This window comes from Rhodococcus kronopolitis (assembly GCF_042654025.1).
In the GTDB taxonomy this organism is placed as follows: Bacteria; Actinomycetota; Actinomycetes; order Mycobacteriales; family Mycobacteriaceae; genus Rhodococcus_G; species Rhodococcus_G kronopolitis.
Genome location: NZ_JBHSFO010000006.1, coordinates 57,672 through 155,794, shown reverse-complemented (window position 1 = coordinate 155,794; position 98,123 = coordinate 57,672). Strand labels below are relative to the sequence as shown.

Annotated in this window: 24 protein-coding genes and 1 pseudogene (1 of these 25 only partly in view); 22 read left to right on the top strand and 3 right to left on the bottom strand. The window is 69.8% G+C overall.

All coding sequences use genetic code 11. From position 1 onward, the window contains the following. The 4 genes from ACFO6S_RS13725 to ACFO6S_RS13710 all read left to right on the top strand — a co-directional run. The coding region (locus ACFO6S_RS13725) for a non-ribosomal peptide synthase/polyketide synthase (protein WP_378417820.1) at window positions 1-29,606 on the top strand (29,606 nt) is incomplete at its 5' end. Between the two features lie 50 nt (window positions 29,607-29,656). Next, window positions 29,657-29,878, top strand: coding sequence for an MbtH family protein (locus tag ACFO6S_RS13720; protein WP_378417818.1), 222 nt, complete (start codon window positions 29,657-29,659; stop codon window positions 29,876-29,878). Between the two features lie 235 nt (window positions 29,879-30,113). Then, window positions 30,114-31,784, top strand: coding sequence for an asparagine synthase B (asnB, locus tag ACFO6S_RS13715; protein ID WP_378417816.1), 1,671 nt, complete (start codon window positions 30,114-30,116; stop codon window positions 31,782-31,784). Between the two features lie 206 nt (window positions 31,785-31,990). Then, window positions 31,991-32,644, top strand: a complete 654-nt coding sequence (locus tag ACFO6S_RS13710; protein ID WP_378417814.1) for a hypothetical protein — start codon at window positions 31,991-31,993, stop codon at window positions 32,642-32,644. A gap of 99 nt (window positions 32,645-32,743) precedes the next feature. Here ACFO6S_RS13710 and ACFO6S_RS13705 read toward each other — a convergent pair whose 3' ends face one another. Beyond that, on the bottom strand, window positions 32,744-33,439 hold the full coding sequence (locus tag ACFO6S_RS13705; RefSeq protein ID WP_378417812.1) for a GntR family transcriptional regulator: 696 nt from the start codon (window positions 33,437-33,439) through the stop codon (window positions 32,744-32,746). A gap of 47 nt (window positions 33,440-33,486) precedes the next feature. Next, window positions 33,487-34,632, bottom strand: coding sequence for an acyl-CoA dehydrogenase family protein (locus ACFO6S_RS13700; RefSeq protein WP_378417810.1), 1,146 nt, complete (start codon window positions 34,630-34,632; stop codon window positions 33,487-33,489). 189 nt (window positions 34,633-34,821) lie between these two features. Between ACFO6S_RS13700 and ACFO6S_RS13695 the strand changes: the two genes are divergently transcribed. The 3 genes from ACFO6S_RS13695 to ACFO6S_RS13685 all read left to right on the top strand — a co-directional run bounded on the left by ACFO6S_RS13695 (window position 34,822) and on the right by ACFO6S_RS13685 (window position 38,839). Beyond that, complete coding sequence (locus ACFO6S_RS13695; RefSeq protein ID WP_378417808.1) at window positions 34,822-36,348, top strand: aldehyde dehydrogenase family protein; 1,527 nt, start codon at window positions 34,822-34,824, stop codon at window positions 36,346-36,348. A 10-nt stretch (window positions 36,349-36,358) separates the two neighbouring features. Then, window positions 36,359-37,261: an oxygenase MpaB family protein gene (locus ACFO6S_RS13690; protein ID WP_378417806.1), complete on the top strand. Its 903-nt coding sequence runs from the start codon at window positions 36,359-36,361 to the stop codon at window positions 37,259-37,261. Window positions 37,262-37,420: 159 nt separating this feature from the next. Beyond that, a complete protein-coding gene (locus tag ACFO6S_RS13685; protein ID WP_378417804.1) occupies window positions 37,421-38,839 on the top strand; it encodes a wax ester/triacylglycerol synthase domain-containing protein in 1,419 nt (472 codons plus the stop codon). 60 nt (window positions 38,840-38,899) lie between these two features. Here ACFO6S_RS13685 and ACFO6S_RS13680 read toward each other — a convergent pair whose 3' ends face one another. Beyond that, the gene (locus ACFO6S_RS13680; RefSeq protein ID WP_378417803.1) at window positions 38,900-40,120 is read right to left on the bottom strand and encodes a TetR/AcrR family transcriptional regulator; all 1,221 of its coding nucleotides are present in this window, start codon (window positions 40,118-40,120) and stop codon (window positions 38,900-38,902) included. Between the two features lie 552 nt (window positions 40,121-40,672). Here ACFO6S_RS13680 and fadD5 point away from each other — a divergent pair. From fadD5 to ACFO6S_RS13610, 15 genes and pseudogenes are all read left to right on the top strand, one after another. Next, the gene (gene fadD5 / locus ACFO6S_RS13675) at window positions 40,673-42,259 is read left to right on the top strand and encodes a fatty-acid--CoA ligase FadD5 (RefSeq protein WP_378417801.1); all 1,587 of its coding nucleotides are present in this window, start codon (window positions 40,673-40,675) and stop codon (window positions 42,257-42,259) included. A gap of 173 nt (window positions 42,260-42,432) precedes the next feature. Further along, window positions 42,433-43,242 (top strand): ABC transporter permease, encoded by an 810-nt coding sequence (locus ACFO6S_RS13670; RefSeq protein ID WP_378417799.1) that lies wholly within the window; start codon window positions 42,433-42,435, stop codon window positions 43,240-43,242. Then, window positions 43,242-44,099 (top strand): MlaE family ABC transporter permease, encoded by an 858-nt coding sequence (locus ACFO6S_RS13665; protein ID WP_378417797.1) that lies wholly within the window; start codon window positions 43,242-43,244, stop codon window positions 44,097-44,099. Before ACFO6S_RS13670 ends, ACFO6S_RS13665 begins: the two co-directional genes overlap by 1 nt. A 2-nt stretch (window positions 44,100-44,101) precedes the next feature. Then, window positions 44,102-45,325 (top strand): MCE family protein, encoded by a 1,224-nt coding sequence (locus ACFO6S_RS13660; protein ID WP_378417795.1) that lies wholly within the window; start codon window positions 44,102-44,104, stop codon window positions 45,323-45,325. Then, window positions 45,322-46,374, top strand: coding sequence for an MCE family protein (locus ACFO6S_RS13655; RefSeq protein WP_378417794.1), 1,053 nt, complete (start codon window positions 45,322-45,324; stop codon window positions 46,372-46,374). The genes ACFO6S_RS13660 and ACFO6S_RS13655 overlap by 4 nt, the downstream gene beginning before the upstream one ends. Window positions 46,375-46,413: 39 nt before the next feature. Further along, window positions 46,414-47,460, top strand: a complete 1,047-nt coding sequence (locus tag ACFO6S_RS13650) for an MCE family protein (protein WP_378417792.1) — start codon at window positions 46,414-46,416, stop codon at window positions 47,458-47,460. Beyond that, entirely contained in the window at window positions 47,457-48,605 is a 1,149-nt protein-coding gene (locus ACFO6S_RS13645) for an MCE family protein (protein ID WP_378417790.1), read from the top strand. Before ACFO6S_RS13650 ends, ACFO6S_RS13645 begins: the two co-directional genes overlap by 4 nt. Beyond that, entirely contained in the window at window positions 48,605-49,672 is a 1,068-nt protein-coding gene (locus ACFO6S_RS13640; protein WP_378417788.1) for an MCE family protein, read from the top strand. The genes ACFO6S_RS13645 and ACFO6S_RS13640 overlap by 1 nt, the downstream gene beginning before the upstream one ends. Further along, the gene (locus ACFO6S_RS13635; protein ID WP_378417786.1) at window positions 49,669-50,886 is read left to right on the top strand and encodes an MlaD family protein; all 1,218 of its coding nucleotides are present in this window, start codon (window positions 49,669-49,671) and stop codon (window positions 50,884-50,886) included. Before ACFO6S_RS13640 ends, ACFO6S_RS13635 begins: the two co-directional genes overlap by 4 nt. Next, entirely contained in the window at window positions 50,876-51,469 is a 594-nt protein-coding gene (locus tag ACFO6S_RS13630) for a mce associated protein mas1a (protein WP_378417784.1), read from the top strand. The genes ACFO6S_RS13635 and ACFO6S_RS13630 overlap by 11 nt, the downstream gene beginning before the upstream one ends. 42 nt (window positions 51,470-51,511) lie before the next feature. Next, window positions 51,512-52,393: an oxygenase MpaB family protein gene (locus ACFO6S_RS13625; RefSeq protein WP_378417782.1), complete on the top strand. Its 882-nt coding sequence runs from the start codon at window positions 51,512-51,514 to the stop codon at window positions 52,391-52,393. 442 nt (window positions 52,394-52,835) lie between these two features. Continuing rightward, window positions 52,836-57,530: pseudogene (locus tag ACFO6S_RS21275) on the top strand (amino acid adenylation domain-containing protein); the annotation flags it as partial. 39 nt (window positions 57,531-57,569) lie between these two features. After that, a complete protein-coding gene (locus ACFO6S_RS21270; RefSeq protein ID WP_465269193.1) occupies window positions 57,570-62,408 on the top strand; it encodes an amino acid adenylation domain-containing protein in 4,839 nt (1,612 codons plus the stop codon). A 155-nt stretch (window positions 62,409-62,563) separates the two neighbouring features. Beyond that, on the top strand, window positions 62,564-89,002 hold the full coding sequence (locus tag ACFO6S_RS13615; protein ID WP_378417778.1) for a non-ribosomal peptide synthase/polyketide synthase: 26,439 nt from the start codon (window positions 62,564-62,566) through the stop codon (window positions 89,000-89,002). Window positions 89,003-89,274: 272 nt separating this feature from the next. Beyond that, on the top strand, window positions 89,275-98,123 hold the 5' portion of the coding sequence (locus ACFO6S_RS13610) for a non-ribosomal peptide synthase/polyketide synthase (protein ID WP_378417776.1). 17,467 nt of this gene lie beyond the right edge of the window; 8,849 of the gene's 26,316 nt are visible here — the first part of the coding sequence; its start codon is at window positions 89,275-89,277; its stop codon lies off the right edge, out of view.

Sequence of the window (98,123 nt, the reverse complement as noted above, 5' to 3'; positions counted from 1 at the left end):
TGCAGGTGGCGGCGCGGTTGGGTGCTGCGTTGGACGCGCGGGTCGCGGTGCGTGAGTTGTTCGAGGCGTCGACGGTGGCGGCGTTGGCGGCTCGGGTGGAGTCGCAGGTCGGTGCGGGTGGCCGGTTGGCGTTGGTTGCGGGTGTGCGTCCGGAGCGGGTGCCGTTGTCGTTGGCGCAGTCTCGGATGTGGTTCCTGAACCGTTTCGATCCGGAGTCGACTGCGTACAACATTCCGATGGCGATTCGGCTGTCCGGACAGTTGGATGTGGCTGCGTTGCAGGCGGCGGTCGGTGACGTGGTGGCGCGGCACGAGTCGCTGCGGACGATGTACCCGGAGTTGGACGGCGTCGCCCATCAGGTGGTCGTGCCGGTCTCGGAGGTCGACCTCGACCTGGATCCGACGTGCGTCGCCGAATCCGACCTGCTCGCGGTGGCGGCGGAGTTCCTTTCTGCCGGTTTCGATGTGCGGGTTGCGCCGCCGGTGCGCGCGCGGTTGTTCGAGGTGTCCGATACCGATCGGGTGCTGGTGATGGTGGTACACCACATCAGTGCGGATGGTGTGTCGATGGCGCCGCTCGCCCGCGACGTGATGCTGGCCTATTCCTCCCGTGCGGAGGGTGTGGCTCCGGCGTGGGCGCCGCTGCCGGTGCAGTACGCGGATTACGCGTTGTGGCAGCACGAGGTGCTCGGGTCGCCGGACGACGAGACGAGTGTGGCCGCGCAGCAGCTCGCGTTCTGGACCGAGGAGTTGGCGGCGTTGCCTGCCGCGCTCGACCTGCCGATGGACCGGCCGCGGCCGGCGGAGCAGTCGATGCGCGGTGCGCGGTACGACTTTGGGTTGGACGAGCGGATCGCGCGGGCTGTGCGCGATCTCGCGGCCGCGCATGGTGCGACGCCGTTCATGGTGTTGCATGCGGCGCTGTCGGTGCTGCTGGCGCGGTTGTCGGGTGAGTCGGACATCGCGGTCGGTACGCCGGTCGGTGGCCGCGGCGAGGCCGCGTTGGACGATCTGGTCGGCATGTTCGTCAACACTCTGGTGTTGCGGACCGCGGTCGACTCGTCCGCGTCGTTTGCGGATCTTCTTGCGTCGGTTCGTGCGACCGATGTTCGGGCGTTCGGTCACATGGATGTGCCGTTCGAGCAGTTGGTCGATGCCCTGAACCCGGCGCGGTCGAAGGCGCACAATCCGTTGTTCCAGGTGTCGTTGTCGCTGCAGAACCAGGAGCGGGCGGTTTTCGAGCTGCCGGGCCTGACGGTCAGCGCGTTGGATACGGAGATCGAGGTCACGCAGTTCGACCTGGACCTCACTCTCGGTGAGAGCGTCGACGAGTCCGGCACGGTGACCGGGATGTACGCGAGCTTCGTGTACGCGACGGACCTGTTCGACGAGTCGACGATCGCGTCGTTCGCGGAGCGTTTCGTGCGCATCCTCGAGGAGTCGACCCGCGACGCGTCGCGGCCGGTCGGCGACGTCGCGCTCCTCGCCGAGGTCGAGCGGGAACGGGTGCTGCGGAGGTGGAACGACACGGCGATGGATGCCGAGCCGACGACGCTGGTTGCCCTGTTCGACGCGCAGGTCGCGCGCACCCCAGACGCGGTTGCGCTGGTCTTCGAGGGCGTCGAGCTCACCTACGCCGAGTTCGATGCCCGCGCGAACAGCCTTGCCCGCCTGCTGATCGGCCGGGGTGTCGGGCCGGACACCGCGGTCGGCCTGTGCCTGCACCGCTCGTTCGAGTTGTTGGTCGCGATGTACGCGATCGTCAAGGCTGGTGGCGCCTACGTGCCGATCGACCCGGAGCACCCGGCCGATCGCATCGAGTACGTGCTGGCCTCGTCGGCACCCGTGTGCGTGCTGACGACCTCCGGCACCGGTGCCGAGCTGCCGATGGGTGCCGATGTGGTCGAACTCGACCGCCTCGACCTCTCGGCCCACGCCGCCACCCCGGTCACCGACGCGGACCGGATGGCCCCGCTCCGGCCGGCCAACGCCGCGTACATCCTCTACACCTCGGGGTCGACCGGTCGCCCGAAGGGCGTGACGGTCTCGCACGCCGCGATCACCAACCAGACTCGCTGGATGCACGGCTACTTCGGCCTGACCTCGGCCGACCGGACCCTGCAGAAGGCGCCGGTCACGTTCGACGTCTCGGTCTGGGAGTGCTTCGCGCTCCTCGAGATCGGTGGGGCGGTGGTGATCCTGCGGCCGGACGGGCACCGGGATCCCACGTACATGGCCAAGGTCATGGACGAGCATTCGGTGACGATCGCGGAGTTCGTCCCGTCGCTTCTGGACATGCTGCTGCCCGACGAGGACTCGGCGTTGCCGATGTCGCTGCGTCAGGTTCTCGGTGGTGGCGAGGCGCTCACCCCCCAGACAGCCCGCCGGGTCGCGGCGCGTGGTGTCCGGGTCGAGAACACCTACGGCCCGACCGAGGCCGCGATCACCACGACCCACTTCGATGCCACCGACATCGGTGACGTCTCCGTGGTCCCGATCGGCCGCGGGGTGTGGAACACCACCTCGTACGTGCTCGACGCACGCCTTCAGCCGGCGCCCGTCGGCGTCGCCGGCGAGCTCTACCACGGCGGTGTGCAGTTGGCTCGTGGCTATCACGGCCGCGCCGACCTGACCTCGGACCGGTTTGTCGCCAACCCGTTCGGTGAGCCCGGTGAGCGCATGTACCGGACCGGTGACCTCGTGCGCTGGAACACCGGCGGTCAGTTGGAGTTCTTGGGCCGCACCGACTTCCAGGTCAAGTTGCGTGGTCTGCGGATCGAGCTCGGTGACATCGAGTCGTCGCTGCTCGACGTCGACGGACTCGACCAGTGCGTCGTCGTGCTGCACAACGACCCGCACGTCGGTGACCGGTTGGTGGCCTATGTCGCAGGGACAGGTCTCGAGATTGCGGAACTCAAGGCTCATCTGGGCGCTCGACTGCCGTCGTACATGGTTCCGGCTGCGTTCGTGGTGCTCGACGAGATGCCGCTGAACAGCTCCGGGAAGCTGGACCGCAGGGCGTTGCCGGATCCGGGGTTCGAGGCGAAGGTGTTCCGTGCACCGTCGACCCGACTCGAGGAAATCGTGGCGTCGGTGTTCGGTGAGGTGCTCGGTGTCGAGCGCGTCGGTCTGGATGACGACTTCTTCGAGCTCGGTGGCAACTCGCTGGTGGCGATGCAGGTGGCGGCGCGGTTGGGTGCTGCGTTGGACGCGCGGGTCGCCGTGCGTGAGTTGTTCGATTCGTCGACGGTGGAGGCGCTGGCTGCTCAGGTGGGATTGCACGCAGGTAGTGGTGGGCGTCGCCCGCTGGTTGCGGGTCCGCGGCCCGAGCGAGTTCCGTTGTCGTTGGCGCAGTCTCGGATGTGGTTCCTGAACCAGTTCGACACCTCGTCGTCCCTGTACAACATTCCCGCGGCGGTGCGACTGTCCGGCGAGTTGGACGTGGCGGCGTTGCAGGGGGCTGTCGGTGACGTGTTGGCCCGCCACGAGTCGCTGCGCACTGTCTACCCGTCCGTGGACGGAGCCGGCAGACAAGAGGTCCTGCCCGTCGGTGAGTTCGCCGTCGAGCTGACGCCGGAGATTATCGCCGCGGAGGACACGGTCGCACGCGTGACCGAGGCGGTCACCGCCGGATTCGACGTGACCGCACAGGTTCCGGTGCGGGCGCGGCTGTTCGCCGTGGCCGGCACCGACGAGCATGTGCTCGTGCTGGTGGTTCACCACATCGCAGGCGACGGTTTCTCGATGGGGCCGCTGACGCGCGACGTGATGGTCGCCTACGCCGCCCGCCGTGCGGGGAGCGTGCCCGGCTGGGCGCCGCTCGAGGTGCAGTACGCGGACTACAGCCTGTGGCAGCAGGAGATCCTCGGTTCCGAGGACGACCCGGAGTCGCTGATCTCGCAGCAGTTGTCGCACTGGGAGCGGGCGCTGGACGGGTTGCCCGATCAGTTGGATCTGCCCACGGACCGGCCGCGGCCGGTCGTGGCGACCAACAGTGGTGCGGTGGTGTCGTTCACCCTGGACGCGGCGCTGCACAAGGGTCTCGGCGATCTTGCCCAGAACCACAGTTCGACGATGTTCATGGTGCTGCACTCGGCGCTCGCGGTGCTGCTGGCCCGGCTGTCCGGGACCTCGGACATCGCGATCGGCACGCCGATCGCCGGACGTGGCGAAGCGGCGCTGGACGAGTTGGTCGGCATGTTCGTCAACACGCTGGTGCTGCGCACGCAGGCCGAGTCGTCCACCACCTTTGTGGACCTGCTCGAGCAGGTGCGGGAGAGCGACCTGTCGGCGTTCGCGAATGCGGACGTGCCGTTCGAGCGGTTGGTGGAGGTGCTGAGCCCCGTTCGGTCGCAGTCGCGCAACCCGCTGTTCCAGGTTGCCCTCGCGATGGAGGACACCGGTCCCGTCGGCTTCGAGCTGCCGGGCCTGCGCCTGAGTGGGGTCGAATTCGACGGGCACGTCGCCAAGTTCGACCTGCAGCTGTCGATTGTCGAGTCGTTCACCGAGGACGGGGTCGCCGACGGAATCACCGCCGAATTCCTGTACGCCACAGATCTGTTCAACGAGCAGACCGTTGTCGGCTTCGCGGAGCGGCTGGTCCGGATTGTCTGCGCGGCGGTGGCGACGCCGTCAACGGAGATCGGCGACATCGAGATTCTGGGGCCGGCGGAGCTGGCGGATCTGAGCAGCCGCCGGGGTGCGGACGCCGGTCCGATCCATGCGTTGCCGGAAATGCTCGCCGATGCGGTGCGGATGAACCCGTCGGCGATCGCGGTGGTCGACGGTGACCGCTCCCTGACGTACCGGGAGATCGACGAGTGGTCGTCGCGGGTGGCCCGCGTGCTGATCTCCGAGGGTGTCGGGCCGGAGTCGTTCGTGGCGTTGGGGATCACTCGTTCGATCGAGTCCGTTGTGGCGGTGTGGTCGGTGGCCAAGACCGGTGCCGCGTTCGTCCCGGTCGACCCGAACTATCCCGCGGAGCGGGTGGCGCACATGGCATCGGATTCGGGTGCGCGGATCGGACTGACGGTGTCGGCGTCGGTGGACAGGTTGCCGGACACGGTTCGGTGGCTGGTTCTCGACGATGTCGACTTCGAGGTCAGGTGCAACGCGCAGCCGGCGGGTGAGGTGGAGGCATCCGAACGTCTGGCGGCTGTCAGGGTCGAGAACACGGCCTATGTCATCTACACGTCGGGGTCGACGGGCAAGCCGAAGGGCGTCGCGGTGACGCACGGCGGGCTGTCGAACCTGTCGGCGGAACAGCGGGATCGGTTCAAGATCGATTCCGGTTCGCGGACCCTGCATTTCGCGTCGCCGAGTTTCGATGCCTCGATGCTCGAGTTGCTGCTCGCGATCGGTGCGGGGGCAACGATGGTGATCGCGCCGCCCACGGTCTACGGCGGTGCGGAACTGAGTGTGCTCATGCGGGACGAGCGGGTGACGCATGCGTTCATCACTCCGGCCGCGTTGGCCTCGGTCGACCCGTCCGGACTCGACGACCTCCGTTCGTTGGTGGTGGGCGGTGAGGCGTGCTCGCAGGACCTGGTGGTGCGGTGGGCGCCGGGTCGGGACTTCTTCAACGGCTACGGCCCGACCGAGACAACAGTTCTCGCGACCATCGGTGATCTGCTGGCGACGCGTCCGGTGCTGATCGGTGGGCCGCTGCGGGGCGTGTCCGCTCATGTACTCGATTCCCGCCTGCACCTGGTGCCGGACGGTGTCGCGGGTGAGCTGTACCTGTCGGGGCCCGGTGTCGCGCGTGGGTACCTGGGTAGGTCGGCGTTGACGTCTGATCGCTTCGTGGCCAATCCGTTCGGTGGCGGTGGCGAGCGTATGTACCGGACCGGTGACATCGTGCGCTGGACCGACGAGGGTGAACTGGACTACCTCGGCCGTGTGGACCACCAGGTCAAGGTGCGTGGATTCCGGATCGAACTGGGCGAGATCGATGCTGCGCTGGCGGCGCACCCGGACGTGGACTTCGCGATCACGATGGGGCACACCAATGCGCTTGGGGTGTCCTCGTTGGTGGCGTATGTGCTCCCGGTCGAGGGCGGTTCGATTGATCCGGCCGCGCTGACCGCCTTCGTTGCCCTGTCGCTGACCGCGTACATGGTGCCGGCGTCGATCATGGTGCTCGACGAGATCCCGCGGACCCCGGTGGGCAAGCTGGATCGGAAGGCGTTGCCGGAGCCGGTGTTCGAGGCGAAGGTGTTCCGGGCCCCGTCCACGCCGGTCGAGCAGATCGTCGCGAACGTGTTCGCGGAGGTGCTCGGTGTCGAGCGGGTCGGTCTCGACGACGACTTCTTCGAGCTCGGTGGCAACTCGCTGATCGCGACCCAGGTCACCGCTCGCCTCGGATCTGTGCTCGAGACCAAGGTGCCCGTGCGGGATCTGTTCGACGCCTCCACCGTCGAATCGTTGGCAGCCCGAGTGGCCTCGCTGGCGGGCAGCGGTGCGAGGGCGGCGCTGACCAGGCAGGAGCGCCCGGAGCAGGTGCCGTTGTCGTTGGCGCAGCAGCGGATGTGGTTCCTGAGCCATTTCGACCCGGACTCCTCGGCGTACAACATCCCGGTGGCGATCCGGCTGTCCGGACGACTGGATGTGGACGCACTGCGGGCGGCCGTTGCGGATGTGGTCTCCCGGCACGAGGTCCTGCGGACGGTGTACCCGGAGACCGCGGATGGGCCCGTTCAGGTGATTCTTCCCACCGACCGCGCGGTTCCGGATCTCGCGGTGGTGCCGATCGCGGCAGACGAGGTGACGAGCGCTGTCACCGAGTTCATTCGGTCGGGCTTCGACGTGACCGCTCAGGTCCCGGTGCGCGCACTCCTGCTCCGGGTCGAGCGCGATGGCGTCGAGGAGGACGCCGGTGTCGAACATGTCCTGGCAATGGTCGTTCACCATATTTCCGCGGACGGTTCCTCGATGGGGCCCTTCACACGTGACGTGATGGTGGCGTACGCCGCCCGCAGTACGGGACAGGCGCCGGCGTGGGCGCCGTTGCCGGTGCAGTACGCCGACTACGCACTGTGGCAGCGGGCGGTGCTCGGTTCGCAGGACGATCCGAACTCGTTGATGACACAGCAGCTTGACTACTGGACATCGGCGTTGGACGGGCTGCCGGATCAGCTCGAGCTTCCGACGGATCGTCCTCGCCCTGCCGTGCAGTCGTACCACGGTGCCAAGGTCGACTTCGCGGTGAGCGAGGACCTGCACAAGGGGCTGGTCGAGGTCGCGCGCACCCACAACTCGACGCTGTTCATGGTCGTGCATGCGGCATTCGCGGTGTTGCTGGCGCGGTCGTCGGGAACCGAGGACATCGCGGTCGGTACCCCCTTTGCCGGGCGTGGCGAGGAGGCACTGGACGACCTGGTCGGCATGTTCGTCAACACGCTGGTCTTCCGCGCGCAGGTCGCCGCAGATTCCACCTTCACGGAACTGCTCGAGCAGGTGCGGGAGGTGGACCTGGGGGCCTTCGGGCATGCAGATGTGCCGTTCGAGCGTCTGGTCGAGGTCCTGAACCCGACACGGTCGACGGCCCGGCATCCCTTGTGCCAGGTGGGATTCTCGTTCCAGAACTTGGCCGAGGGAGAGTTCGAGCTACCGGGGCTGTCCGTCTCTGCGGTGGATTTCGAAGAGGAGATCTCGCAGTTCGACCTGCATCTGATCATCGCCGACAGCTACGGCAGCGACGGTGGTCCCCGAGGTATGTCGGCAGGGCTCACCTACTCGACGGCGCTGTTCGATGCCGGGACTGCGGATGCCTTCGGGGCCAGATTCGTCCGGATCCTCGAGGCCGTGGTCGCGGACCAGACGGTGGTCGTCGGGGACGTCGACCTGCTCGGTGTAGCCGAGCGGGAGCACATGCTCGAAGACTGGAACGCGACCGCCGAGGTCGTGCCCGAATCGACGCTCGTCGACCACTTCGACAGCCAGGTGGCGCGTTCTCCGGAGGCTACGGCACTGGTCTTCGAGGGCGAGATGCTCAGCTACGGCGAGTTCGACGCCAGGGTGAATCGTCTGGCACGCAGGCTGATTGCCCTTGGTGTGGGGCCGGAGTCTCTCGTCGGGTTGGCAATGCGCCGGTCGCTGGACCTGATGGTCGGCATGTACGCGATCGTCAAGGCCGGCGGCGCCTATGTGCCACTCGATCCCGACCATCCCGCCGAGCGCACCGCGCTGGTACTCGAATCCGCAGCGCCTGTCCTGGTACTCACCCGAACCGACGACAACGTGGAACTGGGTGGCGACGTGCAGACCCTGCCGGTGGACTCCGACGACGCGCCAGCGCTCGACGGGTCGCCGGTCACCGATGCCGAGCGGACCTCGCCGCTGCTCCCGTCCCACCCGGCATACGTGATCTTCACGTCCGGGTCGACGGGAAAGCCGAAGGGTGTCACGGTCTCGCACGGCGCGGTTGTCAATCAGCTGCTCTGGAAGCAGGCCGAGTACCAGATCGGCGCTCGGGACGCGGTGCTGCTCAAGACCGCAGCGACGTTCGACCTGTCGGTGTGGGAGTTCTGGTGGGCGCTGCAGACCGGCGCACGACTGGTGATCGCCCGCCCCGACGGCCACCAGGACCCGGGCTACCTGCTCGACTTGATGGCCCGGGAAGCAGTGACCACCCTGCACGTGGTCCCGTCGATGCTGTCGATGCTGCTCGCCGAGTCGGACACCACGTTCCCGGACTCGGTCACCCGGGTGCTGGCGATCGGCGAGGCACTGCCCGCCGCCACCGGGGCGCGGCTTCGCCGGGTGAGCTCGGCGCGGCTGGACAATCTCTACGGCCCGACGGAGGCGGCGGTCTCGGTGACCTCGTACCGGACCTCCGATACGGACACGGTCACGGTGCCGATCGGCTCGCCGGAGTGGAACACCCAGGTTTTCGTGCTCGACTCGCGGCTACACCCGGTGCCCGCCGGGGTCGCAGGTGAGCTCTACCTGGCCGGTGCTCAGCTGGCGCGCGGCTATCACCGCCGGTCCGACCTCACCGCAGATCGATTCGTCTCCAACCCCTTCGACACTGCCGGCGGCCGGATGTACCGCACGGGTGACGTGGTGCGGTGGCGTTCGGACATGGCCCAGAACCGGGGAACGCTCGAGTACCTGGAGCGCGCAGACTTCCAGGTGAAGGTGCGCGGTTTCCGGATCGAACTCGGCGAGATCGAATCCGCGCTGCGGGCTCAGCCCGGTGTGATCGAGGCCGTGGTGGTGGCTCGCGAGGATGCGCATGTCGGCACCCAGTTGGTGGGTTATGTCGTCGGTGGCGCCGACGGTCGGCCGCTCGACGGCCAGACGATCCGGGAGGGTCTTCCGGGATCGTTGCCGTCGTACATGGTCCCGGCCGTAGTGATGGTGCTCGATCGGTTGCCGCTCAGCGTGAACGGCAAGGTGGAGCGGAAGGCCTTGCCGGCGCCGGAGTTCGAGGCAAAGGTGTTCCGTGCTCCGTCGACGCCGGTGGAGGAGATCGTTGCGTCGGTGTTCGGCGAGGTACTCGGCGTCGAGCGCGTCGGCGCGGATGACGACTTCTTCGAGCTCGGTGGCAACTCGCTCGTCGCGATGAAGGTGGCGGCGCGGTTGGGTGCGGCACTCGATGCGCGGGTGGCGGTGCGTGAGCTGTTCGAGGCGTCGACGGTGGCATCGCTGGCGGCGCGGTTGGAGTCTCAGGTCGGTGCGGGTGGGCGTCTGGCGCTTGTTGCTCAGCCGCGTCCGGATCGGATTCCGCTGTCGTTGGCGCAGCAGCGGTTGTGGTTCCTCAACCGCTTCGATTCCGAGTCGACCGCCTACAACATTCCGGTGGCCATTCGGCTGTCCGGGCGGCTCGATGTCGAGGCGTTGCAGGCGGCAGTGGTCGACGTGCTGGAGCGTCACGAGTCGCTGCGCACCGTCTACCCGGAGTCCGATGGCACCGCGTATCAGGTCATTGTTCCGATCGCAGAGGCGATACCGGATCTCGTCCCGGTCGCGGTGACACCCGAGACCATCGCAGCCACTGTCGCCGAGGTGATGGCAAGGAGCTTCGACCTCACCTCCGAGGTGCCGGTGCGGGGCGGGATATACCGCCTGGACGACACCGAGCACGTCCTGGTGCTGGTTGTCCACCACATCAGCGCCGACGGTTGGTCGATTGCGCCGCTGACCAGGGACGTCATGATCGCCTACGCGGCGCGGACCGCGGGGTTGCAGCCGGCCTGGTCGATGCTGCCGGTGCAGTACGTGGACTACACGCTGTGGCAGCGAGAGGTGCTGGGCTCGGAGGACGACCCGGAATCGGTGCTCTCGCGGCAGCTCGGCTACTGGACGGATGCGCTGGCAGGTCTTCCCAACCTGTTGGAGGTTCCCACCGATCGGCCGCGTCCTGCTGTCATGTCCGGTCGTGGTGCGAGGCACGAGTTCGAGATCGACGCAGACCTGCAGGTGGCCCTCGACAGGTTGGCGCGCGAGCACCGGGCGACCGTGTTCATGGTCTGGCACGCGGCACTGGCAACTTTGCTCGCCAGGCTCAGCGGGTCGTCCGACGTCACGATCGGGACACCCGTCGCCGGCCGCGGTGACGAGGCGCTCGACGACATGGTCGGCATGTTCGTCAACACTCTCGTGCTGCGGTCTGCGCTCGACGCCGGCGAGTCCTTCGCGGCCCTTCTCGGGAGTGTCCGCGAGACGGACCTGGCGGCCTTCGCGCACGCTGACCTTCCGTTCGAGCGGCTGGTCGACGCCGTGAACCCCGTACGGTCCCAGTCTTATTCGCCGCTGTATCAGGTGTCGCTCGCATTCCAGAACCTCGCGACGACGGTACTCGAGCTGGACGGACTACGCGTCTCCGCGGTCGACAGCGACGTGGTCATGGCCAGGTTCGACCTCGAGTTCGTCGTCGCCGACCGACTCGACGACGGTGTACCGGTGGGATCCGCCGTGACGCTGACCTATGCGACCGACCTGTTCGACGCGGCAACCGCGGGTAGGTTCGCTGACGCGCTCGTGCGCATCCTCGAGCAGGTCACCGCCGACGCCACCCGGGAACTCGGGGACATCGAGGTGGTCTCCGAGGCGGATCGTGACACGATGCTCGGGCAGTGGAACTCCACTGCCGCCGAGGTGCCCGCCGGCACCCTGGTCGATCTGATCGACAGGTCCGCCCGCGAGAACTCGGACACTCCCGCCGTGACTTTCGACGGCGACACGCTCAGTTACACCGAGTTCGATTCGAGAGTCAACAGACTCGCTCGTCACCTGATCGAACTCGGTGTGGGTCCGGAGGAGCGGGTCGTGGTCGCGGCCCGCCGCTCCTTCGAGATGCTCGTCGGCATGTACGCCGTGATGAAGGCCGGCGGCGCCTACGTGCCGGTTGATCCGGACCAGCCGGCGGAGCGGTTGGCGGCGGTGCTCGAGATCGCCGGACCGGTCTGTGTCCTCACGACGGACCGCGATCGTGTCGAGGTGCCTGCCGGCGTCACGGTGGTCGAAATGGACAGTGTCGACACTGCGGGTCTCGACGACGCCCCGATCTCGGACGTCGATCGGATCCGCCCGTTGCGGTCCGGCAACCCTGCATATGTCATCTTCACGTCCGGATCGACAGGCGTGCCGAAGGGTGTGGCGGTCACACACGAGGCGATCGTGAACCAGTTGTGCTGGTTCGTCGACGAGTACGCGGTCACGTCCTCGGACGTGGTGCTGCAGAAGACGCCGATCGTGTTCGACCCGTCGGTGTGGGAGTTGTTCGCGCCCTTCATTGCGGGTGCGCACCTCGTCATCGCGCGTCCGGACGGGCACCGTGACCCGGAGTACCTGGTCTCGACGTCTCGTGAGTGGGGCGTGACCCTGTTGGGCTTCGTGCCTTCGATGCTGGCGACCTTGGCGTCCGATCCGGCGTTGGCGTTGCCGCCGTCGGTGCGTGCACTCCAGTTGGCGGGCGAGGCACTGAGCCCCGAACTCGCAACACGGGTCATGCAGGCTTCGGCGGTGGGAATCGACAATGCGTACGGCCCGGCCGAGACCACGCTGACGTCTGTCCACTACTGGTGCGACGGAACCGAGTCGGACTCCATGCCGATCGGCCGGCCGGTGTGGAACACCCAGGCCTACGTGCTCGACTCGCGGTTGCACCCGGCGCTGCCGGGGGTCGCCGGTGAGGTGTATCTTGCCGGCCGGCAGGTCTCGCGGGGCTACCACGGCCATCCGAACCGCACGGCCGAGCGGTTCGTCCCCAATCCGTTCGGGGATCCGGGCTCTGTCATGTACCGCACCGGTGACCTTGCCCGCTGGCGAGTGGACGGTCAGCTGGAGTACCTCGGCCGCACCGACTTCCAGGTGAAGCTGCGAGGTCAGCGGATCGAGCTGGGCGAGATCGAGTCGGCGCTGGAACGCGTCGACGCGGTGTCCCAGGCGGTCGTGGTGCTGCGTTCGGGCGCAATGTTCGGCGATCAGCTGGTCGGGTACGTGGTTCTCGACCCGGGCGTCTCACTGACGTCGAGCACGCTGCGCGCGAAGGTGGCGGAGTCGCTGCCCGGGTACATGGTTCCGTCCACGGTCATGGTGCTGGCGGAGTTCCCGCTCAACACCAGCGGCAAGCTGGACCGCAAGGCACTGCCCGAGCCGGTGTTCGAGGTGAAGGTGTTCCGTGCGCCGTCGACCCCGGTCGAGGAGATCGTCGCAAATACATTTGCGGATCTGCTGGGTATCGAGCGGGTCGGCGTCGACGACAACTTCTTCGAGCTCGGTGGCAACTCACTGCTCGCGACGCAGGTGGCGGCGCGGTTGGGTGCGGCGCTGGACACGCGGGTGGCGGTACGTGAGCTGTTCGATGCGTCGACCGTGGCGGCGCTGGCGGTGCGGTTGGAGTCTCAGGTGGGCGCGGGTGCGAGCCTGGCGCTCGTTGCGAAGGAGCGTCCGGAGCAGATCCCGTTGTCGCTCGCGCAGCAGCGGATGTGGTTCCTGAACCGCTTCGACCCGGAGTCGACCGCCTACAACATCTCGATGGCCATTCGGCTGTCGGGACGACTGGACGTCCACGCGCTGCAGGCTGCGGTGGGCGACGTGATCGCGCGGCACGAGTCGTTGCGCACGATGTACCCGGACTCCGAGCACGGCCCGCGCCAGGTGATCGTGCCTGCCGCGGAGGTCGACCTCGACCTGGAGCCGACGGTGGTCGCCGAGGACGACCTGCTCTCGGTCGCGGGGGCGTTCCTGTCCACCGGATTCGACGTGCGGATCGCACCGCCGGTACGTGCGCGAATGTTCGAGGTGACCGATACCGACCGGGTGCTGGTGATGGTCGTGCACCACATTGCGTCGGACGGCTTCTCGATGACACCGCTGACGAGGGACCTCGTGGTGGCGTACGCCGCCCGAGTCGACGGCGAGATCCCCAGCTGGACACCGCTGCCGGTGCAGTACGCCGACTACACACTGTGGCAGCGAGAGGTCCTCGGCTCCGAGGACGACCCGGACTCGTTGATCAGGAAGCAGGCCGACTACTGGACGGCCACGCTGGGCGGTCTCGTCGATCAGCTGGAGTTGCCGACCGATCGGCCACGGCCGGCGGTCGCCACGAACAGCGGCGCCAGTTACACCTTCGCCATCGACGCGGACCTGCACCGGGCGCTCAATGCTCGGGCGCGGGAGCACGAGGCGACGCTGTTCATGATCGTGCACGCCGCACTCGCGGTGCTGCTGGCACGGTTGTCGGGTACCTCCGACATTGCGGTCGGAACTCCGATGGCCGGCCGCGGCGAGCAGGCCCTCGACGACCTGGTCGGGATGTTCGTAAACACCCTGGTGCTGCGGACCGAGATCGATTCGAACGAGTCCTTCGCTGAGTTGCTCTCCCGGACTCGGCACGTCGATCTCGAGGCGTTCGCGCATGCTGACACACCCTTCGAGCGTCTCGTGGAGTTGCTCAACCCACCGCGGTCCCAGGCCCGCCACCCGCTGTTCCAGGTGGCGCTGTCGTTCGAGAACGCCGCGCGAACCAGCCTCGAAATCACGGACCTCACGGTGGCCGCTCTCGACGTCGACTTCACCCTGGCCAAGTTTGACCTGCAGGTCACCGTGTCTGAAAGCGTCGACCAGGCAGGCGAACTCTCCGGATCCTCGGTCGCGTTCGACTACGCCACAGACCTCTTCGACGAGGAGACCGTGGTGCGTTTCGCCGAGCGGTTCGTCCGGATCCTGGAGGCCGTCGCCGCCGACACCTCGGTGGTCGTCGGAGACGTCGACGTGCTGTCGGCAGCAGAGCGTGCCGAGCTGACCCGTGTCGGTGACCAGGACGCCCTGCCCGTGGGGACACTGCACGAGATCCTCACCGCGGGTAGCACCGTCGATCCAGAGGCGGTGGCGATCCGGTTCGAGGAGCGCTCGGTGACGTACCGGGAGCTGGACGAGCAGTCCTCGCGGCTCGCGCGGGTCCTGATCGGTCGCGGTGCGGGTCCGGACACCATCGTCGCTCTTGCCTTCCCCCGGTCGTTCGACATGGTCGCGGCGGTGTGGGCGGTGGCGAAGGCCGGAGCGGCATACGTTCCGGTCGATCCGACCTATCCGGGCGATCGAATCGCGCACATGGTGACCGATTCGGGTGCGGTGCTTGCGCTGACGGCGGTCGAGTTCGTGGAGCGGCTCCCGCAGGACCTGAACTGGCTGATCGTCGACGAACCGTCGACGCAGGAGCTGTGTGCGGCGCAGTCGTCTGCTCCGGTCACCGACGGCGAGCGGACATCGGCGGTGTTGCCGCAGCACCTGGCGTACATGATCTACACGTCAGGATCGACAGGACGGCCCAAGGGCGTGGCCGTGACGCATGCCGGCCTTCGCGGACTGCTCGAGTACGCCAGGGGCATGTACGGAGTGCGGCCGGAATCCCGTTTCCTGCACGTCTGCTCCCCGAGCTTCGATCCATCGGTGCTGGAGTGGATGCTGACCTTCTCGGCCGGAGCGACGCTCGTGATCGTGCCGTCGACGGTCATTGGTGGACACGAGATGACACAACTGCTTGCCGCTGAGCGGGTGACCCACATGATTTGCACGCCAGGGGTGGCAGGCACTCTGGATCCGGCCCCGCTGGTGGACCTGGAGCTGCTGCAGCTGGGCGGAGAAGCCTGCCCCGACGAACTGGTGGTGAGGTGGGCACCCGGCCGGGTGATGCTCAACGGCTACGGCCCGACGGAGACGACCATCATCTCCTCGTACGCACGACTGGAATCGGGCCGTCCGGTGCGGATCGGCCGACCGATCGAGGGAATGTCGGCCTGGGTACTCGATGCTCGGATGAACCCGGTCCCCGCGGGGACGCAGGGCGAGCTGTACCTGGCTGGACTGACGCTGGCGCGCGGCTATCACGGGCGTGCCGGGCTGACCGCGGAGCGTTTTGTCGCGAATCCGCACGCGAGCGGTGCGGTGATGTACCGCACCGGTGACGTGGTGCGGTGGACCGGCGACGGCGAGCTGGAGTACGTGGGTCGCAGCGACTTCCAGGTGAAGGTGCGAGGGCTGCGGATCGAGCTCGGCGAAATCGACGCGGCCTTGACCGCGCATCCCGATGTGGACTTCGCGACCACCGTTGGGCATGAACTGTCCTCGGGTGCAACGGCACTGGTCTCCTACGTGGTGGCGATTGCCGATCGGCCCCTGGTTACCGCGGAGCTGACGGAGTTCGTTGCCCGTGCCCTGCCCAGCTACATGGTGCCGATGGTGATCGTGCAGCTCGACGAGGTGCCACTGACTCCGGTGGGCAAGCTGGACCGGAGTGCCCTGCCGGTGCCGGAGTTCGAGGCGCGGGCATTCCGTGCGCCGTCGACGGCGGTCGAGGAGGTCGTCGCGAGTACGTTTGCGGATGTCCTGGGCGTCGAGCGGGTCGGCTTGGACGACGACTTCTTCGAGTTGGGCGGCAACTCGTTGATCGCGACCCAGGTGGTGGCTCGGATCGGTGCGGCATTGGATGCGCAGGTGCCGGTGCGGGTGTTGTTCGAGGCGTCGTCGGTTGCGACGTTGGCGGCTCGGGTGGAGTCGCAGGTCGGTGCGGGTGGCCGGTTGGCGTTGGTTGCGGGTGTGCGTCCGGAGCGGGTGCCGTTGTCGTTGGCGCAGTCTCGGATGTGGTTCCTGAACCGGTTCGATCCGGAGTCGACTGCGTACAACATGCCGATGGCGATTCGGCTGTCCGGACAGTTGGACGTGGCTGCGTTGCAGGCGGCGGTCGGTGACGTGGTGGCGCGGCACGAGTCGCTGCGGACGATGTACCCGGAGTTGGACGGCGTCGCCCATCAGGTGGTCGTGCCGGTCTCGGAGGTCGACCTCGACCTGGATCCGACGTGCGTCGCCGAATCCGACCTGCTCGCGGTGGCGGCGGAGTTCCTGTCTGCCGGTTTCGATGTGCGGGTTGCGCCGCCGGTGCGCGCGCGGTTGTTCGAGGTGTCCGATACCGATCGGGTGCTGGTGATGGTGGTACACCACATCAGTGCGGATGGTGTGTCGATGGCGCCGCTCGCTCGAGATGTGATGGTGGCGTACACCGCCCGTGCCGAGGGTGTGGCTCCGGCGTGGGCGCCGCTGCCGGTGCAGTACGCGGATTACGCGCTGTGGCAGCACGAGGTGCTCGGGTCGCCGGACGACGAGGCCAGCCTGGCCGCGCAGCAACTCGCGTTCTGGACCGAGGAGTTGGCGGCGTTGCCTGCCGCGCTCGACCTGCCGACGGACCGGCCGCGGCCGGCGGAGCAGTCGATGCGCGGTGCGCGGTACGGCTTCGCGATCGACGAGGGCACTACCCGCGCGATTCGTGATCTCGCGGCCGCGCATGGTGCGACGCCGTTCATGGTGTTGCATGCGGCGCTGTCGGTGCTGCTGGCGCGGTTGTCGGGTGAGTCGGACATCGCGGTCGGTACGCCGGTCGGTGGCCGCGGCGAGGCCGCGTTGGACGATCTGGTCGGCATGTTCGTCAACACTCTGGTGTTGCGGACCGCGGTCGACTCGTCCGCGTCGTTTGCGGATCTTCTTGCGTCGGTTCGTGCGACCGATGTTCGGGCGTTCGGTCACATGGATGTGCCGTTCGAGCAGTTGGTCGATGCGCTGAACCCGGCGCGGTCGAAGGCGCACAATCCGTTGTTCCAGGTGTCGTTGTCGTTGCAGAACCAGGAGCGGGCGGTCATCGAGCTGCCGGGCCTGACGGTCAGCGCGTTGGATACGGAAATCGAGGTCACGCAGTTCGACCTGTCGCTGACACTCGGTGAGAGCGTCGACGAGTCCGGCACGGCGACCGGGATGTACGCGAGCTTCGTGTACGCGACGGACCTGTTCGACGAGCCGACGATCGAGTCGTTCGCGGAGCGTTTCGTGCGCATCCTCGAGGAGGCGACCCGCGACGTGACCACCGCCGTCGGCGACATGCGTATCGTGTCTGATCACGAAGCGCAGACGTGGCTCGTCCGATCCGCGGGTGAGAGCGTTTCCGGCAACGGTGGGCTCCTTCTCGACGACTTCGAGGCGCAGGTCGCTCGCACACCGGACGCGATCGCGCTCGTTGACGACACCCGCCGGATGACCTATGCGGAATTCGACGCGCAGGCGAACCGCCTCGCGCGAGTTCTCATCGCACGTGGGGTTCGACCGGAAACGACGGTCGCGATCGCGATGCGTAGGTCGCTCGAGATGCTGGTGGCGATGTATGCGGTCCTCAAGGCGGGCGGGGCGTACGTGCCGGTGGACCCGGATCAGGCTGCGGCCCGCAACGAGTTCGTTCTGGAAACGGTGACTCCGGTGCTGGTCCTGACCAGGGCTGTGGATCGGGGGGACATCCCTCCGACCGATTCGGACATTGTCGAGATCGAGAAGCTCGACACCGCGGGAGTTCGCAGCGAGGCGATCGACGCCTCGGAGCGGCTCGCGGTGCTGCGTCCGGGCAATGCCGCGTACGTGTGCTTCACCTCGGGGTCGACCGGTCGACCGAAGGGCGTCGTGGTCTCCCACGAGGCAATCGTTCGTCACCAGAGGTGGATTCGAGATCAGCTCGCCCTCACCGGCGAGGATGTGGTGCTGCACAAGTCGGCGCTGACCTTCGATGTCGCGGTGATGGAGGTCTTCCTCGCGATGACGGTCGGTGCCAGGACCGTCGTCGCCCGCCCGGACGGGCACCGTGATCCGGAGTACCTGGCCGCGCTCATCCGCAGCGAGGGCGTGACGGTCGTGCAGTTCGTTCCGTCCATGCTCGAGGCCTACCTCGCGGGCCGGGCCGACGGGTCCGTCCTGCGGCGGGTCCTGACCGGTGGCGAGGCGATCTCCGTCGATCTCGCAACGCGTGCCGCCGAACTGGGCCTGCAGCTGCGCAACTGCTACGGACCGACAGAGACGGCGGTCACGGCAACGATGTCCGAGGTGCTCGGACCCGACCTCTCCGACGCCCAGATCGTGCCGATCGGACGACCCGCGTGGGACATGGCGGCCTACGTGCTCGATGCGCGACTGAATCCTGTTCCCACCGGTGTGGCAGGGGAGTTGTATCTGGCCGGTGGCCAGCTCTCGCGCGGCTATCTCGGTCGTTCGGACCTGACGGCTGACCGGTTTGTCGCCGACCCGCATGGTGTTGTCGGGGATCGGATGTACCGGACCGGTGATCGTGTTCGATGGAATTCCGATGGTGAGCTCGAGTACCTCGGTCGTACCGACTTCCAGATCAAGCTGCGGGGTCAGCGGATCGAGCCGGGCGAGATCGAGTCGGTCCTCCGCGAGCATCCGGCGGTGTCACAGGCGGTTGTTGTCGTACACACCGACCCGTCGACGGGCGCTCAGTTGGTTGCGTACGTCGTCGCGCCCTCGGGCATGGATGCCTCGTCGGCGGAACTTCGGGCGTACCTCGAAACCCGGGTACCGCGGTTCATGGTGCCGTCGGCTGTGGTGGTGCTCGAGCAGATGCCGCTGAACGCCGCCGGCAAGTTGGATCGGAAGGCGCTGCCGGCTCCGGTGTTCGAGGCGAAGGTGTTCCGTGCGCCCTCGACTCCGGTTGAGCAGGTCGTTGCTGCCGTCTTCGCCGAGTTGCTTGGCACCGAGCGGGTCGGTCTGGATGATGACTTCTTCGAGTTGGGTGGCAACTCGTTGATCGCGATGCAGGTGGTGGCTCGGATCGGTGCTGCGCTCGATGCGCAGGTGCCGGTGCGGGTGTTGTTCGAAGTGTCGACGGTGGAAGCGTTGGCGGCGCGGGTGCAGTCGCAGGCCGGTGCGGGTGCTCGTATCGCGTTGCGTGCGGGTGCGCGTCCGGAGCGGATCCCGTTGTCGTTGGCGCAGTCTCGGATGTGGTTCCTGAACCGTTTCGATCCGGAGTCGACTGCGTACAACCTTCCGATGGCGATTCGGTTGTCGGGTGTGCTGGATGTGGCTGCGTTGCGGGCGGCTGTCAGTGACGTGGTGGCGCGGCACGAGGTGCTGCGGACGATGTACCCGGAGTCGGACGGCGTCGGCCATCAGGTGGTGTTGTCGGCAGCGGATTGCGTCCCGGAGCTCGTGCCGGTGACGGTTGCCGAGGAGGGCCTGCTCGAGCGGGTGGTCGAGGTGGTGTCGGAGGGATTCGACGTCACCGACCGGATTCCGGTGCGCGCTGAGATTTTCCAGGTGGAGGGTACTTCCGAGCATGTGTTGGTGCTGGTGGTGCACCACATTGCGTCGGATGGTTTCTCGATGGGTCCGCTGACGCGGGACGTGATGGTCGCGTACGCGGCCCGTACCGCGGGTGAGGCCCCGGGTTGGGCGCCGTTGCCGGTGCAGTACGCCGACTACGCGATGTGGCAGCGTGAGGTTCTCGGGTCGGAGGACGACCCGGAGTCGTTGATGTCGGCTCAGCTGGCTTACTGGTCGGATGAGTTGGCGGGGCTGCCGGATCAGTTGGACCTGCCGAGCGATCGGCCGCGGCCGGCGGTGGCGTCGAACCGTGGTGCCGGTGCGGCGTTCACGATCGACGCGCAGTTGCACGCTGCGCTCGGTGAGCTTGCCCGCAGGAGCAATGCCACGATGTTCATGGTCGTGCACGCGGCGCTGGCGGTGCTGCTGGCGCGGTTGTCGGGGACCGACGACATTGCGATCGGTGCGCCGGTCGCCGGTCGTGGTGAGGCCGAGCTCGACGACATGGTCGGGATGTTCGTCAACACCCTGGTGTTGCGGAGTCGGGTGGATTCGGCGGCCACGTTCGAGGACTTGCTGGCAAGGGCGCGGGCCACCGACGTGGCCGGCTTCGCGCATGCGGATGTGCCGTTCGAGCGGCTCGTGGAGGTGCTCGATCCGGTTCGGTCGCAGGCACGGAACCCGTTGTTCCAGGTCTCGTTGGCCTTCCAGAACCTGGGTGCGACCAGTCTCGAGTTGCCGGGTCTTGCGATCAGCGCGGTCGATTTCGATGTGCAGCTGGCGAAGTTCGATCTGCAGTTGACGCTGTCGGAGTCGGTCGAGGAGGACGGGCGGCCGTCGGGGATGGCTGCAGAGTTCACCTATGCCACCGATCTGTTCGACCGGTCGACGGTTGAGTCGTTCGGGGAGCGTTTCCTGCGGGTGCTCGCTGCTGTGGTGGCGGATCCGGCTGTGGTGGTTGGTGACATTGACCTGCTCGAGTCGGTAGAACGTGAACTGGTTCTCTCGCAGTGGAATTCGTCGGGAGTCGATGTCGGTTCCGATGCCACGCTGGTGGAGCTGTTCGATGTTGCCGCGCGGCGGTTCCCGGATCGTATTGCGTTGCGGTACCAGGATGACGGGCTGTCCTACCGGAACCTGGACGAGCGGGCGAATCGCCTGGCCCGGGTGCTGATCGACGCCGGGGTGGGGCCGGAGTCGTTGGTGGCGGTGGCCCTGCCGAGGTCCGCGGACCTGGTGGTGGCGTTGCTCGCGGTGGTCAAGGCCGGTGGCGGATACCTGCCCGTCGATCCGACGTACCCGGCGGACCGGATCGAGTACATGCTCGCCGACGCATCGCCGGTCTGTGTGCTCACGTGGTCGGAGAACGCGATCGCGCTGCCGGACGGACTGCCGGTGATCGAGCTGGACGCGGTCGATCTGTCGATGTATTCGACTGCGGCGGTTGTGGACTCGGATCGGCGTGCGCCGTTGGTGCCGGGCAATGTCGCGTATGTGATCTACACCTCGGGTTCGACGGGGCGCCCGAAGGGCGTGCTGGTGCCGCACCGCAATGTCGGTCGGTTGATGCGTAACACCGAGGCGGAGTTCGGGTTCGACGAGACGGACGTGTGGACGATGTTCCACTCGTATGCGTTCGACTTCTCGGTGTGGGAGCTGTGGGGTCCGTTGCTCTACGGAGGCACGCTGGTGGTGGTCGACTACTTCACGTCGCGGTCGCCGGAGCAGTTCCTGGAGTTGTTGGCGCGGGAGCGGGTGACGGTGCTCAACCAGACGCCGTCGGCGTTCTACCAGTTGGCGGAGGCGGATCGTCAGGCGCCTGCGGAGCTGGCGCTGCGGTACGTGATCTTCGGCGGTGAGGCGCTGGAGTTGCGCCGGTTGACGGACTGGTACGGACGACACGACGACGCGTCTCCGCGTCTGGTGAACATGTACGGCATCACCGAGACCACCGTGCACGTCTCGCACCGTCGTATCGACGAGCCGACGGCCAAGGCGGCGTCGGCGTCGCTGGTCGGGCAGGCGATCGCGGGTCTGCAGGTGTACGTCCTGGACACGCGGCTGCGGCCGGTGCCGGTCGGCGTTCCGGGCGAGATGTACGTCGCGGGTGTGCAGTTGGCCCGGGGCTACCTCGGTCAGCCGGCGCTGACGGCGTCGCGTTTCGTGGCGAACCCGTTCGCTGTGGACGGTTCTGCGTTGTACCGCTCGGGTGACCTGGCGCGGTGGAGCCGGGACGGCGACCTCGAGTACCTCGGTCGGTCCGACGACCAGGTGAAGGTGCGTGGTTTCCGGATCGAGTTGGGTGAGATCGAGTCGGCGCTGTTGGCTCACGTGCAGGTGGGTCAGGTTGCGGTGATCGTCCGCGAGGACGTCCCGGGAGGCGCACGACTGGTCGCCTACCTCGTGCCCGCGGTCGGGGCCACCGTGGATGTGGCTTCGGTGCGGGACGGTGCGGCGGAGTTGCTGCCGGAGTACATGGTGCCGTCGGCGTTCGTGGTGCTCGACGAGATTCCGCTGACGTCGAACGGGAAGTTGGATCGGAAGTCGTTGCCGGCGCCGGTGTTCGAGGTTCGGGAGTTCCGGGCGCCGACGACTCCGGTCGAGGAGATCGTGGCGGGTGTGTTCGCCGATGTGCTGGGGGTCCCGCGGATCGGTCTGGATGACGACTTCTTCGAGCTCGGTGGCAACTCGTTGGTGGCGACGCAGGTGGTTTCGCGCATCGGTGCGGCACTGGACGCGCGGGTGCCGGTGCGGACGTTGTTCGAGGCGTCGACGGTGGCGGCGCTGTCGACGGCGGTGGAGCAGCATGCGGGTTCGGGCGGCCGGATCGCGTTGCGTGCCGGTGTGCGGCCCGAACGAGTTCCGTTGTCGTTGGCGCAGTCTCGGATGTGGTTCCTGAACCAGTTCGACACCTCGTCGTCCCTGTACAACATTCCTGCTGCGGTGCGGCTGTCCGGCGAGTTGGATGTGGCGGCGTTGCAGGGGGCTGTCGGTGACGTGTTGGCCCGTCACGAGTCGCTGCGCACTGTCTACCCGTCCGTGGCCGGGGCCGGATACCAGACCGTTCTGCCGGTTGGTGAGTTCGCCGTCGACCTGACGCCGGAGACCATCGCCGCGGAGGACACCGTCGCACGCGTGACGGAGGTGATCTCGGCCGGATTCGACGTGACCGCACAGGTTCCGGTGCGGGCTCGGCTGTTCGCGGTGGCCGGCACCGACGAGCATGTGCTCGTGCTGGTGGTTCACCACATCGCCGGCGACGGTTTCTCGATGGGGCCGCTGACGCGCGACGTGATGGTCGCCTACGCCGCCCGCAGCGCGGGGAGCGCGCCCGACTGGGCGCCGCTCGAGGTGCAGTACGCGGACTACAGCCTGTGGCAGCACGAGGTCCTCGGTTCCGAGGACGACCCGCAGTCGCTGATCTCGCAGCAGTTGTCGCACTGGGAGCAGACGCTGGACGGGTTGCCCGATCAGCTGGACCTGCCGACGGACCGGCCGCGGCCGGTCGTGGCGACCAACAGTGGTGCGGAGGTGTCGTTCTCCCTCGACGCGGTCCTGCACAAGGGTCTCGGCGATCTTGCCCGCACCCACAATTCGACGATGTTCATGGTGCTGCACACGGCACTCGCGGTGCTGCTGGCCAGGGCGTCCGGGACCTCGGACATCGCGATCGGCACGCCGATCGCCGGACGCGGCGAGGCCGCGCTGGACGAGTTGGTCGGCATGTTCGTCAACACGCTGGTGCTGCGCACGCAGGCCGAGTCGTCCACCACCTTTGTGGACCTGCTCGAGCAGGTGCGGGAGAGCGACCTGTCGGCGTTTGCGAATGCGGACGTGCCGTTCGAGCGGCTGGTGGAGGTGCTGAGCCCCGTTCGGTCGCAGTCGCGCAACCCGCTGTTCCAGGTTGCCCTCTCGATGGGAAACACCGGTCCCGTCGGCTTCGAGCTGCCGGGCCTGCGCCTGAGTGGGGTCGAATTCGACGGGCACGTCGCCAAGTTCGACCTGCAGCTGTCGATTGTCGAGTCGTTCACCGAGGACGGGGTCGCCGACGGAATCACCGCCGAATTCCTGTACGCCACAGATCTGTTCAACGAGCAGACCGTTGTCGGCTTCGCGGAGCGGCTGGTCCGGATCGCCCGGGCGGCGGTAGCAACTCCCATGGTCGCCATCGGCGACATCGAGCTTCTCGAGCCGGCGGAACTGGTCGATCTGAGCACGCGTCGGGGTGCGGACACCGGTCCGATCCATGCGCTGCCGGACGTCCTCTCCGATGCGGTGCGGATGAACCCGTCGGCGCCTGCCGTCACCCTCGGCGGTCGCACGCTGACCTATCGGGAGATCGACGAGTGGTCGTCGCGGGTGGCCCGTGTGCTGATCTCCGAGGGTGTCGGGCCGGAGTCGTTCGTGGCGTTGGGTATCACCCGATCGATCGAGTCGGTGTTGGCGGTCTGGGCTGTCGCCAAGACCGGTGCCGCCTTCGTCCCGGTCGACCCGAACTACCCCGCGGAGCGGGTCGCGCACATGGCCGCCGACTCGGGCGCGGCTATCGGATTGACGGTGGCCGCGTCGGTGGACAGGCTGCCGGACGGTGTTCGGTGGCTGGTTCTCGACGACCATGAGTTCGAGGTCAGGTGCAACGCGCAGCCGGCCGACGAGGTCACCGCCTCCGAGCGACTGGGTGTGCTTCGGGTCGAGAACACGGCCTATGTCATCTACACGTCGGGGTCGACGGGCAAGCCGAAGGGCGTCGCGGTGACGCACGGCGGGCTGTCGAACCTGGCGGCGGAGCAGCGGGACCGGTTCAAGATCGATTCCGGTTCGCGGACTCTGCATTTCGCATCCCCGAGCTTCGATGCCTCGATGCTGGAGTTGCTGCTCGCGGTCGGTGCGGGCGCCGCCATGGTGATCGTGCCGACCACGGTCTACGGCGGTGCGGAACTGGCCGAGCTGCTGCGGGCCGAGCGGGTGACGCATGCGTTCATCACTCCGGCCGCGTTGGCCTCGATCGACCACACGGAGCTCTCCGAACTGCGGTCGGTGATGGTCGGCGGTGAGGCGTACTCACCGGACCTCGTGGCCCGGTGGGCGGCGGAACGTGACTTCTTCAACGTCTACGGTCCGACCGAGACGACCGTGATCGCGACCAGCAGCAATCCACTGGTCGCAGGTGGGCTGATGCCGATCGGTGAGGGCCTCCGGGGAGTCCGCACGCTGGTGCTCGATTCCCGGTTGCATCCCGTTCCCGTCGGTGTCGCGGGTGAGCTCTACCTGTCGGGTCCGGGTGTCGCGCGCGGCTACCTGCACCAGCCGGGGCTGACCGCAGACCGTTTCGTGGCGAACCCCTTCGCCACGAGCGGAGACCTCACCGGCACCAGGATGTACCGGACCGGTGACGTGGTTCGCTGGACGGGCGACGGTGAGCTCGAGTACGTGAGCCGCGCGGACTTCCAGGTGAAGGTTCGTGGCTTCCGGATCGAACTCGGCGAGATCAACCTTGCGCTGACCTCGCACGACGACGTGGAGTTCGCGGCAACGATCGGCCACACCGGTGTCGGCGGTGCGACATCTCTCGTGTCGTACGTGGTGGCGGTTCCGGGTCGGGTGCTCGATCCGACCGCCCTCAAGGAGTTCGTCGGTCGATCACTGGCCGCGTACATGGTGCCGGCATCGGTCATGGTGCTCGACGAGATCCCGCTGAACCCGGTCGGCAAGCTGGACCGGAAGGCGTTGCCGGAGCCGGTGTTCGAGGTTCGGGCGTTCCGGGCCCCGTCCACGCCGGTCGAGCAGATCGTCGCGAACGTGTTCGCGGAGGTGCTCGGTGTCGAGCGGGTCGGTCTCGACGACGACTTCTTCGAGCTCGGTGGCAACTCGCTGATCGCGACCCAGGTCACCGCTCGTCTCGGCGCGGCGCTCGATGCGCAGGTGCCGGTTCGGGTGGTGTTCGAGGCGAGCGTCGTCGAGGATCTGGCGGTTCGGGTGGGTCAACTCGAGGGGCATGGGGCGCGCCCCGCACTGAGTGCCGGCGCGCGCCCGGAGCGGGTGCCGCTGTCACTGGCGCAGCAGCGGATGTGGTTCTTCAACCGGTTCGACCAGGACTCGGTGGCGTACAACATTCCCGCGGCGATCAGGCTGACCGGTGACCTCGACGTGGCCGCCATGACGGCCGCGGTCGGTGACGTGGTGGCACGACACGAGGTGCTGCGCACGGTGTACCCGCAGGCAGAGGACGGTGCCGCGACACAGGTGATCCTGCCGGTCGGGGACGTCGTCGTCGACCTCGAACCGGTCACCGTGGCGGCCGACCAGGTCGTCGCGGAGGTGACGAAGTTTGTCTCCGGAGGATTCGACGTCACGTCTCAGGTCCCGATCCGGACGATGCTCGTGCGTGTCGACGGCACCGACGAGACGCCCGAGTACGTGCTCGCCATGGTCGTTCACCACATCGCGGCCGATGGTTCCTCGATCGGCCCGTTCACCCGGGATCTGATGGTGGCGTATGCGGCCCGCGCAGCGGGTACCGTCTCAGCGCAGCCGCCACTGGCCGTGCAGTACGCCGACTACGCGCTGTGGCAGCGGGAGGTCCTCGGAAGCGAGGACGATCCGGAGTCGCTGATCTCCGAGCAGCTCGGCTACTGGAAGTCGGCGCTTGCCGGCCTGCCGGAGCAGCTGGACCTGCCGACCGACCGGCCGCGGCCGGCGGTGCAGTCGTACCACGGCGGCACGGTCGAATTCGCGGTGAGTCCCGATCTGCATCGGGGGCTCGTCGAGATGGCGCGCGCTCACAACGCCACCCTGTTCATGGTCGTGCACGCCGCGTTCGCGACCCTGCTCGCCCGGCTGTCGGGGACGCGAGACATCGCAGTCGGCACACCCTTCGCCGGCCGTGGGGATGCCGCGCTCGACGATCTGATCGGCATGTTCGTCAACACGCTCGTCTTCCGGACCGATGTCGCACCGGATGCCGGTTTCGCTGAGCTCCTGACCCAGGTCCGGGAGGCGGACCTCGGGGCATTCGGGCATGCGGACGTGCCGTTCGAACGGCTGGTGGAGGTGCTCAACCCGACCCGTTCGACCGCTCGGCATCCGCTGTGCCAGGTGGGCTTCTCGTTCCAGAACCTGGCCGAGTCCACCTTCGAACTCGACGGTCTGGCAATCGCGCCCGCCGAGCTGGCATCCGAGGTCTCCCAGTTCGACCTGCACCTGATCATCGGCGACCGCTACGACGAGGAGGGCACGCCGATCGGATTGGGCGCGAGCCTGACCTACGTGACCGCGCTGTTCGACCGGGCCACCGCGCAGGCGTTCGCGGACCGCTTCCTCGGCGTGCTCGAACAGCTCGTGGCGAACCCGGACGGCGTCGTCGGCGACCTGTCGATGGTCACCTCGGTCGAGGCAGATCAGATCCTGGGCGACTGGAACGCCACCGACGAGTCGGTGCCGGATGCGACGCTGGTCGATCTCTTCGACGCGCAGGTGTCGAGGACGCCGGAGGCTGTTGCCCTGGTGTTCGACGGTGACTCGCTGACGTACCGAGAGTTCGATTCCCGGGTGAACAGGTTGGCGCGCAAACTGATCGCGGCAGGCGTCGGTCCGGAGACCCTGGTCGGACTGGCGATGCGACGTTCAGTCGAGTTGATGGTCGGCATGTACGCGATCGTCAAGGCCGGCGGTGCCTACGTGCCGATCGACCCGGATCATCCCGGCGAGCGAATCGCCCTGGTCCTGGAATCGGCTGCCCCGGCGTTGCTGCTCACCCGCACCGACGACGTGGTTGCGCTGCCGGGCGACTGCCCGGTGCTGGCGCTCGACACCCTCGAGCTGTCCGGCTTCTCCGACGCGCCGGTCTCCGACCGCGACCGGCTGGCGCCGCTGCGGACCGGCAACCCGGCCTACGTGATCTTCACGTCGGGCTCGACCGGCCGGCCCAAGGGTGTCGCCGTCGCGCATGCGGCCGTCGTCAACCAGATGGTGTGGAAGCAGGCGGAATACGGACTGGGCGGCGACGACGCGGTTCTGCTCAAGACCGCGGCCACGTTCGACCTGTCGGTGTGGGAATTCTGGTGGGCGCTGCAGACGGGTGCTCGACTGGTGATCGCCCGTCCCGACGGGCACCAGGATCCCGCCTATCTGCTCGAGTTGATGTCGCGTGAGGTGGTGACCACGTTGCACGTGGTGCCGTCGATGCTGTCGATGCTGCTGTCGGACCCGCTGACCGGCTTCCCGGAATCGGTGACGAGGGTCCTGGCCATCGGCGAGGCTCTGCCGGCGGAGACCGCGGCGCGGCTGCGGGCCGTGAGCGCAGCCCGACTCGACAACCTCTACGGGCCCACCGAGGCAGCGGTCTCGGTGACCTCGTACCGGACGTCGGCGGCGGACACGGTGACGGTGCCGATCGGCACGCCCGAGTGGAACACCCAGGTGTTCGTGCTCGATTCGCGCCTGCACCCGGTTCCGGTGGGTGTGTCGGGAGAGCTGTACCTCGCCGGTGCGCAGCTGGCCCGTGGGTACCACGGCCGGACTGACCTCACGGCGGACCGGTTCGTCGCGAACCCGTTCGGTGACGGCACCCGTCTCTATCGCACCGGCGACGTCGTGCGGTGGCGTGGCGACGGCAATCTCGAGTACCTCGACCGCGCCGACTTCCAGGTCAAGGTCCGCGGTTTCCGTATCGAGCTCGGTGAGATCGAGTCCGCGTTGCGGTCCGTGACCGGGGTGATCGACGCGGTCGTGGTGGCTCGGGTTGACGCCGTGAGCGGCACCCAGCTCGTCGGCTACGTCGTCGGGGCCGAACTGGACGGAGCGCTCGTTCGTAGCGCGCTGTCCGGTGCAATGCCCTCGTACATGGTCCCGGCCGTGGTGATGGTTCTCGACGCGTTGCCGCTGAACGTGAACGGCAAGGTGGATCGGAAGGCACTTCCCGATCCGGAGTTCGTGGCGCGTGAGTTCCGTGCGCCGGAGACCGACACCCAGCGCACGGTGGCGGGCGTCTTCGGTGCGGTGCTCGGGATCGAGCGGGTCGGGCTGGACGACGAGTTCTTCGATCTCGGTGGTAACTCGCTGGTGGCGACGCGCCTGACCGCGCTGCTCGGCGCCGCGCTCGGAATCGAGGTACCGGTGCTGTGGGTGTTCTCGAATCCGACCCCGGAGTCGATGGCAGCCCGGGCGGACGCCGTGCTCGCAGGCGTCGAGGATCTGGACACGGAGTCCGCGTTCGAGGTGCTGCTGCCCCTGCGGGAACGCGGAAGTAAGCCGCCGCTGTTCTGCGTCCATCCGGTCATCGGCCTCTCCTGGGCGTTCGCCGGGCTGTCCGCCCACGTCGACCGGGAACGGGGTATCTACGGACTGCAGTCGCCGGCGGTTTCCGGTACCGGACCGCTGCCGGCGACCATTGAGGAATGGGCGCAGCGGTACCTGCAGGAGATCAGGGCCGTTCAGCCCGAGGGCCCGTACCACCTGATCGGGTGGTCACTCGGTGGCGTCATCGCCCACGCGATGGCGGTGCAGCTGCAGTCGGAGGGCGAGGAGGTCGGCCTGCTTGCCATGATGGACAGCTACGCGGACAACGACATCGAGCGCCCCGCGGCCGAGGGGAACATGACGGCCCGAGATCTGCTTGGTGGGCTGCTGCCGGCCGTGGCATCGGGTGGCCGCGACCGGGTCGACGAGGAGCTCACTGCGGACATCGTGCACGAGCTGGTCTCGGATCTCCCCGCGCCGTTCGATTCTCTCGGTGCCGACCGGATCAACGCGGCACTCGAGGCCGCGGGTGCGTCGATCGCCATGATCGGGGACTACGAACCGCGACCGTACAAGGGCGACCTGGTGTACTTCGCGGCCCTGAGCGACGACCCGACCGGGGAACTCGGAGCGTCGACGTGGCGCGAAGCCGTCGACGGACTGATCGACACCCATCGAGTCGAGGCCACCCACTGGGACATGGCGTCGGCGGACGCACTCGCGCAGATCGGCGCGGCGTTGAACGAATGGTGGTCCGACGACGACCTCTGAGCGCACGACCATGACAGCAGGACAAGGATCTTTACAAGAGAGGCAGCGCGATGAGCAATCCCTTCGATGACGAGGACGGCCAGTTTCTGGTTTTGGTGAACGGGGAGGGGCAGCATTCGCTCTGGCCCGTGTTCGCCGAGGTGCCGGCGGGGTGGGTCGAGGTTCACGGCCCGTCGTCGCGTCAGGAGTGCGTGACGTACGTCGAGACCAACTGGACCGACATGCGACCCAAGAGCCTGATCGAGGCAATGGCGGCGGACGCCGCGCAGTAGGTGAGGTGACGCCGTTCGGCCCCGGGGCACCGCTCCGGGGCCGACGGCGCTACAGAAATGACGTAACGGAACCTGCAAACCTGGCGATTTACTGAGGTGACACCTCGCCATTGGTATCGTCAGGGCGACGATGAGGCGAACACCCGCCATCGCGGGGCTGTCTCCATCCCTGCCGGCGGGGTTGTCTACCAGATCCGGGCAGTTGCCTTCTGCCCACGGCAAGGAGTCCTTCCAAGTGTGCTCGATCTTTGGCATGTTCGGCTTGAAGTCCGGCGACAGTACGGTCGCGCTGCGGGTCCAGGCCGTGGAGCTCTCGCGGCGTCAGCGTCACCGTGGCCCGGACTGGAGCGGTGTGTACGTCGACGACGGGGCCATCCTGGTGCACGAGCGCCTGGCCATCGTCGACCCGGCCAGTGGGGCGCAGCCGTTGCGGTCGAGGGACGGGCACCTGGCCCTGGCCGTCAACGGTGAGATCTACAACCACCGTGACCTGCGGGCCGGCAGCGACTACGACTTCACCACCGGCTCCGACAGCGAGGTGATCAGCGCCCTCTACCGCGACGGTGACCCGGACTTCGTGAGCCGACTGAGCGGGATCTTCGCATTTGCGCTGTGGGACGCCGAGCAGCGCCGATTCCTGATCGCCCGCGATCCCATCGGGGTGTGCCCGTTGTACTGGGGCCACGATGCGGACGGCCGGATCCTCGTCGCGTCGGAGATGAAGGCCCTGGTCGGGGCGTGCGACGACATCGAAGCGTTCCCGCCCGGGCACATCTACGACAGCGCGGCCGGCGGGCTCCGTAGGTACTACGACAAGCCGTGGCGTGAGCATTCCGCAACGAAGGACGCGGAGGTGACCCCGCCGGAGCTGCGGAAGGCCTTCGAGGACGCCGTGCACCGCCAGATGATGACCGACGTGCCCTACGGCGTGCTGCTCTCCGGCGGCCTGGACTCCTCGCTGGTCGCCGCGTGCGCCGTCAAGTTCGCCCGCAACCGGGTCGAGAACGACGATCGCGGCGAGGCCTGGTGGCCGCACCTGCACTCGTTCGCGATCGGTCTCGAGGGATCGCCCGACCTGGCCGCGGCGCAGGTCGCGGCGGATGCCCTCGGCACCGAGCACCACGGCTTCGTCTACACCTTCGAGGAGGGGCTGGACGCCTTGCCTGAGGTGATCCGGCACATCGAGACGTACGACGTCACGACCATCCGCGCGTCCACCCCGATGTTCCTGCTGGCACGCCGCATCAAGGCGATGGGCGTGAAGATGGTGCTCTCGGGAGAGGGTGCCGACGAGATGTTCGGCGGCTACCTCTACTTCCACAAGGCGCCGTCCGCGGAGGCCTTCCACGAGGAGACCGTGCGAAAGCTCGACGCCCTGCACAGCTACGACTGCCTGCGCGCCAACAAGTCGATGATGGCCTGGGGCGTCGAGGCCCGGGTGCCGTTCCTCGACCTGGAGTTCCTCGACGTGGCCATGGGCATGGACGCCAAGCACAAGATGGCGGGCGGTGGCCGGATCGAGAAGGCCGTCCTGCGCGAGGCCTTCGACGGCGCCCTGCCCGACCAGATCCTCTGGCGGCAGAAGGAGCAGTTCAGCGACGGCGTCGGCTACGGCTGGATCGACGGGCTCAAGGACCATGCCGACGCGGTCGTCACGGACGCCGAGTTCGCCACCGCTGCAACGCGATTCCCGCACAATACGCCGGAGTCCAAGGAGGCGTTCCTGTACCGGAGCATCTTCGAGCGGAACTTCCCGGGCGAGGCCTGCGCGGAGACCGTGCCGGGCGGCAAGTCGATCGCCTGCTCGACGCCTGCGGCGCTGGAGTGGGATCCGGAGTTCGCGGCCATGGCCGACCCGTCCGGGCGTGCGGTGCAGGGCGTGCACGAGCAGGCGCTGACGATCTAGACCCCGCGCATCCACGAGAGGGCCGCACCGGAGCTTGTCGGTGCGGCCCTCTATGTGTTTTACGTAATTGTCCACGGTCGCAATATCTTTCAATTCGATATGGCAGGTTGACGGTTCGTATACGGTGGCGCGACGTGCCTTCGGGAGGTCTGGAATTCTGCGGTATCTCGCGCGGGCGAACTTCCCTGTGGAATGGAGATCTGAACATGTCACGTCACGCGATTCGCCGTGTCGCATCCGTCGTTGCTGCCGGGGCGATGGTTGCCGGTGCTCTGGCGGGCGGAGCCGGAACAGCCGTTGCCGTTTCCTCCCTGGCGAGCCTGGGGTCGTCCGCAGAGATCCCGGACCTGCCCAGTATCGCCACCGTCACCAGCGGAAACCTCAAGATCACCAAGGAGATCGTCGGGGACAACAAGATCTCCAACGTCGGCCGGATCACCTATCGGACCACCGTCGCCGCGACCGGCGGGCCGGATCTTCTGCTCAACAAGATCGTCGACCTCTTCCCGACCGTGGTCGGCTACGTCGAGGGGAGCGCCACCGTCACCTCGTGGCGGGACGGGGCGATGAAGTCCGAGAAGGTCGTCCCCACGCAGGGTGGCGGCCGCCTGTCCGTGGACAACTCGGCCGGATGGGTCGTCTCGGCGACCGGGAACAAGACGGTCACCCTCGACGTGACCTACGAGGTGCGCTTGAGTGGGTTGGACCCACTCACTGACATCTTCGACAGCGGAGTCTCGATCGAGGTGAACGGCCTCGCGGTGCAGGAGTGGCCCGCGATGGGAGTGAAGATGCAGCTGCTCCAGTCGGGAGGGTCCGAGGCGGCGCTGACCAACCCGCTCTCGATCTTCGGTTCCTGACGGCGCCGGTCGTCACACCGACCGGCATTGCCTGTGGTGCGTCGCCGTCGTCCCGCGGCGGCGACGTGCCCAGGCCCGCACCGTGACGGCCGGGGAGTCTCAGTCCCAGATGCCCGTCCGCTCGAGGTGCGCGAGCAGCCGCTCGGCGCCGTCGGTGAAGTGCCGACGGGTCTCGCGTCCCGCCTCGTCGGCGTCGCCGGCAGCCATCGCCGCGATCAGCCGGCCGTGGCTGGCGGTGGCGGACTCGCCCCACCCGCGGTCACCCGAGTAGAAGTGCACGGGGGTGTAGCGGATGGCGTTGAACAGGAACCACGACAGCTTGGTGGCGCCCGCCAGGCGGTTGACCTCCCGGTGGAAGCCGAACTCGAGGTCCTCGATCCGGGTGGCGTCGCCCGCCGCGACGGCCGAGGCGAGCGCCGCGTTGATCGCGCGCAGTTCGTCGAGGGCCTCCGCGGTCGCCGCGAAGGTGGCGCGGACCGCGAGCTGCTCGGCGATCTGACCCTGCAGCCAGAACACGTCGTTGATGTCGCTGCGGGTCAGTGGTGCCACCACGTAACCCCGGTGCGGGACCAGCTCGACGAGACCCTCCCCGCGCAGGGTCAGCAGTGCCTCCCGTACCGGCGTCACGCTGACCCCGAGTTCGGCGGCGGTCTCGTCGAGCCGGACGAACTCTCCCGGTCGCACCCCGCCGGACATGATCAGCCCGCGCACGTGCGCCGCGACGTCGTCGGAGAGCTGCGGCCTGCGGCGAAGCGCGGGGACGGCAGTGTTTCGAGACGTGGCGGACGGGGTCATCGAGGCTCCTTCGAAGAAGACCGTCAGCATAGACAGTCAGGGTGCGGTCACAGTCCGTACGTCTTGCCGATGATGTCGCGCTGGATCTCGCTGGTGCCGCCGAAGATCGTGGAGACCAGGGTCGCCCGGACGTGGCGCTCCATGTCGAACTCGGTCGCGTAGCCGTAGCCGCCCATCATCTGCATGCCCTCGAGCGCCACCCGCTTGGCGGTCTCGGTGGCCTTCAGCTTCGCCATCGACGCCTCGCGGGCGAGCATCCGGTCCGGGTTGGCGTCGGCCTCCCGCGCCACCGAGTAGACCAGGAGCTTGGTGCACTCGATCTCGGTGGCCAGGTCGGCCATCCGGTGCCGCAGGGACTGGAAGCTGCCGATCGGCCGGCCGAACTGCTTGCGGGTGGTGATGAACTCGAGGGTGTCGGCGAATGCGCGCTCGGCGGTGCCGAGGATCATCGCCGCGAGGATCAGCCGCTCGAAGTTCAGTCCGGTCATCAGCTGTCGCCAGCCGTTGCCGACCTCGCCGACCACCGCGTCCGCCGGCAGCAGGCAGTCCGTGAAGTAGAGGTCGTTCGTCTCCTTCTGCCCGCCCATCAGCTCGATCGGGTTGATCTTCAGCCCGGGGGAGTCGGCGGGCACGTGGAACATCGTCAGGCCCTCGTGCTTGCTCTCGCCGCGTCCGGTGCGGGCGACGAGCAGGATGTTCTCGGAGATGTGCGCGTTCGAGCACCAGGTCTTCTGGCCGTTGACGAGCCAGCCGTCGTCGACCTTCTCGGCCTTGGTGCTGAGGTTGGCGACGTCGGAACCGGCCTCCGGCTCGGACATCGAGATCGACTGCGACGCGCCGCGGACGATGCCGCGCAACACGTTCTCCTTCTGCGCCTGGGTGCCGAACCGGGCGTAGGCGCCGCCGGTGATCAGGGTCGGCCCGATCGCACCGATCGGTGCCATGCCCTTCGCGGTCTCCTCGAGGAAGATGCACATGTCGACCATGGTCGCGTCGGAGCCCCCGAACTCCTCCGGGACGGTCAACCCGAGCCAACCCAGCTCGGCCATCTTCGCGTACAGCTCCGCGTTGTGATTGTGGGTGCCGCGACCGGTCAGCTGGTCGCGCTTTTCGCGAGTGCCGGCCTCGCGCCTGCAGAAGTCCGCCACTGCCTGGGCAAAGGCCTTCTGCTCGGTGGTGAATTCAACGCTCATTCGCTTCGGGCTCCCTCGTCGTGGGCCGGGGCCGGCCGGCGCCTTGTCGATCGGACCGCCGCCGCCTAGTGTGATCTGGGCAACAGTACATCTAATCAAATATATGTGATGCGAACTCGCGCCGAACCCGGCCGGGGTGGGACATCGTGCGTACCAACTGATCCACCATGCCAACGGAGGGAATGGGCCATGACCCAGGAGGTTGACCAGGAGGCGAGCGGCGCCGAGGCGACGGCGGCCGTGGCGCCCGGGATGTTCGCGTCCAGGGACCCGCGGACGAACGCGGTCCTCGCGGAGTACCCGATCGACGGCCCGCCCGAGGTGGACCGGGTCGTCGATCGGGCGCGCGCCGCCGCGCGGTGGTGGGGCGACCTCGGCTTCGACGGGCGTCGACGCTGGCTGCTGAGCTGGAAGGGTGCCATCGCCGCCGATGCGAAGGCGCTGGCCGCGGTGATCACCGCAGAAACCGGCAAGCCCGCCGACGACGCGCTGCTCGAGGTGATGCTCGCCGTAGAGCACCTGGACTGGGCCGCGCGGAAGGCGGGCAAGGTGCTGGGCCGAAAGAAGGTCTCGTCCGGCCTGGTGAGCGCCAACCTGGAGGCGACCGTCCGGTACCAGCCGTTCGGCGTGGTCGGGGTGATCGGGCCGTGGAACTACCCGCTCTACACGCCGATGGGCTCGATCTCCTATGCGTTGGCGGCGGGCAACGCGGTGGTGTTCAAGCCGAGCGAACTGACGCCAGGGGTGGCGGTGTGGATTGCCGAGAAGTGGAACGCGCTGGTGCCGAATCAGCCGGTGCTGCAGGTGGTCACGGGCTTCGGTGACACCGGCACCGCGCTCTGCCGTTCCGGTGTGGACAAGATCGCCTTCACCGGCTCCACCGCGACCGCGAAGAAGGTGATGGCCACCTGTGCGGAGACGCTGACGCCGTTGGTCGCCGAGTGCGGCGGTAAGGACGCGATGCTGGTGTGCCACGACGCCGACCTCGATGCGGCCGCCGACTTCGCGGTGTTCGGCGCCTTCGGGAATGCGGGTCAGACCTGTGTCGGTGTGGAGCGAATCTACGTTGCGGACGAGGTGTTCGACGACTTCGTCGCGAGGGTGACCGACAAGACCCGGCGGCTGCGTCCGGGCGGCGGTCCGGACGCCTCGTACGGGCCGATGACCCTCGGTCGGCAGTCGGAGGTGGTGCGCGGTCAGATCGCCGACGCGCTCGACCGGGGCGCCACCGCGGTGCTCGGCGGCCTGGGTTCGATCCGGGAGCCGTACATCGAGCCGGTGATCCTCACCGACGTGCCCGAGGGCACCGTCGCGACCACCGAGGAGACCTTCGGGCCCACCGTCGTGATCAACCGGATGGCGGACCTCGACGACGGGGTGGCCAAGGCCAATGCCGTCAGCTACGGACTGGGTGGGTCGATCTTCACCCGGGACTCCCGCCGCGGTGTCGAAGCCGCAGAGCGCCTGCGGAGCGGCGTGGCGTCGGTCAACTCGGTGCTCGGCTTCGCTGCCGTGCCGTCACTGCCACTCGGCGGGGTGGGGGACTCGGGGTTCGGTCGGATCCACGGCGCCGACGGACTGCGGGAGTTCAGCTACCCGAAGGCGGTCACCCGGCAGAGGTACCGGGCGCCGATGAACCTGCTGACGCTCGAGCGCAAGGCCCGGGACATGAAGATCGCGGCCTGGTTGCTCAAGACCCGGCACGGACGAGGCTGAGGTGCGGACCGTGCTACTCGTCGATGACGCCGACACGGCACCCCGCGGCCGCAACGGCTGGCTCCGCCGGATCGAGCAACTGGATCCGGTGAAGGACTGCCAGGAGATCCACCGGATCACCGCCGGCTACGAATTCCCCTGGGACTACCAGCGTTCGCTCGAGTTCGCGCTCTTCCGTACCTACTGCGTCCCGACCATCTCGGCGCTGCTCCGCAGGACCGGCGAGTTCGAGTCCCGGCCCCAGAAGCGCTACGACGACACGGCACTGTTGATGGCGGAACTGCTCGAGCACGGCTACGACTCGCCCCGCGGTCGTGAGTCGCTGCGCACCGTCAACCGCATGCACGGCAGGTACGAGATCGACAATGCGGACATGCTGTACGTGCTGTGCACGTTCATCTACGAACCGCTGGACTGGATCGACCGGTACGGTTGGCGGCCGCTGAACCCGCACGAACGGCTCGCCTGCTTCCACTTCTACCGGCAGGTGGGCATCCGGATGGGGATCCGGGACATCCCCGATGACTTCCAGGCCCTGTACCGGTTCAAGACGGACTTCGAGCGCGAGCACTTCCGCTACACGGACGACAACCACGCGATCGGCGTGTACACCCGAGACCTGTTCTGCTCGTGGTTCCCCCGTCCGTTTCGACCCGCCGTCACGGTGGGAGTCAATGCGATGCTCGACCCGATGATGCTCTCCGCCTTCGGTTTCCGGTCCGCGCCTGCCTGGATGACGTCGGCGGGTCGGCGCGCGCTGCGGGGGCGGTCGCGGTTGGTGCGCCTGCTGCCCCCGCGTCGGAGGTCGAAGGCCACCCGAGATCGGCGCAACCGCACCTACCCGGGCTACCCGGTCGGCTACCGGCCCGGCGACCTCGGCGCGGACCGTGACTACGGGTGTCCCCGGGGCTGACCCCGTACTGAAACCGCACAATCGAACACCGGTGGCGCCGCGCGCGAGTCGCGCGGCGCTCCTGTGTTTTCGCACCCATGCGAGGTAGCGTCGAGCTCTGCAAACATTAGCGTCGGCAATGAAACCGATGCTTCTGCCGCGAGAGTGAGGGGGAGACTCATGACGCAAATGGATCCGCGGGATTCGGTGTTCCTGTACTCCGAGGGGGGAAACGTGAAGCAGGCCAACATGACGGCCTATGTCTTTGCGAACTCGGGCGACGGTCCGGGCCGGGACGAGATCGTCGAGTGGATCGCGGAGCGCGCCCCGAAACTCGACGTCCTCCGTCGGCGGCTGGTCCGCGTGCCGCTCGATCTCGGGTATCCGCACTGGGTCGAGAGTCCGACTTTCGACGTCGAGGAGCACATCCACTTCCATCACGGATCGGGGTGGGCGGAGCTCCGCATCCTGATCGCAGAGCTCATGCAACGGCCGATGGATCTGTCGAGGCCGCCGTGGGAACTGCACGTGGCCACGGGAGTCCGTGGAATCGCGGGGGTGCCGGGGTCGGCGACGGTCGTCGCCGTCCGGACCCACCACTGCGCCGCCGACGGCACCCTGAGCGCGGAGATCGCCAGGCACCTGTTCGGGGCCGGTACGGCGGCGTCCGTCGAACCGCGCAGTGTGGTCACGCCCCTGCCGTCCCGGGCTCGCCTGCTTGCCGTGTCGGTACTTGCGGTGCCGAGGTCCCTGTGGGACCTCGCCGGGGGCCTCCGGAGTGCCAGATCCGCGAAGCGACGGCTCCACGCCGAATATCGACGGGGGCAGTACCGGCCGCCGGTGGCCCGGCGCCCACGGACCCAGTTCAACCTGCCGCTCGGGCCCCGCCGGGTGTTCGACAGCATCACGCTCCCGCTGGGTGAACTTCGCGAAGTCAAGTCCGACCTCGGTGCGGTGACGATCAACGACCTCGCGATGGCCGTCATCGGTGGGGCGCTGCGGGCCTACCTTCCGGATGCCGGATCGCCGCCAGTCGGATCACTGGCGGCGGCGGTACCGGTGACCACGCGAGGGAAACTGGCGGGGACCTCCAGGAACCAGTTCGGTCTCATGACGGTGGACCTGCACACCGACATCGCGGATCCTGTCGCCCGAGTTCGTGCGATCCACGAATCGTCTGCAGCCGAGCGGGCGAGAGTGAATGGTCCGGAGGTCCGCGAGCTCGACGGACTGGCTCGCGCCGTTCCGTCGATCGTGCTCAAAGCTGTGCTGCGATGCGGTGCGGCCTGGCCGGACCGCCGGTCCGAGACGGTCGGCCTGGCGAACACCCTGATCTCCAACGTCCCGAAGGGGGCCGCGGACCTGAGGCTCTGCGATTCCACAGTTGCGGTGACGTACGGGCTGGTCCCGTTGATCGGTCGGGGAGGTCTCGCGCACCGGGTCGACAGCATCGGCGACGTTCTCACCATCAACATCACCGTGGATCCGGACCAGGTACCCGACGACGATCGGTACGCGGAGCTGCTGCGGAGATCGTTCGCGGACCTTCGTGATGCGGCGCAGGCGGCCGCCGAGGCGCGGGTGGGAAGTCGAGCCTGAGGTGGCCGGCGGCGGACCCGATCCGGGCCCGCCGGGTGGGCGCAGGGGGCGGCGGCACCCTCAGCCGAGCAGCACCGTGAGCATCACGGCCCGCATCTGCCCGCGTGAGCGTGCGTCGATGTCGAAGCGCATCAGCCGGCCGACATCGAGTGCCTGGCCGAGGGCGGCGTGCACCACGAACCGGGCCTCGACGGGCGAGAGCTCGGGGCGGACCGTGCCGAGCAGGTGGACCCACTCCTCGACGTGCAGTCGCTGCACGTTGCGCAGGTTCGTCCGCTCGCCGCTGGGCAGGTTGCCGATCTCGGCGAAGTACACCGAGAGCACCTCCGGGCGGGCGAACGCCAGGTCGATGTAGGCGGCGGAGAGGCGGCGCAACGCCTCCTCCGGACCGGTGGAGGCGCCGAGGGCCTCGTCCGTCGCCACGGCCAGGCGGTCGGCCGCTCGGTGGAATCCGGCCGCGAGCAGTTCCGCCTTGCTCGGGAAGTGCCGGTAGACGCTCGACGCGTTGATCCCGGCCGCGGCGCCGATCTCCTCGATGCTGGACTCGTGGTATCCCTGCGCGTGGAAGATCTTCATCGCCTCGCCGAGCAGGAGTTCGCGCTTGGAGGTCACCGCGAGCCCTCGGGCGGCCGGGTCCGGGGCGGTGGACTCGGCGGGCGGGGCCGCCGCGAGGTCGCAGTGCAGCACGTCCCACGCCGTCGCGAGCAGCAGCTTCTCGATCCGACGGTTCGCCAGCGCGGTGCGGTGCGCGGTGATGCTGCCGACGACGCTCAGGGCGGCGGCGGCCAGGATGGTGGTGTCGCGTCGGCTCAGGTCCGGGCGGAGCCGGCCGAGCGGCGTCGCGAGACGCTCGTTCAGTGCGCGAAAGTCCGCACGCATCAGTTCCCGGTCGGCGGGCTGCAGGTACCGGCCCTCCCAACGGTAGAGGCCGCCGGTCCGGCGGTGCTCGACGGTGGTCGTGATCAGGGCGCGAAGGATCCGGTCCAGTTGGTCCGCGGGCGCAGCCACCGGGTCGGCCGCGGCGTCGGCAGCGGCCCGCAACGAACCCACCGTGCTCAGCGCCGCCTGCAGCAGCAGTGCGTACTTGTTGGGGAAGTGACGGTAGAGGGCAGGGCCGGAAATGCCCACGGCCGCGGCAATCTCGTCGACACCGACCGCGTGGTAACCACGTTCGCTGAACGCCTGGGCGGCCGTCAGGGCGATCTGTGCCTTGCGGTCCTTCGGTCGCCGCCGCACCGCTGCGTCGGTCGGAACCGGCCGGCTCCGGGTTGTCTGGGCCATAGCCGTCTCCTGACTTCGATGCACAGACCATATCCGAGTGTCCGCGGAACTCCGGCCGAATGCGAATCTCGCCACCGCACGTCTCGGTGGACTGTCTGTGTCATCGGGTACACGCAAACTGTTGATCTACAACGGTGTTCACTCGCCGCGGCCTGTCGGATCCGGACTGGAAGTTAACGTAGATTTGCGCTTCCTGGCGACATGCGGTCCGGCGTGCGACGGCTCGCTGCCGCGCCGTGCGGGCGATTACCTGCGTGGGTCCGCACGCCGCCCGGGCATCGGTGCACTGCCGGTGGTGTCGGGTGAGCCGGAGTGTCACGTTGCTCGCCTGCGTGTGGGATCCGTCGTCGGACGCGTGATCGCGCCGTCGGGGCCGATGCAGGCGCCAGCCGTTCGGGTCAATCTCGACGTTCCGGTCCCGTGCCGAATCTGGTGCGAATTTCTGTTAACAAAATTGCCCCGCGTGGCGTTCGGAATTGCCATACTGTGCGCGCCCCACGAAGTGCGACCGCCGTGCCGACCACATCATCGTGACAGGGAAGGACCTACAGGATGTCATCTAGCGACAATCTCCTCGCGCAACCGCTCCGGGCCCGTCGGAACAATTGGAACAACCAGGTCGCGACCCATGCCCTCATGCGACCGGACGAGGTGGCACTCCGCTTCCAGGGGGCGAGTACCACCTGGTCCGGGCTGCACGAGAGGTCGGAGTCCTTCGCCGACGCGCTGGCCCGGCGTGGTGTCGGGTACGGGGACCGGGTGCTTCTGGTCATGCTCAACCGCCCGGAGTTCCTCGAGGCCGTGCTCGCGGTCAATGCGCTCGGCGCGATCGCGGTGCCCGTGAACTTCCGTCTGACCCCGCCGGAGATGGCCTTCATCGTCGGCGACAGCGGCGCCACCGCGGTGGTCACCGATGTCCCGCTCGCCCCACTGGTCGCCGCGGTCCGTCGGCAGGTGCCGGAGCTCGCCACCTGCGTCGTGGTCGGGCAGGCGGGCGACGGCGGCGCGCTCGGCTACGAGGACCTGCTCGACGAACCCGGTGAGGCGCACGCTCCGGTCGACCTGCCGGACGACCTCGCGGCACTGATCATGTACACCTCCGGCACCACCGGCAGGCCCAAGGGGGCGGTGCTCTCGCACGCGAACCTGCAGGCGCAGGCGCTCACCTGCATCCGGGCCCTGCGGATGGACCGCGGCGACGACGTCGGGTTCTGTGCCTCGCCGATGTTCCACATCGCCGCCCTCGGCAGCATGGCGCCGTCGCTCGTGCTCGGGGTCCGCACCGTCATTCATCCGCTCGGTGCGTTCGACCCGGTCGAACTGCTCGACGTGTGGGAGGTCGAGCGGGTCACCACCGCGTTCCTGGTTCCCGTCCAGTGGCAGGCCGTGTGCGCGGAACCTGCTGTGCGTCAACGAGACCTCGCGCTCCGGGTGATCAGTTGGGGTGCCGCTCCCGCATCCGACGTGGTGCTGCGCGCGATGTCCGAGACCTTTCCCGAGGCGATGAACGTCGCCGTGTTCGGGCAGACCGAGATGTCGCCGATCACCTGCGTGCTCGACGGTGAGGACGCGCTGCGCAAGCTGGGCTCGGTCGGCCGGGTGATCCCGACGATCCAGGCGCGGGTCGTCGACGACGAGATGAACGACGTGCCGGTCGGGCAGGTCGGCGAGATCGTCTACCGGGGACCGACGATGATGCGCGGGTACTGGGGCAACGACGCGGCCACCGCCGACGCCTTCGCCGGCGGGTGGTTCCACTCCGGCGACCTGGTCCGCCAGGACGAGGAGGGTTTCGTCTTCGTCGTCGACCGGAAGAAGGACATGATCATCTCGGGCGGCGAGAACATCTACTGCGCCGAGGTGGAGAACGTGCTCTTCGGTCACCCGAAGGTGCTGGAGGCGGCGGTGATCGGCCGGTCGGACCCGAAGTGGGGCGAGGTCCCGGTGGCGGTCGTGGCGCTGCGGGAGGGGGAGCTCACCCTCGACGAGCTCGTGGCCTTCCTCGAGGACCGGCTCGCCCGGTACAAGCACCCCAAGGAACTGGTGATCGTGGACGCGTTGCCGCGCAATGCCAGCGGCAAGGTGGTCAAGGGGGATCTGCGCAGGAACGAGGGGGCGCTCGCGGCCAACGCGAGCTGACGCCGAACGGCTGCGGCCGTCGTGATGCCGGCCGGGTCGCACGCGCGTCTCGGTCGGCGTCACCTAGGTGGTTCGCAGCGCGAATTGCGGTTCACATAACGGTTGAACCGTGGCGCCCGTTGTGACACGCTGCACGGACGGGGAGGGTGGGAGATGCGAGGGGGATCGCGGAGATGACCTACGAACTGCCCACTGCCAAGGGGCCGGCGCGCGACGTCGCGACCCAGGGGGGCTACCTGATCGGGTTCTCGGTCCAGGCCCTGGTCGCATTGGTCCGCGCACTGCTGCGCCGCCGACTCTCGTTGAGCGAGACGGTGACCCAGATCCTGTTCATCGGCCGGGTCAGCACTGGTCCGTCCCTGCTGCTCATGATCCCGATCGGGGTGTTCATCGCGGTCTCGGTGGGCGAGCTCGCCGGCCGCATCGGGGCGGGCGGCTACTCGGGGGCGGTGGTCGCGTTCATCGTCGTCGGGCAGGCCGCCGCGCTGGTCTGTGCGCTGATGATGGCGGGCGTTGCCGGTTCGGCCATCTGCACCGACCTGGGGTCGAGGAAGATCCGTGAGGAGGTCGACGCGCTCGAGGTGATGGGCATCGACGTCGTCGAGCGCCTGGTGGCCCCGAGACTGGTTGCCGCGGTGGTGGTCTCGCTGGCCCTGTGCTCGATGGTGACCTTCGGCGGAGTCCTCGCCTGCTACCTCTATCACATCTACGTCCAGCATCTTCCGGCCGGAACCTTCATGGCCACGTTCAGTCAGTACGGCCGGATGTCGGACTTCGTCATGGCGCTCGTGAAGGCCGCGGTCTTCGGTCTCACCTCCACACTGGTGGCCACCTTCAAGGGCCTGCACACCAAGGGCGGCCCACGGGGTGTCGCGGACTCGGTCAACGAGGCGGTGGTGATCGCCTTTGCGCTGGTGTTCATCGTCAACGCCGTGATCTCCGCGTTGTACACGGTCATCGTCCCGGCAGTCGGGTCGTACTGATGGCGGTGGTCGACGCCGTGCACCGGCTGCAGCGCGCGGCGCGACCGGCACGGTCGGCGTACGGCGGCCTCGTCGACGTCGGCCGCCACGTCACCTTCTTCTACCGGACGCTCGCATCCGTCCCCTTCGCCCTGGTCAAGTACCGCAAGCACGTGCTCACTCAGATCAGTGAGATCAGCTTCGGGACCAACTCGCTGCTCTCGGGCGGCGGAACAATCGGCATCGTGTTCGCGATGTCCCTGGCCGCGGCGATGATGCTCGGGGTGGAGACGCAGCGCGGCCTGGAACTCGTCGGGATGACCACCATGTCCGGCATGCTGTCGGCGATCGCGAACACCCGCGAGCTCGCCCCCGTCGTCGTCGCAATCGCGCTGGCTGCCAAGGTCGGCACCGGATTCACCGCCCAGATCGGCGCCATGCGGATCTCGGACGAGATCGACGCGCTCGACGCGATGGCGATCCGGTCCATTCCGTTCCTGGCCGGCACCCGGGTCCTCGCGGCGATGGTGTGCGTCCTGCCCATCTTCATGATCGGCCTGCTCGCCAGCTACCTGTCGACGCGGCTGGTGATCGTGTTCTTCGGGGGCGCGTCGGCGGGCACCTACGACTACTTCTTCCACCTGGCACTCGCCCCGCAGGACCTGCTGTACTCCGCGCTCAAGGCCGTCGTGTTCGCGGCGGTGGTGTCCCTGGTGCACTGCTCCTACGGCTACTTCGCCGCCGGTGGGCCGGCCGGGGTCGGCCAGGCCGCGGGCCGGGCGCTGCGGACGGCGATCCTCGCGATCGGCGTGCTGGACGTGCTGATGACCTTTGCGCTGTGGGGCCTGGTCCCGCAGATCCCGGGAACGGGCTTCTAGAGATGGACCAGTTCACCGGTCGCAGCCGGGCGGCCCTCGCGCTGCGGGGGGTGCTCGCGGTGCTCGCCGTCACGGTGATCGGGACGGTGATGGTGATGCGCGGATCGGGTTCGCTGCACCGGGACCCGGAGGTCTCCGTGGCGATTCCCGCGACCGCCGGACTGATCAGTGGCGAGGCGCCCGTGCGCTACTCCGGTGTCAACGTCGGACGGATCTCCGGAATCGACTCGGGAACCACGTCGTCGACCGTTCGCCTGCAGATCGACGCGGACTCGATCTCGCTCATCCCGGCCACGGTGCTGGCCCGGGTGGTTCCGCGGACGTTCTTCGGAGACATCTACATCCAACTCGTCGACGACCCGACCGCGACCGGCTCGTCGAGCCTGTCGGACGGTGCCGAGATCGGGGTGGACACCGGGCCCGAGGCGGTCGCACTCTACGGCGTCTACACGAAGGTCATCGCGGTCCTCGACCACATGCAGCCGCAGAAGATGCAGGCCGCGCTCACCGAACTCGGCAAGGCCCTCGACGGGCGCGGCGAGACGGTCGGGCGGATCGTCGACCGGCTCGACTCCGCGTCCCGGATCCTGACCCCGCCGGCGCAGCAGTTCCTCGACGTCGCACCGGAGTTGAGGTCGGTGATGCGGGATCTCGACGCGGCGACCCCCGACGTGATCGCGACGCTGTCCGCGGCCACCTCGGTCTCGCAGGACCTGGTCGACCACCGCGACGGCGTCGCGGCCACCTTCGGGTCCGCGGCCGGATTCGCCTCCGTGGCAACCGCGTTCGCCGGCGAGCAGCGCGAGCGGATCACCACCGTGCTGAACTCCGCGGGAACGATCCTGGCGACGACCGCGGCCAACCCCGCCGGGCTGGTGGATACGTTGGCCAAGGCGAAATCGTTCGGGGCGGCCGGCGCCCGGGTGTTCTCCACCGGGAAGTTCGACATCACCACGGTCGCGACCTTCTCGGACCCGCTGCCCTACGACGCGTCGGACTGCCCGCGGTACGGCGCAGAGACGAGCGCGGGGTGCGTGGGCAGCGCGGCGGCGCCAGCCACGCCGGGCGAGAGCGGCGTGGTCGACGGGGCGCGAGAGGCGCCGGCGCTCAAGGTCCTGCAGGACCGGGTGCTCGGCGCGACGGCGCGGCCGGACGCGGCCCCGAACCCGGCGACCGTCGTCATGCTCGGTCCGCTGGTACGTGGGAACGAGGTGACGGTCCGGTGACGCTCGGGTGGGTACCGATCGCGAAGGCAGTGGGGTTCTGTGCGGTGGGCGGGGTGTGTGCGGTGCTCGTGGCGAACACGCTGTCCGTTCCGGTGCGCGGCGACACGGCGCGGTACTCGGTGGAGTTCACCGACGTCGAGGGACTGGGCCCCGGCAACGCGGTAACGCTGGCCGGCGTCCGCGTCGGCCGGGTCGACGCCATCGCGTTCGCCGACGCGGGCGGCGGTACCAGCAAGGCGGTTGTCGACATCGAGGTCGAGGTCGGCTACCCGCTCGCGCGCGAGGTGACCGCCGCGGTCCGGTACGGCGACATGCTCGGCGCCCGGTACATCGCCCTCACACCCCCGCTCGACGGCACCGTCGGCGTCGCCCCGGCGGTCGACGAACCGGCGGGGACACTGCGGCCGGGGGAGGTCATCCCGCTCGCCCGGACCACGCCCCCGGTGGACTTGACCGCGCTCATGAACGGTTTCCGGCCGCTCTTCGACGCCCTGGACCCGGACCAGGTCAACAACCTCACGCGGACCTTCGCCATGACCTTCGACGGTCAGGGCGAGGCCGTCGCGACCCTGCTGACCCAGATCGGTGCGGTGAGTTCGGGCCTCGACGACCGGAAGGACGTGATGGCGCAGCTCGTGACGAACCTGGGCTCGTTGCTCGGCTCGGTCGACGCCCGGCAGCCCCAGCTCGAGGAGCTGATGGCCGGGCTGAGCGGGCTCAGCACCTCGATTGTGGGGAGCAACGACCAGTTCGTCGCGCTGCTGGGCGACGGCAACCAGGCGCTGGCCTCGCTGGCGGCGTCGATGGCCCGGTCCAACGGGGCATTCGGCCGGTCGGTGCGCGACCTGAAGTCGGTGACCGACAGCTGGGTGGCAGGCACCGCGGAGTTCAACGCCTTCGTCGCCAAGATGCCGGAGTTCGCCGACTCGATCAACCGGATCGGCGGCTACGGCGGGTTCGTCAACCTCTACCTCTGCAACTTCACGCTGAAGGCGGGCGAGATGGAAGCGAACATCTTCGGTCCCACCCATTCGCCGGTGTGCTCGTGAGGCGCCTGGCGGGTCGGGCCGCGAGCGGGAGGAGCTGAGATGTTCCTGGTCAAACTGACCGACGTCGGTGTGGGGATCTACCTGTTCCTGTTCCGGGGCGAGCGGCGCGCCGACAGCGCTACGCCGCTGGCGTTGGGCGCGCTGGGCATCGTGCTGCTGGTCGCCGGCCTCGCCGTGGCCGTCGGCGTCCCGAAGGTCTGGTACCAGATGCGGACCAGCCCCTACGTGGCCGAGCTCGACAACGCGAGTGGCCTGTCCGGCGGCGACCCGGTGTACGTCGCGGGGGTGCCCGCAGGCCGAGTCGAGGCCGTCGAGCTGGCCGCGGACCGCGTGCGGGTCGACTTCCGGCTCGACGACCGGCAGCCGCTCGGCAACCAGAGCACCGCCACCGTCCGGCTGAAGACGGTGCTGGGCAAGCGTTACCTGGAGGTGGTGCCCGCCGGCGTCGACGACGGCGCGAACCTCATTCCGCTCGCTCGGACCACCGTGCCCTACAGCCTCGACGACGTCAGCCGTGATGCCAAGGCGGCAGCCCAGGGCGTCGACACCGAGGCGATGAAGGCGATGTTGTCGTCACTGCAGCAGGTGATGCCGGGCGACTCGGAGCAACTCGGCCGGACGCTGGCGGGGCTGAGCGGGGCGTCCGCGGCCTTCGCACGCAACGGCGAGCAGGTGGACAGTCTGCTCGCGGTGTCGCGGTCGATATCGGACCTGGTTGTCCGCCAGGGTGACTCGCTGGCAACGACACTGTCGAACGCGCAGACGCTGGTCGAGATCCTGGCCGTGCGCAAGCGGGCCCTGACGGAGCTGGTGGACAACCTCAGCTACGTCCTCGCCACCGCCTCCACGTCCCTGTCCGAGCACGACGCCGAGTTCGACCAGCTGATCGTGAACCTGACCGAGGTCACCGGCACCCTGAAGGCCAACGCCGACAACGTCGACCGGATCATGAAGCGGCTGCCGCCGGCGTTGCGCTCGGCGACCGACGCGACCGGCAACGGACCGTGGACCGACGTCACTGCGCCGTCCGCGGTCATCCCGGACAACATGCTGTGTGCCATCGGGGTCATGCAGGGGTGCCGATGAACACCGGTGCCGGAACCGAGACCACCGCCACCCGGACCGGGTCCGGCGGCAGGCGGTGGTCGAGGGTCGCGACCGCGCTCGTCCTCGTGGCGGCCGTCGCGTCCGCCGGCTGGTTCGTCTTCGGCCGAACCGATGCCGCCAAGACCGTCACCGCCGACTTCAGTTACGCCAACGGCATCTTCGTCGGCAGCACTGTCACCGTCCTCGGGGTCCCGGTCGGAACGGTCACCGCCGTGGTGCCCCGCGGCACGACGGTGCGCGTGACGATGTCCATGCCCGACGACGTCCCCCTACCCGCCGACGCCAATGCGTACGTGCTCAACCCGTCCGTCATCAGCGATCGGCACGTCGAACTCGGCCCCACCTACCGCGGCGGCCCGCGGCTCGAGGACGGCGCGCAGATCCCGACCGACCGCACCCACGCCCCGATCGACTTCGACGGGTTGATGGGCGCCGTCAGCACCCTCACCGACGCGCTCGGCGGCGAGGACGGGCAGATCGGTGACCTGGTCGCAGACGCGGCCGACGGCTGGCGGGGCCGGGGCGAGCAGTTCAACACGGCGATCACGAACCTCAGTGCCGCAACGGGTGTGGTCGGCGCGCGCGCCGAGGACCTCGGTGCCCTCGTGGAGAACCTGAACACGTTGATGGCCGCGCTCGACGCCCGGCAGGTGAGCCTGGACAGCCTCGTCTCGGGCCTCGGTGAGCTCGGCGACGAGTGGTCGGCCCGGCAGATCGACATCGGCGCCCCGCTGCAGGACCTGCGCGTCGTCCTGGACCGGATGAACACGTTCATGACCGGCCACGGCGACGACGTCGGGGAGGTCGCGGGCAACGTGGCCGCGCTCGGCGACGTGCTGGCGGCCAACCAGTCGGGTCTCGCGGAGTTCATGGACGTCGTCCCACTGTTGATGCAGAACCTGTCCCGGTCCGTCGGCGACGACGAACGGGGCCGGATCCGGCTCAATGTCTCCACCGCGCTGACCCAGTTCGCGGTCGCCGAGCCGCTGTGCCGGCAGTACCCGATGCCGCTGTGCACCGGCGCCGGGCTGACCAACCCGATCTCCTTCCCGGTCAGCGCATCCGATCCGCTCGGCATCGTCTCGGCGATCACCGGCGGCGACCTCCCACCGAAGGGGAACTGATGAGCAGGCGATCGCCCACGCCCACGCGGTGGCGCCGACTGGCGGCCGCCGGGACCGGGTGCCTGCTGCTCGCCGGCTGCGGGGTCGGCATGCAGGACCTGCCGCTGGGGCGGTCCGCGGACGGCCCGGCGTACGAGGTGACCCTGCAGCTGACGAACGCAGGCGGACTGCTGATCGGCGCGGACGTGCGCAACGGCCAGCAGGTGATCGGCCGGGTGGCGAACCTGGCGACCGGCACGTTCGGCGCGAACGTCCGGCTGAGTCTGGCCGCAGCCGCCGCGCTGCCCGACAACGTCGACGCGTCGGTGGAGCTGCCGTCCGCGCTGGGCAGTCCCTTCGTCCGGCTCGTCGTCCCCGCCCGGCCGTCCGCGCGGATCCTGCAAGACGGGGACGTGATCTCGGTGTCCCACACCGAGATCGGGCCCCAGATCGAGAGCGCGCTGGCGACACTGGGCGCCGTCCTCAGTGGCAGCGGGATCAGCCAGCTGCAGACCGTCGTGGTCGAACTCGACAAGGCGTTCGGCGGACGGTCCGGCGAGATACGCGGGCTGACGGCCACGACGATCTCCCTGCTCGGGACGGCCACGGCGAACCAGCAGGACTTCGAGGACGCACTCGACCTCGCGGCGCGGGTGTCCGGGCAGCTGGCCGCGCAGCAGGGCGTCGTCGACGGCTACCTCGACGCGCTGCCGGGGGCCGTGCGGGTGCTCGGTGAGCAGCGGGATGCGATCGCCGCGCTGCTCGACTCGAGCGCACAGCTCGCGGCCAGTGCCAACGCGATCCTGGCGGACTCGCCGCAGGGCCTTGACGCGCTCGTGCGGGACGCGTCCACCGTCCTCGGTTCGCTCGCCTCGTTCAACTCCGAGATCGGCTCGACGCTGACCGCCATGAACACCTTCCTGGGCAACTTCGGCCGGGCGGTGAAGGGCGACTACCTGGTGTTCAACGGCGCGCTCGACGTCCCCGGCGTGATCGACACACTCCTGACCGGGGGCGCGCTGCCTGCCGGCCCGGCCACGCAGCCGCCGGGCACCCTGCAGGCCCTGCTCACCGGAGGTCCGCGATGAGGCGCCTGACGCTGGTCCAGCTGATCCTGTTCGCGATCACCTCGGCGATCGTGATCCCGTTCGGCATCGACTACGTGCTCGGTCCGCAGGCGTTCGGCACCCCGATCCGGGTGCACGCCCGGATGGCGGACGCCCTCGGCGTGACGGTAGGCACCAGCGTCACCTATCGCGGCGTCATGGTCGGCCGGGTGGCGGGCGTCTCGCTCGACCCGGAAAGCCGTGGGGCCCGGGTCGAGTTCGACCTGGACCCGGGAACCGAGATTCCGCGCGACAGCATCGCAAAGATCGGGATGGGTACCGCCGCCGGCATTCAGAACGTGGACATCTTCCCCAACACCGGTGACGGGCCCTTCCTCGCCACCGGCGACGAACTCGCGGTGCCGCAGGACCGGCAGCCGGTGCAGATGGGTGAGCTGATGCTGCGGGCGAACCGCCTGCTCGAGGGCATCGACCCGCAGGCGGTCAGCGACATCGGGACCGAGCTCGGGGCGTCGTTCGACGGGCTCGGGCCCAGCCTGGCGAGCCTGATCGACAACGGCGACGCGCTGTCCGCGCAGCTCGACGACCAGGCCCCGATGCTGCGGTCACTGCTGGAGCGGACCGCGGACCTGGTGGATTCGATGGCAGGGGAGTCGGACTCGCTGGTGCGCGGCATGGGCGCGGCCCGGAACTTCACCGAGCAGCTCGACTCCAACGCGCCGGTGCTGGTGTACCTGACCGACACCGCCCCGCCTGCGCTGCGCAACGCGCGGCAACTCTTCGACCGCTACCACGACACCTTCGGGGCCGTGCTGGCGAATCTGGTCACGGTGGCCCCGGTGATCGCCGACCGCAGCGACGCGCTGGCCGCCGGACTCGTCGCGCTGCCCGACGGCCTCGGCAAGCTCGAGTCGATCGTCAAGGGCAACCGTGCGGACTTCTCCCTCGTCGCCACCCAGGGCCCGGTGTGCAACTACGACACGGTGCGCCGGGCGCTCGGCGACCTGACGCCCGTCGAGCCGAACCTCACCTACTACTGCCCGCCGGGTGCGGACCTGTCCACCCGCGGCGCCCGCAATGCGCCCCGCCCGAACGACCTCGGGCTGGCGACCGCGACCACGCCGGGCAGCGAGATCGGTCCGCCGGTCGTCGACGACCCGATCCTCGTCCCGACCGGGGTCGAGGCACTCAGTCACTGGAAACAGCTCTTGGAGGATCTCGGAAATGGCAAGTGAGCACACCGACCCCGCCACGACCAGCGTGATGGAGGCGATCCCGGCCGGCGGCCACCCGACGGCGGCCACCCCCGACCAGCCCGCGCTCGCGGGGCGAACCGCGGCGGCGTCGCGGCGGCCCCGAACGCTGGTGACCCTGCTGCTGGCAGGCGCGCTGGTCGCGGCCGCGGTCGCGTTGGTCTTCCAGGCGACGGCGGCCCGCCACACCGACGCCCTGCGTACCGAGGCCGTCACCGTCGCGCGCGACTACTCGGTGGCGTTGTCCTCGTTCGACTTCCAGACCCTGGATGCCAACCGGGACAAGGTGGTCGCGATGTCCACCCCGGCGTTCGCGGGCAAGTACAACGAGATGGTCGACGCACTGCGCCAGATCGTCACCGAGGGCAAGGGACAGGCGACCGCGACGGCCGAGCACGTCGGCATCGAGAGCCTCGACGACTCGGCGGCGGCGGTGCTGGTGTTCGTGGACCAGCAGGCGAAGAACGTCCTCGCGCCGGAGGGCAACTCCCAGAAGTACCGAATGGTGGTCAGCCTCGTGCGCGACGGTGACCGCTGGCTGGTCGACAACGTCGACACCAAGTAGGGCGACACCGCCGAAAGTCGATACGAATGGAGGACAGCAGCGATGGACACCGAGCCGACGCTCACCACCGCGTACACCCGGATCGAGATCGGCTCGCGGGTCCGGCGCCGCGACCGCGGGGAGGTGCTGATCACCGACGCCCTCGACTTCTGGGCCTTCGCGGGCGGCGCCGCCAACGTCATCATGCAGTTGGGGTGGCCCGGGGTCGCGTACGGCGTGATGGAGAGCAGGGTCGAGTCCGGCAGCCTGGTCCGGCATCCCTGGAAGCGCGCCCGCACCACCTTCCAGTACCTGACGGTCGCCATCCTCGGCAGCGACGAGGAACGCCGCGCCTACCGGCAGGCGGTCAACGGCGTGCACCGGCACGTGCGCTCGGACGAGAACAGCCCCGTCGAGTACAACGCCTTCGACCGTGAGCTGCAGATGTACGTCGCGGCGTGCCTCTACGTCGGGTTCGAGGACAGCCACCAGTTGCTGCACGGCAGGCTGACCGAGGTGCAGGCCGAGGCGTTCTACCGGTCGTCGTCCACGCTCGGCACCACCCTGCAGGTCACCGAGGACATGTGGCCGCCCACCCGCGCCGACTTCGACCGCTACTGGAACCTGGCCTGCGAGCGGGTGACCATCGACGAACGGACCCGTCAGTACCTCGACGACCTGGTGCACCTGCGGATGATCGGCTGGCCGCTGCGGGCCGTCTTCGGGAACCTGCTGCGGTTCCTGACGGCGGGATTCCTGCCGCCCCTGTTCCGCGACCTGCTCGGCATCGAGTGGACCGAGACCGATCGCCGACGGTTCGAGAACCTCTTCGTTGTCGTCTCGTTCGTCAACCGGTTCCTGCCGCGGTTCGTCCGGCACGGTGCCAACCGGGTGTTGTTGTGGGATGTGCGCCGGCGAATGGGGGCAGGCGCGAACCCGGTGTGAGGCGGTTCGACCGCCCCTGACCGTGCCGATCGGCAGTCAACTTACCGACGAGTAACCGGCCGGGAGGGCGGCGGAGACGATGCGCACAAAACTTGTCGCGCCGCGGGTGAACTGATAACAACTACGGGTGCTCCGCCGCGGTGTGGTGTGCCGTCGCCCCGACCGCATGTGACATGATTCCGGGCGGTTGACTCGCGCGCCGGACCACGGTCGCCCGCCAGGAGCGGGTGGCCGATTGCCGACGTTCGTCTGTGATCGCCGACATAATGTCGGCGACGCGGGACTCCCGACGTGATCGTGGCGGTTCCCAGAGGAGGCGTGAGCTAACGAAGGGTGCCGCCGGAGCGATGACAACAGTGGATCTGCAGGAAACTGTCGTGCCCTGAGCGGGACCACTACGAGACACAGCGACGGAACTTCGTCGAGATGGGGGAGCGAAACCTTGGACACCCTGGGTGCAGTCGGATCTGGTGGAGTTCCGGAGGAGGCGTCGCAGGCTCCTGCATCGCACACCTCCGGACAGTTTCCACTGTCGTCCGCTCAGCGGGGAATGTGGTTCGCTCAGCAGGCCGCGGGAGACGTCCCGCTGACCATCGCCCAGTACATCGAGGTCGAGGGTCTCCTCGACATCGACATCCTGACGGAGACGAACCGGATCGCAGGCAAGGAGTTCGGTTCCGCCTACCTCCGACTGGTCCCCGCGGACGGGCTGCCCGAGCAGGTCGTCGACCGCTCGATCGACGACCACGTCCGGTTCCTGGACTTCTCCGACCGGGACGACCCGGTCGCCGCCGCGCAGGCCTGGATGCGTCAGGACTACGGATCGCCGCTCGACCTGTTCGAGGACCGGCTGATCGTCTCCACCGTGCTCAAGCTCAGCGAGTCCCACAGCTACTGGTACTGCCGGATCCACCACATCGCGCTCGACGGCTTCGGCGCGATGGCCATCGTCAATCGCGCCGCCGAGCTGTACACGGCCGTCGTGCAGGGCCGGGACATCGAGCCCGGGCACGCCGAGGACCTGGTCAAGATCTACAACAACGAGCTGGCCTACCGAAGCTCGCCCCGGTTCCAGCGGGACCGGGAGTACTGGGCCGAGCGGGTCGCGGACCTGCCCGCCCCGCTCAGCCTCAGCGGACGTACCGCTCCGGTGGACTCGCACGCGACGGTGGCGGGCGAGCCGGTCCCGGACGCCACCTCGGAGCTGCTCGCGGCCACCGCGGACAGCAGCGTCGCCGGCGAGACCCCCGCCATCGTGGCGGCCTTCGCCGCCTATCTGGCCGGCATGACCGGCAGCAACGACGTGGTGCTCAGCCTGCCTGTCTCCGCGCGCGCCACCGCGGTGCTGCGCCGTTCCGGCGGCATGGTCTCCAACGTCGTCCCGCTGCGGCTGCGGATCGGCGCCGACACCACCGTCGACCAGCTGGTCGCGGCGGCGAACCTGGAGCTGACCGGTGCCCTGCGCCGGCAGATGTACCGGCACGAGGACATGCGTCGCGATGCCGGCACCGTCACCGGCGAGCGGGGCTTCTTCGGCCCGTCGATCAACATCATGATGTTCCACCGGGAACTGCGGCTCGGCGACTTCACCGGCCGGTTCCAGGTGCTCAGCACGGGTCCGGTCGAGGACCTGGCCGTCAACCTGTACCCCAGCGTGGCGGGCAAGAGCATCCAGATCGACTTCGAGGGCAATCCCAACCTGTACTCGGACGCCGATCTGGGCGGCTACCACCGCCGGTTCCTGAGCTTCCTCGAGCGGTTCCTGTCCGCGGACCGGGACACCCCGATCAGCCGCCTGGACCTCCTCGAGCAGGGCGAGGAGCAGTGGCTGCGGACGGTCGGGACCGGTGCGTCCGAGCCCTTCGCCGTCGACGTCACCGACCGTTGGGATTCGACGGTCGCCGCTGATCCCGGCGCGGTCGCGGTGGTCGCGGGCGGGCGCAGCGTCGACCGCGGCGAGCTCGATCGTCGGGCGAACCAGCTGGCACGCGAGATGATCGCGGAGGGTGTGGGGGCCGACGACGTCGTCGCGCTGATCGTGCCGCGCTCGGTGGACTGGGTCGTGGGAATGCTGGCCGCCTGGAAGGCAGGCGCGGCGTACACCTATGTGGACCCCAGCCTGCCCGTCGAGCGGATGCAGTCGATCCTCGAGGACTGCGACGTCCGGTACGTGGTCGCCACCAGCGCCTGGTCCGAGGCCGCGAGCTACCGGGGTCGGATGGCCCTGCTCGACGACCCGGCCACCCAGGCCGAGCTCGCCGGGCGCGACGCCTCGACGCCTGCGAACCGGTGGCACGAGGACTGCGCGGGATCGCGGATCGCGTACGTGATCTCGACGTCGGGTTCGACCGGCCGGCCGAAGCCGACCCTGGTCCCGATGCACGGCGTCGCGAACAACGTCGAGTGGTACCGGGGCCAGGTCGCGTTGGCACCGGGTCAGGGGCTGCTGATCGCGGGTTCCCCGAGCTTCGACGCGACCCAGAAGAACGTCTGGGTCGCGCTGTCCGAGGGCTGGTCGATCCACCTCGCGGCCGATCCGTTCGATCCGGTTGAGATCATCGACATCGTCGGCGACGGCCGGGTCCGGGTCGCGAACATGGCCCCGAGCCTGTTCAACGTGCTGCTCGACCACGATTCCCGGGGCGTCCTGCCCGGGCTCGACGGTGTGTTCCTCGGCGGCGAGGCCATGCGTCCGGAGCGTCTCGGCGCGCTGGCCGCGGCCGGCACCCGGTTGGTCAACCACTACGGGCCCACCGAGGTCACCGACATGGTGACCTTCCACCCGTTGGATCTCGCCGGGCGCACCTACCCGGACGGTCGGATCCCGATCGGCGGTCCCGTTCAGAGCTTCGAACTGTACGTCCTCGACCAGCACCTGCGGCTGGTCCCGCCCGGCGTCAGCGGCGAACTCTACGTCGGTGGCGTCGGTGTCGCGCGCGGCTACGGCGGCCGGTTCGCGCTCACCTCGTCGACCTTCCTGGCCAATCCGTTCCGGTCCGACGGGGCCCGGATGTACCGCACCGGCGACGTCGTGTGGTGGAACCCGAACGGCGAGTTGGAGTTCCAGGGCCGCAGTGACTTCCAGGTCAAGATCCGTGGCCTGCGCATCGAACTTGGCGAGGTCGAGGCAGCCATCCTGGCGAACCCGGACGTCGTGGCGACCACGGTGCTCGTGCACGAGAGCGACCTGGGCGAGCGACTGATCGGGTACGCGGTGGCGGCGCCCGGCGCCGAGATCGACGTCGCGGACCTGATCGCGGGCGTCGCCGGGCTGGTGCCGAGCTACATGGTGCCCGCGACGGTCATCGTGCTCGACGAACTGCCGCTGACCATGAATGGGAAGATCGACCGCAAGGCCCTGCCGGAGCCGGACTTCAAGGCCCGGAACCAGGCCTACGTCGCGCCGGTCACCGAGCTCGAGAAGGCCATCGCGACCGTGTACTGCGACGTGCTCGGCCTCGGCGAGGTCAGCATCGAGGACAGTTTCTTCGCGCTCGGCGGCGACAGCATCATGTCGATCCAGCTGGTGTCCCGGTCGAAGGAGGCGGGTGTCGCCTTCACCACCCGCGACGTGTTCGACTGCAAGACCGTCGCCAGGCTGGCCGAACTGGTCGGCCAGCGGGCCCTGAGCGACGACGTGGCGTCGGTGCTCGAGGAACTGCCCGGCGCAGGCATCGGCGAGCTGCCCCTGCTGCCCGTCGGCCACTGGATGCTGGGTCAGGGCGCGTTCGACCGTCGGTCCCAGGCGATCCTGCTCAACCTGGCCGCGGACGTGTCCGAGGACGTCCTCGGCGGCGCACTCCAGACCGTCCTCGACCACCACGACGCACTGCGTTCGCGGCTCTCCACGGCCGCCGACGGCGACTGGACCTTCGAGGTCCGCGAGGTCGGCTCCGTGCGGGCCGCCGACGTGCTCTCCCGGGTCGCCGTCACCGCCGAACCGGGCACCGCGGACTTCGAGGTCGCCGTCGCGGAGCAGCTCGACGCGGCCGCCGACCGACTCGATCCGGCCGCGGGCCTGCTGGTTGCGGCGACGGCGCTGACCGCGCCGTCCGGCGCTGCCCGGCTGCTGCTGGTGATCCACCACCTCGCGATCGACGGGGTGTCGTGGCGGGTGCTGCTGCCGGACCTCGCGATCGCGGCCACCGGGCTCGCCATCGGTCAGCCCGCGCGGCTCGAGCCGGTCGGCACCTCGGTGCGCCGGTGGGCGAACGCCCTGCGTGACGAGGCCCGGAGTGATTCGCGGACAAGCGAATTCGACCACTGGCAGCGCACCCTCGAGGGCACGGACCCGGTCCTGGGTGCCCGCGCCTTCGACCCGGCGCGGGACACCTCCGCGACCGCACGGACGCTGCGCGTCGACATCTCGCCCGAGGTCACCCACGCGGTGCTCACCAGCGTCCCCCGCGCGTTCCGCGGTGGGGTCAACGACGGACTGCTGGCGGCACTGCTGCTCGCGGTGACCCGCTGGCGTCGCGACCGCGGGGTCGACGCGTCCTCGGTGCTGCTGGCGCTCGAGAGCCACGGCCGCGACGACGACGTGATCGTCGGGGCGGACCTGTCCCGCACGGTCGGCTGGTTCACCAACATCTTCCCGGTGCGGCTGGAACTCGGCGGCCTCGACGTCGACGACGCCCTCGACGGCGGCCCGGCGGCGGGATCGGTGGTCAAGGCCGTCAAGGAGCAGCTGCTGGCGGTTCCGGACGGTGGCCTCGGCTACGGGCTGCTCCGGCACCTGCGCGAGGACACCGGCAGCAGGCTTGCCGAGTTCGCGGCGCCGCAGATCATGTTCAACTACCTCGGCCGCACCGCCGCCGCGCTGGGCGGGGACCTGGCGGGTGCGCCGTGGACGCCGGACGACTCCGTCGGCATCGGCGGCTTCCTGTCCGCGCACGACGCCGACGCGGCGCTCTCGGCCACCGTCGAGGTCAACGCCGGCATCGAGGGCGAGGGCGCAGGCGCCCACCTCGCGGCGTCGTTCACCTATGCGTCCGAGCTGCTCACCGAGGACGAGGCCGAGCACCTCGCGCACTGGTGGGCCCGCGCGCTCGAGGCCGTCGCGACCTACGCCGCCGACGAGACGGCCGGCGGACTCACCCCGTCGGACCTGGACCTGGTCGCGCTGTCGCAGAAGCAGATCGAGCGGCTCGAACAGCGCTACCCGGCGCTGGTCGACGTGTGGCCGCCCGCGCCGCTGCAGCACGGCATGTACTTCCACTCGCTGCTCGCCGAGGACGTCGACGTCTACACCGCGCAGATCGTGCTCGAACTGGGCGGCGAGGTGGATCCGGACCGGATGCGCACGGCGGGGCAGGCCCTGGTCGCCAGGAACGACGTCTTCCGCACCGTCTTCGTGCAGGAGGAGGACGGCGGCGAGGTGCTGCAGGTCCTGCTCGACGACGTGACGCTGCCGTGGACGCAGACCGACCTGTCGGTGCTCGACGCCGACGTCCGGTCCGCCGAGCTGGACCGGCTGATGCGGGCGGACCGGACCACCCGGTTCGACCTCACCGCCGCGCCGCTGACCCGGTTCCACCTGATCCGTACGGACCCGGACCGGTGGATCCTCACGGTCACCAACCACCACATCCTGGCGGACGGCTGGTCGACGCCGCTGATCGTGCGGGACCTGCTCACCCTGTACGCCGCAGGCGGATCCGCGGACATGTTGCCGCGGGTGCGCACCTACAAGGACTTCCTGTCCTGGCTCGCGGCGCAGGACGCCGAGGCCAGCCGTGCGCAGTGGCACAGTGTCCTGGCCGACGTCGAGGAGCCGACCATGCTGGCCGCCCGTGCGGCGGCGGAGTCGGCGGTCGCCGCGTCCGAGGACGTCTCGGTGGTGCTCGACGACGATCTCGACGGCCGGTTGAAGCGCCTCGCGCGCGGGCTCGAGGTCACCACCAACACACTCCTGCAGGCCGCGTGGGGTCTGGTGCTCGCACAGCTCACCGCCCGTGACGACGTGCTCTTCGGCGCCACCGTGTCGGGTCGGCCTGCGGAGCTGGCCGACGTCGAGTCGATGGTCGGCCTGTTCATCAACACCGTCCCGGTCCGGGTGAGCGTGGACCCCACCGAGTCCGTGGCGCAGCTGCTGACCCGGGTCCAGCGGGAGCAGGCGCAGCTGCTCGGCCACCAGTACGTGGGCCTGAGCGAGATCATCACCGCCGAGGGCAAGGGCAACCTGTTCGACACCCTGTTGGTGCTCGAGTCGTACCCGGTGGACCGGCAGGGCGTCACCGACGAGTCGGACATCGCCGGGCTGCGGCTGCTCGACGTCGACGTGCAGGACGGATCGCACTATCCGCTGGCCGTCGTCGGAATCCTCGGCGGCACACTGGAACTGAACTTCAAGTACATGTCGTCGGCGTTCTCGCGGACGGACGTCGAGGGATTTGCCCGCCGACTGCTGACGGTGCTGGAGGCCTTCGCCGACGACAGCGTCGCGGCGGTCGGCGGGATCGACCTGCTCGACGCCGCAGAGCACGAGCGCCTGGTTCCGGTGCGCGGCGCGGCCGGCGCCGACGGCGTCGCGCTGCCCGAGCTGATGGCCGCCGCGGTCGCGGTGGACCCGGCCGCTCCCGCGCTGGTGGCCGGCGCGACGGAACTGAGCTACGCCGAACTCGACGAGCGGTCCAACCGGGTCGCGCGGGCGCTGATCGCCGCGGGCGTCGGCCCGGAGGTCTTCGTGGCGCTGGCGCTGCCGCGTTCGGTGGAGTCGGTGCTGGGCGTGTGGTCGGTGACCAAGGCCGGCGGCGCCTTCCTGCCGATCGACCCGGCCTACCCGGCCGACCGCATCGCGCACATGGTCTCCGACTCCGGGGTGCGGTTCGGCCTGACGGTCGCCGAGCACCGCGGCGGCCTGCCCGACTCGGTGGAATGGGTGGTCCTCGACGACCCGGACTTCGAGGCGCGGTGTGCCCAACTGGGCGCAGGCGCGATCGTCGACGCGGACCGGCTCGCGCCGCTGCGCACCGAGCACATCGCCTACGTCATCTACACCTCCGGTTCGACGGGGTTGCCGAAGGGCGTGGTGGTGACCCACGCCGGCCTGGAGAACTTCGCGACCGAGCAGCGTGAGCGCTACTCGGTGACGAGTTCGTCTCGCACCCTGCACTTCTCGTCGCCGAGCTTCGATGCCTCGGTGCTCGAACTGCTGCTCGCGGTGGGCGCGGGCGCCACCATGGTGATCGCCCCGACGGAGGTCTACGGCGGCGAGGAACTGCACGGCCTGCTCGCGTCGCAGCGGGTGACGCACGCGTTCGTGACCCCGGCGGCCCTGGCCACGGTGGACCCGGAGGGTCTGGACGAGGTCACCGCCGTGATCGTCGGCGGCGACGCCTGCGGACCGGAACTGGTCTCGCGGTGGGCGCCCGGCCGGGAGATGTTCAACGCCTACGGTCCCTCCGAGGGCACCGTCGCGACCAACATCAGCAGCGCGCTGGTGCCGGGCGCCGCGGTGACCGTCGGCGGCCCGATCCGCGGCGTCGGCGCGGTGGTCCTGGACTCCCGGCTGCGGCCGGTGCCGGTCGGCGTCGCCGGCGAGCTGTACGTGTCCGGTCCGGCGGTGGCCCGCGGCTACCACGGGCGCTCGGCACTCACCTCCGAGCGCTTCGTCGCCGACCCGCACGGTGGCCCCGGCGCCCGGATGTACCGGACCGGTGACGTGGTCCGCTGGGTGGAGGCTCCCGCCGGTCTCGAGGTCGAGTACGTGGGCCGCAGCGACTTCCAGGTGAAGGTCCGCGGTTTCCGGATCGAGCTCGGCGAGATCGACGCCGCCCTCGACGCACACCCGGCGGTGGACTTCGCGGTGACCGTCGGCCGACCCGGTCCGACGGGCGAGATGCTGCTGGCGTCGTACGTGGTGCCGGTGGCCGGGCAGTCCGTCGAGGTGGCCGCGCTCAAGGAGTTCGTCGGCCGGAGCCTGCCCACCCACATGGTGCCGTCGGCGATCGTGCTGCTGGACGCGCTGCCGCTCACGGTCAACGGCAAGCTGGACCGTAAGGCGTTGCCGGAGCCGGACTTCGGTGCCGACGGCGGATACGTGGCGCCGCGCACCCCGGTGGAGGAGGCCGTCGCGGCCGTCTTCGGCGAGGTGCTCGGGACCGACTCCGTCTCCGCCACCGACTCGTTCTTCGCGCTGGGCGGCAACTCGCTCTCCGCGACGCGGGTGGTGGCCCGGGTCAACTCTGCGCTCGGTTCCGCGCTCGGGGTGCGTGACCTGTTCGAGGCCCCGACGGTCTCGGAACTGGCCACTCGCGCCGTCAGCGAGGAGGGCCGCGCACCGCGGCCCGCGCTGGTGGCGGGGGAGCGTCCGGAGCGGTTGCCGCTCTCGCTCGCGCAGCAGCGGATGTGGCTGATCAACCAGCTCGACACCGACTCCCCGTCCTACAACATCGTGATTGCCGTGCGGCTGTACGGCTCGCTCGACCGCGACGCCCTCGCGGCGGCGGTCGGGGACGTGCTGGCCCGGCACGAGTCGGTCCGCACCGTCTACCCGGCGGACGAGGGCGTCCCGCGCCAGCTGGTGCTGCCGGTCTCGTCGGTGCCGGTGGACCTGGAGCCGGTGGCGGTCGGCGAGGCCGGACTCACCGCGGGGCTCGTGGCGTTCGTCTCGCGCGGCTTCGACGTCAGCACGGCGCCGCCGCTGCGGACCCGGTTGTTCCAGGTGGACGAGCAGGAGTTCGTGCTCGCCCTGGTGGTTCACCACATCAGCGCCGACGGTGTGTCGATGGGGCCGCTGGCGCGCGACGTCATGGTTGCCTACGGCGAGCGGGTCAGCGGTGGCGCACCGTCCTGGTCGCCGCTGCCGGTGCAGTACGCCGACTACGCGCTGTGGCAGCGAGCGGTGCTGGGTGCGGAGGACGACCCCACCTCGCTCGCCGCCCGGCAGCTGACCTTCTGGGAGGGCACCCTGCGCGGGATGCCCGCCCTGATCGAGCTCCCCACCGACCGGCCGCGGCCCGCGCGGCAGTCGATGCAGGGCGGCGACGTGCAGGTCTCGCTCGGCACCGACCTGGTGGCCCGCATGCACGAGGTGGCCAGGCGCAACGACGCGACGCTGTTCATGATCACGCACGCCGTGTTGGCGGTGCTGCTCGCCAGGCTGACCGGCGGCGACGACGTCGCGATCGCCACGCCGGTGGCGGGGCGCGGCGAGGCGGAGCTCGACGACATGGTCGGTATGTTCGTCAACACCCTGGTGCTGCGCACCGAGGTGGATCCGGGCGCGAGCTTCGCTCAGGTGCTGAGGCAGGTCAAGAAGACCGACCTCGAGGCCTACGCCCACGCGGACGTGCCGTTCGACAGTGTGGTGGAGCGGCTGAACCCGGCGCGTTCGTCCGCCTACTCGCCGCTGGCCCAGGTGATGCTCTCGTTCGAGAACACCGGTAGGCCGACTCTGGAGCTGCCCGACCTCACCGCGTCGGAGTACGACAGCGGCCTGGTCATGGCGAAGCTGGACCTGCAGCTCACCATCGTCGAGCTGCGCGACTCCGACGGCAGGGTCAGTGACCTGGACGCGTCCTTCCGGTACGCCACGGACCTGTTCGACGAGAAGACCGCCGCGGGCTTCGCCGACCGGTTCGTCCGGATCGTCGAGGCCGTCACCGAGGATCCCGAGTCCGTGGTGGGTGACATCGACATCTGGAGCGCCGTCACGCCGGAGGTGCCGGAGTCGGATGGACTCACGGTCGACGACCTGCCCGGTCTGGTGTCCGCCGCGGCGGCGGCGGCCCCGGCGGCCGTCGCCCTCGATTACGAGGGCACCACGGTCACGTGGGCGGAGCTCGACGCGCGTCTGGCCATGATGACGGCCTCGTTGGCGGAGCGGATGACCGTCGAGGAGATCGTCACCACCACGCTGACCAGCCTGGTGCCGATGATCGTGCTGGCCGTCACGGGGACCGGTTCGGAGGACGGGTTCGGGGCGATCCTGGACACGCTGGTCACGGACGCCGCGAGGACGGTCGACGCCGGTTCCGACGATCCACTGGTGCACATGGCCACCGGTAGCTGAAATTCCGGCGGCGGCGGGCGTGTCGGGGAGATGACGTATGTTCGGAGCGCGCCAATTTGTCCCGCCGCGGCCCGTCAGGTCGTCATGCGGTATTGAACTCAAACCAGCTTGAAAGCTCTCGGAGGACACTGTTGTCTGTTGCGAATCTGCCTCGTGTGATCACCGCTCTCGCGAAGGCGGAGCCGGACATGGTCGTCGTATCGGTCGACGGGACAGCAGTCACCTACCGGGAGCTCGACGAGCGTCTGCAGTTGCTTGCCGGTCCGCTGGCCGAGCGCGGGATGGACGCCGAGGCGATCGTGTCTGTGGTCCTGACCGGGCTGGTGCCGATGGTGGTGGCCGCCGAGGGCGGGATCGGCGCGGTCCTGGCCAAGATCGGGGCTGATGCGTCCGACGCCGGGCTGGGAGACGACGACGCGCAGGCCGAGGGGCCCGGCGACCAGGGGTGGCCGCTTGAATCCGCGGTGACCAGCTGGCAGCACTGGGTCGATCGGGATCCTGCCGCGGTCGCGGTGGCCGCGGACGGGGCCACGACCAGCCGTGGTGAACTGAACCGTCGGGCGAATCAGCTCGCGCGGGAACTCGCCGCCCGCGGAATCGGGCCGGACGACGTGGTCGCGCTGGTGGTTCCGCGGTCCGTCGAGTGGATCGTGGGCATGCTGGCGGCCTGGAAGATCGGGGCCGCGTACTCGCCCCTCGACGAGCAGTGGGCGCTCGAGCGGACGGCCGGTCTGCTCGAGGCGAGTGGTGCGCGGGCGGTCGTGACGACGAGCGGCTGGGTCCATCGGGAACACTCGCCGGTCGAGGTGACAGTCCTCGACGACCCCGAGACCTCGGCCCGCCTGGCGTCGCACGACACCGCGGACCTCCCCGACGTGTGGGGCGAGGCCGGTGCGGGGGACCGGCTGGCATACGTGATCTCCACCTCCGGTTCGACCGGTCGGCCCAAGCCGACCATGGTCGCGATGCGTGGCGTCTCGAACACCTTCCAGTGGTACCGCAGCGTGCTGGCCGCGGCCGAGGGCGCCGGTGTGCTCGTTGCCAGCTCACCGCTGTTCGACCTGACGCAGAAGAACGTCTGGGCCACGCTCACCTCGGGCGGCGTCCTCGACCTGGCCGATGACCAGTTCGACCCGCAGGCGATCCTGCGACGGATCGGCGCCGGGGCGATCCAGGTGGCGAACATGGCGCCCAGTGCCTTCGAGGTGCTCGTCGACCTCGACACCGACGGGGTGCTGGCGAAGCTCGACGTGGTGGCGCTCGGCGGCGAGCAGGTGCGCCCGGCGGCCTTCGCGGGCCTGGTCGGCGGCACGACCCGGGTACTCAACAGCTACGGGCCCACCGAGGCCTCGGACGTGACCACGTTCTACGAACTCGACCTCTCCCGCCCCGACGCCGAGCAGCTGCCGATCCCGGTCGGCAGCCCGGTGCCCGGGGTCGAGCACCACGTGCTCGACCGCCGGTTGCGTCCGGTGCCGCAGGGCATCACCGGTGAGCTGTACATCGGCGGCTTCGCGGTCGGGCGCGGCTACGGCGGCATGACCGCACTGACCGCCTCCCGCTTCGTCGCGAGTCCGCTCGGAACCCCGGGTTCGCGGCTGTACCGGACCGGGGACGTGGTCCGCGAGCGCAGCGACGGCGAGCTCCTGTTCGTCGGCCGCAGCGACTTCCAGGTCAAGATCCGGGGCCTGCGGGTCGAGCTCGGCGAGATCGAGGCCGCGCTGGTCGCCTGCCCGGACGTGCTGCAGTCGATCGTCGTGGTGCAGGAACGACACGGCAACCAGCGCCTGGTCGGATTCGTCACGGCCGCGGCCGGGGCGACCGTCGACCCGGACGCGTTGCGCGCGGACCTGGGTGCCGCCCTGCCGTCGTACATGGTGCCCGACGCGGTGCTCGTGCTCGACCAGATGCCGCTCAACGCCAGCGGCAAGATCGATCGGAAGGCTCTGCCGGAGGCGAGTTTCGAGCACGCCGACGACAACTTCAGGGAACCGTCGACCACGTTCGAGAAGCTCGTCGCCGAGACCTTCGCCGAGATCCTCGGGACCGAGCGGGTGGGTGCGGACGACTCCTTCTTCGACATCGGCGGCAACTCCCTGTCGGCCGCGCGGGTGGTCGCCCGGATCAACGCCGGCGTGGGCTCGGACCTGAGCCTGCGAGAGGTGTTTGACGCGCCGACCGTGGCCGAGATCGCCCGGCTGGCGGAGGCGAGCGCATCCGGCGGCGGCGCGCGTCGCCCGGCGCTGGTGGCAGGCCCGCGGCCGGACCGGATTCCGCTCTCGCTGCAGCAGGCGCGGATGTGGTTCGTCAACCAGTTCGACACGGATTCACCCGCGTACAACCTCCCGCTGGGCATCCGGCTGGTCGGTCGTCTCGACGCCGCGGCACTGGCCGCGGCGGTGACGAGCGTGCTCGAGCGCCACGAGACGCTGCGCACGGTCTTCCCGGACGACGGCGCCGGTCCCCACCAGGTCGTGCTGCCGGTCGACGACCTGGAACTGGACCTGACCGCGGTCGCGGTCGCCGACGAGGGCGACCTGATGCGGCAGCTGGCCGCGCGCGCGTCGCAGGGCTTCGACGTGGCCACCGAGGTGCCGGTGCGGCCGGTGCTGTTCGCGCTCGGCGAGACCGAGCACGTGCTGCTGTTCCTGGTGCACCACATCGCCTCCGACGGCGCGTCCCTGGCGCCGCTCGCCCGCGACGTCGTCGTCGCGTACTCCGCCCTCGCACAGGGCGCAGGCCCCGAGTGGGCCCCGCTCGCGGTTCAGTACGCCGACTACTCGATGTGGCAGCGGGAACTGCTGGGCAGTGCGGACGATCCGGAGTCGTTGCTCGCCCGCCAGGTCGACTACTGGGTCGACGCGCTCGCCGGCATCCCGGACGTGCTCGCGCTGCCGACGGACCGGCCGCGGCCCCCGGTGGTCTCCATGACCGGCGGACTGGTCGAGTTCGAGATCGACGCGGACCTGCACGAGCGTCTGCTCGGGTTGGCGCACGAGCACGGGGTCACCCTGTTCACCGCCGTGCACGCCGCCTTCGCGCTGCTGCTCTCGAAGATCTCCGGCACCGACGACATCGTCCTGGGCACCCCGACCGCGGGCCGTGGCGAGCGTGAGCTCGACGACCTCGTCGGGATGTTCGTCAACACGCTGGCACTGCGCACCGTGGTCGATCCGTCGGCGTCGTTCGCCGAGATGCTTCGCAGCACGAGAGAATCCGATCTCGGTGCGCTCGGGCACGCCGACGTCCCGTTCGAGCGTCTGGTGGAGATCCTGGCGCCCGAGCGCTCGACCTCGCACAGCCCGATCTTCCAGGTCGTGATCGCTCTGGAGAACACCGAGCCTGCGGTCCTCGAGCTGCCCGACCTGGTGGTCAGCGAGGTCGACCCCGGGGTGATCTTCGCGAAGTTCGACCTGCAGTTCTCGCTCGGCGAGAACTCGGACGGTTCGGGAATGACCGGCGGATTCGTCTACGCGACGGACCTGTTCGACGAGTCGACGATGCACACGATGGCGCAGCGTTTTGTGCGGCTGCTCGTCGCGGTGACCGCGGACCCGTCCGCGCCGGTCGGCGACGTCGAGGTCACCGACCCCGACGAGCGTCGCGCGCTCTCGCCCGTGCGAGGCGCGCCGTCCGCGGAGCCGACGACGCTGCCGGACCTGCTGACCTCGGGTACCGCCGACCGGTCCGCGCCGGCCCTGGTGTTCGGCGACCAGGTCATGTCCTACGGCGAACTGGACGACCGCTCGAACGCCCTTGCCCGAGTCCTGATCTCGCACGGTGCCGGTCCCGAGACCTTCGTCGCACTGTCGCTGGTGCGCTCGATCGAGTCGGCCGTCGCGGTGTGGGCGGTGGCGAAGTCGGGCGCGGCATTCGTGCCGATGGACCCGGCCTACCCGTCGGACCGGATCGAACACATGGCCTCCGACTCGGGGGCCGCACTCGGTCTGACGTTGTCCGGGTCGGCCGAGTCGTTGCCGTCCGGCGTGCAGTGGTTGGCGCTCGACGACGAGGGCTTCCGCGCGACGTGGGACGCGCAGTCCACGAGTGCGGTGTCGGACCTGGACCGGACGGCGCCGCTTCGGGTGCACAACCCGGCCTACATGGTCTACACCTCCGGATCCACTGGCCTGCCGAAGGGCGTGGTGGTCACCCACACCGGACTGGTCAACATCGTCGCCGAGCATCGCGAGAAGTTCGGCCTGCGCCCCGAGGCCCGGGTGCTGCACTTCGCGTCGCCGAGCTTCGACGGTGCCGTGTGGGAACTGCTGATGGCCTCGGGATCCGGTGCGGCCGCGGTCATCGTGGCGCCGGGGATCTACGGCGGCGACGAGCTCCGCGAGGTGCTGCTCGAGCAGCGGGTCACGCACGGGTACACCGGCCCGGCTGCCCTGAACACCGTCGACCTCTCGGGGATGACCGACCTGGAGTCGATCTCGGTGGCCGGCGAGGCCGTCTCACCGGAATTGGTCGCCAAGTGGGCACCGATCTACCCGTTCCGAAACCTGTACGGCCCCACCGAGACCAGCATGGTCGCTGCAATGTCGGATCCGATGGTCGCCGGCGATCCGGTCACCATCGGCGGTCCGCTGCGCGGCGTTTCGGCGTTGGTCCTCGACGGGCGTCTTCGCCCCGTTCCGCTGGGTGTCACGGGTGAGCTGTACCTCGCCGGTCCCGCGCTGGCACGCGGCTATCACGGGCGCTTCGACCTGACCGCCGACCGGTTCGTCGCCGATGTGGCAGGACCGGCAGGCTCGCGGATGTACCGCACCGGCGACCTGGTGCGCTGGCTGGACCGCTCGCCGCTCGGGGACCGGTCGCGGCTGGAGATCGAGTACGTGGGCCGCAGCGACTTCCAGCTGAAGGTCCGCGGCTTCCGGATCGAGCTCGGCGAGATCGACGGTGCCCTGGCCGCCCACGAGTCCGTCGACACCGCATTCACCATCGGCCGGGACGGCCCGTCCGGCGCCACGGTGCTGGTGTCCTACGTCGTTCCGGTCTCCGGTGCCACCGTCGGTGCCGGTGACCTGACCGAGTTCGTCTCCCGCACGCTGCCGTCGCACATGGTGCCGGCGGCGGTCGTGGTGGTCGACGCGCTTCCGCTGACCATCAACGGCAAGGTGGACCGAAAGGCCCTGCCGGAGCCGGACTTCGGATCGATCACCGAGTCGTACGTCGCGCCGTCCTCCGAGATGGAGGAGATCCTCGCCGGCCTGTTCGCCGAGGTGCTGGGCGTGGACCGGGTCAGCGTCGCCGACTCCTTCTTCGCATTGGGCGGCGACAGCATCGTCTCGATCCAGCTCGTCTCGCGCGCCAAGGCCGCCGGCGTGCTGATCAAGGCGCGGGACGTCTTCGAGCGCAAGTCCGTCGCCGGTCTCGCCCAGATCGCGACCCGTGCGTCCGACGGCGCGGCCGTCGTGCTGGCGGAACTGCCGGGCGGCGCGGTGGGCGAGATGCCCCTGCTGCCGGTGGCCCGCTGGGCACGAGACCTCGGCGCCGCCTCCCGGTTCTCACAGGCGGTCCTGCTGACGGCGCCGCTGGGCCTGGACCGCGCCGTGCTCGCGCGCACCCTGCAGGCCGTGCTGGACCAGCACGCGGCGCTGCGCGCGTCGCTGGTCGACGCGGGCGGAACGGAACTGCTCCGGACCGGTCCGGTCGGTTCTGTCCTTGCCGACCCGCTGCTCGAGCGCGTCGAGTTCGGCGCCGACGCACTGCCCGGCAGCGCGGGATTCGCCGCGCTGGCCTCCGCCGGACTGGACGCGGCCGCGGACCGGCTCGACCCCGCCGGCGGTGTGATGGTGCAGGTGGTGTGGTTCGACCCGGCTCCGGCACTTGGCGACGAGAACGGCCGCCTGCTGTTCGTGCTGCACCACCTCGCCGTGGACGGCGTGTCCTGGCGACTGCTGGTGCCCGGGCTCGCGGCCGCGTGGGGCCAGATTGTCGCGGGCGGGATCCCGACCTTCGAGCCGGAGGTCACCTCGCTGCGACGCTGGTCGCACGCCCTCGCCGACGACGCGGTCTCCGACGCCCGGAGGTCCGAACTCGGTTACTGGCGTGAGGTTCTCGCCCGTCCGGAACCGCCGATCGGTGCCCGCGCGCTCGACGCCACGTTGGACACCGCAGCCACCAGGGGAGAGGTCTGCCTCGAGCTGGACGCGGACATCACCGACGGACTGCTGAGCGCGGTGCCGGCGAGGTTCCGCGGCGGCGTGCAGGACGGACTGCTCGCCGGTCTCGCGATCGCGATCGCACAGTGGCGGCGCGGCCGGGGCGCGGCGGAGTCGTCCACGCTGATCACCCTCGAGGGTCACGGCCGCGAGGAGCAGGTGGCGCCCGGTGCCGACCTGTCGCAGACCGTCGGCTGGTTCACCAGCGTCTTCCCGGTCCGACTCGACGTCTCCGGGGTGGACCTCGACGACGCGCTCGCGGGTGGCGCGGCCGCCGGAGCCGCGGTCAAGGCAGTCAAGGAGCAGTTGCTCGAGGTGCCGGACAAGGGCGTCGGCTACGGGCAGTTGCGCTACCTGAACCCGGAGACCGGGCGCGAGCTCAGTTCCGGCTCGGCACCGCAGGTCGCGTTCAACTACCTCGGCCGACTCGGCGGCGCCGAGCTCACCGACGAGATCCGTGGGCTCGGCTGGATCCCGGTCACCGACGGCGGTCCGCTGGGCGGCGCCTCGGACGCGGGCATGGCGGCCGGATCCGCGCTCGAGGTCAACGCCTCGGTGCGTTCCGACGGCGTGTTGTCCGCGACCCTCGGCTTCGCCCGGGGCGTGTTCACCGAGGCCGACATCGAGGAGTTCGCCGGGCTCTGGCGCGCGGCGTTGACGGCGATCAGTGCGCACGCGCGGTCCGAGACGGCCGGCGGCCTCACGCCGACGGACCTGCCACTGGTGTCGATGTCGCAGCACCAGATCGAGGCGTTCGAGGCACGCTACCCCGGCCTCGAGGACCTGTGGTCGCTGTCCCCGCTGCAGCACGGCCTGCTGTTCCACGCGCTGCTGACCGAGGGCCTCGCCGACGTCGTGGACGTGTACACGGCGCAGTTCGTACTGGACTTCACCGGGTCGATGGATCCGGACCGGTTGCGTCGCGCCGCCGACCGACTGCTCGCCCGGCATCCGAACCTGCGTGCGGCGTTCGTCGTCGACGAGGAGATCGGCGCGGTCCAGGTCGTGTCCGGACTGGCGCCCGCGCCGCTGACCGTGCTCGACCTCGGTGGCCTCGACCCGCAGGCGCGGCAGGCCGAGCGCGGGCGGATCCTCGACGCCGACCGGATCGCCGGCTTCGACATGACGGCGCCGCCGTTGGTCCGACTCACCCTGCTCGACCTGGGGGAGGACCACTGGCAGTTGGTGTTCACCAACCACCACGTGATCCTCGACGGCTGGTCCACGCCGATCGTCGTGCGCGAGCTGATGACGCTGTACGCCCTCGACGGCGACGACTCCGCGATGCCCGCTCCGCGTGGGTACCGGGACTACCTGCTGTGGCTGGCCGGGCAGGATCGCGGTGAATCGCTGAGGGTGTGGCGCGAGGCGCTCGCCGGGGTCGACGATCCGACCCTGCTGGCCCCCGCCGTGCAGGGCTCGGGCCACTCGTCCGTGCCGGGCAAGGTCGAGGGCACGCTCACCGAGGAGGAGACCGCGGCGGCCGAGGCCCTCGCCGGCCGACTGGGTGTCACCCTGAACACGCTGGTACAGACTGCCTGGGCGGTCGTGCTGGGGATGCTCAGCGGCCGGGACACCGTGGTCTTCGGCGCGACCGTGTCGGGGCGTCCGTCCGACCTGTCCGGCGTGGAGTCGATGGCCGGGCTGTTCATCAACACGATCCCGGTGGCGGTGCGGGTCAAGCCCCTCGAATCCGTCGGCGAGCTGATCGCCCGGGTGCAGGCGGAGCAGGCGGCCCTGCTCGACCACCACTTCGTCGGTCTGACCGACATCAACAAGGCCGCCGGTGACGGCGCGGTCTTCGACACCGCGGTGATCTACGAGTCCTATCCCGTCGACACCTCCGGGGTCGGCGGCGACATCGACATCGCCGGCGTGCGGTTGGCAGGCGTGGAATCGGAAGCAGCGAGCCACTTCCCGCTCTCGATCGTGGCGGCCCCGGTTGACGGCCGGCTGCAGTTCGCCGCGGAGTTCCAGCACGAGGCCTTCGCCGAGGCAACCGTCGTCGGGCACCTGGAGCGGATGATCGCGGTGCTGCGCGGATTCGTCGAGCGGCCGGACGCCCGGGTGAGCACCCTGCAGCTGGTCACCGCCGCGGAGCAGGCACTGCTCGAGCGGTGGAACGAGACCGACCTGGCGCGCACCACCGAGACGCTGATCGAACGGATCCAGGCCCGTACCGCCGAGGACCCGGCCGCGCCCGCCGTCGTGTCGGCCGACGCCGTCGTCAGCCGCGGCGAGCTCGACCGCCGCGCGAACCAGCTCGCCCACGAGCTCCTCGCCCAGGGCGTCGGAGTGGACGACGTCGTCGCACTGGTGGTGCCGCGGTCGGTGAACTGGGTGGTCGGCATGCTGGCCAGCTGGAAGGTCGGCGCCGCGTACCTGCCGGTGGACCCGTCGGCACCGGCCGACCGAGTCCGGGCGATCCTCGAGGACTGTGACGTGCGCGCGGTGGTCACCACCGTCGCGGCGACCGCCGTGGACGGCTACCAGGGGACAGTTCTGCGCCTCGACGACCCGCAGACGTCGGCACGGTTGGCCGAGCGCGACGCCACGTCGCCGCGGAACCGGTGGCTGGACGCCGGCGCGGGCGATCGACTGGCCTACGTGATCACCACGTCCGGGTCGACGGGCCGGCCCAAGCCGACCCTGGTCCCGATGGCAGGCGTCCTCAACACTGCCGAGTGGTACCGCGGCGAGATCCTGCTGGAGCCGGGCGACGGTGCGCTGGTGGCGAACTCGCCGGTCTTCGACCAGACCCAGAAGAACGTCTGGGTCACGCTGTCCGCGGGCGGCGTGCTGCACCTGGCAGGCGACCCGTTCGACCCCGTCGAGATCCTGGAGATCATCGAGCGCGGGCGCGTCGTGAACGCGAACCTGGCGCCGAGCGCCTTCGGCATCCTGCTGGACGCGGACGAGCGTGGCGTGCTCACCGCGCTGCGCTCGCTGCACCTGGGAGGCGAGAGCTTCAACCCGGCGCGGCTGGCGCACCTGGAGGCCGCGGGCACCCGACTGCACAACAACTACGGCCCGACCGAGGCCACCGACATGATCACCGACCACCGGCTGCGCTCGGTCACGACCGGCTACCCGGACGGCCGGGTGCCGATCGGACCGGCGCTGCCGAACTACGAGCTGTACGTGCTCGACCAGCAGCTCCGACTGGTGCCGCCGGGGGTGCCCGGCGAGCTGTACATCGGCGGCGTCGGCGTCGCCCGCGGCTACGGCAACCGCTTCGAGCTGACCGCCGCCCGGTTCGTGGCGAACCCGTTCCGTGGTGACGGCGCACGGATGTACCAGTCCGGCGACGTGGTCAGCTGGAATGCGGACGGCGAGCTGGACTACGTGGGCCGCACCGACTTCCAGGTCAAGATCCGTGGCCTGCGGGTCGAGTTGGGCGAGATCGAGTCGGTGCTGTCGGCGGACCCGCGGATCGCCCAGGCCGCCGTGGTGGTCAAGACCACCGACAGCGGGATCGACAGGCTGGTCGCCTACCTGGTTCCCACCGGGGCGACCGAGGGACTCGAGGCCGCGGCAACCGCGGTGGCGGCCGCGGCACTGCCGGACTACATGGTGCCCTCCGCGGTCGTGGTCCTCGACGAGATCCCGCTGACCCCGAGCGGCAAGCTGGATCGAAAGGCACTGCCGGACCCCGAGTTCGGCACCTCGGACGAGCTGTACCGGGCGCCGGCGACGGTGGCCGAGGAGATCGTCGCCGCGGTGTACGGCGAGCTGCTCTCGGTGGACCGGGTCTCCGCCACCGACAGCTTCTTCGCGCTCGGTGGCGACTCGCTGGTGGCGACCCGCACCATCGCGCGGGTCAACGCCGGTACCGGGGCGTCGCTGCGACTGCGTGACCTGTTCGAGGCGCCGACGGTCGCCGAGCTGGCGGCCCGGATCGAGCGCGCCGGGACCGACGGAGCGGACCGACCGGCACTGTCGGTGCGCCCGCGTTCGGGACGGATCCCGCTCTCGCTCGCGCAGCAGCGCATGTGGTTCCTCAACCAGTACGACACCAGCTCGCCGGTCTACAACATTCCGATGGCGATCAGGCTGACCGGGGCGCTCGACACCGCGATCCTGCGCTCGGCGCTCGGCGACGTGCTCGCCCGGCACGAGTCGCTGCGGACGACGTTCCCCGACAGCGAGACCGGCCCGCACCAGGTGATCCTGCCGATCGACGACGTTGCGCTCGACGTGAGCGAGTCCGCCGTCGCGGAGGCCGACCTGGCCGCGGACCTGCTCGGATTCTTCTCCGAGGGCTTCGACGTGACCGCGGCGATTCCGCTGCGCGTCCGGCTGGTCGAGGTCTCGGCGGCCGGGTCGGGCGCCGGTGGCGCCGCCGACCACGTGCTGGCGATCTCGGTGCACCACATCTCGTCCGACGGTGCGTCCACCGCCCCGCTGGCCCGGGACCTGGTCACCGCGTACCTGGCGCGGGTCTCGGGTGACGCCCCGCGGTGGACCCCGCTCGAGGTCCAGTACGCCGACTACAGCATCTGGCAGCGCGAGGTGCTCGGCTCGCTCGACGACGCGGATTCGGTGGCAGCCAAGCAGATCGAGTTCTGGAAGTCCGCACTGGCGGGGCTGCCGGAGGTGCTCGAACTGCCCACCGACCGGCTGCGTCCCTCGCAGCAGTCCTTCGTGGCGGGCGGCGTGAACTTCCGTGTCGACGCACCGCTGCGGGCGAAGCTCGACGACCTCGCGCGGGCGCACGGGGCGACGCTGTTCATGGTCGTGCACGCCGCGCTGGCCGCGTTCCTGTCGCGGATCGGCAACTCCGACGACCTGGCGATCGCCACCCCGATTGCCGGCCGCGGCGAGCGTCAGCTCGACGACATGGTGGGCATGTTCGTCAACACCCTGGTGCTGCGCAGCGAGATCGACGCGGACGCGTCCTTCGTCGACCTGCTCGGGCACGTCCGGGAGACCGACCTGAACGCGTTCGGACACGCCGACGTGCCGTTCGAGCAGTTGGTCGAGGCGTTGAACCCCGCCCGCTCGCGTTCCCACGCGCCGTTCGCGCAGGTGCTGCTCGCCTTCCAGAACCTCGAGCAGGCGGAGATCGAGCTGCCCGGGCTGACGGTGCGCGCGCTCGAGTCCGGCCTGCTGGCGGCCAAGTACGACCTGCAGTTGATGCTGGTCGAGAGCGACCCCGCCGGAGGCGGATCGCTCGATGCCGAGTTCACCTACGCGGTGGACCTGTTCGACGAGTCCACGGTCGAGGCCTTCGCGACCTACTTCGTCCGGCTGCTCGAGTCCGCCGTCGCGGCGCCGACCAGCCCGGTCGGTGACCTGCGCATCCTCGTCGACGAGGACCTGGATCTGCTGGCGCCGGTGCCCGGCGCGCCGTCGGCCGAGCTGACGACGTTGCCCGCGCTGTTGACGGCGAACCTGACCGACCGGGACGCGCCTGCGCTGATCGCCGGTGACCGGGTTGTCTCGTACGGTGAGCTCGACGACCGGTCGAACGCGATGGCGCGCGTGCTGATCTCCCAGGGCGCCGGCCCGGAGTCGTTCGTGGCGCTGTCCCTGGCCCGCTCGGTCGAGTCGGTGCTCGCGGTATGGGCCGTGGCGAAGACCGGCAGCGCATTCGTGCCGATCGACCCCGTCTACCCGACCGAGCGTATCGAGCACATGGCGGCCGATTCCGGTGCGGCACTGGGGCTGACGACGACCGAGTCGAATGCTGCCCTCCCGTCCGGTGTCCGTTGGCTCGCGGTCGACGACGCGGACTTCCTGGCTCGGTGTGCCGAGGAGTCGACGGCGCCGGTCACCGACGCCGACAGGACTCGTCCGCTGCGCGTGCACAACCCCGCCTACATGGTCTACACGTCCGGATCCACCGGCCTGCCCAAGGGCGTCGTCATCACCCACACCGGCCTGGTGAACATCGCGGCCGAGCACCGTGACCGGTTCGGGCTCTCGCGGACCTCGCGGGTGCTGCACTTCGCGTCGCCGAGCTTCGACGGCGCGGTGTGGGAACTGCTCATGTCCTCGTACGCCGGTGCGGCGGGCGTGATCGTGCCGCCGGGAATCTACGGCGGCGACGAGCTGCGGGACGTGATGATCGAGCACCGGGTGACTCACGGGTACACCGGTCCGGCCGCGCTGAACACCGTCGACCCCGCGGGTCTGGTCGACCTGGAGTCGATCTCGGTGGCCGGCGAGGCCGTGTCGCCGGAGTTGGTGGCGAGGTGGGCCCCGACCTACCCGTTGCGAAACCTGTACGGCCCCACCGAGACCACAATGATCGCGACGATGACCGATCGGATGGTCGCGGGTGCGCCGGTCACCATCGGCGGGCCGCTCCGTGGCGTGGCAGCGGTGGTGCTCGACGCGCGTCTGCGTCCGGTCCCGTTCGGCGTCGCGGGTGAGCTCTATCTCGCGGGCCCGGCCCTGGCCCGCGGCTACCACGGTCGGTTCGACCTCACCGCGGACCGGTTTGTCGCCGACCCGTTCGGTGCGCCCGGCGGCCGGATGTACCGCACCGGCGACGTGGTTCGCTGGCTCGACCGCTCCGAGTCACTGGACAAGTCCCGGCTCGAGATCGAGTACGTGGGCCGCAGCGACTTCCAGCTCAAGGTGCGCGGATTCCGTGTCGAGCTGGGCGAGATCGACGGCGTGCTCGCGAGCCACGAGAGCGTCGAGTTCGCGGCGACCGTCGGCCACCGGACGGCGTCGGGTAACACCGTGCTGGTCGCGTACCTGCTGCCGGCCGAGGGACACGTCGTCGACCGGGCGGTGCTGGCCGAATACGCGGGCACCTCCATGCCCTCGCACATGGTTCCGTCGGCCTTCGTCACGCTGGACTCGATCCCGTTGACCCCCAACGGAAAGCTGAACCGCCGAGCGCTTCCGGAGCCGGTCTTCGAGACCGCGGAGTTCCGGGCCGCGCGGAACCCGGTCGAAGAGGTGATCTCCGGGATCTTCTCCGACCTGCTCGGGGTGGACCGGGTCTCGGTGGACGAGGACTTCTTCGACCTGGGCGGCAACTCGCTCGTCGCCACCCGTGTGGTCGCGCGGGTCAACGCCGCCCTCGGCGTGCGGATGGGCGTGCGTGAGCTCTTCGACGCGCCGACCGTGTCGGCCCTGGCCGTCCGGGCCGCCAACGCGGCCGGTGGTGACATCGACCGCCCGGAGCTGACGGCGCGGTCGCGGCCGGCCCGTATCCCGCTCTCGCTGGCGCAGAAGCGGATGTGGTTCCTCAACCAGTTCGACACCTCGTCGGCGGCCTACAACGTCCCGCTGGGCGTCCGGCTGACCGGCACCCTCGACGTCGGGGCGATGGAACAGTCGATGCGTGACGTGCTGGCACGGCACGAGTCGCTGCGCACCATCTACCCGTCCGGTCCCCAGGGGCCGGAGCAGCAGGTGCTCGACGTGCACTCGGCCCGGATCGAACTGGACCGATTCGTGGTCTCGGAGTCCGAACTGATGGCCCGCGCGGCCGAGTTCGGCGGCCGCGGCTTCGACGTGACGGACTCGATTCCGTTGCGTGCCGCCCTTTTCGAGCTCTCGGCAGACGAGCATGTGCTGTTGGTCGTGGTCCACCACATCAGTGCGGATGGTGCGTCGCTGGCGCCGCTGGCCCGCGATGTGATGCTCGCCTACGCCGCACGCAGCCAGGGTGAGGCGCCGCAGTGGGAGCCGCTGGCGGTGCAGTACGCCGACTTCGCGCTGTGGCAGCTCGAGGTCCTCGGCGCGGAGACGGATCAGGACTCCTCGATCTTCAAGCAGATCGAGTACTGGAAGACTGCGTTGGCGGCGCTGCCCGAGGTCCTGGAGCTGCCGACCGACCGGCCTCGGCCCGCGGTGCAGTCGAACCGGGGCGAGCAGCTCCACTTCGACGTCTCGGCAGAAGTGGCAGAGCAGGTCGACTCGCTGGCCAGGTCCACCGGATCGACTCCCTTCATGGTGACGCAGGCCGCGTTCGCGGTACTGCTGATGCGGCTGAGCGGGACCGAGGACATCGCTCTCGGAACCGCAGTCGCCGGCCGTGGCGAGGAGGCGCTCGACCCCATCGTCGGCATGTTCGTCAACACCCTGGTGTTGCGCAGCCAGGTGCTGCCGGGAGACTCCTTCGCCGCAGTCCTCGAGAAGGTGCGCGAGGCCGACCTGCAGGCGTTCTCACACGCGGACGTGCCCTTCGAGCGGCTCGTGGAGGTGCTCAACCCGACCCGGTCGACCGCACACTCTCCGCTGGTCCAGGTGTCGTTCGGGTTCGAGAACCTGGAGACGCCGGTGTTCGAGCTGGCCGGGTTGTCGGTCGCTGGTGTCGCGACAGAGCTGGGGGAGGTCAAGGACGACCTCGAGCTCTCGCTCTCGCCGCGGACTGACGAGGACGGCAACCGACTCGGGATGTCCGGCGTCTTCGGCTACTCGACCGCCCTGTTCGACCGCGAGTCCATCCGGCAGATGGCGACGCGGTTCGTGCGCGTGCTCAGCGCCGCGGTCGCCGACCCCGCGACCGTGGTCGGCGACATCGACCTGCTCGAGCCGAGCCAGCGTGCGGAGCTGCTGACGGACTTCAACGAGACCGCGGCGGAGGTCGAGGTCACCACCTTGGTGGATCTGCTCGACCGGTCGGTGGTTCGTTCGCCGGCCGCGCCGGCAATGACCTTCGAGGGCACCACCCTCAGCTTCGCCGAGTTCGATGCGAGGGTGAACCGTCTTGCCAGGCACCTGATCTCGGTGGGTGTCGGTCCGGAGTCACTGGTCGTGGTCGGCGCTCGCCGGTCCCTCGAGATGGTCGTCGGAATCTATGCGGTGCTGAAGGCGGGCGGCGCGTACGTGCCCGTCGATCCGGACCAGCCGGCCGACCGGTTGGAATTGGTGTTCGGCATTGCCGACCCGGTCTGCATTCTGACCACCTCATGGGACGGCGTCGGCTCGCCGTCCGGCGTCCCGGTCTTCGAGATCGACCGGCTCGACGTCGAGCATCTCGACGCCGGCCCGGTCACGGACGCCGAACGGTTGCGTCCGCTGCGGACCTCGAACCCGGCCTACGTGATCTTCACGTCCGGGTCCACCGGCCTGCCCAAGGGCGTCGCGGTCGGACACGCCGCTGTGGTCAGTCACATGGCGTGGATGCGGGACACCTATCGCTTCGGCGAGGGGGATGCCGCAATCCAGAAGACGCCGGTCGTCTTCGACGTGTCGGTGTGGGAGCTGTTCCTGCCATTCGTCGCCGGTGGCCACCTGGTGATCGCGAAGCCGGACGGACATCGGGACCCCGAGTACCTGCTGGAGCTGGCGAGGACCTGGCACGTCGCAGTTCTCGAGTTCGTGCCGTCGATGCTCGCGGTACTGCTGTCCGACCGGACCCTTGCCTTCCCGGACTCGTTGCGGGCGCTCATGCTCGGTGGCGAGGCCGTGCCGGTGGAGTTGGCACAGCGGGCCCGCCAGGTCACCAATGCCTGGGTCGACAACACCTACGGTCCGACCGAGGTCACGTTGACCGCCACCCTGCACCGTTGCGACGACGGTGAGGCCGGGAGTGTGCCGATCGGTCGCCCGGTGTGGAACACCCAGGCGTACGTTCTCGATTCGCGTCTGCACCCGGTCCAGCCCGGTGTTGCGGGTGAGCTGTATCTCGCGGGAGACCAGCTGGCCCGCGGATACCACGCGCGGGCCGACCTGACCGCGGAGCGCTTCGTCGCGAACCCGTTCGGCGGCACCGGGTTGCTCATGTACCGCACCGGTGACCTCGCGCGGTGGCGATTGAACGGTGAACTGGACTTCCTGGGACGCACCGACTTCCAGGTCAAGGTCCGGGGCTTGCGGATCGAGCTCGGCGAGATCGAGTCCGCGTTGCTCGCGTATCCGGGTGTGGACCAGGCGATCGTGCTGGCATCCGACACCGACCGGGGGCAGCGACTGGTGGCCTATCTGGTCGGGGCGAGTGAAATCGCCCTCGACGTCTCGGAGATCCGTGACTCGGTGGCGAAGGTGTTGGCCGGGTACATGGTTCCGGACGCCATCATGGTGCTCGACTCGATGCCGCTGACCATCAACGGCAAGCTCGATCGGCGGGCTCTGCCTGCGCCGCAGTTCGGCTCGGCGGAGCCGGCGTACGTCGCGCCTCGCACCCCCGAGGAGGAGAAGATCGCCGCGGTGTTCGCGGAAATCCTCGGTCTGGAGCGGGTCAGCGTCGAGGAGTCCTTCTTCGCACTCGGCGGCGACAGCATCATGTCGATTCAGCTGGTCACCCGGGTCAAGGCTGCGGGACTCGGCCTGACTGCGCGACAGGTCTTCCAGCACAAGACCGTCTCCGCCCTGGCGATGGTGGCGACCGGACTGTCCGACCTCGACGTGACCGAGTCGTTGCAGGAGCTGCCGGGTGGCGGTGTCGGTGAGATGCCGCTGCTGCCGATCATGCGGGACATGGCCGATCAGCCCGGCGGCCACAACCGCTTCTCGCAGTCGAACTTCGTCACGCTGCCCCTCGGAATCGACCGGGTCACGGTGGAGGCGACCATCCAGGCCGTTCTGGACCGGCACGACGCCCTTCGACTGCAGTGGCTGCCCGACGGTGCGGGACTTGTGGTTCCGGAGGCAGGCAGGGTTCGGGCGGGCGAGTTGGTCCGCCGGGTCGAGTTCACCGCGCAGCCGGGATCCGAGGATTTTGTCGCGCTGGTGCGCGGCGAGTTCGAGGCAGGCGCCGATCGCCTCGATCCGGCATCGGGCACGGTCGCCCAGTTCGTCTGGTTCGATCCCTGCGACGAGTTGGTCGATACCAACGGGCGACTGCTCGTCATCCTGCACCACCTTGCGGTGGACGGGGTGTCTTGGCGAGTCCTGCTGCCGGACTTCGCATCCGCATGGGGGCAGCTGATCTCGGGCGCGGAGCCCGAGTTGCCGCCCGTGGGCACCTCGCTGCGGCGGTGGGCGCACGGCCTCACGGAGGCCGCGAGCACCGACCACCGGGTGGCGGAACTGGAGTTCTGGCGTGGCGTACTGGACGGTGACGATCCGATCCTGGGATCGCGGCCGACCGACCCCGCAGTCGACGTGGCCGCGACCACCGACGGCGTGCGGGTGACGGTGTCCGCGGCGACCACGGATGCGCTGTTGACCGCTGTGCCGAGAGCCTTCGGTGGCGGGGTCAACGACGGGCTGCTTGCGGCGCTCGCGCTCGCGGTGACGCAGTGGCGGGCCGAGCGGGGGACCTCCGAAGCGACGACCCTGCTCGCGCTCGAGGGCCACGGCCGTGAGGAAGAGGCTCTTCCCGGTGCCGACCTGTCCCGGACCGTAGGCTGGTTCACCTCGCTGTTCCCGGTGCGGCTCGACCTCTCGGGTGTCGACGTGGTCGATGCCCTCGCCGGTGGTGCGGCGGCGGGCAGCGCGGTGAAACTGGTCAAGGAGCAGCTGCTGGGCATCCCCGACCGGGGTATCGGGTACGGAATGCTCCGGCACCTGAACGATGAGACCGCGGCCGAGCTGAGTGGCTTCGCCGCCCCGCAGATCGGCTTCAACTACCTGGGTCGGACGGGAGCGTTCGAGGTCACCGACGAGATGCGTGCGATGGGCTGGGTGCCCGTCTCGGACGGCGGCGAACTCGGATCCGCGCTCGACGACGACATGCCGGTGACGGCACTCGACATCAACGCGGTGGTCGAGAGTTCCGACGGCGTCGAGACTCTCTCCGCGGCATTCGACTTCCCGACCGGCGTGCTGTCGGCAGAGGAGGTCACCGAGCTGGCGCAGCTGTGGTGTCGGGCGCTGGACGCGATCGCCCGCCACGCCGTCGGCCCCGACGCCGGCGGGTTCACCCCGTCGGACCTGCCGCTGGTTTCGCTGACCCAGTCGCAGATCGAGCGGTACGAGGAGCGCTTCCCGACCCTGACCGACATCTGGTCGCTGTCCCCGCTGCAGTACGGCATGTACTTCCACGCCGTCCTGGCGGAGTCTTCGCTCGACGTCTACACAACACAGATGTCACTCGAACTCGGTGGCGTCGTCGATGCGCAGCGGCTGGGCCGGGCGGCGCAGGCGCTGATCGACCGGCATCCGAACTTCCGGACGGCGTTCGTGACCGACGACTCCGGTATCGCCGTGCAGGTGGTGCTGGAGGGTGTCGAGATGCCGGTGACCACGGTCGACCTGTCGGCCCTGGACCCCACGGAGCGCGCACGCGCGCGGCGACGGATCGTGGAGTCCGAGCGTGCGGCCAAGTTCGACCTCGGCGCGCCGCCGTTGATGCGGTTGGTGCTGATCACCCTCGCCGAGGGCGACTACGAGCTGGTGATGACCGACCACCACATCATCACCGACGGCTGGTCGACACCGCTGACCATCAAGGAACTGCTGGTGCTCTACGCCGCGGACGGTGACGTCAGTGTGCTGCCGCCGACCCGCTCGTACCGCGACTTCCTGGCCTGGCTCGCCGAGCAGGACCACGAGCTGTCCCGGGCGGCGTGGGTGGACTCGCTCGCCGGCGTTGAGGAACCGTCGCTACTGGTGTCGGGCGACCGCGGTCGCGAGCAGAGCAGCGACTCCGGGCAGTTCACGATCGTGATCGACGAGGACGAGACGGCCCGGCTGACGGAACGCTCGCGCGAACTCGGGGTGACCCCGAACACCTTCGTGCAGGCCGCGTGGGCGGTCGTTCTCGCCGCACTCACCGGCCGCGAGGACGCGGTCTTCGGCGCGACGGTCTCCGGACGTCCGCCGGAGATCCCCGGCGTCGAGTCGATGATCGGCCTGTTCATCAACACGGTGCCGGTTCGGATCCACCTGGACCCGAACGAGTCTGCTTCTGCCCTGCTCGCTCGCGTCCAGGGTGAGCAGGCGGACCTGCTCGACCACCACTACGTCGGATTGGCCGAGATCCAGCGGGCGGCGGGCGAGGCCGCGATGTTCGACACCCTCGCGGTCTTCGAGTCGTTCCCCGTCGACATGGCGGGCGCGACGTCCGCGACCGACATCGCAGGTATGCGGGTCACCGGCATGTCGGGCATCGATGCCGCGCACTACCCGGTCTCCCTGGTCGCGAGCCTGAACAACTCGCTGTACCTGAAGTTCGTGCACGCCACCGACCTGCTGGACGAGGGCGAGGTTCGTACCCTCGCCGACCGGTTCGTCCGGGTGCTGCAGACGCTGGTCTCCGAGGGGGAGACCCCGGTCGGCGACATCGAGATCGTGACCGAGGCGGAACGCGCCTCGCTGGCCCCCGTGTTCGGAGCGGCGGAGGTCGCGCCGACCACGCTGATCGAGTTGTTGTCGGCGGCCGCGGGTGATCGGGATGCCGTGGCGTTGATCCTCGGCGACGACACCCTCAGCTACGGCGAACTGGACGATCGCTCGAACGCGTTGGCGCGCATCCTGATCGCGAAGGGTCTCGGCCCGGAGTCGTTCGTCGCGCTTGCGCTGCCACGGTCGATCAACTCACAGGTCGCGCTGTGGGCGGTGGCCAAGACTGGTGCCGCGTTCGTGCCGATGGACCCGGCGTACCCGTCCGACCGGCTCGAGCACATGGTCACCGACTCGGGATCCGTGGTCGGCCTCACCGATGCCGCGAATGCGGCGGACATGCCGCGTTCGGTCGGCTGGCTGGTCCTCGACGACCCGAGTTTCCTCGAGTTCTGGGGCCGGCAGTCGACCGCGCCGGTCACCGATGCGGATCGGCTTGCCTCGGTGCAGGTCGAGAACACGGCCTACGTCATCTACACCTCGGGCTCGACCGGTCTGCCGAAGGGCGTCGTGGTGAGCCACGAGGGCCTGGCGAACTTCACGGCCGAGCAGCGTGAGCGCTACCGCGTGACCGCACAGTCTCGGGCGCTGCACTTTGCCTCGCCGAGCTTCGACGCGTCGATCCTCGAGTTGCTGCTCGCGGTAGGCGCGGGCGGCGCGTTGGTGATCGTGCCGCCGGGCGTGTACGGCGGCAGCGAACTGGCCGAGGTGATCGCCGCCGGCGGCGCCACCCACGCGTTCATCACCCCGGGCGCGCTGGCGACCCTGTCCCCGGTGGGCCTGGACAGCCTGGTGCACCTCGTCGCGGGCGGCGAGGCGGTACCGGACAACCTGGTCGGCGTCTGGGCGCCGGGCCGGAACTTCTACAACGGTTACGGTCCCACCGAGACGATCATCATGGTCGCCATCAGCGAGGCGCTGAGCGTCGGGGACCGGCTCACCATCGGCGGTCCGATCCGCGGCATGTCCGCGATGGTGCTGGACCGGCGGCTGCACCCGGTTCCGATGGGCGCTGCCGGTGAGCTGTACGTCGCCGGTGTCCAGATGGCCCGCGGTTACCACGGACGGCCCTCGTTGAGCGCGGATCGTTTCGTGGCAAACCCCTACGGGGACAGTGGTTCTCGCATGTACCGGACCGGCGACGTGGTGCGGTGGATCGAGACCGGGAACGGTCTCGAGATCGAGTACGTGGGCCGTAGTGACTTCCAGGTGAAGGTGCGTGGCTTCCGGATCGAGCTCGGTGAGATCGACGCGGCCCTGTCGGCGCACGAGTCGGTGGAGTTCGCGGTCACCGTCGGTCGTACCGGACCGTCCGGTGCGACGGTGCTGGCGTCCTACGTGGTGCCGGTGGCCGGGAGCACCGTGGACCCGGCCGTGCTGACCGAGTTCGTGGGTCGGACGTTGCCCTCGCACATGGTGCCGTCCGCAATCGTGGTGCTCGCCTCGATCCCGCTGACGGTGAACGGCAAGGTGGACCGAAAGGCGTTGCCCGAACCCGACTTCGGGTCCTCGGCGGCGTCCTACGTGGCTCCCGTCGGTCCGATCGAAGAGGCGCTCGCCGCGCTGTTCGCGGAGGTGCTCGGAGTCGACCGCGTGAGCGTGGCGGATTCGTTCTTCGCGCTGGGCGGCGACTCGATCGTCTCGATCCAGTTGGTGGCACGGGCCAAGGCGGCGGGTCTGGTGATCCGCACCCGTGACGTGTTCGAGCGTAAGACCGTGGCGGCGCTGGCCCAGGTCGCGACGCTGGTATCCGACGGGACGGGTCCGCAGGTCCTGGCCGAGTTGCCGGGCGGCGGCATCGGCGACCTTCCGCTGACCCCGATCATGCGCTGGATGACCGAACGCCCGGGTGGGCACAACCGGCTGCTGATGCCGGCGTACCTGGCGCTGCCGGAAGGCATCGACCGGGTCGGCCTGGTGGCGACGCTGGCCGCGGTCACCGAACGGCACGACATGCTTCGTGCCTCGATCCCCGAGGTCGAGGGCTCCCCGATTGCGCGGGTGGCGGAATCGGTGGACGTCGATGCGCTCGTCGACGTCGTCGAGTTCGACGCATCCGCACTCCCCGGTACACAGGGATTCGATGCGCTCGCGGCGCCGGCGCTGGAGGCGGCCGCGGCCGCACTGGACCTGGCGACCGGATCGGTGATCCGGTACGTCTGGCTCACGCCGGCGGCCGGTGTCGAGGGGACCGGTCGGCTCCTGCTCGTCGCGCACCACCTGGTGGTTGACGGCGTGTCCTGGCGCGTCCTCGTCGGTGACCTGGTGACGGCCTGGCAGGCTGTCGCGGCCGGGACCGAGCCGGTGCTGGCTGTGGTCGGTACCTCGATGCGTCGTTGGGCTCACGGGCTCGCGGAGGAGGCCGTGCGCCCCGAGCGGGAGGCCGAGGTGGACTACTGGCGTTCGGTGGCCGGTACCCCCGACCCGCTGCTAACTCGGCGGCCGCTGGACCCGAGCGTCGACCTCTTCACCGGGATCGGTGAGGTTCGGGTGGAACTGTCCGAGAGCACGACCGAGGCGCTGCTGACGGCGGTACCGGCTGCGGTGCGCGGCGGTGTCAACGACGGTCTGCTGACCGCGTTGGCGCTGGCCACCACGGCCTGGCGGCGTACCCGGTGCGGCGAGGAGTCGAACTCCACGCTGATCAAGCTCGAGGGCCACGGGCGCGAGGACGAGTTGCTGCCCGGCGCTGACCTCGCTCGTACGGTCGGCTGGTTCACCAGCATGTTCCCGATGCGTCTGGACCTGGACGGCGTCGACGTCGAGGAGGCGCTGGCCGGCGGCGAGGCCACCGGCCGGGCACTCAAGGCGGTCAAGGAGCAGTTGCTGGCCGTGCCGGACAAGGGCATGGGTTACGGGCTGCTGCGGTACCTGAACCCGCGCACGGCACCCGAGCTGACCGGGTACCCGCTGCCTCAGATCGGCTTCAACTACCTGGGCAAGATGGCCGGCGGCGACACCGACACGGGACAGGTGATCGGCTGGCTGCCCGCACCCGCGGGTGAGCTGTCGGCCACCGCAGCACCCGATGCGGACATGCCCGCTGCTGCGGCCGTCGACATCAACGCGGAGGTGACGGGCACCCGGTTGACGGCAACGTTCGCGTACCCGTCGAGCCTGCTCGGCGAGTCGGAGGTGTCGGAGTTCGCGGATCTGTGGGTCCGAGCCCTCGACGCGGTCGCGGGATGGGCAACGCCCACGAGTGGTCCGCGGGTGGCCGGCTTCACGCCGTCCGACCTGTCACTGGTCTCGGTGTCCCAGCGGGAGATCGACCGTCTGGAGAAGCGGTACCCGACGCTCGACGACGTCTGGTCGCTGACCTCGTTGCAGGAGGGCATGTTCTTCCACGCGGTGCTGGCGGAGAGTGCGACGTCGCTCGACGTGTACACCGCACAGCTGACCCTTGGGCTCGGCGGCGTGGTGGATGCAGACCGCCTGCGATCCGCCGCGCAGGCGCTGGTGGACCGGCACCCGAACCTGCGGGCCGGCTTCGTGCACGACGAGCACGGCAACGCCCTGCAGGTGGTCGTGGGCGACGCACCCGTGCCATTCCGCCGGGTGGACCTGACCGGACTGGACGCCCCGGCCGCGGCCGTCCGGCGCCAGGAACTCCTCGACGAGGACCGCAATGGGCGCTTCGACCTGTCGGCGCCGCCGCTGGTGCGGTTCAGCCTGATCGCGACGGCCGCCGACCGCTACGACCTGGTGGTCACCACGCACCACATCCTGGTGGACGGCTGGTCGATGCCGCTGATCCTCCGGGACCTGGTGGCGCTGTACGCCGCGCACGGCGACGGCTCCGCCTTCCCGCCGGCGCGCCCGTACCGCGACTTCCTGGCGTGGCTGTCCGATCGGGACGCCGACACCTCCCTGGAGGCGTGGGCGCACTCGCTCGACGGTGCCGAGGATCCGACGCTGCTGGCGCCGGAGGATCGGGGCCGCGAGCAGTCGGCCATGCCGGAGGTGGTGACGCTCGACCTCGACGCCACCCGCACCGGGGAGATCTCCGCGCTCGCGCGCGAGCTGGGGGTCACGGTCAACACCGTCGTCCAGGCGGCGTGGGGCCTGGTGCTCTCGCGTCTGGTCGGCCGGGACGACGTGGTGTTCGGTGCCACGGTGTCCGGCCGCCCCGCGGGCCTGGCCGGTGTGGAGTCGATGGTCGGCATGTTCATCAACACGCTGCCCGTCCGGGTCCGGCTCGACCGCGGCGAGTCCCTGGCCGAGCTGCTCGCCCGGGTGCAGGTCGAGCAGGCGGACCTGCTCGAGCACCAGTTCGTGGGTCTGCCGACGATCCAGCAGCGCGCCGGTTCCGCGGCGGTCTTCGACACCATCACGGTGTTCGAGTCCTACCCGGTCGACGCCTCCGCCGCAGGCGGCGACGGCGACATCGACGGCATGCGCCTGCTCGGGGTGGAGGGCGCGGACGCCAACACCTTCCCGCTCTCGCTCTACGTCGAGGTGGGCGACGGCATCCAGGTGGACGCCAAGTTCCTGCCGGACGTGTTCACCCGTGCGGAGATGCAGTCCGTGGTGGACCGGATCGATCGGGTGCTGGCCACCCTGGTGGCCGCGCCGAACAGCACGGTCGCCGAGCTCGAGGTGCTCTCGGAGTCCGAGCTGGGTCGGCTCGCGGAGCTGAACGCCACCGACCACGAGATTCCGGCGGCCACCCTGGCCGACCTGTTCGACGCCCAGGTACGCCGGACGCCGGACGCGGTCGCCCTGGTCTTCGAGGGCGAGGAGCTGACCTACGCGGAGTTCGACGCGCGGGTGAACCGGTTGGCCCGGCACCTGGTCGGCCTCGGTGTCGGTCCGGAGTCGATGGTCGGGTTGGGAGTCCGGCGGTCGCTGGAGCTGATGGTCGGCATGTACGCGATCGTCAAGGCCGGTGGCGCGTACGTGCCGATCGATCCGGATCATCCGGCGGACCGGACGGGTTACGTGCTGGAGACGGCGGATCCGGTGTGCGTGCTGACCACGTCGCGGGACCGGTTCGAGGTGGACCCGAGGTTCACCGTGCTCGAGATCGACACCCTCGACACCACCGGGTACGACTCGTCGCCGGTCACCGACGAGGACCGTCGCGCACCCCTGCGCCTGGACAACGCCGCCTACGTGATGTTCACGTCCGGATCGACGGGCAAGCCGAAGGGCGTCGAGCTGACGCATCGGGCGATCGTCAACCAGCTGGTGTGGAAGCAGTCCGAGTACGGTCTCGGCGTCGACGACGTGGTGCTGCAGCAGATCGCGATGACCTTCGACGTGTCGGTCTGGGAGTTCTTCTGGGGCCTGCAGAACGGTGCCCGGTTGGTGATCGCGAAGCCGGACGGTCACAAGGATCCGTCCTACCTGGTCAAGCTGATCGCCGAGCACTCGGTGACGACGGCGACGTTCGTGCCGTCACCGCTCGGGGTGTTCGTCGCGGTGGCGGAGGCCGAGTCGCTGCGGACGCTGCGGCGTGCCTTCGTGATCGGCGAGGCGTTGCCGCCCGAGACGGTGGCCCGGTGGTACCAGCTCACTCCGGCGGGTCTGCACAACATGTACGGGCCCACCGAGGCTGCGGTCTCGGTGACCAACTGGCACTCGCGCGCCGAGGACACCGTCACCACGCCGATCGGTCTGCCGCAGTGGAACGTGCAGGCGCACGTGCTGGACGCCGGGCTGCGCCCGACCCCGGCGGGTGTTGCCGGCGAGCTCTACATCGGTGGCCCGCAGCTTGCCCGCGGCTACCTGACCCGCCCGGACCTGACCTCGGATCGCTTCGTGGCCAACCCGTTCTCCGTCGACGGAGAACGGATGTACCGGACCGGTGACCTGGTGCGCCGGCGCGGCGACGGGGTGCTCGAGTACATCGGACGCACCGACTTCCAGGTGAAGCTGCGCGGTCAGCGTATCGAGCTCGAGGAGATCGAGTCGGCGGTCCGCGCGCACCCGGCGGTCCTGCAGACTGCGGTCCTGGTGGTCCAGGACGAGCGCACCGGCGACCAGCTGGTGGCGTACGTGGTGCCGGAGGACGGGCAGTCGGTGCACTCCGACGAGCTCAAGACGTTCGTGGGCGCCGCCCTGCCGGCCTACATGGTGCCGAACGCGATCGTCGTGCTCGACGAGTTCCCGCTCAACGCGAGCGGCAAGCTGGACCGCAAGCAGCTGCCGGTGCCCGAGTTCGGGGCCGCCGGCGAGTACCGGGAGCCTGCCAACGAGACCGAGGCCGCGGTGGCGGCGGTACTCGGGGAGGTGCTCGGCCTCGAGCGGGTGTCCGCGGACGCGTCGTTCTTCGACCTCGGCGGCAACTCGCTGACCGCGACCCGGGTGATGGCCCGGCTCACCGAGGAGCTCGGTGTCACGGTGCCGCTGCGGGCGGTGTTCCTGGACCCGACGCCTGCCGGGATCGCGGTGGCAGTCGAGGCCGAGCGGACCGGCACCGCGCCTGCCGCCGACATGTTCGACGTGCTGCTGCCGATCCGCACCGGCGGCGCCGCCACCCCGGTGTTCGCCGTGCACCCGGTGCTCGGGCTGTCCTGGGCGTACACCGGACTTGCCGCGGCGCTGGATCCGCAGGTCCCGGTCTACGGGCTGCAGTCACCGGCCGCCGCGGGTGAGACCGACCTGCCGGCCTCGCTCGAGGAGATCGCGGCGCGGTACGTCGCGGAGATCCGCGCCGTCCAGCCGTCCGGCCCCTACCGGCTGATCGGCTGGTCGCTCGGCGGCGTCATCGCGCACGCGATGGCGACCGCGTTGCAGGACGCGGGCGAACAGGTGGAGATGCTCGCGATGCTCGACAGCTTCGCCGGTGACGCGGCCGACGGCCTCGGTGACGACGCGGGCGTGACGGCGGACGAGATCCTCGGCGGGTTCGGCATCGCCGCGACCGCCGGCCTCGATCCCGCCGAGGCGAGCATCGAGGAGGTGCTGGAGTTGCTGCGCGAGTCCACGGGTGGGCCGCTGTCGACGGTGGACGAGGCGTGGCTGCGGCAGATGGTCGTGACCGCCACCAACTCGATGGAGCTGATGCGCCGGTACCGGCCGCGGGAGTTCGACGGCGACCTGCTGCTGTTCACCGCGGGGCAGGGTCGCGACGACGACACCGTTGCGGCGCGGTCCTGGTCGGGTGCGGTTTCCGGTGAGGTCCGGCACACCTCGGTGCCCACCACGCACTGGTCGATGCTCAGCCCGGAGGCGATCGTGGTGATCGCCCCCGTCGTCAGGGAACTGTTGGTCGGCACCGCCGGCTAGTGAAGAGTTCCCAGCGCACAGCGCTCTGGCCCGTCGGTATCGCACCGGCGGGCCAGAGTTCTGTGGCGCGCCGGAGGGGCCGCGCGGGCCCGTCGACACGCCGTGAATCGCGGAATTTCCACGGCGCGCGCAAGCCGGGACAAACGCTGCCCTCGGGTACGTTCATTGATGAATATGGACTGTTTGTGTCGGACCGCCGCGCCGGGGCTCGGGAGGCGGCCCGGCCGAGTGTGCGACGTTGGCGGAGCCCCTCGGAGGATCTTTTGTCTGCTGTGGACCTGACCCGATCGGTCGCCGCGCTCGCGGCGGCACGACCCGAGGTGACCGTAGTAGTGGTCGACGGGGCGTCCGTGACGTATCGCCAACTCGACGAGCGCATGCGGCTGCTCGCCGGTCCGCTGGCCGACCGAGGCATGGATTCGGACGCCGTGGTGTCCGTGGTCCTGACCGGCCTGGTGCCGATGGTGGTGGCGGCCGAGGGCGGCATCGGCGCCGTGCTGGACACCATTCGTGAGCACGCCGCGGAGCTGGCCGAACCGTACTCGGCCGAACCGGGCGACACGCTGGCGTCGCTGTTCGCCGAGCAGGTGGCCCGAACCCCCGACCGCCCCGCGCTCACCTTCGGCGGGGAGACCGTGACCTACGCGGAGTTCGACGCGCGGGCGAACCGGCTGGCCCGCCGACTGATCGCGGAGGGCGTCGGCCCGGAGTCCCTCGTCGCGGTGGCGATGCGGCGTTCGCTGGACCTGTTGGTCGGTATCCACGCGATCGTGAAGGCGGGCGGCGGATACGTTCCACTCGACCCCGACCAGCCCGCCGAGCGCATCGAGCACATCCTCGAGAGCGCGCGGCCGACGTGCGTACTGACCACCACCCGCGACGCAGTCGAGGTGCCCGGCGCGATCGTGTACCTCGACGCCACCGATCCGGCCGAGCACTCCTCGGCCCCGGTCACCGACGCCGACCGGATCGGGCGGCTGGACCCGGCGAACACCGCCTACGTGATCTTCACCTCCGGATCCACCGGGCGCCCCAAGGGCGTCGCGGTCACCCACGCGGCGATCGTGAACCGGCTGATCTGGATGCAGCGGGAGTACCCGCTGGGTGCGGACGACGTGGTGCTGCAGAAGACGCCCGCGACGTTCGACGTCTCGGTGTGGGAGCTGTTCTGGCCCCTGCAGACCGGTGCCCGCCTGGTCGTCGCGGAACCCGAGGGCCACCGCGACCCCGGCTACCTGGTCCGCGTCATGGCGGCGGAGTCGGTCACGACAGCCCACTTCGTGCCCTCGATGCTCGCGGTCTTCGCGTCGGAGCCGGCGGTCTCCGCGTGCACGTCGCTGCGGCAGCTCTTCGCCTCGGGTGAGGCACTGCCGGCGCACACGGCCGCCCAGGTCCGTGCGGTCCTGCCCCAGGTTCGCCTGCACAACCTGTACGGCCCCACCGAGGCGGCCGTGGACGTGACCTTCCACGAGGTGACCGAGGCGGACACCGCAGGCGTCCCGATCGGGGCCGCGGTGTCGAACACCGAGCTGTTCGTCCTCGACTCGCGGCTGCGCCGGGTTCCGCCCGGGGTCTCCGGTGAGCTGTACCTCGCGGGCGTGCAGCTGGCCCGAGGGTACGTCGGACGGCCGGACCTGACCGCCGACCGTTTCGTGGCGAGCCCGTTCGAGGCGGGGGACCGGATGTACCGCACCGGCGACCTGGTGCGGTGGAACTCCACGGGCGAGCTGGACTACCTCGGACGCAACGACTTCCAGGTCAAGCTTCGTGGCCTTCGGATCGAGCTGGGCGAGATCGAGACCGCGTTGCTCGGGCACCACGCGGTCTCGCAGGCTGCCGTGGTGGTCTGGGAGGACGTCCCCGGTGACCAGCACCTCGTCGCCTACGTGGTCGGGGCGGCGGGCGCCCGGGTCGACATCGCCGATGCGACGACGCTGATCCGTCGGTCGCTGCCGGACTACATGGTGCCCGAGGCGGTCGTCGAACTGGCCGAGCTGCCGATCACCGCGCACGGCAAGCTGGATCGTAAGTCGTTGCCCCGCCCCGAGTTCGGGACGACGGTGGACTACCGGGAGCCGGCCACCGAGGCGGAACGGACCGTCGCGGACCTGGTCGCCGAGATCCTCGGGCTGGAGCGGGTGGGCGCGGACGACTCCTTCTTCGACATCGGCGGCAACTCGCTGTCCGCCGCCCGGGTGGTGGCCCGGGTCAACTCCGCGTTCGGCGCGGACCTGGGCCTGCAGGCGGTGTTCGACGCCCCGACCGTGGCCGCCCTCGCCGCGCTGGCCGCCGGCCGGACGGGCACCGCGTCGGCCCGGCCGGCGCTGGTGGCGGGGGAACGACCGGCGGCGGTGCCGCTCTCGCTCGCCCAGTCCCGGATGTGGTTCGTCAACCAGTTCGACACCACGTCACCCGCCTACAACCTGCCCCTCGGGTTGCGGTTGAGCGGCCGGATCGACCCCGCCGCGTTGGCGGCCGCCGTGCTGAGCCTGCTCGAACGGCACGAGTCGCTGCGCACGGTGTTCCCTGACGACGGCTCCGGCCCGCGTCAGGTGGTGCGGGCGGTGGCCGAGCTCGAGCTGGACCTGGCGCCGGTTCAGGCCGCGGACGAGGTCGAGCTGGCCCGGCTGGTGACCGAGCGGGCCATCGTCGGCTTCGACGTCGCGGCCGAGATCCCGGTGCGGCCAACGCTGTTCGCGTTGAGCGAGACCGAGCACGTGCTGCTGTTCCTGGTCCATCACATCGCCGCCGACGGCGAGTCGATGGCGCCACTGGCCCGTGACGTGATGCTGGCCTACGTGGCGGCCGCCGCCGGTGAGGACCCGGACTGGGCGCCGCTGCCGGTGCAGTACGCGGACTTCGCGCTGTGGCAGCGGCAGGTGCTCGGGTCCGAGGAGGACCCCGAATCGCGGATCTCGCGGCAGATCAGGCACTGGATCGACGAGCTGGCGGACGCGCCCGAGGTGCTGCCGATGCCGACCGACCGACCGCGTCCGCCGGTGATGTCGATGGCAGGCGACCGGGTCGAGTTCGAGGTGGACGCCGCCCTGCACCGCGACCTCGCCGCACTGGCCCGCGCCCACGACGGCACCCTGTTCACCGCCGTCCACGCGGCCTTCGCCCTGCTGCTCTCGAAGCTCTCCGGCGTCGACGACGTGGTTCTCGGCACTCCCGTCGCGGGCCGGGGCGAGAGTGCACTCGACGACATGGTCGGCATGTTCGTCAACACCCTGGCGCTGCGGACCGTCGTGGACCCGGACGCCTCGTTCTCCGGGCTGCTCGAACAGGCCCGGCGCACCGACGTGGCGGCGCTGGGCAACGGCGACGTGCCGTTCGAGCGGTTGGTGGAGGTGCTCGCCCCGGAACGGTCCACCGCGCACACCCCGATCTTCCAGGTGGTGCTCTCGCTGGAGGCGCCCACCGCGACCGAGATCGCGCTGCCGGACCTGGCGGTCTCCGTCGTCGAGCCGGAGGTGACGTTCGCGAAGTTCGACCTGCAGCTCTCGCTGGCCGAGCGGCCGGACCACGCCGGGCTGACCGGCACGCTGGTCTTCGCCACCGACCTGTTCGACCGGACCACCGTCGTCGACCTGGGTGCCCGGTTCGTCGCGCTGCTCGGTGCGGTCGTGGCCGAGCCCGAGCGGCCGGTCGGCGGGATCGACGTCGTCACCGAGGCCGAGCGGGCCCGGCTGGTCCCAGTCCGCGGGGGCCCGGCCGAGCCCGCGGTCACCCTCGCCGGGTTGCTGGACGCCGCCGTCGCGGTGGACCCGTCGGCGATCGCGATCGTGCACGCCGGCCGCGAGATCTCGTACCGGGAACTGGACGAACGCTCGAACCGGTTGGCGAGGTTGCTGATCGAACGCGGTGTCCGGCCCGAGACCCCGGTCGCACTGGCCATGCCGCGCGGTGCGGAGTCGATCCTCGGCCTGTGGGCCGTCGCCCGGTCCGGCGGTGCCTTCGTGCCGATGGACCCGGCGTACCCGGCCGAGCGCCTCGGGCACATGGTCGCCGACTCGGGCGCGGCGCTCGGCCTGACGGTGGCCGACAGCGTCGCGGGCCTGCCGGCCGGGGTCGACTGGATCGTGCTGGACGCCGACACCGACCCGTCCGGCGGGTTCGCCGCCGGGCCGGTGCCTGCCCGCGCGCGGGCAGGCAACACCGCCTACGTCATCTACACCTCCGGCTCCACCGGCCTGCCCAAGGGCGTCGTCGTCCCGCACACCGGCCTGGCCAACTTCGCTGCCGTGATGCGGTCGGACTGGGGCGTCACCGCGGCATCGCGGGTGCTGCACGCGGCCTCGCCGAGCTTCGACGCCTCGCTGCTCGAGATGCTGCTGGCGCTGAGCGTCGGCGCCACCCAGGTGGTCATGCCCGCCGACGTCTACGGCGGCGCGGAGCTGGCCGAGCTGATGGCGGCGACCGGAGTCACCCATGCCTTCCTCACCCCGTCGGCCGCCGTCGCGCTGCCGGCCCAGGGCCTCGACGACCTGGCCGTGTTGATCCTGGGCGGCGAGGCGACCAGCCCGGACCTGGTCGAGCGCTGGGCCTCGCGGGTCCGGCTGCACAACGCGTACGGCCCGACCGAGATGACCGTCATGGTGACCACGACCGAGCTGCGGGCGGGGCGGCCGGTCGGCATCGGCGGTCCGGTCCGGTCCGTCGATGCCCTGGTCCTGGACCGGCGGCTGCGCCCGGTCCCGGTCGGCGTCGCCGGTGAGCTGTACGTCGCCTCCGCCGTGCACACCGCCCGCGGCTACCATCGCCGGACCGCGCTCACCGCGGACCGATTCGTGGCGAACCCGTACGGGGACAGCGGTTCTCGCATGTACCGGACCGGCGACGTGGTGCGCTGGGCCGAGCGCGCGGGGCAGCTCGAGCTCGAGTACGTGGGGCGCAGCGACTTCCAGGTGAAGGTACGTGGGTTCCGGATCGAGCTCGGCGAGATCGACGCCGCCCTGCGCGCGCACCCGGGCGTCGACTTCGCGCTGACCCTCGGCAGGCCGGGCCCGTCCGGAGCCACCGTGCTGGTCGCCTACGTGACCGCGGCCGAGCAGGACGGCGCCGCGCCGGTCGACACCGCCGCGGTGGCCGAGCACCTGCGCGAGTCGCTGCCCGGGCACATGGTGCCGTCCGCGATCGTCGTGCTCGACGAGCTCCCGCTGACCGTCGGCGGCAAGTTGGACCGCACCCGGCTGCCCGAGCCGGAGTTCGGCTCCGACCGTACCGACCACGTCGCCCCCGGCAGTGCGATGGAGGAGCTGCTGGCACAGCTGTACGCGGAGGTGCTCGGACTGGATCGAGTCGGTGTGCACGACTCGTTCTTCGCGCTCGGCGGCGACTCCATCGTCTCCATCCAGCTGGTGGCCCGGGCCAAGGCAGTGGGCGTGCACCTGCGCGCACGGGACGTGTTCGAACGCAAGACCGTGGCCGCGCTGGCCCAGGTGGCCGTGCACAGCGACGACGCGAACGGACCGGTCGTGCTCGCCGAGCTGCCCGGTGGCGGCGTCGGTGACCTGCCGCTGCTGCCGGTCGCTCGCTGGGCCGCCGAACACGGCGCCGACCGGCGCTTCTCTCAGGCAGTGCTGCTGACCGCCCCGGCCGGAGCCCGCCGTGACCAGCTCGTCGCCACCCTCGGCGCAGTCCTCGATCAGCACGACGCCCTCCGGGCCCGGCTGGTCCCTGGCGCCGCGGACGACCTGTCCGACGCGGTGCTGCGGGTCCGCGAACGGGGGACGGTCGCTGCCGACCCGCTGCTGACCCGCGTCGAGTTCGGCGGCGCCGCGCTGCCCGGCACCCCCGGCTTCGAGGTGCTGGCCGCCGCCGCCCTGGACGCGGCTGCGGACCGGTTGGACCCGGCCGCAGGCGTCATGGTGCAGGCGGTCTGGTTCGACGCCGCCGACGGCGTCGACGCCGGGGGCCGACTGCTGTTCGTGCTGCACCACCTCGTGGTGGACGGCGTCTCCTGGCGCCTGCTGGTGCCGGCGCTGGCCGCGGCCTGGGCGCAGGTCGGCTCGGGCGTCGAGCCCGCGGCAGGTGGCGAGATCACCTCGTTGCGCCGCTGGGCACACGCGCTGGCCGGCGAGTCGGCCTCCGCCGACCGGGTCGCGGAGCTCGACTTCTGGCGCGGTGTCGTCGCGGAGGCGGAACCGACCCTCGGCGCCCGCCCCCTCGACGGCGCGGTCGACACCGTCGGCACCCTGGACTCGGTCACCGTGGAGCTGCCGGTCGAGACCACCGAGGCGCTGCTCACCGCGGTGCCCTCGCGGTTCCGCGGGGGTGTGCAGGACGGCCTGCTGGCGGCGCTCGCGGTGGCGGTCTCGGCCTGGCGTCGTCGGCGCGGCCGGGACAGCGACTCCACGCTGGTGACACTCGAGGGCCATGGTCGCGAGGAGCAGGTGGTGCCCGGCGCGGACCTCTCTCGTACCGTCGGCTGGTTCACCAACGTGTACCCGGTGCGACTGGACCTGGTCGGCATCGACCTCGACGACGCCCTCTCGGGCGGCGCGGCGGCAGGCCGGGCCGTCAAGGCCGTCAAGGAACAGCTGCGGGCGGTGCCGGACAACGGCATGGGCTACGGCCTGCTGCGCTACCTGAACCCGGCGACCGCGGGCGCGTTGACCGGCGCGGCCGCACCGCAGATCAGCTTCAACTACCTGGGCCGCTTCGGGGCCGAGGACCTTCCCGAGGAGGTGCGTGCGCTCGGCTGGGTCCCCGTCACCGACGGGGGACGACTCGGCGGCGCCGCCGACCCGGCGATGGCCGCCACCGCGGCGCTGGACGTGAACTCGTCCGTCCCGGCCGGGGGCGGGCTGTCGACCACCTTCAGCTTCCCCCGCGGGCTGCTGACACGCGCCGAGGTCACCGAGCTGGTCGAGCTGTGGCGTCGGGCGGTGACGGCGATCGCCGAGCACGCCCGTGCCGAGGGATCGGGCGGGCTCACTCCGTCCGACGTGCCACTCGTCGCGCTCACCCAGGAGCAGATCGACGTCCTCGAGGTCCGTTACCCGGACCTCGAGGACCTGTGGTCGCTGTCCCCGCTGCAGCAGGGTCTGCTGTTCCACGCGCTGCTCACCGAGGGTGTGCCCGGTGCGGTGGACGTCTACACCGCGCAGTTCACCCTGAACTTCGCCGGTGCGCACGACGTGCCCCGGCTGCGGCGCGCGGCGGACCGGCTGCTGCGCCGGCACCCGAACCTGCGGGCCGGCTACGTCGTCGACGAGCACACCGGGCCGATCCAGGTGGTCACCGCCGGTGAGTCGACGCCGCTGACGGTGCACGACCTGTCCGGCCTCGACGCCGACGAGCGCGAACAGGCCCGGCTGCAGGTGCTCGCTGACGACCTGGCCGCCGGTTTCGACATGACCGCCCCGCCGCTGCTGCGGCTGACGGTGATCGTGCTCGGCGCGGGCGGCTGGCAGATGCTCGTCACCAACCACCACGTGGTCCTCGACGGCTGGTCCACCCCGCTCGTGGTGCGCGAGCTGATGACGCTGTACGCCCTCGACGGCGACGACACCGCGCTGCCGCGGACCCGGCCCTACCGTGACTACCTGCAGTGGCTCGCCGAGCAGGACCCGCAGGTCTCGCTCGACGCCTGGCGGGCGGCCCTGGACGGGGTGGACGAGCCGACGATGCTCGCCCCGGAGACCCGCTCGACCGCGCACGGCAGTGCACCGGGGAAGGTGGAGGTCGCGCTGACCGTCGAGCAGACCCGGCGCGCGCAGGCGCTCGCCGCCGAACTCGGCGTCACCCTGAACACCCTGGTCCAGACCGCCTGGGCGATCGTGCTGGGCATGCTGACCCGACGGGACACGGTGGTGTTCGGCGCCACCGTCTCGGGCCGCCCGGCCGCGCTCGACGGCGTCGAGCAGATGGCGGGCCTGTTCATCAACACCATCCCGGTCGCCGTGCGGATGCGGTCCGAGGAGACCGTGCGCTCCCTGCTCGAACTGGTGCAGGCGGAGCAGGCCGGCCTGCTCGACCACCACCACGTCGGGTTGACCGACATCCACCGGGTGGCCGGAGACGGCGCGGTGTTCGACACCGCCGTCATCTACGAGTCGTACCCCGTGGACACCAGCGGGGTCGGCGGGGACGTGGAGATCGCCGGGTCCCGGCTGCTGGGCGTCGACTCCGAGGCCGCCAGCCACTTCCCGCTCTCGATCATCGCCGCCGCCTCCGGAGACCGGCTGCACGCCGCGGTCGAGTTCCAGCGTGAGGCATTCGACGAGGCCACCGCGACCGGGCACCTGCATCGACTCCTCGACGTGCTCGCGCGCATGGTCGACGCCCCGGACACGCCGCTCGCGGCCCTGGAGCTGGTGACCACGGCCGAGACGGACTGGCTGCTCGGGCGCAACCGGACCGAGCTGGCCCGCACGCCGCGCACCCTGCTCGAGCGGGCCGAGGAGATGGCCGCCACGGACCCCGACGCCCCGGCCGTGGTCGCCGGCGGTGTCACCGTCAGTCGGGCGGACCTCGACACGCGGGCCAATCGACTCGCGCACGAGCTGATCGCCCTCGGGATCGGCCCGGACGACGTGGTGGCCCTGGTGCTGCCCCGCTCCGCGGACTGGGTGGTCGGCATGCTGGCGGCCTGGAAGGCGGGCGCCGCCTACCTGCCCGTCGACCCGGCGGCCCCGGCGGACCGGATACGCGCGATCCTCGCGGACTGCGAGGCCGACGTGGTGGTCGCCGCTGCGCCGGTCGCGCACGACGGTCCGCAGTTGGTGCTCGGGTCCGCGGACTGCGAGGCACGGTTGGCGTCCCGTGCGGACAGCGCGCCGGTGAACCGCTGGGCGGAGCCGACGGCGGACCGGCGGTTGGCGTACGTGATCACCACGTCGGGCACCACCGGCAGGCCCAAGTCGACCCTGATGCCGATGGCCGGCGTCCACAACACCGCCGAGTGGTACCTGGGCGAACTCGACCTGCGCCCCGGCGATGCCATCCTGGTCGCGAACGCACCCGTCTTCGACCAGACCCAGAAGAACGTGTGGGCGGCGCTGGCCGCCGGTGCGGTCCTGCAGCTGGCGGCCGTCCCCTTCGATCCCGTCGAGATTCTCGGCGTCATTCGTGACGGCGGCGTCGTGAACGCCAACATGGCGCCGAGCGCGTTCCT

What these genes read in the sequence shown, in the direction of transcription:
- ACFO6S_RS13670 (WP_378417799.1), top strand. Translation starts at nt 42,433, where the DNA reads ATGACCTACGAACTGCCCACTGCCAAGGGGCCGGCGCGCGACGTCGCG.
- fadD5 (WP_378417801.1), top strand. Translation starts at nt 40,673, where the DNA reads ATGTCATCTAGCGACAATCTCCTCGCGCAACCGCTCCGGGCCCGTCGG.
- ACFO6S_RS13630 (WP_378417784.1), top strand. Translation starts at nt 50,876, where the DNA reads ATGGCAAGTGAGCACACCGACCCCGCCACGACCAGCGTGATGGAGGCG.
- ACFO6S_RS13705 (WP_378417812.1), bottom strand. Translation starts at nt 33,439, where the DNA reads ATGACCCCGTCCGCCACGTCTCGAAACACTGCCGTCCCCGCGCTTCGC.
- ACFO6S_RS13710 (WP_378417814.1), top strand. Translation starts at nt 31,991, where the DNA reads ATGTCACGTCACGCGATTCGCCGTGTCGCATCCGTCGTTGCTGCCGGG.
- ACFO6S_RS13665 (WP_378417797.1), top strand. Translation starts at nt 43,242, where the DNA reads ATGGCGGTGGTCGACGCCGTGCACCGGCTGCAGCGCGCGGCGCGACCG.
- ACFO6S_RS13650 (WP_378417792.1), top strand. Translation starts at nt 46,414, where the DNA reads ATGTTCCTGGTCAAACTGACCGACGTCGGTGTGGGGATCTACCTGTTC.
- ACFO6S_RS13635 (WP_378417786.1), top strand. Translation starts at nt 49,669, where the DNA reads ATGAGGCGCCTGACGCTGGTCCAGCTGATCCTGTTCGCGATCACCTCG.
- ACFO6S_RS13645 (WP_378417790.1), top strand. Translation starts at nt 47,457, where the DNA reads ATGAACACCGGTGCCGGAACCGAGACCACCGCCACCCGGACCGGGTCC.
- ACFO6S_RS13695 (WP_378417808.1), top strand. Translation starts at nt 34,822, where the DNA reads ATGACCCAGGAGGTTGACCAGGAGGCGAGCGGCGCCGAGGCGACGGCG.
- ACFO6S_RS13680 (WP_378417803.1), bottom strand. Translation starts at nt 40,120, where the DNA reads ATGGCCCAGACAACCCGGAGCCGGCCGGTTCCGACCGACGCAGCGGTG.
- ACFO6S_RS13640 (WP_378417788.1), top strand. Translation starts at nt 48,605, where the DNA reads ATGAGCAGGCGATCGCCCACGCCCACGCGGTGGCGCCGACTGGCGGCC.
- ACFO6S_RS13685 (WP_378417804.1), top strand. Translation starts at nt 37,421, where the DNA reads ATGACGCAAATGGATCCGCGGGATTCGGTGTTCCTGTACTCCGAGGGG.
- ACFO6S_RS13660 (WP_378417795.1), top strand. Translation starts at nt 44,102, where the DNA reads ATGGACCAGTTCACCGGTCGCAGCCGGGCGGCCCTCGCGCTGCGGGGG.
- ACFO6S_RS13625 (WP_378417782.1), top strand. Translation starts at nt 51,512, where the DNA reads ATGGACACCGAGCCGACGCTCACCACCGCGTACACCCGGATCGAGATC.
- ACFO6S_RS13720 (WP_378417818.1), top strand. Translation starts at nt 29,657, where the DNA reads ATGAGCAATCCCTTCGATGACGAGGACGGCCAGTTTCTGGTTTTGGTG.
- ACFO6S_RS13700 (WP_378417810.1), bottom strand. Translation starts at nt 34,632, where the DNA reads ATGAGCGTTGAATTCACCACCGAGCAGAAGGCCTTTGCCCAGGCAGTG.